Here is a 111,129-nt window from a genome sequence, read left to right on the forward strand (position 1 = left end):
TGAACTTCGGTATCGACGTGATCAACCAGATCAAAATCGAAAACCCACACCTGTGGGATGCCGAGATGAAAGAGGAAGCGACCCAGATGATCCTGCAAGGGACTCAGCTGGAGATCGAATACGCGCGCGATACCATGCCACGCGGTGTACTGGGCATGAACGCGGCGATGATGGAGGATTACCTCAAGTTCATCGCGAACCGTCGCTTGTCGCAGATCGGTCTTAAAGAAGAGTACCCAGGGACCACTAACCCGTTCCCATGGATGAGCGAGATCATGGACTTGAAGAAAGAGAAAAACTTCTTCGAAACCCGTGTGATCGAGTACCAGACGGGTGGCGCGTTGAGCTGGGATTGATGATAGCCAAGTGACATGATATAAAAGCTAACCTACATGGAAGTTGGGAAGCACTTAAAAAGCCCCGCACATGCGGGGCTTTTCTACTCAAGGAGCTGAAAATTGGCTAGAGCTAAAAAAACACCAAAACCTCAAACAAAAACCCTTACTTTTTACAATAACAAGGGCGGAGTTTCTAAAACCACTACACTTTTTAATGTTGGAGCCTATTTGGCTAAAACAGGTAAAAAAGTCTTATTTATCGATGCCGATTCACAGTGTAACCTCACAGAACTTTTTTTCGCTAACGATACCGAGTACTTCGACAACCCTTCCAAAAAGCTACCTGGCGACTCCATCCTTGATGTCTTTCGTCCACGTTTAGACGGTGCGGCGGCCAGAATAAATGTTGAAAACGTAAATCTTGCAGAATCCAACATATATCCAAAACTATTCTTAATAAGAGGCGATATTGAATTCAGTGCTCAGGCAGAGCCTTATTTTGGAACATCAATAAACCAAGCAATCACAACAAACATAAATGAAAAAAATACTTACATTAGTTTCAGGCGCCTTATAAAAGACCTTGGACAGCAACTCGGCCTCGATTACATCCTAATTGACTTAGGTCCAAGCACTGGTGCTATTACCCGGCTCGCATTTCTCGCTTCTGATAGATTTATTATTCCAGTCACACCAGACCGTTTTTGCTACTTAGGCATCAATACCCTGCCCAAGCTGATCGAAGACTGGATAAAGCATGACAACATTATACTAAGCACTCTCGAACCATACGGAATCGAGAATGACTACGGCTCACCCGAGTTCTGCGGACTAATAAACCAAAATTTCCAAGTTCACAAGTCACTAATCAAAGAATCATATCAGAAGTGGTCCAAAAAAATAAAAACCGAAATCAAGTCAAAGTTAATGGGATCAAACATAATTCGTATTAAACAAGACCTGGATGACCCAATAATATGCTCCATTGAAAACCTAGGGCAGCTAGTTCCGGTATCCCAAATGCTAGGGAAAGCCATTTTCGACTTAACACAAGCAGACTCAGCCTTAGCTTCGAAAAGCGGTATACAATTTTACGGAAGCGTATGGGAGCCTTGGGAAAAAAAGATCAAAGCCTACCATGCAGAAATTCAAAAAATCACAGAGGCTATTGAGTAATGGCCTACTCGTACTTCGCCTTCCTAGACGTAATGGGCTATAGATATTATTTAAAAAAAGACGAACGAGACGGAACGGAGATTTTCAAAGAAAAATTAATAACCTCATATAGAGCATTTGAACAAATAGATCTTGCAACACTTCATCATAAGAGCATATCTGACTCTATATTTATGAGCTCCGCAACGGATATTGTAGGTTTCCTAAAAGCCACAAAGGACGTTTATCTTAGATTTTTAGAAAACGGACTTTTAATTCGCGGAGGGATAGCTTACAACAAACATTTTCAAAATCAGCATATAACCTATAGCCACGCTCTAACAGACGCTTATAACCTTGAATCCTCGAAGTCAATATTTCCGAGAATATTGATTCATAAATCCGTACTAGAAAAACTAAAAAATGAAAGTCAGGGAGAAGCGCAAAGCCAGGAACTTTCCCAATTAATTCAACACAACCTGATAATACGATGTGGAGAGCATTATCAACTCCATATCGTAGATGATCTAAATTGGTCAACCGTTTATGAGCACGCAAAAACGGTATACAAATCTAACGAATCCGCAATAAATGAAGATCCAAAATTATTTGAGTATCACACATGGCTCCACAATTATATCTTTCATTTCAAACCTAAACGAAGCAAAAAACAGAAATATATAGAACACTTTGAATTTTTAAGCTGATCACCACTAAAGTGAAATTGCCTGCATTGACCATAGTGAGAGATATGCATATGCTGCACTCGGTGCCTAAGAAACACCTCACACAGCGGACTGACCGCACCCGACAGTAGCGGCTTTTTTGTGCCTACGGTTTTTTCGTGGGCATCGAAAATCTCTGTTATGCCGGGAGTGGGCTAATACAAGACCCGAAAGGGGAATATGTCCGGCCCTCTGTGTGGGGTTTCTTAACTCCCGGCACCCAGCCCTAAGAAAGCTGACATCACACAGAGGTAATGGAAATGCCTAGAATTTTCACCTTCCTCGCGAAGGCTATCTACTGCGTCAGAACCGCCCTTCAAGCACTTCCAATCTCGGAGGTGTGTCATGCATGATCCCCTCGCTCCCACTACCTTCACCCGTCAAAGCCTTCCTCTGCACGCCCTCCTTCTGGAAAACCAACCGTGGTTTTGCGCTCGCGATCTTGGGCGCTTGATGGGCTGGTATTTAGATGAACGAACAACTCGAAAGCTCGATGACGACCAGCGAAGAACGGTAACCCTGCTGTTTCACGGTCAACCGGAAGAACTGCTGATGATCAGCGAATCCGGCGCGTATGCGCTGCTGGTCTATCACTACACACCGGGGAACCGCCTGTTACGCAGCTGGCTCACTCACGAAGTGGTTCCAACACTGCGAGATGAGCGTCAGCCACGAACAGTAGAGAGACCATTGTTGAGCATGCTGGATTGGCCGGAGATGTCTTTGAACTTGCTGCATTGGCAGGATGAAGGCTGGATTAGGCTGCGAGACATGCCTTACCTGTTGGTTAACCGGACACATCGGTTACGGCTCTCAAAAAAGTCGTGGTGGCGCAAGTTCACGCAACCTTTCCGAATCAAGCAGCGAATTTGCTGACGAACACGACCGCCAACTCAGACCAATCCGTAGGAAATTTCGTAGACGCAATAATGGCTACTCAGTATCGTCCGAGGGTTTTCTACCCTCGGCGGCTGTATGGATATTACGAAAGACAAAACGGATTGGAGCGACTCGGAGCTGGCAGCGGCGGTCGAGGCTTACCTAAAGATGTCGGCCTTGGAAAAGAGCGGCCAACCTTTCAACAAAGCCCTCGAAAACCGCCTTCTACGCGAAGGCCCGGTGGCAGGCCGTGCAAAAGGCTCCATTGAATTCCGTATGCAAAATATCTCCACCGTGCTTGTGCGTATGGGCTGGGACCGCATCGAAGGCTATAAGCCCGCGAAGAACGTGGGCACCAGCGTAGAAGAACGCATCCGCCAAGCCCTCGCCGCTCAGGGTGTGTTTGAATCCGAGGACGCCGCCCAAACTGCAGATGAGCAAACGCTCATCCGCCGCGCCTCCAAACTCCAGCAGCAAGCCTTCCCAAAACTACCGGACGGCATTGCCCAACCGCAGAAAGTATCCACTCTCAGCACAGTGTTCGTCCGCGATCCAAAGGTACGCGCCTGGGTGTTGAAAGAAGCCAACGGCATCTGCGAAGGCTGTGGCTCAAACGCGCCGTTCGAGGTCAACGGTTTGCCATTTCTTGAAGTACATCACGTCAAGCACCTTGCCCAGAAGGGTTCGGATCGCATCACCAATGCTGTAGCCTTGTGCCCCAACTGCCATCAGCGTTGTCACCGGTCGAGTGATCGGGACGCTTTCACTGAAGCGCTTTACAGCAAAGTCGGAAGATTGGCACGGGAGTAAACTCCTGCTGTCACACCTGATGCACGCTAAAAAAATACTAGATAGGACCGAGGCCAACCCGTGAACCCAGACATGCTCGAAGCCGGCCCCGTTGATGCCAAAGTACTCTCCGTCTTTGACTTCGACGGCACCCTGACCCACCACGACAGTTTCGTGCCCTTCCTCAAGTTTGCCTTTGGTACCGGTGAGTTTTATGGCCGGATGGTCAAGCTGGCGGTGCCGGGGCTGCGCTTTTTGGTGCGGCAGATCAGCCGGGATGAGTTGAAGGCGCAGTTGATTCGCACCTTTATGACCGGGGTGGAGAAGACGTGGGTGCAACAGAAGGCCGAGGAGTATTGCCAGCGCAATTGGGCGCGGCTGATGCGCCCGGCAGGGGTGTTGTCGGTGGAGCACGAGTTGGGCTCGGGAGCGGAGGTCACGCTGTGTTCGGCGTCGCCGGCGTTGGTGTTGCAGCCGTTTGCGAATCGGCTGGGGATCAAGTTGATCGGGACTGAGCTTGAGGTGGTCGACGGGGTGTTGACCGGCAAACTCACCGGGAATAACTGCCGGTGTGAGAATAAGGTGCTGCGCCTTGAAGCGGTGTATGGAGACCTGGGGGAGTATCGGCTCCGGGCCTGGGGCGATACGCGTGGGGATCGGGAGTTGTTGGCGGCGGCGCAGGATGCGCATTTTCGGCATTTTCATTCGAAGAAGAAGCGCAAGCAGTTGCGGTGATCGCGCACTGGCATGAGATGCCAGGGGTTGAATGCCAGATTGGTGATGAAGCCCAACCTGAAAAGGTTGGGCTTTTTTGTGCCTGGTAGAAAACACTGCGCGTTAGATAGCACGTTGCCTAGGCGGAAAATGTATCGATACCAATAGCGAGTTCGGCAGGTGGACCGAGGTGATCCCTTCGCAGCCTCGCTGGGGCTCGACAGCTCCCACAGTTGGGCGTCGTGAGCTTGTTGAGCGGTGTTCGGCGGAGCTTATGTCGTGGCTTTGAGGTCCACGCCCAGCGCTGTAGCGAAGGCTTTTACCAGCGGGCTTCTTGGGGCGTTGTGGCGCAGGATCAGGTTGAAGGCGGTGCTCAGGTGAACATGCTCCGGGCACAGTGCGCGCAGGCGCCCTTCCCTTACCAGCGGTGCGGCGTAATGCTGTGGCAGGAAGCCGAGGAAGCGGCCGGTCAGGATGAGAATAGCGACGGCTTCCACTTGTGAGGCCGAGGCCGACTGGCTGTCGTAGTTGACGAAGTTGGCCTTGTCGCGGTGGATCGCGTACCGATGGTTGACCACTTCGTATTGGCGCAAGACTTCCGGCGTGATGTCGCTCGCAGTGAACAGCGGATGTCCTACGGCGCAGTAGGCGTGGGCCTTTTCTTCGTACAGCGGGAAGTAGTCGAATTCCTCACGGCGTTGGTACACAGGGACGATGCCGACGATCAGCCTTCCTTCCACCACACCGCGCTCAACTTCGTCCAATTGTGAGGCATGTAAGCGCAATCTAATCTTGGGCGACTCGCTGTGTAATTTTCCCAACGCGGTAATCAGCGGCGAATTAACGTCCGATACAGTGTTATCAATTACGCCGACACTAAGGTCACCAATAAGCTCGTTTTGCGCCGAACTAAGCTTGTCGCGAAAACTGTCCACCGAGGTAAATAACTCGATGGACGCCTGATACACCAACTTGCCTTCTTCGGTGAGGCCAAAGCCTTCCCTGCCGCGCGTACACAGGCGCATGCCGATGCGGATTTCAAGGTCGGAGATCTGTTTGCTGATGGCTGCCAGGCCCACATTCAGCTCGTTTTGCGCAGCGCTGAAGCCGCCGGCTTCGACAACCGCCATGAATACCCGGAGCAATTTGAAGTCCAGCCCGCTCAGTTGCAGGGGCGGTCTTGTGCCGGGTTTGGGCGGTATGTTTCCAGAAGTGGAAAGTGGGGTTTCCATAATACGCGTTGACCTCAAGTGCCATATTCAACAGGCTTTGACCCAGTCCTTGAACATAGCCAGGCGGCGATAATGAACATAAACATCCGCCCTTGGCAACCATGAATACGGCGCGTTAGACGCTGATTCAGTCTAGTTGAAACCTTATTTTTACTGCCTCCGACTCTTCTAAAAACAAGCGTGAGGAACATCCATGTCCCAGCCCACCGACCGCCTTTGGGGCGCTCGTTTCAAGACCGGTCCGTCTGCTGCATTGGCCGCGTTGTCGCGTTGCCCTGAGCGCTATTTCCGTCTGACGCTTTACGACCTGGCCGGCTCCCGTGCCCATGCACGTGAGTTGCAGCGCGCCGGTTTGCTGGATGAGTCGGAAACCCTGCGCACCCTCGAAGCGTTGGACAGTATTGGCATGGACTTCGCCGCCGGCACGCTGCATCCGACCCTGGATGACGAAGACGTGCACACCTTTATCGAACGCGTATTGACCGAGCGCCTGGGCGCCTTGGGTGGCAAATTGCGCGCCGGGCGTTCGCGCAATGACCAGACGGCCAATGACCTGCGTCTTTTCCTGCGCGACCACGCGCGCACCATCACCACTGAGGTGCTGGGTCTGCAGCAGGCGTTAGTGGACCAGGCTGAACAGCATATCGAGAGCGTCTGCCCCGGCTTTACCCATTTGCAGCAGGCACAACCGATTGTGTTTGCTCATCACTTGCTGGCCCACGCGCAATCGATGTTGCGGGATGTGCAGCGGTTGGTGGATTGGGATGCGCGAACGGCGTTGTCGCCCCTCGGTGCGGCGGCCATGGCCGGTTCGGCGATTGCGCGCCAGCCGGAGCATTCGGCCAAGGAAATGGGCTACACCGGGCCGTGTGAAAACTCGATCGACGCGGTCGCCAGCCGTGACCATGTGGCGGAGTTTCTGTTTGTGGCGGGCATGCTCGGGGTGAATATTTCGCGCCTGTCAGAGGAATTTTGCCTGTGGTCGTCGCGGCAGTTTCGCTGGGTGGTGCTGGACGATGCCTACGCCACCGGTAGCTCGATCATGCCGCAGAAGAAGAACCCGGACATTGCCGAATTGGCGCGGGGCAAGGCTGGGCGCTTGATTGGCAACCTGACCGGGTTGATGTCGACGCTCAAGTCGTTGCCGCTGTCGTACAACCGCGATTTAAGTGAAGACAAGCACAGCGTGTTGGACAGTGTGGATACCTTGCTGCTGGTGCTGCCGGCGATGGCCGGGATGGTCGCAACCATGAAGGTGCAGGTTGAAGAGCTGCGGCGCCAGGCGCCGATGGGCTTCACCTTGGCGACGGAGGTGGCGGATTGGTTGGCCACGCGCGGTGTGCCGTTCAAGGAGGCGCATGAGATTACCGGCGCACTGGTTCAGGCCTGTGAGAAGCATGAGATTGAATTGTGGGAAGCCTCGTCGGCGATGTTGGCGGAGGTGGACGCGCGGTTGCTGCCTGAAGTGCGGGACTGCTTGAGCCTGGAAGCGGCGATTGCGGCGCGCAGTGGGTGGGGTGGGACGGCGCCGGAGCGGGTTCGCGAGCAGATTGGGCGGTTGAAGATTGCATTGGCGGCTCAGCAGCAGTGGGCTGAGAGCTATCAGGGCTTTCGGATTTAAGCCTGTCAGAGGTGTGGTGCTGGGGCTGACGCTTTCGCGAGCAAGCCCGCTCCCACATTTGGACCGAGTACATCAGTAGTAGCGTCATCAGTTTTGGAGAAGCACCATGAACCAAACCCCGGCAGAGCGCTTGGAAGCCGAGCGCAAGTTGTCCGAGAACCAGTTCGATATCACGCAGTACGAGCACGTGCCGCGTCGCTACTACGGGCGGATGTTTTTTGCCACGTTGATCGTGATTGTGTTGGCCGCGCTGTTGCGTGCATTTGCCAATGGTCAGATCGAATGGTCCTACATCGGTCAGTTCCTCACGTCTGAAGCCATCCTCTGGGGCCTGGTGAACACCATCATCATGTCGGTGTTGGCCATGGCGCTGGGCGTGGTGATCGGCGTGATCACGGCGATCATGCGTATGTCGGCCAACCCGATCCTGCGGTATGTGGCCATCACCTACACCTGGCTGTTCCGGGGCACGCCGCTGATCCTGCAACTGCTGCTGTGGTTCAACCTGGCGCTGATCTTCCCGGTGATCGCGATTCCGGGCCTGTTCAGTATCGACACTGTCGATCTGATGACGCCCTTCGTGGCCGCCCTGCTCGGCCTGAGTATCAACCAGGGCGCCTACACCGCCGAAGTGGTGCGCGCCGGTTTGCTCTCGGTCGACACCGGCCAGTACGAAGCCGCCAAATCCATCGGCATGCCGAGCCTGCAAGCCCTACGTAGGGTAATTCTGCCCCAGGCGATGCGCGTGATCATTCCGCCTGTAGGCAATGAGTTCATCAGTATGGTGAAAATGACCAGCCTGGCCAGCGTGATCCAGTACTCGGAGCTGCTGCACAACGCGCAAAACATCTACTACGCCAACGCACGGGTCATGGAGCTGCTGATTGTGGCCGGCATCTGGTACCTGGCGGTGGTGACTGTTCTTTCATTTGGTCAAAGCCGCCTTGAGCGTCGTTTTGCCCGCGGCGCCGGCAAGCGTTCGTAAGTCTGGGTTGAGGAGATTTGCCCCATGAGAAGCATCGTCAAGGCCGTCAACCTGAACAAGTATTACGACCAGTATCACGCGCTGCGCGACATCAACATCGAGGTCGAGCAAGGCGAAGTGATGTGCATCATCGGCCCGTCGGGTTCCGGTAAAAGCACGCTGCTGCGTTGCGTCAACCAACTGGAAAAAATCGACAAGGGCGGCCTGTGGGTCGACGGCGAACTGGTGGGTTACCGGGTCGTCGGCAACAAGCTGCATGAGATGAATGAATCGCAGATTGCCCGCCAGCGCCTGGCCACCGGCATGGTGTTCCAACGCTTCAATTTGTTCCCTCATATGACCGTGTTGCAGAACATCATCGAAGGCCCGTGCCAGGTGCTCAAGCGCTCGCCCAAGGAGGCCATCGAAGATGCGCTGGAGTTGCTGGCCCGCGTCGGCCTGGCAGACAAGCGCAATGCCTACCCTGTGGAGTTATCCGGCGGCCAGCAACAGCGTGTGGCGATTGCCCGCGCATTGGCCATGCGCCCCAAGTTGATGTTGTTTGACGAACCCACGTCAGCCCTCGACCCGGAGCTGGTAGGAGAGGTGCTGTCGGTGATGCGCGATCTAGCCACCACCGGCATGACCATGATCGTGGTCACCCACGAGTTGGGCTTCGCCCGCGAAGTGTCCAACCGCATGGTGTTCATGGATGCCGGTCAGATTGTGGAAGCCGGCAGCCCCGAAGAAATTCTAATAAGCCCACAAAACCCGCGTACCCAAAGCTTTATTTCTGCCGTTCGCACTTAACTAAAAAACAAACGAGAACGCCCCCATGAAAAAATTATTTATCCCAACCTTGCTCGCAGGCTTGCTGGCCTCCTCCGCTGTTTTCGCGGCTTTGCCGGCGGCAATCAAGGACAAGGGTGAGATCAGCGCGGCCATCGTGCCGAACTATCCGCCGATGGATTTCAAGGACCCGGCCACCAACACACTCACCGGTTTTGACTTCGATCTGGGCAACGCCCTCGCCGAGCGCCTGGGCGTAAAGATCAAGTGGCAGGAAACCGGCTTCGAGCAAATGCTCAGCGGCCTGACCACCAAGCGCGTGGACATCGTGCTGTCGGGCATGACCGATACCGCCGAGCGGCAGAAATCCGTAACCTTTATCGACTACTTCAGCAGCGGCCCGCAGCTGTACACGATGGCCAAGCGTGAAGACCTCAAGGAATTGACTGACCTGTGCGGGAAAAAAGTCGGCACCAGCCGTCGCACCACTTGGCCGTCGGAAATTGCCGCGTGGAGCAAGGAAAACTGCGAAGCGGCGGGTAAGCCAGCGATCGTGGTAATCGGCACCGAAGGCTCGGCGGATGCGCGCGCGCAGTTGCAGCAGAACCGCTTGGATGCGGCGATGCAGGGCAGCGAGACGATTCCTTATTTGATGTCGCTGGACAAGGGCAAGTACAAGCCGGTGGGCTTGGCGATTTCCAAGCAGTTCACCGGGCTTGGGATCGAGAAGAGCAACACGCAATTGGTCACCGCGATCAGTGAAGCGTTGCAGGGCATGATCGATGACGGCACTTACGGCAAGATCCTGAAAAAGTGGGATCTGGAGCAGGGCGCGGTCGATAAGATCAGCATCAACGCCGGCCAATAACCCTCCTTCTGTAGGAGCGAGCACGCTCGTTCCTACAGAAAACCAAGCCACCCAGACAAGGACATGTGCCCCACCGTGGCCACCTACTCCCTGGTAATCCGCCGCCTGATGATTTGCTCGCTGACCATCGTCATCAGCCGGGCAATGACCAGTCCCTTGATGACTTTGTTGCTCAGCCGGCGCCTGGGCCTCAACCAGCAGGACATCGGCTTGCTGATGGGCATCGCGGTGTTTACCGCCACCCTGATGGGCCTGTACGGCGGCTACGTCATCGACCGCATGGAAAAGCGCAAGCTGCTGATCCTGGCGATGCTCTCCAGCTCCATCGGTTTTCTGTTGCTGACCTTTGCCACCAACCTTTACCTCACCACCTTGACACTCGTCATCACCGAGTCGGCATCGGCGCTGTTCCTGATCGGTTCCAAGGCGATCATCAGCGAGAACCTGCCGGTGGAGCAGCGCGCCAAGGTGTTTTCCCTGCGCTACACCCTGACCAATATCGGCTACGCCACAGGCCCCATGGTGGGCGTGGTCATTGCCGGGCAGATGCCCCTGCTGCCATTCATGCTGTCCAGCGCCATCGCGTTTATCAGCGTGTTCCTGATGATAGGCATCCCGCCAACCCAGCGTGAGGAAAGCAGCAAGCCCTTGAGTTTTCTCACCACGCTGAAAACCCTGCGCAACGATCGCAGCCTGGTGCTGTTCACCGGCGGCAGCCTGCTAAGCACCATCGTGCATGGCCGTTACACCTTGTACCTGTCGCAATTTCTGCTGGTGATTCACAACCCGGATGATGCACTGAAAATTCTTTCCGCCGTGCTGGCGTGCAACGCAATCACGGTGATGGTGCTGCAATACCAGATCGGCCGCTTCCTTAAGCGTGAGCAATTGCGTTACTGGATCCTGCTGGGCACTGCGCTGTTCATCGGCGGCCTGATCGGCTTCAGCCAGGCCGACAGCCTGCTGTCGTGGTGTGTGGCCATGTTCGTGTTCACGTTGGGCGAGATGATTATCTTCCCGTCCGAATTCCTGTTTATCGACACCCTTGCCCCCGAATCGCTGCGTGGCAGTTACTACGGCGCGCAGAACCTGGCGGCCTTTGGCGGGGCGCTGAGCCCGGTGATTTGTGGCTATCTGTTGATCAACTCACCGCCGACCACGATGTTTTATGCACTGGCCGGGTTGACGGCGGCGGGCGGTGCGCTGTGCTTCTTGAGCGGGCGGCGGGTTGCAGGTTCTTGCTGATATTTACGCAGGATCCCGCTATTAATAGCCAAACCTCTCACGGACCCGAGCCCCATGAAATTCGACACGGCCTACTGCCTGAGTCTCGATGACAAGCTGTCGATCTACGACGTACGAGACCTGAATTTCGACGAAACAACCGATTTCGACTCAGACAAGGACAGCTTTCTCTGCCCCAATGACGACTGTCGTACGGCGTTTGACCCCGGTAACGCGCTGAGCACCTTCAACGCCAAAAACGTCAATTACCTGCGCACGCCGCATTTCAAGAACAGGACCAGCACCCGGCATATCGACGGTTGTCGTTACGCCAGCACGCCCAAGACTGCGGTAGATGACAGTGACGACGAGCGTGAGGACCATTTCCCATCGGAGTTTGTACTCACCCGTCGTCAGTACGAACGCCAGACGCCGCTTGCGAGTACAGAGGGAAGCATCCCACACGATCCAGTGAAAGCGCCCTCAAACCGAAGCTCTGTATCCCACCGCGCCAATGACAGCACCCCAGACAAAACCAGCGTGTTCGCCCACCCGGTCGAATGTTTCGTGTCCAACATCGACGACAAGGACAAGCTCAAGTCCATGCCGTTGAAAATCGGTGACCACACCGCGACCTACTGGACGTTTTTCAAGAAAATCGAATACCTGCAAGACAACAAAGGCCTGATCTACTGGGGCAAGATCAGGGCGATCAAGGACTACACCAGCAGCTTTCGCATCGACTTCGAAAAGAAAGTGTGGCTCGACAAGAAGCCCTACTCGGTCAACGTCTACCTGAGTAAAAAACTCATTGAGAACTACCGCAAACGCAAGGTGTTCCTGGAGCAGATCAAGGCGGCCGTGGACAGTGAGCGCGCGTTGTACTGCTTCTTCTACGGGGTGACGCCGGAGCTGAAACAGGTGCCGAGCAAGAAGAATCCCGAGCAGACCTTCGGGGTATTCAGTGCCAATATCGAGAACCTGGACCATCTGATCATTCGGGAGGCGCCAGGGGTGGAATAGTGGGTCAGCAAAAATCCAGTTGATGAGCGGTCAAAACAACTGTACAAAAACACAGTATAGTTTGCCCTCCCCCGTCGAACCTGGAGAAACCCCATGTCCTCTCTGGCAATGAGCTCTTTCGTAGAACAGCAGATCGTCCTGCATCAATTCACCGCCAAACACAGTGTGCAAGCCCGCGCGATGCTGGGCTGGAGCCGGGAAGACCTGGCTCGCCAGGCCGGTGTGGCCGTTGAGGCGGTTCAACAGTTTGAAAGCCAGCATGACGTGGGGGATGAAACCCGCCTGGCCTTGGCGTTTCGGTTGGAAGCTGAAGGGCTGGTGTTTTTCCCGGGGTTTGCACCGGGGTGGGGGATGAGTGTGCGCCGGTTTGACTGTGCAGAACCAGAGCCTGTAGCGCAGGGCATCCTCTCCCGTTTGATAGGCACAACGTCGGCATCCCTTGAACCGAAAGGTGCGTAGAGTCATGCCTGCAGTTGTCGCGCCCAGCGCATCATGTGCGGCGGTTGGCCAAAGGCACGCAGGAATGCAAGGCGCATCCGTTCCGGGTCGCCGAAGCCGGTTTCGCGGGCGATGATGTCGATGAAGTGGTCGCCAAGATCGAGCAGCAGGCGCGCCCCCTCGATGCGCAACCGCTCGATTGCCTTTGCGGACGACACCTTGGGCAGGGACGCCTACGAAACAGCAAGGCTCCCTGGCACCCAACCTGTCGCATCGCTCCCCAGCGGCACGCTACGGCGTCAAAGTTGCGGCTTAACCGCTACCTGAGCTGCTTGCTCATACCCATGGGCCACTGCCAGCAAGGTGGGCTCGGCCCATTGGGTACCAAAAAAGTAGGCACTGGTGGGTAGACCATCCTCATCTACACCAGACGGTACGGCAATTCCCGGATAGCCGGCTGCCGCGACGCCGAAGTAACTGTTGGTGTCGAAATCCGACACCATCGCGTCCAGGTTTTCTGCCTTGATCGGGTCATCGATCGAGCTTCTGAAATCCTGGATGAGCGCATCCCACAGTGGCTTGCGTGCTGCTGGCGTCAGCGTTGAGGCGCTGATTTCCCTGAGCACCGGTTGATGATCCGTCTCACTGCCATCGCGTTCGTCGTTGAACCGGATCAGTTCGGTCAGCGACTTGACCGGCAATCCCGAGCGCTTGCCCAGGTAGGTATTCAGTGAGTCCTTCACATCCGAAAGCAATAGTTCGTCGTAGCGTGAGGCATCGGCCAGGCGCAGGTTGACCGGCACCAACACCGCGCCTTGCTCGCGAAGCACTTCCAATGTCCGATTGAATGACGTGCTGTTCTCCACTGGCAGGGTTTCACCCTCTTTGGAGAACGTGGCGGGATAGCCGATACGCTTGCCTTTCAACGCGCCTGGAACCAGTAACTGGGTGTAATCGATACCTTGGGGCGCTCCCACGCTTGCTGGATCCGCGGGATCACTGCCTGACATGGCATTGAGCATCAGTGCAGCATCAAACACTGAACGCGTCATCGGGCCCGGTGTGTCCTGGTACTGGCTCGCGGGAATAATTCCATTGCGGTCCAGCAGGCCGACAGTGGGCTTGAGCCCGACAATACCGTTACGCGCTGCCGGCACAATGATCGAACCGTTGGTTTCTGCCCCCACCGCCATGGGCGCCAACCCTGCTGCAACGGCGGCGGCAGAGCCGGAGCTGGACCCTCCAACGTCGGCGTCCCTTTGATGAGGGTTGCGGGTCTGCCCGCCCCGACTGCTCCAGCCATCGGGGCCCCCACGGAACCCAGCCATTTCAGTCATGTTGGTTTTGCCGAGGATCACCGCGCCCTGCTGGATCAGGTAGTCCACCAACGGGGCGTTCTTGCTGGCTGATGCACCGACCAGCCCAAACGCACCCGCACTGGTTTGCATGCCTTCGGTTTCGATCGTGTCCTTGAGCAAGATGGGAATGCCATGCAGCGGCCCGCGCACGTTGCCATTGGCCCGCTCACGGTCCAACTCACGTGCGGTTTCAAGCGCCTTGGGATTGAGTTCGATGATGGCGCTCAGTTGCGGATCCAGCCTGCGAATCCGCTCCTGCAGGTGAGTGACCAGATCGACCGAAGTGAGCCCGCCCGGCAGGGCCATTTGCCTGCTGAGCTCGTTGACACCGAGGTATTCAGTACCCGCGGGCACAGGTGTTGAAGCCGTGGGTGAGGCGTCTCCAGCGAACGACTCTACGACCTGCCAAACCATGGCGCCCATGCCATATGCGATTCCTAACATACGACCTCCTGAGAAGTAAGAAATGAAGAAGGACCAACGTTGATCCGTAGGCCAGTCTAAAAACTTCACCCCTCCTTGGCAGCGCGGCGAGGGTGATTCACCGTGTGGGATAGTTCAGCGCTGCGGGTGGCTCATCCTGCCGATCCATCAGACGGCACACGTTTTGATAGCCCTGTACCAGCGCCGGCAGCCAATCTTTCGCCCAACGTGCGCCGTAGAACCACAGCGTCGCGCCATCCTCGAGCGGCGCGCCAACCCCCGGGTAGCCACTCCAGCACGCGCTGTGGAAGGCGCTGCTACGGCTGTCGGATACCAGGGCAACCAGTCGGAGTGCACGCACCAGCTCATCGATTTCGTTGCGGGTGTGAAGGGTCTGATTGGCCCGGTGTGCAGGCACTGGTACCAGCTCGGTACCGGCCTGGCGCAGGATGCCCAAGGCTTTCAGGAAGGAGGGAGGGTGTTCGATCCGCCCCTCTTCGTGGTCATCCACAAACCGCTCGGCAAACCCCACGCGCCTGCCGCCCAGCGCGTGAGTAGCCGTGAAGGCCGTGTTGTTTTCCACCAAGGGGACTTCAACCATCACCGGCCCAGAGGGATCGACGCCACTTAAGGCAATCAACGACAGCGCCGGGTCGCGCAAGGGTTTCAGGGGAAGACTCGGAGCGTCATAACCTGGAATGGGGACGATTCGTCCAGGGTTGTCACGAGCCTGGGGCTCGACACCGAAAGCGATACTTCGCGGGTTCCCTTGCTCGTTGAGCGAAGTCGCCAGGCCAGACGCTTCAGTGAGCACAGAAGCTGGTTGACTCGGTGGGCACGGTATACCCGCCTGCCAATATTTCCGACACTTACTCTCCATAAATACCGTCCCCCGAGAATTGATTTTCCGGGGATCATCGCACCCTTGGCTGGCGTCTGTCGCAGCTCTGAAACAGCTTGAAAACTCCTTTTTCCGGCGGCTGTTCCGTCAGCCGGCTAGCTGTTCCTGCGCACCTTGGGCTTCAACCTCCAGCCACCACGCACACCCTCGCTCAGGCTGGTTCAAGCTGAACGCCTGCCCCATCTGCGGTGTGGTGATACACACGTTGCGCTCCCAGGCCAGGGCCATGATGCGGTCGAACGGTTCGTGCCAGGCATGGAACGCCAGGTCGAAGGTGCCGTTATGAATCGGCAGCAACCAGCGGCCTTTGAGATCGATATGCGCTTGCAGGGTTTGCTCAGGTTGCATGTGCACGTGGGGCCAATCGACGTTGTAAGCGCCTGTTTCCATCAGCGTCAGGTCAAACGGACCGTACTGTTCGCCGATGCGTTTAAAGCCGTCGAAGTAACCGGTATCGCCGCTGAAAAAAATCCGTCGCGCACCATCGATCATCACCCAGGAACACCACAAGGTCTGGTTGGCATCCAACAGGCCCCGCCCGGAAAAATGCTGCGCAGGCGTGGCAACAAACCGAATGCCCTCCACCTCAGTGCCCTGCCACCAATCCAGCTGGCGCACTTTGCTGGCGTCCACGCCCCATTTCACCAGAATGTCCCCGACGCCCAGCGGCGCGAGAAAATAGCGGGTCTTATCGGCCAATTGGACGACAGCCTTGCGGTCAAGATGGTCGTAGTGGTTGTGGGAAAGAATCACTGCCTCTAGCGGCGGCAGCTCCTCAAGACTGATGGGCGGTTGGTGGAAACGCTTGGGGCCGGCCCAACTGAACGGCGACGCACGCTCGGCGAACACCGGGTCGGTCACCCAGAATTTGCCGCGCATTTTCAGCAAGACCGTGGAATGCCCGAGACGGAACACGCTGTGATCCGGCGCCGCCAACAGCTGCTCGTGCGTCAGCGGCTGCACCGGGATCTGCCCCACCGGCCGCGTGCTGCGCGGCTTGTTGAACAACATATTCCAGAAAATACGCAGGGTTTTGCCGAAGCCCCCCTGCTGTACGGGCGCCTCGTTGCTGAAGTGCCCCTGGTCTTGCTTGGGCGCTGCCGGCGAAGAATCGACACGGGACGAAATCGTGGCCATTTACAGGTGACTCCTACAGACCGATCTTTAATTACACTGCACAGTGTAGTTTTAAGATTGCAACAAAATACACAGCAAGTAAACTACTGAGTGTAACTTTCCTTGACGAACCGAGCGCCCTCCATGACTGCCCCTCAACGCCTCACCGACCGTAAACGCGAAGCCATCGTGGCCGCGGCCATCGCTGAATTTCGCGAAAACGGTTTCGAGGTCACCAGCATGGACAAGATTGCCGCCACCGCCGGCGTTTCCAAACGCACGGTGTACAACCACTTCCCCAGCAAGGAGGAGTTGTTTGCCGAAATTCTCCATCAACTCTGGGCAAGCAGCGTTGCGCAGCTCGACGTCAGCTACGCCAGCGACCGCCCACTGCGCGAACAACTGCGCGGTTTGCTGGAAGCGAAGATGAAGATGATGGCGGACGCCAATTTCCTCGACCTTGCCAGGGTCGCCATCGCCGCCACCATCCATTCGCCGGAGCGTGCGCAGGACATGGTCACCCGTCTGAGCAAGCGCGAAGAGGGTTTTACCCAATGGGTCCGCGCCGCCCAGGAAGATGGCCGGCTCAATTGCAACGACCCGGCATTTGCCGCGCACCAAATTCAGAGCCTGCTCAAGGCGTTCGCCTTCTGGCCGCAAATTACGCTCGGCCAACCGGTTCTGGACGCCGCCACTCAGGCCAATGTTATCGAGTCCGCCATCGACCTGTTCCTGGCCGGCTACGAAGTCACCCCTTCCCGTCAGCCATAAAACCTGTGGTGTGAACGACATTCCTGATCTTTTTGGCATATTCACGCGCTGTCCTGAACAAATGGCTTGGAAGGACACTGATTATTCCCACGCGAATAACTGACAATATTCACAGCTATTATCCGATCAACGGTTCGACCCGCTGACGCGCCTTGCCGCACCTGCTAATAAAGAACAGCCCCAGGAATTTATGGAAAACAGACGAGGCAAAGGGCTTTCATTTGCCAGACGTATCTACAAGCCAAGGATTATCGGCTTGGGCATCGGCTGCATCAGTGTCACAGGCGCGCTTTATCCGCTCGCAATGCCGGGCTGGGTCTGGGCATTTCTGCTGTTCAACGGTTTCGCCTGGGCGCATGTGGCCTACCAACTCTCAGCGCGCTCGCAATTTCCCTACCAGGCCGAGCAACGCAACCTGTTGTACGACTCATTGTTCGGCGGGTTCTGGGCCGCGGCCACGCAATTCACACCACTGACAACCGTCACCATCCTTTCCATGATGACCATGAACAACGTGGCGGCGGGCGGCAAGCGGCTATTCCTGCGTGGGCTGCTGGCGCAAGTGGCCGGTATCGGGGTCGCAGGTGCGCTTTTCGGCATTAAATTCAACCCCAACGTCAGCCTCACCCAGGTCTACACCTGCCTGCCGATGCTAACGCTCTACCCCATGGCCATCGGCATGGTTTGCTATCAGTTGGCGATTAAGTTGTCGGAACACAAACGCGCGCTCAGTGCCCTAAGCCGTACCGACAGCCTCACCGGCCTGCTCAATCACGGCTCTTGGAAAGACCTGCTGCACCTCAAATTCCACAAATGTCAGCAACAGCAAAGCCACGCCACCATCGCCCTGATCGATATCGACCACTTCAAGCAGATCAATGACACCCACGGCCATATCGTCGGTGACGCGGTCCTGCGGCAACTGAGCCTGGAGCTGCGGCGCAACCTGAGGGAAAACGACCTTGCAGGGCGGTATGGCGGCGATGAATTCTGTGTGATTCTTCCGCAAATGCCCATGGAACAGGCCGCCCAGGTCATGGAGCGCATGCGCGAGACCTTCAGCAATTACCGCAACCCACAGATCCCTGAATTGCGCGTGAGCCTGAGCATCGGCCTGGCCGATTTCCAACCCGTCTTTACCGACGCCGCCATGTGGCTGAATGCGGCGGACCGAGCGCTGTATGCCGCAAAAGACACCGGGCGTAACCGGGTCAACATGAGCGACGAGAGGGTCGCTTAGTCGCCGGAACCGGTCCTACCACACCTCATCTGAGTTTCCTTCCTGCGCGCTGGATCAAAGCAAAAGGCCACCACTTGTCGGCTACCCAAAAAAGGTCCTGCCATTGCGGCGAACTTCTTGTCAGGCTGATCACTCTGAACCCGTTGTCCCACCCCTCTGTCGGCACAAGGAAGCCGACAATGAGCAAGTCAACCGTACGGCGCATGCCTTACGGGGGCAGGCGCACACCCATGGAAACTCCCAGCAGCCTGCTTGTCCGAGCACCCGAACATGCTATTCAACGCCCACAAGAAAACCATAGATTCCCTGCAACACACCCTTGCCCAACACGCCAGTCTGTTGGACGCCATCGAGCGCTCCATGGCGGTGATCGAATTCGACCTGCACGGCAACGTGCTGCGGGCCAATGCCAACTTCCTCCAGGCCATGGGTTACCGCGCCGAGCAGATCGAGGGCCAGTCCCATCGAATGTTCTGCACTCCCGCGTTCGCCCGCAGCGCCGAGTACAACCAGTTGTGGTCGAACCTGCGCAATGGCCAGTACCAGTCCGGCACCTTTGAACGGGTGGCCGGCGATGGCCAGTCGGTGTGGCTGGAAGCCAGCTACAACCCGGTGCGCGATGACGCGGGCCATGTCATCAAAGTGGTGAAGTACGCCATGGATGTCACCCCACGCCTGCAGGCAGAAAGTGAAGCCAATGCCAAACTGGCCGCCATCAGCCGGGCCATGGCGGTGATCGAGTTCAACCTCGACGGCACCATCATCACGGCCAATGCAAACTTCCTGCAGCGCATGGGTTACACCCTCGCGCAGGTCCAGGGCCAGCACCACCGCCTGTTCTGCACGAAAGCGTTGGCCAACAGCCCGGCCTACGAGGATTTCTGGCGACGCCTGAACCAGGGCGAAATGTTCAGCGGCCAGTTCGAACGGGTGGATAAGAACGGCCAGGCCGTGTGGCTCGAAGCCAACTACAACCCGGTGTACGACGCTGGCGGGCGCCTGTGCAAAGTGGTGAAGTTCGCCTCGGACGTGACCGCCATGGTGCAGCAACATACCGCCGACGCCGCCAGTGCCGCCCAGGCGTATCACATCTCCCTGAACACCCGGGACATCGCCGAAAAAGGTGCCGAAGTGATCCAGCAAACCGCCAGCGGCATGCGCGATATTGCAGCGGATATCGACGGTTCCTCACAACTGATCGCCAAGCTGGGCGAGCGCTCGCAGCAGATCACCGCCATCGTCAACACCATTCGCGGCATCGCTGACCAGACCAACCTGCTGGCCCTCAACGCCGCCATCGAGGCGGCGCGTGCAGGCGAGCAAGGTCGCGGGTTTGCGGTGGTGGCTGATGAAGTGCGGCAATTGGCTGCACGCACCAGCGGCTCCACGGCGGAAATCTCCAGCATGATCGCGATGATCCAGGACGAAACCCGCCAAGCCATCCACAGCATGGACGGCACCCGCGACCGCGCCGCGCAAGGGGTCGACCTGGCCAACCGCGCCGGCACGGTGATCCTGCAAATCCGCGAAGGCACCAGCGACGCGGTGCAGGCGGTGAGTGCATTCGCCAATGAGCGCGGTGGCAACTGAGCCGATCTTCATACGGGGGGGTGAGCGCTCGGTCTATAGTGCTTGCTTGTTTTCAAGCAAACGTCCGAGCCCGCCATGACCCCAGAAAAGACCGAAACCGCTTCCGTCGACCACCTGCGCTTCCACCGTCGCCACGCCCACTTGGCGCCGACCTTCGGCAATGACACTTTTGCCCTCAAGGCTGAAGCTTTCGCCCGGTTCTTCGGCACGCCTACCTTCCTCGGCGCACAAACCGCAATCGTGGTGGTGTGGGTGGTGCTGAACACGACCGGCATCACGCACTTCGATGTGTACCCGTTCATCCTGCTCAACCTGGCCTTCAGCCTGCAAGCGGCCTATGCCGCGCCGCTGATCCTGCTGGCCCAGACGCGCCAGGCCGCTCGCGACAAGGCGCAGTCAGAGGCCGACGCCCAACACCGCGAAGCCCTGGCCAGCGCTAACACTGAGCGCCAGGCCCAGGCGGCTCAGACCAGCAAACAGTTACTGGAGCTGCTGGAGCAAAATACTCGCCTCACGGAGATGACCAAGCAACTGACAGAACGAATCGAAAGCCTGACGAGCGAAATGCATGAGCACTTTGTGCGAAAAACCTAAGGCAACCGCACGTGTCGGCCCAACTCATCAAACAGCGTGACCACTGAGCGCAGCGCCCGACAATCGGGACGCGTGAGCAACCACAGCGCTGTGTCATGCCCCGCCAATGCAGGGCCCAACGGCTGCAGGCCTTCACCCATTAAAAAGTCGGGCAACGCCGCCACCCCCAAACCCGCACGCACCAACTCGGTGACCGATAACATGCTGTTGCAGCGATAGCTGGGGCGCACGCCAGGCAAGTGCTCGCGGCGCCAGACGACCGTGGGGTGGTCGGGCAGGAAGTCATCCGGGGCGATCCAAGGCAGGTCAGCCAATTCATGACCCATGTGCTGTTGGGCGAACTCCGGACGGGCACACACCTGATAAGCCACATTGCCCAGGCGCCGCCCCACCAGATGCTCCGGCGGCGTGCGGGTCAGGCGCAGGGCGATATCGGCGTCGCGGCGGCTGAGGTTGGCAAAATCATTCGACGTGCTCAACTCCAAGGTCAGCGCCGGGTACTCTGGCATGAACTGCGCCAGGGCCGGCAACAGCAAGCCTTGCAGCACCGAGTCGGTGCAGGTCAGGCGCACCGTGCCGCTGATCACCTCACCGCCTTGCTCCACACCGATGCGCGCGGCCTCCAGCGCTTGTTCGGCGCGTTCTGCCTGCTGCGCCAGGTTGCTCGCCAGACTGGTGGGCAGGTAGCCGGCGCGGCTTTTTTCAAACAACGTCTGGCCCAGCGCCGCCTCCAGGCGCCGCACCGCGCGGAACACCGTGGACACGTCCACGCGCAACAGCGCCGCCGCCCGTGCGAGCGTGCCGCCACGCACCAGGGCGAGGATCAACGATAAGTCTGGGTAGTCGATTGAATAGTGCGTCGCTGCATTGAGCATGTGTGGATACGCCAATATTGATTGCGTGAGCGCCAATCTATAGTGCGCCCCAGGACACCACAAGCCCTAGGACGAACACGATGAAAACCACGCCTTTGCACCTCGCCCTGATCGGCGACTACAACCCCGATGTCATCGCTCACCAAGCCATCCCCGTGGCGCTGCAACAGGCCGCCGAGACGCTGGGTCTGAGCATTCACGTACAGTGGCTCGACACCGATAACCTGCCCCCGTCACTGCACGGCTTCGACGGTTTCTGGTGCGTCCCCGCCAGCCCTTACCGTGACACCGAGGGCGCAATGCGCGCGATCCAGTTTGCCCGCGAGCAACGCCGACCGTTCCTGGGCACTTGCGGCGGTTTTCAACATGCGGTGCTTGAATACGCGCGCAACGTTCTGGGTTGGAAGGATGCCGAGCATGGCGAGCTCGCCCCGCAGTCCACGCGCGCTGTGATCGCGCCACTGAGCTGCGCGCTGGTGGAAGCCACCGACACCGTGCGCCTGGCGCCCTACACCCGGATCGCCGAGGCCTACGGCACCCTTGATGTGCAGGAAGGTTATCGCTGCCGTTATGGCGTGAACCCCGCGTTTCTCGATGCCTTGCTCAACGGCGACCTGATCCCCAGCGGCCATGACTCGGCGGGCGATCTACGGGCGGTGGAATTGCTCGACCACCCGTTCTTCGTCGCCACCCTGTTCCAGCCCGAGCGCGTCGCGCTGAAAGGTATCACCCCGCCCTTGGCGATTGCCCTGCTCAAGGCTTGCCAGGCGGAGTCCGCATGATCGCCCCCACACCCAACCCGCCCTACTACGCGGTGATATTCAGCTCACAGCGCACCGAAGGCGATCAAGGCTACGGCCAGGCGGCCAGCCGCATGCTGGAACTGGCACGCGAACAACCGGGGTTTCTCGGCGTGGAGTCCGCACGGGAGGACGCTCTGGGCATCACCGTGTCGTACTGGGAGAGTGAAGCGGCCATCCTGGCCTGGAAGCAGCAGGCCGAGCACCGGGCGGTGCGCGAACAAGGGCGCGCCGCCTGGTACTCAGCCTTCCAGACGCGGGTATGCAAAGTCGAACGGGACTACCGTTTCAAGGCGGGCTAGCTCACAAGACTGCGCAACGCACTGATCTGCGGAATCTCCACCCGACGCATATACACCCGCAACGGCTCGGTGATGTTGATGCGGTCATCGATGTTTTGGTCCAGCAGCAACTGGATACGTTCGCGGGACAGGGTCATGGTCTGCTCCGGGGCCGGCAGCCAGACGAATTCGGCGGTGGGAATGATGCCGTCATCGGCCACGTCCATGCCGAAGGCGTCTTCGCTGAATCGCACGATGTAATGGCCTGTCTTGCGGTTGAGGCCAACAAAACCGTGGAGTTGGTCGGCGGCCTGGCAGATAAGCTCGGAGGTGATGCGCATGGTAAACCTCACTGAAAAGTCCCACAGGAACTGGAAAGATGGTTTACACGCGTGGCGAAAAGCGCCGCCCTCTAACGGGGCAGCTTCGGCCAAGAATACGGCAATGCCCGAGAAAAAAACCGAGAAAATTGAGGGCTGCACACGTTAATGTCGGTTTGGTGATAGCGCCTTTCGCAATCAATTGTTAAAAAGGAGGCCTTCTCAAAGCTACCTCTACGAAAGGACTTCGCCTATGCCTGTCACGTCTACCAAGAGCGCCCTGCTGCTCGCCCTGATGCTCGGCCTTGGCCAGGCACATGCGCAAGCCCCTATCAGCCCGGCCGAATTGGCGACCAACGAAGGCATCCCCTACCCTGCCGTGATCGCCCACCGTGGCGCTTCCTTCGATGCACCGGAATCCACCGCTGCCGCCTACAAGATCGCCCGCGACCTGGGTGCCGACTACCTGGAAATGGACCTGCAGCGCAGCAAGGACGGCGTACTGTTCGCCCTGCACGACAATAATCTGCAGCGCACCACCGACGTGGCCACCAAGTTCCCTGATCGCAAGGACGCCCCGGCCAACGAGTTCACTTGGAAAGAACTGCAAACCCTCGACGCCGGCAGCTGGTTCAACGCCGCCTACCCGGACCGCGCGCGCCCAGGTTTCGTCGGCCTGAAAATCCAGAGCCTGGACGACATCATCAAGATCGCTGAAGGCAACCCTCAGCACAAACCCGGCCTGTACATCGAAACCAAAGAGCCCAAGCAATTCCCCGGCATCGAAGCCGACCTGAAGAACAAGCTGCTCGACAAAGGCTGGCTGAGCTCCGCCGGTTCCAAGCTGGGCAAGAGCAACGTTGGCGTCGGCCAGGGCAAGGGTCGCGTGGTGCTGCAAACCTTCGAAGTGGCCAGCCTGAAAGAGCTGCAGAAAGAAATGCCGAACACCCCGAAAATCCTGCTGCTGTGGGTGGGTGAAGGCAGTATCGAACCGAAGAACAAGCAGACGTTCGCTGAATCCGGCGAAACCACCAAGGCCGCCTATTACGCCAAGCAAGAGCCGAAAGACGCTGCCGAGTTCGAAAAGTGGGTCGACGAAGCCAAGAGCCTCGGCGCCATCGGCACCGGCCCATCGGCTGAGCTGACCAATCACGGCGACCAGAGCTATTCGGACCTGGTCAAACCGGAAATGAACAAGCTGACCCACGACAAAGGCCTGCTGGTACACGTCTACACCGTGGACGAGCCGGTGGACTTCGAAAAAGTGATGAAGGCTGGCGTCGATGGCATCTTCACCAACCGCGCCGCCGAACTGCTGAAGTTCTACAAGCGCTGGCCGTCGTCCAGCGTGCAGGATCTGCTGAACGACTATAAGTACTGAGTGAAGGCCGAATGGTCAGGCCGCCTGTGGTTGGGCCGTGACTACGGCCTGATCCGCGGCGAGCTGGGGCGCACCGCGCCCCATGCGCACTACGCCCACCAATTGATGTTCTCCACAGGCTCACCGATCACGGTCAGCCTCGACGGCCAGGTCACCACGGCCCACCGCCTGTTTATCCCATCGCGACAGACTCACGCCATTCTTGAGACTCAAGGTGAGGTCTCGGTGCTGTACGCCGAACCTGCCGTGTTTGATATTGCCCCTTTGCTGCACCAGGACCTCTCCCTGGAGGCAATGCGTCGACTGCCTCGGCGCAGCCTGGATGATCCACGTCTGGAGCGCGCCCTCGCCGCACTGGATCAACACCTCGCCGGCAAAGTCTCGGCCCAGGCCCTGGCCCAGGCCGCGCACCTGTCATTGAGTCAACTGGAACGACTGTTCGCCCACCAACTCGGTTTGCCTGTGCGTCGCCTGGTGCTGTGGCGACGATTGCGCATCGCCCTGCACCTGGCGCTTGCCGGTGGCACGCTGACCGAAGCGGCTCACGGTGCGGGGTTTGCCGACTCAGCGCATTTTTCGCGGACCATGAAGCAGTTGTTTGGCGTCACGGCGGCGGCGTCGTTGCGCCAGCTGAAGGTTGAGTTGTTAACCTAGACCATCCGGCAGTGACGGCTCTTTGCTCAAGCCAACCGTCTTGAAAGGATCACGCAACTGCGCCCCATAGCCCACCGGGAAATCCGGCCGACTGCCAATCCCAAGATCCCCGGGCCCGATGCGGTAGCCCGAGCGGTAATACGCCGTGCCCAACAGCCAATCCCACAGGTTGAAAAACAAGCCGAAATTCACATCCCCGGCACGGCCGTATTTCATGTGGTGAAACCGATGCACCGGCGCCCAGGCGAACACCCAGCGCAATGGCCCTAGGCGCATGTCCACATTGGAATGCTGCAACAGCAGTTGAAGAGCAATGGCCAGCGCCAGCAATTGCGCCACGTCCAGCGGGATACCTAACAGGATCAAGGGCAGCAAGCCTGCAGTGGCTTCGAGCATCTGGTGCAACGGGTGCTTCATCAAACCGTTGAAACCGTAGAGCCGCTGCACACTGTGATGCACCGCATGCAGGCGCCACAGCAGTGCGATGCGATGGCTGGCGTAATGCATCAACGTAATGCCGGCATCAGCCAGCACAATAGCCATCAGCAGCTGTTCCCACAGCGGCCAGCCACGCGGCCAAATGCCTTCAAACGCCAACAACGCCGTGAGCCCAGGCAGGATCAACAAGCCCACGGCATTCAGGCTTTCGTTGACCAAGGCGTGCACGGTGTCGCGCCGACGATCACCGAGACTGCGATTCCACTGTGGTTCATAGGGCAACCACTGCTCCGCCAGGAATGACACTGCAACCGCTGTCACGAACAGCAAAATCAGCGCGTGCGGTTGCCAGAGTCCGCAAGCGATAAAGCCAAACAGAAATGCAGGCGCGTAGATCCAACTCACTAACCGTTTCATGCAGAGTCTCCCTTCAAGTGAGCCTCCAGCATGAAATCCCCCGCGCCTGGCGGATTGAACAAACTGCGCAACTGTTTGAATTAATTAAGGGTGAGTTAAGTTGCGCTGGTTAACCTGATCCCACTTAAACAGCTCACTCGAAAAGGATACACACCATGAAAACCTTGACCGCCCTGTTCGCCGCTACCGCCCTGACCCTGACCGCTGGCCTGGCCCAGGCGGATGTTCGCCCAGACCAGATTGAAGGCCTGCTCAAGTCCGGCGCCGTAATGCCTTTCGACAAACTCAACGCTGCCGCCGTGGCCAAACACGCGGGTGCCACCATCACTGACACCGAGCTGGACCACAACAACAGCGGTGTACTGGTCTACGAAGTTGACCTGACCGACACCGCCGGCAAGCGCTTTGAAGTGAAGCTCGACGCCAAGACCGGCGCCGTGCTGGAAGACAAGATCGATAGCTGAGTGACCGCTTCACTGAAAACCGCGCGACCTTCGGGTCGCGCGGTTTTTTTATGTCCGTGCGTAGGAAAAAAGCTCAATTCACCGAATGAAATTCCACTTACGGCGCGCAAGGTCGCTTAATTACGTTCGTCGGCGCGGGCACTAAGATCCGCTTTACCAGGACCACCACTCCCAGCGTCCCTACCCATTTGAAAGCTACATTTCGGTGCCGGAGTTCCGCACCGGCGGCCAGTTCTCCGGCACGATCTGCGTCCTAGCCTGCCAACGGCCTGATCAAGCGCTCAACAGCGAAGTAATTCGCAAACCGTCACAAAACTGTCAAACCCCCTTGCAATGATTCGCGACGCGACCTGTGAAACGTCCTACAGGCCTTTTCTCTGCGAGTCCCCATGAACCACAGCATCGACCACAGCCATCAGGATTCCGACCTGTTTGGCTTGCTTTACGGTTTCCGTTTTCGCCCCGGTGAAAAGGGTGAGCAGATCGATTCGGCCACGGCGCTCCAGGCCCTGCGCCAACCGGGCGACCCGGAAGAATTCATGTGGCTGCACCTGAACCTCGCCCATGCGGCGTGCGAGCGCTGGATGCAGGCAAACCTGGACCTGCCGGAAGAATTCTTCGAAGCCCTGCATGAAGGCTCGCGTTCCACGCGCATCGAACACGTCGACTCGGCCTTGCTGGCGGTGGTCAACGACGTGGTGTTCAACTTCAGCAGCATGGTGTCGTCGGATATCTCCACGCTGTGGGTCTGCGCCCGCAGTCGCTTGCTGATCAGCGCGCGCCTGCAACCGCTGCACTCGGTGGACAAGCTGCGCTCGTCGGTTAAGGCTGGCGAAGGCTTTCGCTCACCGTTGGCCTTGCTGGTACACCTGTTGCGCGACCAGGGTGAAGTGCTGACCCAGATCGTGCGCAAGACCAGCATCAGCGTCGACCATATCGAAGACCAGTTACTGTCGTCACGTCTGTCCACCAACCGCGCCGAACTCGGTGCTGCACGCCGGGTGCTGGTGCGCCTGCAACGCCTGCTGGCGCTGGAACCGGGCTCGCTGTTGCGCCTGCTCAACCGCCCGCCGCAATGGCTGCAAAAGGAAGACGTGAAGGAATTGCGCAAGTCCACCGAGGAATTTGCGCTGATCATCAATGACCTGATGGCCCTGGGCGAACGCATCAAGTTGTTGCAGGAAGAAATCGCCGCCAACCTCAACGAACAAAGCAACCGCACACTGTTTACCCTCACCGTGGTGACGGTGCTGGCATTGCCGATCAATATCATCGCCGGTTTTTTTGGCATGAACGTGGGCGGTGTGCCGCTTTCCCAGGACCCGGAGGGGTTTTGGATATTGGTGGCACTGGTCGCGACCTTTACCCTGATCGCCGGGCGCTGGGCGTTCAGGAAGCGCAAGGATTACTGACCAGCGGCCAGCTCAATCACCCAAACACTGATGTATGGCAGCATCCCTGTAACATTTTGCAATGACTATGAACGACATCCTTCCCACACTGGATGCTCCGGCATGGCCACCCCTTCCCTGACTGCCTCCACCCACGCCTCACCTGCAGACCCTAAACCCAGGCTGGACAAGAAACCCGGCCTGGTGACGGTGATCGTGTTTTTCGCCGTGCTCGCCATGGGCCTGTTGTTCACCGCCTACAGCCTGATGCATGACATGCATGAAATGGGCGCGCAGCTCACGACGTGGACACCCTTTCTACTGCTGGGTGTGGCGCTGTTGATCGCCCTCGGGTTCGAGTTCGTCAACGGCTTCCACGACACTGCCAACGCCGTGGCGACGGTGATCTACACCAACTCGCTGCCGCCGCATTTTGCGGTGGTGTGGTCGGGCTTTTTCAACTTCCTCGGCGTACTGCTCTCCAGCGGTGCGGTGGCGTTCGGCATCATTGCGTTGCTGCCGGTGGAGTTGATTTTGCAGGTGGGTTCTTCGGCCGGTTTCGCGATGATCTTTGCCCTGTTGATCGCCGCGATCCTGTGGAATCTCGGCACCTGGTGGCTGGGTTTGCCGGCGTCGTCATCCCACACGCTGATCGGCTCGATCATCGGCGTCGGCGTGGCGAATGCCTTGATGCACGGGCGTGACGGCACCAGCGGCGTGGACTGGAGCCAGGCGATCAAGATCGGTTACGCCTTGCTGTTGTCGCCGCTGATCGGTTTCGCGTTTGCGGCGATGCTGTTGCTGGCCCTGCGCGCGTTCGTCAAGAACCGCGCGTTGTACAAGGCGCCCAAAGGCAACACGCCGCCGCCGTGGTGGATCCGAGGCATGCTGATCGCCACTTGCACCGGCGTGTCTTTTGCTCACGGCTCCAACGATGGGCAGAAAGGCATGGGCCTGATCATGCTGATCCTGGTCGGCACCCTGCCGATGGCCTACGCGCTGAACCGCACCATGCCGGCCGAGCAGTCGTTGCAGTTCGCGGCGGTGGCCGAAGTGACCCAAGTGGCGCTGCTGAAAAGCGCACCGCAAGCACTGACGGGCGATCCGCGCCCGATCCTCTCGACCTACATGCGCACCAAGGAAGCCACCCCGGAACTGATCCCGGCCCTCGCCGCCTTGGCCGGGCAGATCGGTGATGAAGTCAAAGGCTACGGTTCCCTGGCCAAAGTGCCTGCCGAGGCCGTCGGCAACGTGCGTAACGACATGTACCTGACCAGCGAAACCATTCGGTTGATGGACAAAGGCAAGGTCGGTAATTTCGACGCGGATACCCAGGGCAAGCTGCAACTGTTCAAGCAACAGATCGACAGTTCCACGCGCTTCATTCCGCTGTGGGTGAAGATCGCCGTGGCCATCGCCCTCGGCCTGGGCACCATGGTGGGTTGGAAGCGCATCGTGGTGACCGTCGGTGAGAAGATCGGTAAAACGCACCTGACTTATGCCCAAGGCGCCTCGGCCGAGATGGTGGCGATGCTGACCATCGGCGCGGCGGATATGTACGGTTTGCCTGTTTCGACCACGCATGTGTTGTCGTCCGGTGTCGCGGGGACCATGGTGGCGAATGGCGGTGGCTTGCAGATGCGGACTATCCGTAATTTGCTGATGGCTTGGGTGCTGACATTGCCGGCGGCAATTTTGCTGTCGGGCAGCCTCTACTGGCTGTTCACCCAACTCTTCTGACACAACTCAGGACAAAATGTGGGAGCGGGCTTGCTCGCGAATACGGTGGTTCAGTCAACATCTCCAGTGACTGAAACTCCGTATTCGCGAGCAAGCCCGCTCCCACATTTGGATTTTTATTTCTTCAGTTGTTGAAGAGTCCAGTCATCGCTTTGACGCGTTTCTTGTACACCCGACGCGCCTCCAATGCTTGCTCCAGCGTCACCGCCACAAACCCCGCCCGCTGGTTCGGCTGCATCTGCCCGATCAGGTCCAGGTCGGCGCTGATCACGGTGCCGATCATCGCGTAGCCACCGCCCGACACCGCGTCCCGGTGCAACACAATCGGCTCCAGCCCTGCCGGCACCTGGATCGAGCCAATCGGGTAGCAGCTGTCGACGATATTCGACGGATCAGAGCCCGCGCCGAAAGGTTGCTCCCGTGGCTGGAAGCTCAACGCACTGCCGCCCTTGAAGCGATAGCCGATACGGTCGGCTTCGGAACCCACGGTCCACGGCTCGGCAAAGAAGCTGCTTTTGGCCGCCTCCGTCAGGCGTTCGTAATAAAGCCCGGGCACCACGCGCAGCGTCACGTCACCGCCCACTGATCGGCGCAGCGCCATCGGCAGACTGTTGCCCGCCCGGCCCGTGCCGCTGGCTTCACCGATGGGCAATTCATCACCTTCCTGCAAGCGCCGTCCGTGAAACCCGCCGAGTGCGCCGAGGGCATAGGTCGAGCGGCTGCCGAGCACCACCGGCACATCAATGCCACCGGCCACCGCGAGATAGGTCCTCGCGCCCGCCTTGGGAAATTCAAAGCGCAACACCTGACCCGCACGCACCTGAAACGCGGTGTCCTGGTGCACCACTTCACCGTCCAGGCGCGGTGACATCAGGGCGCCGCTGAGTGCTACCAGCGCGTCTTGCTGAAATTCCAGTTCGGGGCCGATCAATGTGCACTCCAAGCCCGCAGCGCCGACCGGATTGCCCACCAGATGGTTGGCCGCACTCAACGCGTACTGATCCAAGGCACCCGACGGCGGAATGCCGAGGTGGTAGTAACCTTCGCGGCCAAGGTCCTGCACAGAGGTGGCGAGGCCGGGTTTGAGAACCTTGATCATGCCAGCGCCTCCTGCAGGGATTTTGGATAGCCAATGGGGTCGGCGAGAAAGGCATCGAGGGAAAATTCCACCGGGCGGATGCGCAGGTCGAAACGTCCTGCGTCCACGTCGGCAACGGCCAGGTCGTAGGCCGCACGGTCCATGGGTTTGAACTGCACGATATCGCCAGGACGGAAGAACACCATGTGTTCCTTGAGGTAGGCCAGTTGCTGCGCCGGATCGTAGATCGGCGCCGGGGTCACGCCGAACATCTGGTAACCACCGGCACCGCGCACCGAGTAAATGCAACCAAAACAGCCGCCATGGCCAAGGGTGAGTTTCGGCGTGTCGGTACGCGGGCGCAGGTACTTGGGCACCTGCAACTGCCGCTCTCGTTCGACCATCTGGAACATGAACGGCAAGCCCGCAACGAATCCGACCATCGACACAAACCACGGCGCGCCACTGTGGGCGGCGATAAACGCCTCCACATCGGCGAGCCCGTTGATGCGCGCAGCGTATTCCAAATCCGTACCGCTGGGGTCTTGATGGCGGTCGCGAAAACGCATCAGCGTTTCGTGGGTCCACGGGTCGTTGTAGAGCACCGGGATTTCAATGATGCGCGTGTGCAAGGTGCGCTCGGCCACGGCCTGGGCTTCGGCGGTCTGCACCGCATCAAGCAGCACATGGGGGGCGATGCGGTCGGGGTCGAAGCGGATCTGGAACGATGCATTGGCCAGGCATACATCCAGAACGCCTTCCAACGCCAGGCGCTCCACGGCACGGGTCACCGCCATGCCTGTGAAAAAAGCCTCCAGGGACATGCTGTCGCTGACCTCGGCAAACAGGTGTTCATCGCCACCGAAGCTGTAGCGGATGGGGGATGTTTCAGCCATGTCTGTTCCTCTTGGAATCATTGTAGAAAGGCAGGCGAAAAAATGGGGGATGGTTCTTATTGTGGTGTTTTGACGGTAATGCCCGCTTGGTCCAGGGCTTCGCGGGTGGCTTCCACCAACTCCAGCGCACCGGGGGTGTCGCTGTGCAGGCAGATGGAATCGAATTCGATGAGCAGGTCTTCGCCTTCTACAGTTCGCACACGCCCCGTCTGACAAGCCCGTAGGACACGCGCCGCCACCGTCGCAGGATCCAGTGCCCGCACGTTGCGGGTAAACACGATGGAGCCGGTCAGATCGTACTCACGGTCGGCGTAAAACTCCCGCACCACCGGCTGCCCCAGCTCCTTGGCCACGCGCCAGATCACCGAGTTGGGCATGCAGTACAACAGCAGGCTCGGCTCGATGATTTGCAGGTTCTGTACCAGCAACCGTGCGGCTTCTTCATCACGGGCCAGGTGCATGTAGAGCGCGCCATGGGGCTTGATGTGTTGCAGAGTCATACCTTGGGCCCGGGCGATTTCACGCAGGGCGCCGAGCTGGTAGAGCATGTCGTCCACCAGCTCCTGGGCTGGCGCGTTAATGTGGCGACGACCGAAGCCGACCAGGTCCCGAAAGCCCGGATGCGCCCCAATGGCCACGCCCAGTTGCTTGGCGCGCTCGACCGTGCGACGCATGGTGCCGGGGTCACCGGCGTGGAAGCCGGTGGCGATATTGGCCGAGCTGATATAAGCCATCAGCTCCGCGTCGACGCCGTCGCCGATGGTCCAGGGGCCGAAGCCCTCGCCCATGTCCGAGTTGAAATCCACTGCCTGCATCAGAGTCGCTCCGCCTAAGTGATGGAGGAAAAGTAGGCTGCCGCTTGACCCCTTGGGAAGATCTATTATCAGATGACCCATCTTCTGAAAAACAGATATCGCTATGTCCCTGACCTTGCGCCAAATTCGTTATTTCGTCGCCACCGCCGAAATCGGCCAGATTTCCCAGGCGGCCATTCACCTGAACATCTCGCAATCGGCGGTGACCACGGCGATCAAGGAACTGGAGGCCATGCTCGGCGTGCAACTGTTCGTGCGCTCGGCCCAGGGCATGAACCTGACCGACGCCGGCCGGCACTTTCTCAACCGTGCCTACGTGATCCTGCGCAGCGTTGATGACGCGCTGAACAGCCCGCTGCCCGATTACCGCGCCCGTGGCGTGCTGCGCCTGGCCGCCAGCTACACGGTCCTCGGTTACTTCTTGCCGCACCACCTGCAGCGCATGGAGCACTGGCATCCGGACGTGACCATCGAGGTGTTTGAACAGGAGCGGCAGGCCATCGAACAGGGTCTGCTCGACGGCCTGTTCGACATGGCCGTGGTACTCACCGCCAACCTGACCCACCCGGATATCGTTTCAGAAATTCTGTTCAACTCGGAGCGTCGCCTGTGGCTGCCCAGCCATCATCCTTTGTGCGAACGTGGCGCCGTGAGCCTGGCGGATGTGGCCCAGGAGCCCTACATCCTGCTCACCGTCGACGAGGCCGAACACAGCGCCATGCGGTATTGGGAGCACGCCGGGCAGACGCCCAAGGTGCGCCTGCGCACCAGCTCAGTGGAGGCGGTGCGCAGCATGGTCGCCAACGGCAGCGGCGTGGCAATCCTGTCGGACCTGGTGCATCGGCCTTGGTCCCTGGAAGGCAAGCGCATCGAAACGCTCACGGTCACTGATCCGGTCACGCCGATGAGCGTGGGCCTCGCCTGGCACCGCGAGCGCGCATTCACCCCGGCGATGCAGGCGGTGCGCGATTACTTCCACGACGCGTTCCTGGCGCCGCAACAGTTGTCGGCGCGGCGTTAAAGATGGGCTTGCAGGGTGGCGGCCAACCAGTCCATGAACACCCGCACCCGCAACGGCAAATGACGCTGGCCGGCGTACAGCAATGACACGTCCAACGGCGGCGCCGGGTAGTCCGGCAGCACCGACACCAGCTCTCCGCTGGCCAACAAGGCGCGTATCCCCAGCAGCGGCACTTGGGTAATGCCGAAGCCGCCCAGGCACGCCGCCTGATAAGCATCCGTGCTGTTGACGGTGACACGCCCCGCCATCGGCACGCGCTGCACTTTGCCGCCCGACTGATACTCGAAGCCGGATGAACGGGCGCCCAACGGCCGTACATAGTGCACCAATTGATGGTCCGCCAAGTCGGACAGGGTCTGGGGCACGCCATAACGTTGCAGGTAGGCCGGGCTCGCGCAGTTGACCATCGGCATACTGCACACCCGGCGCGCCACCACGGTTTGATCGGGCTGGGCGCCCACCCGCAAGACGCAGTCGAAACCTTCGGCGATCAGGTCCACCTGTCGGTCGGAGCTGCTGATTTCCATCTGGATCAGCGGATGGCGTTCCATGAACAGCGGCAGGTGCGGCAGGATCATGCCGCGCGCCATCACGTTAGGCATGTCCACGCGAATCCGTCCGGTCAATTGCGCCTCATCCTGACGAAACAACCCCTCCAGTTCCTCCATGTGCGACAGCAAGTCCTTGCTGCGCTCATACAACACACGGCCGTCCTGGGTAACCTGCACCTTGCGCGTGGTGCGCTGCAGCAAACGCGTGCCGAGCAATTGCTCCAGGGCCTGCACGTGTTCTGACACCGTAGAACGCGGCAGCCCCAGGCTCTCACCGGCCTGGGTAAAACTCGACAGTTCGGTGACGCGCACGAAGGTGCGCAGCAGCTCAAGCTTGTTCATGGGATTGTTCGCCTTATCCGGCCAGTGATTCCGGGATAACGCTGTTTATCACGTTATGGGCGAATAAATACACTCAGTGTCACTGATCACCTGAGAGGACTGCACCATGACTCGTAAAATCGCACTTATCACCGGCGCCAGCCGTGGCCTGGGCAAAAGCGCCGCGTTGCACCTGGCGGCACAAGGCGTCGATATCATCGGCACCTACCACAGCGCAGCGGCTGAGGCCCAGTCAGTCGTCGAGCAGGTCCAGGCCTTGGGTGGCCGCACCGCGATGCTGCAACTGGATGTGAGCCAGAGCGGCACCTTCGATGGTTTTGTCAGCGAAGTCGGCCGCTTGCTCAAGGATGTATTCGCACAAGAGCACTTCAACTTTCTGATCAACAACGCCGGCATCGGCGCCCACGCCAGCTTTGTCGAGACCACCGAAGCCCAGTTCGACCAATTGGTAGCGATCCACTTCAAGGCGCCGTTTTTCCTCACGCAAAAACTGCTGCCACTGATCAGCGATGGCGGGCGCATCATCAATATCTCCAGCGGACTGGCGCGATTCAGCCTACCGGGGTATGCGGCCTATGCATCGATGAAAGGTGCCGTGGAGGTGCTGTCCCGCTACCAGGCCAAAGAGCTGGGCCCACGTGGGATCACCGTCAACACCCTGGCCCCCGGCGCGATTGCCACCGATTTCGGCGGCGGCGCAGTACGCGACAACTCGGACTTGAACGCGATGGTGGCCAACAACACGGCCCTGGGGCGCGCCGGTTTGCCGGACGATATCGGCGGGGCGATTTCCACCTTGCTGGCCGACGGCAGCAACTGGATCACCGGCCAGCGCATCGAGGCCTCGGGCGGCATGTTTCTCTGATTTCACACATCACCTGCAGGAACAAGCTTGCTCGCGAAAAACCTGAGAGCACCACGCTTATCCAGGCAACCCGCATTATCGTTAACGCTCTTCGCGAGCAAGCTCGCTCCTACAGAGACTGGCGTTTCTGTTGATGACTTTTTCCCGAATCACGTCATACCCCCAGTGATACACATAGGTGTAAGGCAGGAAGAACAGCAGTACGCCGATGTCGAGCATAAACGCCTGCATCAGGCTGATGTTGAGCCACGCCGCGATCAAAGGTACCGCGACGATAATCAGTCCGCCTTCGAACATCAGCGCATGCAACACCCGCGTCCAACCGCCACCCGAGAGTTGCAGGCGCACCTTGAGGCGGTCGAACAGGCTGTTGAAAATGATGTTCCAGGTCAGCGCCAACAGGCTCAGGCCCAAGGTCACCGCCCCCATCTCCAAGGCCGGCCGCCCGGTGATCCAGACCAGCAGCGGTGTACAGATCAACAACGCCAGGCCTTCAAAACCCAGGGCTTGGCAAACACGTTCAGTAATCGACTTGGTGGGGTGCATGACCCTTCTCCGTGAGTAACGATGGTTGCCATCATTACCCTTTGAATCGATACTTCATAACTAGTAACCATCGATCAAGGCGATACTCATGGCCTCTCACGAAGTGCTGCAAGCATTTGTCCAAGCGGCCACCCAAGGTTCGTTTTCTGCCGCGGCGCGCAAGCTGGGCAAGAGTCAGTCCACCGTCAGTGCGGCGGTGGCGAGCCTGGAGATTGACCTGGATGTAGTGCTGTTCGACCGCAGCAGTCGCAAACCGACACTGACTCCGGCCGGGCATGTCCTGCTGCAACGCGCCGAGCAGGTGCTGGAGGCCAGCAGTCGCCTGGAGTTGGCGGCGAGCCAGTTGGCTCAAGGGCTGGAGCCGAAGGTGACGATCGCCATGTCAGACACTTATCAGTCAGAACGCTTCGAACTCGCCCTCAAGGCCTTCGAACAACGCTACCCGGACCTTGAACTGGAATGGTTGATCGCCGAGTGCGAAGACTTGATCGCCCTGGTGCAAAGCGGTCGCGCACAGATTGCCTTGATCGAAGCCCAGGAGGTTTACCCGCCCGACCTGACCCGCTCGCCCGTCGCCGAACGCACGGAAATCGCGCTGTTCGTCGCGCCTACCCACCCATTGACCCGCGTAGAAAACATCGACCCGCACGCCTTGCAGCAATACCGTGAACTGCGCCTGGCAAGCATCATCAGCCCCAACGAAACGCGCCCCTCCGGCCGTGTGTGGTCTGCGCCGAGTTTTCTGATGCTGATGGAGATGGCTCAACTCGGCTTCGGCTGGGCGGAATTACCGCGCTGGTTGGTGGAGCGTTTTGGCAATGCCGAGCTGGTTGAACTCAACGTCCGCGGTTGGCCACGCTCGGTGGCGGTGGATGCCCTGTGGTCACGGCAACACCCACCGGGGCCAGCCGGAAGCTGGATGCTGAGCCAGATGCTCGAATAACGCCTACAGCGTTATGCGGCCGACAATTGTGGCGGTCGGTTTGTCTGGAAATACTCGTGCAGCGCGCGTAACGCGGGCGACTCCAAGGCTTGCGCGGCGAAACACAATCCCACTCGGCGTGTAGGTGCGGGCAGGTGCCACTGCCGAATCGCCACGCCAGCCCGCTCAACCGCCAGCGACTGGGGCAACATCGCCACGCCCAGTTCGTCTTCCAACTGCTTGAGGGTCACCGACAAGGTCGGCTGGCTGATGAACAAACGCTGGTGTTGCGCTCTTCAAAAACCGCGAGAAATGCCCTGAGGTGACGAACATCCATAGCTTAATCCGATGACTGAGCAGCCGCAGCATGTGTGCATTCGTGAGATCGTGTTGGCCGCGACGCGTCAGCAGCCATAACCCAGACAGTGCAAACAACCCGGTTCACTGTGGGCGCTGGCAAGCCAGCGCCCATATTTGGATCGTCAGCGGAGGGGCGATTGCAGCTCGGCCAGGCGTTGTTCGAGGAAGCGTTTCTCCGGGGCTTGCTGGGTCAGTGACAGGGCTTTTTCGTAAGCTGCGCGCGCCTCTTCAACTCGCCCCAATTGCCGACAAAACTCTCCCCGCGCCGAATGCACCCAGTGGTAATCCAGCAACTCACCGCGCGCCAGAATCCCCTCCACTTGCTGCAACCCTGCCAACGGCCCATCCCGCATAGCCAGCGCCACGGCGCGGTTCAATTCGATCACCGGTGATGGCGCCGCCCTGAGCAATACATCGTAGAGCCCGACGATCTGCGGCCAGTCCGTCTCATCTGCACGCGACGCTTCGGCATGCACTGCCGCGATGGCCGCTTGCAGGCTATACGGGCCAAAGCGCCGAGTGCCCAGCGCCTGCTCTACCAACGTGCAACCTTCGGCAATCAGGGTCGCATCCCACAGCGAGCGGTCCTGTTCATCCAGCAGCACCAACTCCCCGTTGGCCGAGGTGCGCGCCGGGCGTCGGGACTCATGCAACAGCATCAGTGCGAGCAGCCCCATGACTTCGGGCTCGGGCAGCAATTCCAGCAACAAACGCCCCAGGCGAATGGCTTCGCGCGTCAACGCTTCACGGGTCAGGTCAGCGCCCATGGACGCCGAATACCCCTCGTTGAACACCAGGTAAATCACCCGCAATACACTGTCCAGCCGCTCGGGCAATTCGTCCAGGGATGGCACTTGGTAAGGGATCTTGGCCTCGCGGATCTTGCCCTTGGCCCGCACGATGCGCTGGGCGATGGTGGCGGGTGTGGCCAGGAACGCGCGGGCGATTTCTTCGGTGGTGAGGTCACAGATCTCACGTAAGGTCAGCGCGGCCTGGGCATCCGCCGCCAACGCCGGGTGGCAGCAGGTGAAGATCAACCGCAGGCGGTCGTCTTCCACGTCTTGGTCACTCCAGTCAGCCGCTTCCAACGCATCGGCCTGCTCCTGCAGCAACGGAGTGAAACGCGCCTCGCGGCGCAGCCGGTCGATGGCCTTGAAGCGACCAGTCGACACCAGCCAAGCCCGTGGATTGTCCGGCACACCGTCCAGCGGCCAGCGCTGCACCGCCACGAAAAACGCTTCGTGCAGGGCTTCCTCGGCCAGGTCGAAGTCACCCAGCAAGCGAATCAGCGTCGCGAGCACCCGGCGTGATTCGCTGCGGTAAATGGCCTCGACCGACAGGGTCAATCGGGCATGCCCTGGGTCACCAGGGTGACCAAACGATCCAGGCTCTGGCCCCAGCCGTCATGAAAGCCCATGGCTTCGTGGGCCTGCTTGTCTTCGGCACTCCAGTGCATGGCGCGAGCGGTGTAAAGCGTCTTGCCGTCGACCTCTTCGAAGGTGACTTCGGCGCTCATGAACGGCTTGCCCGAGGGGATCCAGCCGGGCATGAAGGCGTCAGTAAACACCAGTCGATTGGGCGCATCGATTTCCAGAAACACACCCTGCGTCGGGTACTCGGCACCGTCCGGCGCCCGCATCAAGGTGCGAAACAGGCCACCGACCCACAGGTTCATTTCGCACTCGGGGGTGGTCATGCCATGGGGGCCCCACCATTGCTGGAGCAAGGCAGGTTCGGTCCAGGCGCGGAACACCCGGCTGCGCGACGCATCGATCACGCGGCTGATGGACAATTCAAACTCGGCAGGTTGCGTAGACATGGGGTAAACCTCTTGAGTCTTATGGTTGTTCTGTTCAGAGATTCAATTCACGCACGGGGCGCACTTCCACACTGCCGACCCGGGCAGCCGGAATGCCGCCGGCCACCTGGATCGCTTCATTCAAGTCACGGGCCTCAATCAGGTAGAACCCGGCGAGTTGCTCCTTGGTCTCGGCAAACGGCCCGTCGGTGATCGATAACTTGCCATTGCGCATCCGCACGGTGGTGGCGGTGCTCACCGACTCCAGCGCTTGGGCAGCGAGCATGCGGCCACTGCCGTGAACGGCTTCGGCGTATGCGTGGCATTCCGGGTCCTTGGGACTGTCGGGCAGACTGTGCAGCAACGCTTCTTCGCTGTAGACCAGGCACAGGTATTTCATGGCGTTCTCCGTTTTCGGATTACTGACTATAGATCGCGACGGTCAAGGTTTCAGGTCGAACAGACCGGCGCCGGTTTCCATGTCGAACGGTGCGGACCAGTGCTCATGCACCACTTTCCATTGGCCGTCGATACGCTGGTAACCGGCGGTGACCCGCATCCAGCAGGTCTTGAGCACGCCATCCGGCCCAGTGCCACCGCAGTGGGCGAGCCAGTGGGCAAAGGCGCTGTCCTCGGCGGCGACGATATGCAGCTCATGAAAGTCAAACACGCCCGGGCCGGGGCAGAATTCCATGCAGGCCTGCCAGTGCGCCTGGTAAGCGGCCTTGCCTTTGAATTGCAGGGCGTTAACGGCGTCGAACGCGACGATATCGTCGGCGTAGAAGCTGACTATTTTCTCGACATCCTTGGCGCTGACGGCGCGTTTCCATTGTTCGATCAGGGTGTTGATGGCAGTGCTCATGGCGATACTCCTTGGGGGTGAAAATCACGAAAGACACCCTTAGTCGAATGGCCCTTCGGCAAATCGACACGCCGCTTAAAAATATTTTCGCCCCGGTAAACCCGCTAGAATCCAGGCCTCTTTGTAGCATTTCGGATACGCCCCCGATGGAAACCCGCCTCGCCCTTTATGAGACGTTGAGCCTTGTGCAGAAACAGCAACTCGACACCCTGCACGTGCATCCCGAGCAACTGGCGTATTCCGGTGATATCCACTGCGCACTGAACAGCCTGCTGGTCAATCCCAACCCTGGCACCATCAAAGGCTTCGCCCTGCTCGCCGACGACCTGCCCGTGGCCTTCCTCCTGCTCAAACGCCCACCCTGCCTGCCCCACTGGGCCGATGAACACAGCGCGACCTTGCATGCATTGCAAGTGGATCGGCATCAACAAGGGCGCGGATTCGGCAAGGCCTGTTTGCAAGCCCTTCCGGCGGCGGCACGGCAAGCGTGGCCGCAGATCAAGGGCCTGGAATTGTCGGTGGACGCGGACAATGTGGCGGCAATGGGGCTGTATCTGAAGGCTGGCTGGGTGGACAGTGGGGAGGCATATAAGGGACGGATTGGGTATGAGCGCAGGTTGAGGTGGGTCTTCGATCAGGCCGACTTCGACACGCTCAACATGTAGCGTATGCATAACTTGAACCCAAGGAGCAGGCCAATGAGTATTCCTTCCAGGCGTTCGGGCACGCACACCAAGACCGTAGGCGGCAAGGATCTGAGCCTCGGTAATCCCCCCCTCAAGAGGGCTTCGACGCCAGCGGCAATCCTGACTCGGGGGTCGGTAACAACGGCGAAGTGGTCCTGGCCCAGGGCAACGTTGCGTTTTATGCCATGGCCTGCGGCCCCCAAGGCACCCTTGGTGTCGTGGGGGCGTCTAGCGCTCGACACCGAGCTGACAGGGGCCCGACTACCAGCCCCTGTTCCGGTCAGACCTTCTGCCCCACCGGCAACCAGATCTCCACCGTCCCGGTGCCCTTGCGCGCATCAAAATCCGCGCTGTAGCGCTCAAAATCCGCGCCCATCACCTTGTAGCCCGAGTGCGGCAGCCATTCAAACATGATGCGCTCGTACGTCTGCTCAAGCGCCTGTACCGGCCCGTAGTGCGGGAACACGGCGTAGTTGAGCGGTGGGATTTCGATGAATTCGAAGTTGCTCGGCACATCGCCTTTGGTGGGGACTTCGACACCGGCCATGTAGTCGAATTCGCCCTGCCTGGGGTTATGGCAAACGCCATACGTCACGCCGCCCACACGCTGCTTGATGTCCTTGATACAGGTATCGAACAACTCCCACAATTTGGGGATATCCCCCACGGTGGCCTTCGAATAACGCCCTTGCACCCCGGCGATCACCAAGGCTTTACCGGCTTCCATGCGTGGCTCTAACGGTTGTTTTGTCTGCTGATCCATACGAACAGTCTCCTTCTTATGAGGGAACAAACCCGCATCGAGTATAGGGGCATATTCGCGCTGGACTCCATGCAGAAAATTTTCCTACGCATCTGGACAACTGGCCATCATCGACCGTATTGTCTGCCCCGCAGGCCACCGCAGTGGCCGACGTCGCTCGGACGGTTCCGGGCGCTTACGTACTTCGAGGCAACAATGGCAGACCAAGGTTCGCCGCGCCGCTTTGCGCGCATAGATCGACTCCCCCCTTACGTTTTCAACATTACGGCCGAACTGAAGATGGCTGCGCGTCGGCGCGGCGAAGACATCATCGACCTGAGCATGGGCAACCCTGACGGCCCCACGCCACCGCACATTGTCGAAAAACTCGTGCAAGTCGCCCAGCGTGAAGACACCCACGGTTACTCCACGTCCAAAGGCATTCCGCGTCTGCGCCGGGCGATTTCGCGTTGGTACAAAGACCGCTATGAAGTGGACATTGACCCCGAATCGGAAGCCATCGTCACCATCGGCTCCAAGGAAGGCCTGGCGCACTTGATGCTGGCCACACTGGACCAGGGCGACACCGTACTGGTGCCCAACCCGAGCTACCCGATCCACATCTACGGTGCGGTGATTGCCGGCGCCCAGGTGCGTTCGGTGCCGCTGGTGCCTGGCGTGGATTTCTTCGCGGAGCTGGAACGGGCCATTCGCGGCTCGATTCCCAAGCCGAAGATGATGATCCTGGGCTTTCCGTCCAACCCGACCGCGCAATGCGTGGAACTGGACTTCTTCGAACGTGTGATCGCCCTGGCCAAGCAATACGACGTGCTGGTGATCCACGACCTGGCCTACGCCGACATCGTCTACGACGGCTGGAAAGCCCCGTCGATCATGCAAGTGCCGGGTGCCAAGGACATTGCGGTGGAATTTTTCACCCTGTCCAAGAGCTACAACATGGCCGGCTGGCGCATTGGTTTCATGGTGGGTAACCCGGAATTGGTCAACGCCCTGGCGCGCATCAAGAGCTACCACGACTACGGCACCTTCACCCCGCTGCAAGTGGCGGCGATTGCCGCGCTGGAAGGCGACCAACAGTGCGTGAAAGACATCGCCGAGCAGTACCGCCAGCGCCGCAATGTTCTGGTCAAAGGCCTGCATGAGTTGGGCTGGATGGTGGAGAACCCGAAGGCGTCGATGTACGTCTGGGCGAAGATTCCAGAGCAATATGCCGCCCTGGGTTCGCTGGAGTTTGCCAAGAAGCTGCTGCTGGAAGCCAAGGTGTGTGTGTCGCCAGGCATCGGCTTTGGCGAGTATGGTGATGACCATGTGCGCTTTGCACTGATCGAAAACCAGGACCGGATTCGCCAGGCGGTACGCGGTATTCGCGGGATGTTCCGGGCAGATGGGCTGACCCCTAAAGCCTGACCCAATTTCCCCGAAGAAATGCGCTCAAACATGTGGGAAGGGGCTTGCCCCCGATGGCAGTGGTTCAGTCACCGGATGCAATGACTGACACTCTGCTATCGGGGGCAAGCCCCCTCCCACATTTGATTGGGTGACCCCATGGGATGCTGCGGTGTGGCTTACACCACCAACGACAGCAACATGATGAAGATCAACGCCACGACGGACAGAATGGTCTCCATCGCCGTCCAGGTCTTGAACGTCTCGGCCACGGTCATGTTGAAGTACTGCTTCACCAGCCAGAACCCCGCATCGTTGACGTGAGACAGGATCAACGAACCCGCCCCCGTCGCCAACACCAGCAGCTCACGGTTGACGCCCGGAATCATCCCTACTACTGGCACCACAATGCCCGCGCCGGTAATGGTCGCCACCGTGGCTGAACCGGTCGCCACACGAATCACTGCCGCCACCAGCCACGCCAGCAGGATCGGATTGATCTGCGCGTTCACCGCCATATGGCCGATCACGTCACCCACGCCGCTGGTCACCAGCATCTGCTTGAAGCCACCACCGGCGCCGATGATCAGGATGATCGCCGCGGTCGGCGCCAGGCTGGCGTCGAGTAGCTTGAGGATCTGCTTGGAGTGGATGCCCTGGCGATGGCCAAAGGTGTACAGCGACAGCAACAGGGCCAGCAGCAAGGCGGTGATCGGGTGACCGATCATGTCCATCCAGTTGCGTACCACGTTACCTTCGGCAAACGCGATGTCGGCGAAGGTCTTCAGCAGCATCAGGAACACCGGCAGCAGCACGGTGACCAGGGTGATGCCGAAGCTTGGCAGCGACTTGTTATCAGTCTCGCGGGCCAATTGATCGACCAGTTCCTGGGACGGGTTGCCCGGGATGTACTTGGCGATAAACGTACCGAAGATCGGACCGGCGATAATGGCGGTCGGCAAAGCGACGATCAGGCCGTACAGAATGGTCTTGCCGATATCCGCGCCAAACACGCCGATGGCCAGCAGCGGCCCCGGATGTGGTGGTACCAGGCCATGCACCGCCGACAGGCCGGCGAGCAGCGGGATGCCGATCTTGATCAGCGACACGCCGGTGCGGCGCGCGACGATAAACACCAGCGGGATCAGCAGCACAAAGCCGATCTCGAAGAACAGCGGGATGCCCACCAGGAACGCGGCGAACATCATGGCCCACTGGACCTTCTCTTTGCCGAAGGCGCGGATCAAGGTTTGGGCGATCTGATCGGCACCGCCGGATTCGGCCATCATCTTGCCGAGCATCGTGCCCAGCGCAAGGATGATGCCGACAAAGCCGAGCACCCCGCCGAAGCCGTCCTGGAACGCCTTGATGATCTTGTCCACGGGCATGCCCGAGGTCAGGCCGAGGAAGCCGGCCGCGATGATCAGCGCGATGAACGGGTGCACCTTGAACTTGGTGATCAGAACGATCAACCCGATGATGGTAACGACTGCATCTAGCAGTAGGTAGGACTCGTGGGACATGCCAAACATGGGGGGTCTCTCCTGTTTGTTGTTGTTATTAAAGCGGGTGTTGAATTTCCTGCCGGGGATAGCGCTATCTTTTCCGGCAAAAAATTAATGAGTAGGTTCAAAGCCGTGTTGCAGCCACCAGGCGTGTGTCTGCTCGGCCAATGCCTCGACGCTGTCTTCACTGGCGTTGAGGGCCAGGGTCAGCGGCTCGCCTTTAGGCGATTCAAGGGTGGCGAACTGGCTGTCGATCAGGCTGGCTGGCATGAAATGGCCGGGGCGATGAGACACACGGTCGGCGGCCACGGCGCGGGTCAGCTCCAGGAACACGAAACCCAGACCCGGCGCTGATTCGCGCAGGTGGTCGCGGTATTTCTTTTTGAGGGCGGAACAGGTGAGCACGGGGTGCTCGCCCGCTTTGAGCGAACGCCGCAGTTCATCGCAAAGGATGTCGAGCCAGCCGGCGCGGTCGTCGTCGTTGAGGGGGTGGCCGGCGCTCATCTTTTCGATATTGGCGGCAGGGTGAAAGCTGTCGCCTTCAATGGCAGTGGCACCGTTCAGGCGGCACAGGGCCTCGCTGACGCTGGACTTGCCACAGCCGGAAACACCCATGATGACCAGGGCGGTAACAGGTTGACTCATGAAACACCTCAGGACGCAGATAGCGCTACCTTTGCACGCTGTAAGGCTAGTGCAAAAACAGGCTTTTCCCGCGCCGTCTTGTCTTTTTTTATGGAGTGACGCGTGCATCCTCTCCAATCGTTTGAACCGGATCAGGCAACCCAGCGTTCAAGAATTTGCAGCCCTTTGGAGACAGCGCTACCTTAGTGCCTCGATTTTTGTTTGGCAAGCCGCCTGATGACCTCCAAGAACGATAAAAAATTACGCACCACGGGTCGCCCGACTCTTAACGAAGTCGCCCGCCTGGCCGGCGTCAGCCCGATTACCGCCTCACGCGCCCTGCGCGGCATCAGCACCGTGGCCACCGAACTGGTGGAAAAAGTGCAGCAGGCCGCCGCCGAACTCAAGTACGTGGTCAACCCTGCCGCCCGTGCACTGGCCTCGGCCCAGAGCCATTCGGTGGTGGTGTTGGTGCCGTCGCTGTCCAACCTGCTGTTTATCGAAACCCTTGAAGCCATCCACCAAGTGCTGCGTCCCAAGGGCTTTGAAGTGCTGATCGGCAACTCCCACTATTCCCGCGACGAAGAAGAAAACCTGCTGCGCAACTACATGGCCTACCAGCCACGGGGTTTGCTGCTGACCGGGTTTGATCGCACTGAAAGCGCCCGACGGATGGTCGAGGCCAGCAATGTGCCCTGCGTCTACATGATGGATCTGGACCCCAACGCCGGCGTGAACTGCGTAGGGTTCTCGCAACTCGCGGCGGGCGAGACGGCGGCGGCGCATTTGCTGTCCCGCGGGCGCAAGCGCCTGGCCTACATCGGTGCACAACTGGACCAGCGCACATTGCTGCGAGGCGAAGGTTTCCGCCGCGCACTGCAGCAGGCTGGACTGTACGACCCGGCGCTGGAATTGCTGACGCCGCGCCCTTCTTCCGTGGGACTGGGTGGCGAGTTGTTTTTACAGTTGCTGGCGGCTCATCCGGACGTAGACGCGATCTTCTTCGGCAACGACGACCTGGCCCAGGGCGCGCTGCTGGAAGCCCTGCGCCATGGCATCAAAGTACCGGAGCGTGTGGCAGTGCTGGGGTTCAACGACTTGCCGGCATCCTCGTTCATGGTGCCGCGCCTGAGCAGCATCAGTACTCCGCGTGAGGCGATCGGTCGGCGGGCGGCAGAACATTTGTTGACGATCATGGCAGGTAACAAGATCGCCAAGCCGGTGGTGGACATGGGGTTTGAGTTGCAGGTGCGCGAGAGTACGTAGGACGCCTGTAGGAAGCGCCTGACATTGCGGTAAGCGCCTTGCCCGGTTGCCTACGCTTACGTCAGAATCCGCCGGCTTGTGCGTCAGGGTGAGGGTCTCTAAGGTTGGCCGGTCGCTGAATGTCTCGGTGATCGGGTTTAGTAGCCCCGCTTCCTCACACAAGCTGCATGAACCTATCGATGCTTGATGGTGGCTGTGCGCAGGGCGCCTTCGGGTGCGCCGGGTTTGTGTGGGATACCGGTCTACTAACCTGCGTACAGCTGCCACCCTCGTTTAGTAGCGATCAGGTATCAGCCCAGATCAGGTACGTCAATAATGCACAGCATCCCCACGCATACGCTCTTCACCGTCATCCCTGATACCCCCACCGAAACCCTGCTGATCAACAGCTACGAAACCGTGTGCTCCGTCAGCACCTTGCTGCTCGACCTGTCCGATGACCTCACCGGCAAGCACCGCGATGTAGCCCTGGCTATCCACCAACTGAGCGAGCTAAGTGTATTGCTGGTAGGCAAGGCCATGGACCAGCACACACCATGCTGTTAAGGCCTTACTCGAAAAAATGTGGGAGGGGGCTTGCCCCCGATAGCGGTGGGTCAGTCAACTTACAGGTAGCTGACCCACTGCAATCGGGAGCAAGCCCCCTCCCACATTTTTTAACCATGCCCGCTTGCGCCCTGCTAGATTGGCTGCTCTCCACTGCCAGGGAAGCACCATGGGACACTCACTGAAAATCTTGGGCCGTACGTCCTCCATCAACGTGCGTAAAGTGCTCTGGACCTGCCAGGAACTCGGCATCGACTACCAGCGCGAAGACTGGGGCATCGGCTTCAAGCCCACCCAGTCCGCCGAGTTCCTGGCCCTAAACCCCAACGCCCAAGTGCCGGTGCTGATCGACGACCATGGCGTGCTATGGGAGTCCAACACCATTTGCCGGTACCTCGTCAGCCTTTACCAACGCCACGACCTGCTCCCCGCCGAACCCGCGCCACGGGCCCGGGTGGAGCAATGGATGGACTGGCAAGCTACCGAACTCAACCCGTCCTGGGGCTACGCGTTCCACGCGCTGGTGCGCCAGAACCCGGATTATCAGGACCCGCAGCGCATCCAGGCCGGCGTGCAAGCCTGGAACGACAAGATGGGCCTGCTGGAGCAACAGCTGAGCAAGACCGGCGCCTACGTAACCGGCGATGAGTTCACCCTGGCAGACATCCTCGTCGGCCTCTCCGTACACCGCTGGCGCAACGCCCCTCTGGCGCATCCGCCCTACCCCGCGGTGGAGGCGTATTACTTGCGCCTCAGCCAGCGCCCTGGCTTCAAGACCTTCGCGCTCGACGGCCATAACTAAAACAAGGATTACGCGTGAAAGGACTCAACATATTGCTCACCGGCGCCTGCGGCAGAATCGGCAAGACGTTTTTCGACGCCTCGAAAGACCGTTACCGCTTCACCCTCACCGACCGCATGGCGCCGGATTTTGACCTGGGCGAGCACCGCTTCGTACACGCCGACCTCAGCGATAAATCCAGCCTGGCGACCCTGCTCGAAGGCATCGACGTAATCGTGCACCTATCGGGCATCCCCCACGCCAGCGCCTCGTTCGAAGAACTGTTGCCCAATAACATCCTCGCCACCACTTACCTGTTCGAAGCCGCCGTGGCCGCCGGGGTCAAGCGCCTGGTGTTCGCCAGCAGCGCGCAAACCATCGAAGGCTACCCGGTGGACCGCCAGATCACGCCCGGCATGCCGGTGATGCCCGCCAACCTGTACGGCGTGAGCAAATGCTACGGCGAGGCACTCTGCGGTTACTACGCCGCCAAAACCCCGCTGTCGACCATTGCCCTGCGCATCGGTGCCTTTGAATTCCCCGAAACCCATGACCTGAACAACGCCCGTGACCTCAGCGCCTGGCTCAGCCCACGGGATGCGGTGCAGTTGCTGCAACGTGCGGTGGAAACCGAGGGGGTAAAACACCTGATCGCCCATGGGATTTCCAATAACCGTTTCAAGCGGCTGGATTTGAGCGAAACCACCCGAGTACTGGGCTATCAACCGGTAGACGATGCCTTTGCGACTTTCGAGATCCCCATCAGCTACTGAACCCGTCCGCCATAAAACCTTTGAAAAGAGAGTCTTTGCGCAATAATCCAGCGAATGAGCAACCAACCGGGCACAACTTCACACGCAGCGATTTCCGTTAGCCAGCTAAGATTCCAGGTCACTGCACCTGGAATCTCGCCCATGTCCACACTCACCTCCACCACCGACGGCATCGACCCCATCCGCGCCGCCCACATCAGCGCCCGCATCGACCGCCTCCCCGCCGTCGCCACGGTCTGGCGCTTGGTAGCGTTGCTGTCCATCGGCGGCTTTTTCGAGCTGTATGACCTGTTCCAGACCGCTTATATCAGCCCTGGCCTGATCAGCGACGGGATTTTTCATACCGGCAGCGAGGGCGTATTCGGCTTTTCGGACCAGGCCGCCTTTGCCTCGGCAACCTTCCTCGGCCTGTTCCTTGGCGCCAGCCTGCTCAGCCCCATCGCCGACCGTTACGGCCGGCGGGCGATCTTCACCTTTGCGCTGGTCTGGTACACCGTCGCCACGGTGTTGATGGGCATCCAGACGTCCGCCCTGGGCATCATCTGCATGCGCTTCCTGGTGGGCATTGGCCTGGGCATCGAGCTGGTGACCATCGATGCCTACCTCTCGGAACTGGTGCCCAAGCGCATGCGCAGCTCGGCGTTTGCCTTTGCGTTCTTCATCCAGTTCCTGTCGGTACCGGCGGTGGCGTTGATGTCATGGTGGCTGGTGCCGCAAGCACCGTTCGGCGTATCGGGCTGGCGTTGGGTGGTGTTGTCGAGCGCAGTGTTTGCACTGTTTATCTGGCAATTGCGCAAGCGCTTGCCGGAATCACCGCGTTGGCTTGCGCAAAAGGGGCGTTTCGAAGAGGCCGGTGTGATCATGGACAGCCTCGAAGCGCGCTGTCAGAAGGATCATGGCAAACCCTTGGATGAGCCCGAGCCAGAAACCGTCAGCGTGCAGGGCAGCGGCCGCTTTGCCGATATCTGGCAACCGCCGTACCGCCGCCGCGCGTTGATGCTGATCGTGTTCCATGTGTTCCAGGCCATCGGCTTCTTCGGCTTTGGCAATTGGTTGCCGGCGTTGCTGTCGGGCCAAGGCGTCAGCGTGACCCACAGTTTGCTCTACGCCTTCATCATCACCCTCGCCTACCCCCTGGGGCCGTTGCTGTTCGTGAAGGTGGCCAACCGTTTTGAAAACAAATGGCAGATCGTCGGCTCGGCCCTGGGCGCAGTGATCTTCGGCAGCCTGTTTGCCTTGCAAACCACGGCGGTGGGTTTGGTGATCTGTGGGGTGATGATCACCTTCTGCAACGCCTGGCTGAGCTTCAGTTATCACTCGTACCAGAGCGAACTGTTCCCCACCAACATCCGCGCACGGGCGGTGGGGTTCTGCTATTCGTTCAGCCGCTTATCCACCGTGTTCAGCAGCCTGTTGATCGGCTTTATCCTCGAACACCTGGGCACACCGGGGGTGCTGGCGTTTATCGCCAGCAGCATGTTGATCGTGATGATCACCATCAGTTGGTTCGGGCCGCGTACGCGTAACCTGGCGCTGGAAAACATCGCCCATTAACGGCAATGGCTGGCCGCCTGCGGGACATTGTTTGCCGCAACGGCCACGCTATCCCCAATAAAACCGGGCACCTGGCACCCGGCACGCTATTTGCTCCAGCTGTGGCACAGAACATTTCCACAGGTGACCGATCATGCTGGTTAACAACAACACCCAAGCCGTGTCGACCGTTCAACAGATCAAGCGGCCCGACATGGACCCCGCCAACGCCGCTGCCAGCGCGCTGTACAGCGGTGCCCTGCAAGCGGCGCAGCAAAGCGTGACCGTGCCGGCCGCACAGAAGGAATTGGACAAGGCGACCGACCGTATCGACGAAGCCTTTGCCAAGACCCGCGTGCAGTTGCAGACGAGCGCGTCGACCAGCGATGTACCGGCGACCAGCACCACCTCCGGTGCGCGCTCGGAATTCACCGACTACATGAGCAAATCCCCGGCCGAGCGCATCCGTGACCAACTGCTCAAGGAGCAGGGTTTGACCGAGGCAGACTTGCAGAACATGTCGAAGGAAAAACAGGATGCCTTTTCCAAGCAAGTGGCAGAGCGCTTGAAGCAGCAGCAAGAGCAGCAGGTCGCGGCAAAAACCGCTGACCCACAGGCCCAGACAGTGAAAGAAACCCTGGCTGCGATCTAACAAGCACCACGATCAACGGTAGGCGCCGGCTTGCCGGCGATGCAGGCGCCTCGGTGAATCAGAGAGACCGAGGTGATGCTATCGCCGGCAAGCCGGCGCCTGCAGGGATTGGGTTATTGCAGCTGCAACGTCGAATTGAACTGCCCGATCGCATCCACCACATGCCGTGACCCTTCCTGAATCTCCAGGATCACCTGACCTGCTTCATTCGCCAATTCCACCCCCACGCCTGTGCGACTCAAGCTCGATTGCATGCTCGACACTGCACTCAGCGACAGATCATGGTTCTTGCGCACCACATCGACGATTTCCACCGTCGCCTGGCTGGTCCGCGCCGCCAGGCTGCGCACTTCGTCTGCCACCACTGCAAAGCCACGCCCATGCTCACCGGCCCGTGCCGCTTCGATCGCGGCGTTGAGCGCCAGCATATTGGTCTGTTCGGCAATGCTGCGAATGGTCTGCACGATGGCACCGATGATGTCCGATTGCTTGCTCACGGCGTCGATACTCACCGCCGCTTGGTTCAGATCATGGGAAATTTCTTCGATGATCTGCACGGTTTGCTGCACCACCTCCGACCCCTTGCGTGCGCAGGCGTCGTTTTGCACCGAAGTGGCATGGGCCGAGTCGGCGGCGTTACGCAGGGTGGTGACCTGGTCGGTGATGTCGCTGGCGAACTTCACCACCTTGTACAGGCGCCCATTGGTGTCAAAGATCGGGTTGTAGGAGGCCTCCAGAAACAGGGTCTTGCCGTATTTGTTTTTACGCTCGAAGCGATGCGAGTGGTATTCGCCGCGGTTGAGCGACGCCCAGAACGCCTTGTAGGCCGGCGATTCCACTTCGTTGCGGTGGCAAAACATGCTGTGGTGCTGGCCGACGATTTCATCCAGGGAATACTGCACCGTCTTCAGGAAGTTTTCGTTGGCGTTAAGGATCTGGCCCTGCGGGGTGAACTCGATCACCGCCATGGAACGGCCGATGGCGTCGATCAAGCTCTGGTTTTCATGTTCGTGATGGACCCGCGCAGTGATATCCGACGCGACCTTGATCACGCTCTGCACCTGGTTGTCCTTGTCCAGCACCGGCATGTAGCTGGCTTCCAGCCACACTTCCTGGCCGTGCTTGTTCAGGCGCATGAAGGTGCCGCTAAGGGCCTCGCCCCGCGCCAGGTCGCGCCACAGCTTGGCGTAGGCGTCGGTGTGGGTGTAGGCCTCATCGCAAAAGAGGCGGTGATGTTTACCGCGGATCTCCTCGGCGCTGTAGCCCATGGTGTTGCAGAAGTTGTCGTTGGCGTCGAGGATCACACCACTGGCGTCGAACTCGATCATGGCCATGGAACGGCTGATGGCCGCCAGTTTGGCGTTGGATTCGGTAAGGGCGCAGGAGAAACGTTCGATTTGTTGCAGGTCGGATTTGTGATGGCGGTTGAACATGGTCAGATCACCCTGGGTTCCCGGCGCCTGGAGGCGCATTCCATTCATTTGTTAGACAGTGCTGGCACACCTTCATGGGGAAATAACCATCCGAATCGCTTTATATGCCAAGCGTCATCAACGGTTCTGGGTGAGCATAGACAGAGCTTGGCGCTATGCAAGGCCACTAATCAGCCACCATTGCTAACAACGCGCTGGCAGCGGCCGAAGGGGGACGGGTCGGCGAGCCGACCAAGGCAAACTCACGGTGCAGCGGCACCGTCAGTGGCATGACACGCAAGCCCTTGCGCTGGGCCGGCAGGGCCATTTCCGGCACCAGCGTCACGCCGACACCTTCGCGTACCAGGCTGAAGGCGCTGTTCCATTCGCGCACTTCCACGCGGATATCGCGCAGCGTCAATCCCGCTGCGGCACCCAGGCTGCGTGCATTCGCGGTACAGCCACCGGTGGCAAGTACGAACGGCTGCTCAAGTAATTCCTCAAGCGCCACAGTCGCATCGGCCGGGCGTTGCGCCAGCGCATGGTCTGTCGCAAGCACGGCCATCCAGAAGTCCCGGCCCAGCACCGTGGCATTGCGCTCGGGCTTGGGGTTAAGCACAACGCCCAGGTCGATCAGGTCCGCGTCGAGCAGGGTGAGCACTTCGTTGTCGGTGACGTCCAGAGTAGTGACCTCAATACCCGGATAGAGCTGAGCAAAACGCAACAACAGCGGCGTCAGAAACGTCGCCAGCACCATGGGGAAACTGGCGATGCGAATCGTCCCGCGCAGCATCGGGCGGGCTTCGTCCACGGTGCTGCGAATCGTCTGCAAGGCCGCGAGCATCACCCGCGCCTGCGCGATCACACTCAACCCCAAGGCGGTGGGCAAAGTCTTGCGCGGTTCACGGGTAAACAGCTGTGCGCCCAGCGTCGCCTCCATGCCGGCCATGGCCTGGCTGGCGGCGGATTGGGTCATGCCCACGCGCTCGGCGGCGGCGGTGATGCTGCCGTGATCGGCCACGGCTACCAGCAGGCGCCAGTGCATCAGGTTCATCATGGCAGTAGCTGTCCTTATGGCGGGGGTCTGAACGTTTAATTTTACGCACGGTGCCATGCCCGCGAGACTGGCGCAAATTCAACGGAGCTGCCCCAGATGAAACTGTATTTCTTCCCCCATGCCTGTTCCCTCGCCCCGCATATCGTGCTGCGCGAATTGGCGATTCCCTTCGACCTGGTGCTGGTGGATAACCAGGCCAAGACCACCGCCGAGGGCGAAGACTTCCTGCAGATCAACCCCAAAGGCTATGTTGCGGCGCTGAAACTGGACAACGGCCAAGTGCTGACTGAAGCGAGCGCGATCCTGCAGTACCTGGCCGACCTGAAACCCACAGCGAATCTCGCGCCGGCCAATGGCAGCTGGGAGCGCGTGCGTTTGCAGGAATGGCTGAATTTTATCGCCACCGAAGTGCACGGTGGGTTGGCAGTGTTCTTCAACGGCGTGATTCAGGGCGAGGTGCGGGCCATGTTCCAGGCCACGCTGTTCAAGCGATTTGCCGTGCTGGTGCAGACGCTGGAGCGCCAGGATTATTTGCTGGGGGCGCAGTACTCAGTGGCGGATGCGTACCTGTTCGTGGTGCTACGCTGGGCGGCCCTCCACGCGATTGATCTGCGCGAATGGCCGGCGCTGGCGGCGTTTGAGCAGCGGGTGGGTCAGCGACCAGCCGTGATTGCCGCGCTGGCCGCCGAATCCCCCAAAAGCTGAGTTCGTTCAAAAACGGGTCTCAGTGACCGAACAGACCTGTCTCGGTTTTCTTGGCTTTCTTGTCGGCGCGTTTTTCGTCGGCGGTCTTTGCCGGTTTCTTTTTCGCGGCTTTCTTTGAATCCATACCTTTGGCCATGATGCATGCTCCACTGAAAGGGGATGTAGCACTGGGTATACCACCTATTGCCCGGCAGAAGGCGCTTATAATCCTCGGCCCTTGATAACGCCGCCTGAACACCATGCCCAACTTGCACATCGAACCGCTGGCAGAGCCCCTGTGGCCGCTGCTGAACAAGTTTTACCGCAGCCACAATTCGTCGATGAAGGCGCTCAAGGGCGGGCGTCTATGGGTGGCGCGTGAAAGCGAGATTGTCGCCGGGCTGTGCCTGACGCCGGTGGTCGGTGGGCAGTGGTTGACCGGGGTGTTTGTCGACCCCGCGTATCGTGGCCAGGGCTTGGCGAAGCGTGTGATTGATGAAGCCGTGGCCGAGGTGGAAGGCACCGTGTGGTTGCTATGTCATCCGGACCTGGAAGGCTTGTACCAACGCATGGGTTTCACTCAGGACACTGTGCTCCCGCAATCCCTCAGCGAACGCTGGGTACGCTACAAGCGCAACAAGCCGATGATCGCGATGGGCTTGGATCGTTTGGTGAGGTCGACTGCAAATAACCTGGCTTGAAACGCATTCCAACCGTGGAAGCGGGCTTGCTCGCGAAATGTGCTGGGTGAGTCAACATTATCGGCGACTGACACCCCGCATTCGCGAGCAAGCCCGCCCCACAGTTCGGCCTCATTGGGCCTGAACGCTACTCGTCGGCGGTGGGGTCCATGTCCGGAAACATCACTTCGATAAAGCCGAACTTCGTGAAGTCGGTAATCCGCGACGGATACAACCGCCCGATCAGGTGATCGCACTCGTGCTGCACCACCCGCGCATGAAAACCCTCGGCGATGCGCACAATCGGCTCGCCCTTGGGATCGAACCCCTCATAGCGAATCTGCTGGTAACGATCCACCGCACCCCGCAAACCGGGCACAGACAGGCAACCTTCATACCCCTCTTCCAGCACTGGGCTCAGTGGCGTGATCAGCGGGTTGATCAGGATCGTCTGTGGCACCGGCGGTGCGTCCGGGTAGCGTTCGCTGGACTCGAAACCGAAGATCACCAATTGCAGGTCGACACCGATCTGCGGTGCGGCCAGGCCGACGCCCCCCACGTGCTCCATGGTCTGGAACATGTCATCGATCAATTGCCACAGCTCGGGGCTGTCGAACATTTCCGGCGGAACCGGGGGCGCGATACGCAGCAGGCGTTCGTCGCCCATTTTCAGGATTTCACGGATCATCGGTCAGACTTCATCGGCAGTGGGCTTGGAGTGGTCCCGGCCGAGGCCTGAGACGTGCTGTTTTTCACCGGTGTGGCCGGGCTCGTCAAACTCTTTTTCACCCGGATCCTTGCCTTCGGCGGACATGTGCTCGATCACCGCATTCATCTCCGCGCCCAGCAACAGCACGGCGGCGGAAATGTAGAAGTACAGGAGCAATACGATGATTGCGCCGATACTGCCATACATGGCGTTGTAGTCGGCAAAGGTTTTGACGTAGTAGCCAAACCCCAGTGACGCGACGATCCACACCACCACCGCCAGCACCGAGCCGGGCGTGATGAAGCGGAATTTCTGTTCGACGTCAGGCATCACGTAGTACATGAGGGCCACGGCGAACATCAGCAAAATAACGATCAACGGCCAGCGCAGGATGGTCCATAACGTGACCACGAACTCCTGCATGCCAATCTGTCCGGCCAGCCACTCCATCACCTGCGGGCCCAGCACCATCAACGCGGCGGCGGCCAACAGCATGCCGGCGATGCCGACGGTGTAGAAAATCGACAACGGGAAGCGCTTCCAGATCGGGCGGCCTTCAACCACGTCATAGGCGGCGTTCATCGCGCTCATCATCAGGCGCACGCCGGCCGAGGCCGTCCACAGTGCGATCACGATACCCACCGAGAGCAGGCCACCCTTGGATTGCTGCAACTGGTCGATCACCGGGTTGACCTGCTCCAGCGCCTGGGGCGGCAACACCAGTTCCGACTGCAGGCGCAGCCAGGTAAAGAAGTCCGGCAAATGCAGGAAACCGATCAGGGCAATCAGGAACAACAGGAAGGGAAACAGCGAGAACAGCATCTGGTAGGCCAGTGCCGAGGCGTAAGTGGGCATTTCGTCGTCGACGAATTCCTTGACGGTGCGCAACAGCACTTTGTGCAGCTTGAGACCATCGAGAACCGGGAAAATCATAGCGTCTCCTTTCGCCGCAAAAAAGTTGAGTTCGTGGGCGACTCAGGGGCCGTTTTCTACATCAAGGTAGACTATTTGGCGACCTTGAAACAATTTCGAAATCTTAACTGCATCAGGTGACACAAAAACGGCCATCCGTGGATGGCCGCGTGGCTGCGCATTCGCAGTCAGCCGGGTCAGGCTTTGTCGATGGTTTTCTTCACCGCATCTTTGGCCTTACCGACAGCTTGCTGAGCTTCGCCTTTCTTTTCCTGAACCTTGCCTTCGGTCTGCAGCTTGGTGTTATCCGTGGCTTTACCCACACCTTGCTTGATGTTGCCGACGGCTTCATTCGCCAAACCTTTTGCCTTATCCGCTGTGCTGCCCATGGTATTTCTCCTGAGAACAATCAAGGGTTTTGGTCATTACCTAAAGATTGACCCAAGGCCGTTTGGGAGAGTTTCAATTATTTTTGCCCACGCATTTCATCGCCGGCCGCAGGTTTGGCTTTATGTTTTGCCGCCAACCCATGAGAATGCCCGGCACATTCAGGCTGAAACGCTGAATAACAGATCCCGTAGGAAGGTTATGAAACTCAATAAAGCACAGGCCATCGCCCGCAGAAACACCGAATTGGGCGGTGCCGTACTCGGCGTCAACAACTGCCATTTCACCGACCTGGACCGCAAACGCAACATCTGGTGGTTTGACCTCCCGGTGGGCCGTATTGCCGTGGGCCAGTACGAGTGGATCCACCTGTTGATGCACAATGCCGAGACCGACCAGTTGCTGCACCTGAAGGTGCCGACGGCGTTTTTGCGTGAGCACATCGAAGGGTTGGTGGTGCGTAATGCGGGCAAGCGCAAGCCGGAGATCACCCTGGAGCTGAGCGCAGACAAGGATTCGTTCTTGAAAGATGTGCGCCCGGCTGGCGCTGGCGTGGGCTTCGCCCAGTTCGCCCTGTAGAAAACGTATAAAAATGTGGGAGGGGGCTTGCCCCCCGATGGCGGTGTGTCAGCTACAGATTGCTGACTGATAAACCGCTATCGGGGGCAAGCCCCCTCCCACATTGGTATAGCGTTACTTTTTAAGACCGAGCTTCTTCAACTCTTCGTCGCGCAACTCACGCCGCAGGATCTTGCCCACGTTGGTGGTCGGCAACGCATCGCGGAACTCCACGGCCTTGGGCACCTTGTAGGCGGTGACGTTGGCGCGCATGTGCTCCATCACCTGCTCTTTGGTCAGGGTTGCACCCGGCTTGACCACGATGAACAGCTTGATGTGCTCCCCGGACTTCTCGTCCGGCACACCGATAGCCGCGCACTGCAGCACACCCGGCAGGCCTGCCAGCACATCTTCCAACTCGTTGGGGTACACGTTGAAGCCCGAGACCAGGATCATGTCCTTCTTGCGGTCGACGATGCGCATGTAGCCGTCAGGCTGGATGATCGCGATGTCACCGGTCTTGAGCCAGCCTTCGCTGTCGAGCATCTCGTCGGTGGCGTCCTGGCGCTGCCAGTAGCCCTTCATCACTTGCGGGCCTTTGACGCACAGCTCGCCGGTTTCACCCAGGGCGAGTTCAGTACCGTCGTCGGCAATCACTTTGCACACAGTGGACGGCACCGGAATGCCGATGGTGCCGATCTGGATGTGCTGGATCGGGTTCACGGTGGCCACCGGGCTGGTTTCGGTCATGCCATAGCCTTCGCAGATGCCACACCCGGTCACGGCCTTCCAGCGCTCGGCCGCTGCCAGTTGCAGGGCCATGCCACCGGACAGGGTGACTTTCAGCGCGGAGAAGTCCAGCTTGCGGAACGCCTCGTTGTTGCACAGCGCCACGAACAGGGTGTTCAGGCCGACAAAGCCGCTGAACTTCCACTTCGACAGTTCCTTGACCATCGCCGGCAGGTCGCGCGGGTTGCTGATCAGGATGTTGTGGTTGCCGATCAGCATCATCGCCATGCAATGAAAGGTGAACGCATAGATGTGGTACAGCGGCAGCGGGGTGATCAGGATCTCGCAGCCTTCATTGAGGTTGGAACCCATCAGCGCCTTGCATTGCAGCATGTTGGCGACCAGGTTGCGGTGGGTGAGCATCGCACCCTTGGCCACGCCGGTGGTGCCGCCGGTGTATTGCAGCACGGCCACATCACTGCTGGTCGGGCTGGCGTCGCTGACCGGTTGGCCGTGCCCCTTGGCGAGCACGTCATTGAACTTGATCGCGTTGGGCAAGTGATAGGCCGGGACCATTTTCTTCACGTACTTGATGACGCTGTTGATCAGCAGACGCTTGAGCGGCGGCAACAGGTCGGCGACTTCGGTGACGATCACGTGCTTGACGGCGGTCTTGGGCACGACCTTTTCCGCCAGGTGCGCCATGTTGGCCAGGCATACCAGGGCCTTGGCGCCGGAGTCGTTGAATTGGTGCTCCATTTCCCGCGCGGTGTACAGCGGGTTGGTATTGACCACGATCAGGCCGGCGCGGATGGCGCCGAACACGGCGACCGGGTATTGGAGGACGTTGGGCAGTTGCACGGCGATTCGATCGCCGGGCTTCAAGTCGGTGTGCTGTTGCAGGTACGCGGCGAAGGCGCCGGACAATTCGTACAACTCACCGTAGGTGATTGTCTTGCCCAGGTTGCTGAAAGCCGGTTTGTTGGCGAAGCGCTGGCAGGACTGCTTCAGTACCGCCTGAATATTCGGATACTCGTCTGGATTGATTTCTGCAGCAATCCCGGCGGGGTACTTATCCTTCCAAAAGTCTTCGTTCATGGAAGCCCACTCCTCAGCGACGTCAGCGACGCGAATTCATCATCGCATTTGATGCGATTATTATTGGTGTATGTTTTTTGGTGAATCTGGCGCTTTCAAGCAGGCCGAGACGTCACAAAGCGCGCCGAGAGTAGCAGCTTTGCCTGGGGCCGCCTAGAGCCAAAAGGGAGCCCTACGGTCATAAACACGACTGTCCTACAATAATTGGTCACACTTTTAGCGAAGCTAAAATCTCCGAGTAAAAGGCTCTGGAATAGGGTTTTCAGCCCAATTAAAAACAAAGTGGGAGGGGGGTTGGCCCCGATGGCGGCATTTCAGTCACTGAATATATCGACTGATCTACCGCTATCGAGGGCAAGCCCCCTCCCACCGTTTGATTGCATTTCAATTCATGGTCAGGCGATGTCGCGCAGCTCCCTGCGCAAAATCTTGCCTACCGGTGTCATCGGCAACGAGTCACGCAACACAATATGCTTGGGCACCTTGTACCCCGTGAAGTTGGTCTTGCAGTAGGCCTTCAACTCCTCAAGGCTCACCCCCTCGGCACGCGCGACCACAAACAGCTTCACCGCCTCCCCCGTGCGCTCGTCCGGCACGCCGATCACCGCGCAGTTGGCCACGGCAGGATGCGCCATCACCACATCTTCGATCTCGTTGGGGTACACGTTGAAGCCCGACACGATGATCAGGTCTTTCTTGCGGTCAACGATGCTTACAAAACCCTCCTCATCGATGACGGCGATATCACCGGTCTTGAGCCAGCCTTCCGCGTCCAGCGCTTCGGCAGTGGCCTCGGGTTGCTGCCAGTAGCCTTTCATCACCTGCGGGCCCTTGATACACAACTCGCCGCGTTCGCCCAATGGCAACTCAACGCCATGATCATCGATCACCTTCATAGCCGTGGCCGGCACGGGGATGCCCACAGTGCCCAGGCGGGATTTGTTGCCGTAGGGGTTGGTGCTGGCCACCGGTGACGTTTCCGTCAGGCCATAACCCTCGCCGATGGCACAACCGGTGATCTGCTGCCAGCGCTCGGCGGTCGCCTTGATCAACGCGGTGCCGCCGGAGTTGGTGAGCTTGAGGTGGGAGAAATCCAGGGATTTGAAGTCCGGATGGTCCATCAACGCCACGAACAGCGTGTTAAGCCCCAGCAGCCCGGTGAAGCGCCACTTTTTCAGCTCCTTGATAAAGCCGCCGATGTCCCTCGGGTTGGTGATCAGCACGTTGTGGTTGCCCGAGACCATCATGCACATGCAATTCGCCGTGAAGGCATAGATATGGTACAGCGGCAGCGGCGCGATCATCACCTCCTGCCCTTCCTTGATCAGCGGGTGACCGTCATCTCCGGTCTGGGACATGCAGGCGCGCACCTGTTGCATGTTCGCCACCAGGTTGCCGTGGGTGAGCATCGCGCCCTTGGCCAGGCCGGTGGTGCCGCCGGTGTATTGCAGCACGGCGATATCGTCCAGGGTCACCGGATGGCGCGTCACGCCCTGGCCCGCGCCCATGTGCAGGGCGCGCTTGAACGCCACCGCACGCGGCAGGCTGTAGGCCGGAACCATCTTCTTGACCTTGTCGACCAGGGTGTTGACCAGCCAGCCCTTGGCGGTGGGCATGAAGTCGCCCATCCTGGCTTCGATCAAGTAGTCGATCTCGGTATCGCTGCACACCTCCTGCACGCGCGAGCCGAACAGGTTGAGGTAGACCAGCGCACGCACGCCGGCGTCCTTGAACTGGTGACGCATCTCGCGCGGGGTGTACAGCGGGTTGGTGTTGACCACAATCAGCCCGGCGCGCAAAGCGCCGAATACGGCAATCGGGTAATGCAGTACGTTGGGCATCTGCACCGCAATGCGATCGCCCGGCTTGAGGTCGGTGTGCTGCTGCAGGTAACCGGCGAACGCTGCACTCTGGCGCTCAAGCTCGGCGTAAGTCAGGGTGATGCCCATGTTGCTGAATGCCGGACGGTCGGCAAAAGCCTTGCAGGAACGCTCGAAGACCTCGATCACCGACTTGTAGGCCGACAGGTCGATGTCATTGGGAACGCCCGCTGCGCGTTTGTCATTCCAGAAATCAGGTTGCATTATTCTTGTCCTCTTACCTGAGTGTGTCCGGCCGCTTTCCTACAGCTATAAAAAGCGGAGCTTTGGGGACGTTAGCAGTTATGGCTAAACAGGCAAATACGCCAAACCGTGTCATTGATTGTATGAATCTTGCCTCTGATGTGCAGGCAGATACGCCGCCCGTCAATAGATGAGCTATACACTGCAACGACCCTGAGCAAAGGAAGCGCCATGAACCACAGCACCTTCTGGCTGACCGCGAATGACCGCAGCCGTCTGTACGTCAATCATTGGATGCCCGAGGGCCCAGCCAAGGCCGTGGTGATGCTGTCCCACGGCATGGCCGAACACAGTGGGCGCTACGCACGCCTGGCCGAGGCCCTGTGCGGTGCCGGCTACGGCCTATATGCGCTGGACCAGCGCGGCCATGGTCGTACCGCCGATGAAGGCACCTTGGGCCTGTACGCCGAGACGGACGGCTGGAACAAGGTGGTGGGCGACCTGGCCAGCCTCAACCAGCATATCGGCCAGCAACAGCCGGGGTTGCCGATCATTCTGCTGGGCCACAGCATGGGCAGCTATATCGCCCAGGCCTACCTGCTGCACCACAGCGCCAGTCTGAATGGGGCGATTCTCAGCGGTTCGAATTTCCAGCCGGTGGCGCTGTACCGCGCCGCTAGGGTAATTGCGCGGCTCGAGCGCTTGCGCCAGGGGCTGCGCGGGCGCAGTGCGCTGATCGAATTCCTGTCGTTTGGATCATTCAACAAAGCCTTCAAACCCAATCGCACCGCGTTCGACTGGCTCAGCCGTGATCCGAGTGAGGTGGACAAGTACATCAACGACCCACTGTGCGGGTTCCGCTGCACCAATCAACTATGGATCGACCTGCTCGGCGGCTTGCAGCAAATCAGCAAAGCGTCCAATCTCGCGCAGATCGATCCGGGCCTGCCGATCCTGGTGATGGGCGGCGAATGTGATCCGGTGAGTGAGGGTAAGCGTCTCAACAGTCTGGCCAACGCCTTGCGCGAAGCCGGTTGCCAGCACCTGCAACTGACTATCTACCCGCAAGCGCGTCATGAAGTGTTCAACGAAACCAATCGCGACACTGTCACGGCAGATGTACTGGCGTGGATCGACCAGGCGCTGACACTGCGCAGGCCGGCTCGCTGCGAATAATTTATCGTTTAGAATCAATATTTTAAATTACCGATTAGCCACAGGATGCACCTTTAGATGACCCAGGTAACCAACACCCCGTACGAAGCCCTCGAAGTCGGCCAGACCGCCAGCTACAGCAAATTGGTGGAAGAGCGCGATATCCAGCTGTTCGCCGCGATGTCCGGTGACCACAACCCGGTGCACCTGGATGCCGAGTACGCCAAGGCGACCATGTTCAAGGAGCGTATCGCCCATGGCATGTTCAGCGGCGCCCTGATCAGCGCGGCCGTTGCCTGCGAGTTGCCTGGACCGGGCACCATCTATATCGGCCAGCAGATGAGCTTCCAGAAGCCGGTGAAAATTGGCGACACCCTGACCGTGCGCCTGGAAATTCTCGAAAAGCTGCCGAAATTCCGTGTGCGTATCGCCACCCGCGTGTTCAACCAGCGTGATGAGTTGGTGGTGGACGGCGAGGCGGAGATCCTTGCACCGCGTAAGCAGCAGGTCGTGACCTTGACCGAGTTGCCACCGATCAGCATCGGCTGATCGTCGCGCATAAAAAAGCCCCGCACCTGCGGGGCTTTTTCTATTCAGCGACGCCTCAAGACTGAGCGCGAGCCTGGTTACGCAGGGCTTTCACCTGGTCGTGGTTGCGTTGTACGCCGTGGTACTGACGCTCAACCAGGTCACGAATGCCCAGCAGGTTGTGCTTGTTGATCTTCTCGATCGCTTCTTTGTAAGCCTTCAGGGCGTGATCTTCACCGCGCTCGGCTTCGTTCAGCACAGCCTCTTCATCCTTGCCGGTGAGCATCGACTTGACGTCGACCCAACCGCGGTGCAGTGCGCCGGCAACGCTGCCGGAATCTTCCGGATCGCCGCCCAGGGCACGTACGGCGGTTTTCAGTTCAGCGGCGGCAGTGGCGCAGTCGGCGGAACGCTTGGCAAACAAGGCTTTGAGTTCTGGGTGCTTGATGTCTTCAGCGCACTCCTTGAAACCCTTTTGGCCGTCGATGCTGGTCTCGATCAGGTCGTTCAGTACGGAGATCGATTCTTTATTGATGTCAGTCATTTTTCAATTCCTTGTACGGGTTAGAAGGTTGTCTTAATGGTTGCAGCGCCCGTGCCAGGTTTTCAAAAATATGATTATCCTTATATTTCAATTATTTACGATAAATTGAACCATCTGTATCTACGCTATTTGCATGATCTGTCATTTGGCCTTCATGCAGAATGCCTGTATTTTCCAAGGTCTCGATACACACACCTGAGCCTCCATGAATCCCGAAAAACTCGAACTGCTGATCACCCGCGAAATGCCCTTCGGCAAATACAAGGGGCGGATCATCGCCGACCTGCCTGGCCCCTACCTGAACTGGTTTGCCCGCGAAGGTTTCCCCCACGGCGAGCTGGGCGGGTTGCTGGCGTTGATGCAGGAAATCGACAGCAACGGGTTGTCTGAATTACTTGAACCGCTACGCGCCAAACACGGCAAACCCGCCCCTCGTCATTAAAGAGCCCAGCCTATGCCACGGAATGCAGACAACGAGCGTCACTGGCACACCATCGCCCAGCGCTATGCGCTGGAACCCGGCCCGATCAACCTGGAGAACGGTTACTTCGGCCGCATGAGCCAAGCGGTTCAGACGCAATACCTGGAACACGTTGCGTTTATCAACCGCAGCAACTCGCTGCATGTACGCCAGCAATTCGAGCGAGTCGAAAACGACGCGATCCGCCGCCAACTGGCCGGGCTGATCGACGCCGACCCGGCAGCGGTGGCCTTCACCCGCAACGCCACCGAAGCCCTGCAATCCCTGATCCGCAACTACAACCGCCTGCAACCGGGCGATCAGGTGCTGATCAGCGACCTGGAATACGACACGGTGAAAGGTGCCATGCGCTGGCTGGCGGGCTATCGCGGCGTGGAAGTCATCGAACTGTCCCACACCCACCCGGCGAGTTTCGACAGCCTGGTGCAGACGTATCGCGATGCGTTCATGCAGTACCCGCGCTTGAAGCTGATGGCGCTGACCCACGTGACCCACCGCACGGGCCTGATCATGCCCGTGGCAGCGATTGCCCAGGCTGCGCGCAAGCAGGGTATCGATGTAATCCTCGACGGCGCCCATGCCCTGGGCCAGATCGAATTCAACCTCGCCGAGTTGGGTATCCAGTTTGCTGGCTTCAACCTGCACAAGTGGATCGGCGCCCCACTGACCCTGGGCTTTTTGTACATCGCCCCGGAACGCCTGGCAGACATTGATCCGGACATGGGCGAATGTCACTACCCCGCCACCGACGTTCGCGCACGTACGCCCTACAGCACGCCGAACTTTCCGGCCCTGATGACCTTGCCGCTGGTACTGGAAGAACACCAGCAATTGGGTGGCGCGGCGGCCAAGGGCGCACGGGTGAACTACTTGCGAGACGTGTGGGTAAGCCAAGTGCGGAGATTGCCGGGGATCGAGGTGCTGACGCCAGATGACCCACGGCTGTATGGCGGGATTACAGCATTCAAGTTCATTGGCCGGGATCAGCAGGTGATGACGGATCGTTTGCTCAAGGACTACAACCTGTTCACCACCACCCGTGAGGGAGCGTCATTTGGCACCTGTATTCGGGTGACACCGGGGTTGGTGACTTCGGCAACCGAGATGGCCGTGCTGGTCAAAGCCATCACCGAATTGAGCGCCGCATAGGCACTTTTCTACAGGCAAAAAAAAGCGGTACACCGACCAAGTGCACCGCAAAAATGCCGTTAAGCACAGCAACAACGATTCAGTAAAAGCAGATCAATCCAGCAGCGCCAGCGCCTCGGCGGTGACTTCCTGGATGCGGGCCCAGTCGCCGTTCTTGACCCATTCAGGGTCCAGCATCCAGCTACCGCCCACGCACATCACGTTTTTCAACGCCATGTAGTGTTTGATGTTGGCCGGACCGACGCCGCCGGTCGGGCAGAATTTCACTTCGCCGAACGGGCCGCCCAGAGCCTTGATTGCAGCAACGCCGCCGCTGACTTCGGCCGGGAACAGTTTGAAGCGGCGATAGCCCAGGCCATAACCTTCCATGATGCCCGAGGCATTGCTGATGCCCGGCAGCAGGGGGATCGGGCTGTGTACCGAGGCTTCCAGCAGGTCACGGGTGATGCCTGGAGTGACGATGAATTGCGAACCCGCCACTTCGGCGGCTTCGAGCATGTGACGATCGAGCACGGTGCCAGCACCGGTGCACAGTTCAGGGCGTTGTTCACGCAGTACCTGAATGGCCTTGAGGCCGAACTCGGAACGCAGGGTCACTTCCAATGCGGTCAAACCACCGGCTGCCAGGGCATCGGCCAGCGGCAGGATGTCCTGCTCGCGGGCGATGGTGATCACCGGCAGGATCCGCGCCTTGGCGCAGAGGCTGTCGATCAGGGCAACTTTATCCGCCATGGACACGGTCGGTTGAGGGCTTTTCATAGCGGCTGATCCTTGGCTCATGGGCACCAGTAAATCTCTAATGTAGGTTGCAGAAACGCGCGAATCGGCATGGCAGAGACGTCGTCACTGGCCAGCGCGGCGCTCAAGGTGGTCAATTTCGAACTGCCGGAGATCGACAGCACGGTGTAATTAGCCGTCGCCAGCAACGCGCGACTCATGGTCAGGCGCTGATGCGGCACGGTCGGCGCCAGCATCGGCCAGCAACGGCGGGTACCGTCGGCCTTCAGCGCTTCGGCGAGGTTCGGGCTGTTTGGAAACAGCGACGCGGTGTGACCGTCGTCACCCATGCCCAGCACCAGCACATCGATGGCTGGCAACTCGCCCAGCAGGCGATCGGCCTGCTCGGCAGCTTCTTCAAGATTGGCCGCGGCGCTATAGAGGCTCAAGAACTTGGCCTTGGCCGCCGGGCCTTGCAGCAAATGCTGCTTGAGCAAGCCAGCATTGCTGTCGGCGTGCTCCACCGGCACCCAGCGTTCGTCGGCCAGGGTGATGGTGACCTTGGACCAGTCCAACCCCTGCTTGGCCAGATGCTGGAAGAACGCCACGGGGCTGCGGCCACCGGACACCACCAGGGTCGCCTCGCCGCGGGCACTGACGGCCGTGCGCAGTTGCTCGGCCACATCATTGGCCAAACCTTCCGCCAACAGTGCCGGTGTGCGGTACTCGTGGGGCGTTACGCCCTGCGGCAGTTTCAGTTCAGATATCGCCATACCAAGACCTCCCATCCCGCGTGATCAGTGCAATCGAGCTCATCGGCCCCCAGGACCCCGCCGCGTACGGCTTGGGCGCATCACCGGACTTCTTCCACCCGGCGATCAACTGGTCACACCACTTCCACGCGGCTTCGATTTCATCTTTGCGAACAAACAGGTTCTGATTGCCGCGCATCACTTCCAGCAACAACCGCTCGTAGGCATCCGGAATACGGGCGCTGCGGTAGGTGTCGGAAAAATTCAGTTGCAGCGGGCCGCTGCGCAGTTGCATGCCCTTGTCCAGGCCCTGCTCCTTGGTCATCACGCGCAAGGAAATACCTTCGTCCGGTTGCAGGCGGATGATCAGCTTGTTGCTGATCTGCAGGCGCTGCTCCGGGGCGAAGATGTAGTGGGACGGTTCCTTGAAGTGGATGACGATCTGCGACAGCTTTTGCGGCATGCGCTTGCCGGTACGCAGGTAAAACGGCACCCCGGCCCAACGCCAGTTGCGAATATCGGCACGCAGGGCGACGAACGTCTCGGTGTCGCTCTGGGTGTTGGAATTCTCTTCTTCCAGGTAACCCGGCACCGGCTTGCCGGCGCTGTAGCCAGCGATGTACTGGCCGCGGACGACTTGGGTGGTCAGGCCATCCGGGCTGATCGGCGCCAAGGCCTTGAGCACCTTGACCTTCTCGTCGCGGATGCTGTCGGCGGACAAGTCGGCCGGCGGGTCCATGGCAATCAGGCAAAGCAGCTGCAGCAGGTGGTTCTGGATCATGTCCCGCAGCTGGCCTGCCTTGTCGAAATAGCCCCAACGGCCTTCGATACCGACCTGCTCGGCCACGGTGATTTCCACGTGGGAGATGTAGTTCTGGTTCCACTGGGTTTCGAACAGGCTGTTGGCGAAACGCAGGGCGATCAGGTTTTGTACCGTCTCTTTGCCCAGGTAGTGGTCGATGCGGTAGGTGCGGTTTTCCGGGAAAAACTGCGCCACGGCGTCGTTGACCTTGCGCGAGGACTCCAGGTCCGAACCGATGGGCTTTTCCAGGACCACGCGGGTGTTTTCCGCCAGGCCGACCTTGGACAGGTTCTCGCAGATCGCGCCATACACCGCCGCCGGGGTGGCGAAGTAAGCGATCAAGCGTTGTTCGGTGCCAGCGATGTCCGCCAGGGCCACGTAGTCATCGGCTTTCATGAAGTCGACGTGAACATAGGTCAGGCGCGCCAGGAACCGCTGGGCGACGGTTTCATCCAGCTCCTTGCCGACGTATTTACGCAGTTCTTGTTCAATGTGCGCCAGGTGCTGTTGCTCGGAACCGGCTTCACGGGCCAAGGCCAGGATGCGCGTGTCGTCGTGCAGGAGCGTGGCGCCATCGAGTTGATAGAGGGCAGGAAATAACTTGCGCAGCGCCAGATCACCCAAGGCGCCAAACAGGGCAAAGGTGCAGGGTTCTACGGTTATCGAAGGCATGATGTTTGTTCTTTTATCAAGTTAAGCTACAAATACCTTTTTTCAAGGCATCACTCAAGGAAAAATGTAGTAATAACCACAACATTTTCCCGAAATACGCATTCCGAGTGGTGGTGTTCAGCTACCCTCAGTAGGATAGGCCACCGCAAAAGGCCACTCGTCGATTGGTTGCCACCCTTTATTTGCATCGTCGCCCGAAGGAAAGACTGAATGGACCGCGTGCGAAATCTTCTGGAACAGATCCGGAACCGCCTCGAAGAATTGAACAAGGCTGAGAAAAAAGTTGCCGAGGTCATCCTGCTCAACCCGCAGCAGGCGACCCGCTTCTCCATCGCAGCCCTCGCCCAAGCCGCTTCGGTCAGTGAACCGACGGTCAACCGTTTCTGCCGTTCGTTCGGCGTCAGCGGTTACCCTGAACTTAAATTGCAGTTGGCGCAAAGCCTGGCCAGTGGCGCCGCGTACGTCAGCCGCGCCGTGGAGGCAGATGATAACCCCGAGGCCTACACCCAGAAGATCTTTGGCAGCGCCATCGCCTCGCTGGACGCCGCCTGCCAGGCACTGGACCCTGCCCTGATCAGCAAGGCCGTGGATCTGTTGATCCAAGCGCGGCAGATCCACTTCTTCGGCCTGGGTGCTTCGGCACCGGTGGCCATGGATGCGCTGCACAAGTTTTTCCGCTTCAACCTGGCAGTGACCGCCCACGCCGACGTGCTGATGCAACGCATGATCGCCTCGGTGGCCCACACGGGCGAGCTTTTCGTGATTATTTCCTACACCGGGCGCACCCGCGAACTGGTGGAAGTGGCGCGTATCGCCCGGGAAAACGGTGCATCGGTGCTGGGCGTAACCGCCGAGAACTCGCCGCTGGCCAAGGCCAGTACCGTCAGCCTGAATATCCCGCTGCCCGAAGACACCGACATCTATATGCCGATGACCTCACGGATCATTCAGTTGACGGTGCTGGATGTGCTGGCGACTGGCATGACCTTGCGCCGTGGCGTGGATTTCCAGCCGCATCTGCGCAAGATCAAAGAGAGTTTGAATGACAGCCGGTATCCGGTGGGGGATGAGTTCAACTGAGTCAGCATTTATGTTGGCTTTATTGGCCTCATCGGGGGCAAGCCCCCTCCCACACTTGATCTTCAGTGCTAATAGCTTGTAGGCACCACACAGCACCCATGTGGGAGGGGGCTTGCCCTCGATGGGGCCATCAGCCGCACCGTTAAGCCCCCGCCCTGGCCTGCAAACTAAGGTGCGCCCTCTCCCCCGGCGCCAAGCTGGCCCCGGCCATCGCCGACTCTACGCACACAAATCCCGACGCCTCGTTAAAGCTCACCCCCAACAGCGGCCGGCTGCCGGGATGCCATACGACGGTGTCGGCGCTGTCGCCGGTGTCGATGCACAGTTCGCGCTGCCAAGCGTGGTCCTTGAGCTGCAATTCGCCCTCGTGCTGGAACACCCGCTGGCAGCCGCCCTCCACCCGCAGTTCGCCTTCCTGCTGGCAAACCTGGCGATTGAGCTGGTCGTAACCTTGCGCACCGTCGAGCCCAGACAGCGCTATCTCATCGACGTGACCAATACGCCAGTAAGCATGCAAAGCGTGGCTCAATTGGCACGGCAGCTCGTCTTGATGCTCGGTGCTCAGGCGCAGTTCCAGGGCTTCGCCCAAATGCGCGTGCAGGTCGACCTGCCAGTCGCAAAGCTGTAATTGCCAGTGCAGATGTACGCCATCGTCGTCGGTACTGCTGTCGAGCAGCTTCCAGTCGATCAGCCGCGCCCACCCATGGGAAGGCCAGGCATTTTCGCTCGGATGGCGGCCATACCATGGCCAGCACACCGGCACGCCACCTCGGATGGCGCCGACTTGCGGCCATTTGGCTGCGCACCACAGCCAGGGTTTCTGGCCACGGGGCTGGAAGTGCAACAGCTGCGCGCCCTGACGACTGAACACCGCCTGGCACAGCGGATGGTCGATCACCAACACATCACGCATCTGGAAGCGCTCCCAGGCGAACACCGGGCGCTCGCGCAGGGATTTGAAAAAGCGTTGCAGCGGTTGCTCGTGCATGTGCCACGGTCCTGAATATCATCACAATGCGCCCCAAAAAAAGCGGGTAGCCATGGCTACCCGCAAAATGCGCACAGAGAGAAGGAGCTTATCGCAACAGCGTTAGAACGTAGACTGAATTTTCAGGCCCGCCACCAACGCGTTGTCGACTTTATCCACGCCGCCAGGCTGGACGACGTATTGCAGGTTAGGACGCACGGTCAGCCAGTTGGTCACCTTGATGCCGTAGTTGAGTTCGACGTTGTACTCGGTCTCGCGAATCGGCGTGTACAGCGGGTTGTCGTAGTCGTTCACACCATTGGCGGCGTTGAGCAGCTCGGCGTTTTTCTTCACGTCATCATTCACGTGCAGACGAGCCACACCAATACCGATGTCGTCTTTTGGACGCGCGTCGAATGGGCCTTTGTACACCAGCATCAACGACTGGTAGTTGTCGACCAGGTTGGTTTCCTTGTCGTGGAAGGTGGCGTTGGCCGCGATGTTCAGGCCGCGCGAAGCATCGCCGTTATGCGTGGTGAGTTGCTGTTGGGCAACGAACCAGTAACCTTTCTTGCTGCTGCGGGTACGGAAGTCTGCACGGGTGATGACCGCATCGTTGCCGTTGACGTCTTCACGCACGTCCGGTGCATCGGCCGCGCTCTTGTAGTAACCCACACGGTACTCGCCCGGCAGGTTGTTGACCTTCGGCGACCAGACCAATTCCACCGGAATCACAGTGCCCTTGGTGCCGCTGCCGCTGAGTTTGAAGCCGTTACCGTGCTCCAGTTGCGAAGGGTTCTGGTTGTACGCACCAATTTGCGCATACAGCTCAGGCGTGATGTTGTACTTCACGCGGATCGCGGCCTGGCTGACGGGCCAGTTGTACCAGGTGTTGACGTAGTTACCCACTTGCGAGCCGCAGAACGACAGGTTCTGGAAGTCGCACGGGAAGGTGTTGAAGTCTTCGCCTTCACCGAAGTAACCGAGCTTCACGTCCAACTTGTTGTCGAACATCTGGTGCTGGATCCAGAACTGGGTCAAACGCACCATGTGGCCACGGCCGTACACTTCCATGGACGAACTCAGCGTGCCGGCACGCGGGTCGCCAATGCGGTCGTTGGAGATGTTCTGGCCATTACGGTTGGTCAACTGGATCTTGGCCTGGGTGTTATCCCAGCCCCACAGCTTTTGCAGGTCCAGTGCCACACCGAGACCGAACTGGTCAGAGTAGCGACCGGTCTTGTCGTCGTTGTAACCACCTTTGGCGTTGTAGCCCATCTCCCCAACGTAGTCGGCCTTGATGTCGATACCTTGCTCGATCAGCTTGGTACGCTCGCCACCCCAATCGCCCGTCATCCATTTGGAACTGGAGCTGAATGCATCGTCTGCCATCGCATTGGCGGACAATACCAGGGCTGCTGCAGCTGACAGTTGGCAGATCAGCCGAGTGTTGTTGTGTTGCTTTTTCATCCCTACATCCTCGTCTTTATTGTTATTAAACTGTTTTTATCTAACGTGGTTTACATTTTTTATCTAAAACAACAACTTATCTGCTTCAACGGCCTTTGAATTGGGCCACATTGTCGGCATGCCCCTGTGCGGGCAATGAAGAAGCAGTGCCCAACCGCTCGCCCGTGTTGGCGTCGAACAGCAGTACCTTGGAAGGATCGAATTGCAGGGTCAGGGTCTCGCCCACCTGCGGTGCCACGTCGGGTGCCAGGCGGCAGCAGACTTTGGTGTCATTGAGTTGCACGAACACCAGGGTGTCCGGACCGGTCGGCTCGGTGACCTGCACTTCGGCACGAATGCTCGACGCACTGTCGCCCTCGCCTGCCGCCAACATGATCTGCTCCGGGCGCAAGCCCAGGATCACGTCGCGGTCTTCCAGGCCGGCTTCCGTGGTGTTCAGCGCCAGTTCGCAACGGGCCTGGCCGCTGTCGAGCAGGGCCACCAGGCGACCGTCCTTGCGTTGCAGGCGCAGCGGCACGAAGTTCATTGGCGGCGAACCGATAAAGCTCGCCACGAACTGGTTGGCCGGGTTGTTGTAGATCTCTTTCGGCGTGCCGAACTGCTGGATGATGCCGTCCTTCATCACCGCGACCTTGTCGCCCAGAGTCATCGCTTCGATCTGGTCGTGGGTCACATAGACCGTGGTGGTCTTGAGACGCTGGTGCATCAGTTTCATTTCGGTACGCATCTCGACGCGCAGCTTGGCGTCGAGGTTCGACAGCGGTTCGTCGAACAGGTAGATCTTCGGCCGACGCGCCAAGGCACGGCCCATGGCTACGCGCTGTTGCTGGCCGCCGGACAGCTGGCCCGGCTTGCGGTTGAGCAGGTGTTCGATCTGCAGCAGCTTGGCCACGCGCGCCACTTCGGCGTCGATATCGGCCTGGGGCATCTTGCGGATCTTGAGGCCGAACTCGATGTTCTCGCGCACGCTCATGGTCGGGTACAGCGCGTAGGACTGGAACACCATGGCGATGTCGCGATCCTTGGGGCTCATGCCGCTCACGTCCTGGTCGCCGATCATGATCGCGCCGCCGGTGATGGTCTCAAGGCCGGCGATGCAGTTCATCAGCGTGGACTTGCCGCACCCCGAAGGGCCGACCAGGATCAGGAATTCGCCTTCCTTGATCGACAGTTCAATGTTCTTCAAGGTGTCGGGCAGGCCGGCGCCATAGGTCTTGTTTACATTGCGAAGTTCAAGCGTAGCCATGATTACCCCTTGACCGCGCCGGCTGTGAGGCCGCGCACGAAATACTTGCCTGCGATCACATAGACCAGCAGGGTCGGCAGCCCGGCGATCATCGCCGCCGCCATATCCACGTTATATTCCTTGGCCCCGGTGCTGGTGTTGACCAGGTTGTTCAGCGCCACGGTGATGGGCTGGGAGTCACCACTGGAGAACACCACGCCGAACAGGAAGTCGTTCCAGATCTGGGTGAACTGCCAGATCAGGCAGACCATGATGATCGGTGTCGACATCGGCAGAATGATCTGACGGAAGATGGTGAAGAAGCCCGCACCGTCCAGGCGCGCGGCCTTGATCAGTGCATCCGGAATGCTCACGTAGTAGTTACGGAAGAACAGCGTAGTGAACGCCAGGCCGTAGACCACGTGCACAAACACCAGGCCGGTGGTGGTGCTGGCCAGGCCCATCTTGCCCAGGGTGAACGAGGCCGGCAGCAGCACGGTCTGGAACGGCAGGAAGCAGCCGAACAACAGCAGGCCGAAGAACAGCTGCGAGCCTTTGAAGCGCCAGAACGACAGCACATACCCGTTCAACGCACCGATGGCGGTGGAGATCAGTACGGCCGGAACGGTGATTTTGATCGAGTTCCAGAAGTAGCCATCCACGGTAGCCCAGGCCTTGACCCAGCCAATACCGGTGACCACGGTCGGCCAGCTCAGCAGGTTGCCGCTGCTGATGTCTTCCGGGGTCTTGAAGCTGGTGAGCAGCATCACCACCAGCGGCACCAGGTACAGCAGCACGGCGAGGATCAGCACCGCGTAGATCGCGATGCGGCTCAGGCTGATAGCAGGTTTGGAAGCGAGACTAGTCATTTCGTTTGGTCCTCAGCTCGGAGTAGAGGTAAGGCACGATGATCGCGAGGATCGCACCGAGCATCAGGATTGCACTGGCCGAGCCCATGCCCATCTGGCCACGGCTGAAGGTGAACGAGTACATGAACATCGCTGGCAAGTCGGACGAGTAGCCCGGGCCGCCAGCGGTCATCGCCGCCACCAGGTCGAAGCTCTTGATCGCAATATGCGCCAGGATCATCACCGCACTGAAGAACACCGGGCGCAGGCTTGGCAGCACCACGCTCCAATAGATGCGCGGCATGCTCGCGCCGTCGATCTGCGCAGCGCGCACGATGGATTGGTCCACACCGCGAAGGCCGGCGAGGAACATCGCCATGATGAAACCCGAGGCTTGCCAGACGGCAGCGATCACCAGGCAATAGACCACGCGGTCCGGGTCGATCAGCCAGTCGAGACGGAAGCCTTCCCAGCCCCAGTCACGCAGGAGTTTGTCCAGGCCCATGCCTGGGTTGAGCAGCCATTTCCAGGCCGTACCCGTGACGATCATCGAGAGCGCCATCGGGTACAGGTAAATGGTGCGGATGAAGCCTTCCCGGCGGATCTTCTGGTCGAGGAAGATCGCCAGGGTCACGCCGATGACCAGGGTGATGCCGATAAACATCCCGCCAAAGACTGCCAGGTTCTTGCTCGCCACCCACCAGCGGTCGTTGTCGAACAAGCGCGCGTATTGCGCAAGCCCCGCCCATTTGTAGGTTGGCAGGAACGTGGAATTGGTGAACGACAGCACAAACGTCCACAGGATGTAGCCATAGAAGCCCACCAGCACGATGAACATGCTGGGCGCCAGCACCAGTTTGGGTAGCCAGCGCTGCAGTGCATCGAACGGCGAGGCTTTGCTGAACACAGCAACAGAACTCATGGGAAAATCCAATACAGGGAAAAAGGACCAGCCGATAAACCTTGTGACGCTGGCTTTATGTGGGAGCAGGCTTGCTCGCGAAGCAGGCGACGCGGTGTAGCTGTTACACCGCGGTGATGCCTTCGCGAGCAAGCCCGCTCCCACACACGCCCAGCACCTACAAAAAACCGCTACCAGGCCTTACTTGGCAGACTTGATCGCAGCGCCCAACTTCTTGGCGGTGTCGGCCGGGTCGGCTTTCGGGTCGTTGATGTAGTTGGTCACGACATCAAAGAACGCACCTTGCACCGCCAGGGTAGTGGCCATGTTGTGCGCCATGCTTGGCTGCAGGCCACCGGTCTTGGCGTCTGCCAGGAAGTCCTTGGCAGCGGTCTGGGCGCAGGAGTCGAAGCCGTAGGAATCCATTTTGTTCAGCATGTCGTTGCGAACAGGGATCGACCCCTTGTTGATGCTGAACACTTTCTGGAAGTTTTCACCCAGTACGACTTTGGCAATGTCCTGCTGGCCAGCAGCCGTGCCTTTGTCTTTCTGCTTGAACACCGCCAGGGAGTCGATGTTGTAGGTGAACGCTTTGTCGGTGCCCGGGAACGCTACGCACTCGTAGTCCTTGCCGGCGACTTTCTTGGCGGCGGTCCACTCGGACTTGGCCCAGTCACCCATGATCTGCATGCCGGCCTTGCCGTTGATGACTTTGCCCGCTTCGAGGTTCCAGTCCTGACCTTTACCGTCGACGTCCATATAGGTTGCGACTTTCTTCAGTTCGGTCAGCGCCTTGACCATTTCCGGACCGGTCAGCGCGCCGTTATCCAGGTCGACCAGAGCTTTCTTGTAGCCATCGGCCCCCATCACCGACAGAACGACCGCTTCGAATACGGTGCTGTCCTGCCAAGGCTGGCCACCGTGGGCGAGCGGAATGAAACCCGCGGCCTTGAGCTTGTCGCCGGCTGCGTAGAATTCTTGGAGGGTGGTCGGGTTTTTGGTGATACCGGCTTTCTTGAAGACTTCCGGGTTGATCCACAGCCAGTTCACGCGGTGGATGTTGACCGGCACAGCGACGTAGTCACCTTCGTACTTCACGGTATCGGAGACTTTCTTGTCGAGCAGAGAGTCCCACTTCTCTTCTTTGGCGACGTCTTTGAGCACGTCGGTGTCGAGCAGGCCGGTGGACGCCCATTCCTGGATGTCGGGGCCTTTGATCTGGGCAACACCTGGCGGGTTACCGGCGACCGCGCGGCTTTTCAGCACGGTCATGGCAGTAGCGCCACCGCCACCTGCGACGGCGCCGTCTTTCCAGACGAAACCATCTTTCTCGACTTGGGCCTTCAGGACATCCACGGCCGCCTTCTCACCGCCCGAGGTCCACCAATGCACAACTTCAACCGTCCCTTTGGAGTCGGCGGCAAATGCACTGAGGGGAAACAACGAGGCAATGGAAATAGCGACGGCGAGGCGATTAATCGCGTTCATCTGAGTACCTTTTCTTGTTGTTATGCATGCAAGTCTTAGGCTTGCGCTGCACGGAGTTTAAACAGGGTTTTTTAAGGCGCAGGTAACAAAGGGATGCACAAATGTCACCAGTTGGTGACATAGCGCCCCGCTCCGATGGCACTGGCCATGCTTGGCGCCAGCGGCAGCGCAGGCAGCAACACCGCTTGCCAGGCATGGTACAGGTCTGGCTTGCCACCCCAGATGTTGCTGCTGGGTTGGTTGTGCGGGCTGAGCTCGTGGTGCCAGCTGCCGTGGAGATGGTCGATAAAGTGGGTCTCGCAAAATTCCCAGAAACGCCGGTACCAGGTTTCGTAGTGCAACTCGCCCGTGCGCTTGAGCAAGGCCTGGGCCGCCGCGCTGGCCTCGGCATGGGTCCAGTGCAGGCGTTCGCGCACCACCGGGCGGTGGTTCCAGTCGAGGGTGTAAACAATGCCGGGGGCGCCATCCACGGACCAGGCGTATTCGCAGGCGCTGGCGAACAACCCCTTGGCGTCGGCCACCAGCCATTCGGGTGTGACGAGCCCGGCTTGCAGGCGCGCGGCTTCAAGGTGCAACACCAGCCGCGCCCACTCGAAACCGTGGCCGGGGGTAATGCCGTAGGGGCGGAAGCCGTCGGCGGGGTTGTCTTCGTTGTAGCCGAGCAAGGGGTGCCAGTGTGTGTCGAAATGTTCGATCACCATGAACTGGTTGCCGGCAGCGTGGGTATGAATCACACGCTCGACAATGCGCAACGCGCGGTCCAGCCAGCGCGTATCGCCCGTGACATCGGCCAGGGCGAGAAAGGCTTCGGTGGCGTGCATGTTGCTGTTGGCGCCGCGATAGGCTTCGACCCCGCTCCAGTCCTGGGCAAAGGATTCGAGCATCACGCCCTCCTCTTCGCTCCAGAAAAACTGGTCGATGATATGGATGGCGTCGTTCAACAGGGTGGGTGCACCGGGGGCGCCTGCTACTACCGCCGAGCTGGCGGCCAGGGCGACGAAGGCATGCAGATAGGCAGCCTTGCCATGGTTGCCATCGAGGGCGTGGGGCGCGGCGAACCAGCCACCGTGTTCACTGTCACGCAGCGCGCCGCTGAGGGCTGCAACACCGTGCGCCACCAACTCGGCATACCCTGGCAAACCCAAGGCGTGGGCCATGGCAAAGCTGTGGGTCATGCGGGCGGTGTTCATGGTTTCGGCGTGGGCATCGGCCGGCAATTGGCCTTTGTCGTCCAGGTTGCCAAAGCCATCGGGCAGTCGAGACGCTTTGGCGAACGCCAGCAGGCGCTGGCCCTCGGCTGCAAGCCAAACGTAATGGGCAGGCGCGTTCAGCCAACTGCTGGCAGGCAGTGGTTGCGTGATCATGGGTGGCCCTTATTGTTTTTTGTGGGATGACCGGAGTCTAAACAAGGGCGCGGCGGCGGCATGTAACGAAGGGGAAGGGAAATGTCACCAAGTGGTGACATTTCCGTCGACAGCCTTATTGCCCTAACGGGGTGACCTTCGCCGGCGCGTTGAGTTGCTGGTTCAGGTTCTGCACCTGGCTTTGCAGGGTGGTGATATTGCGCGTGGTCTGGATACGGAACACGTCGAACTCTTTATTGGTGGGCGCATCGCTGTTGGACGGCGGGTTGTCCTGGGCGCTCTTGAGGACCACAAGGTCCTGCTCGATGCGCGCGATAGCAGCGCTCGGGTTGCCCTGCTTTTTCAAAGCGGCCACGTCAGCAGTGAGTTCCTTGATTTCATTATCGCGCCTGGAAGCGTCACCTTGTGCCGCCTTGAGCGTCGCCACGGCGTCGGTCAAGGCCTGGACCTGGCCTTGCAGTTTGCTGTTGGCGTTGGACAGCTCAGTGGTGCTCGCCGTCATTTGCGCCAGGCGCTTATCCAGCTCGGTGGCTTGCCCGGCCACGCCGACCTGCTGCTTGCCCTGCTCCAGCAACTGGCTTTCCAACTGCTTGATCTGCAGTTTCAGCGCTTCGCTGCCATTGTTGACGCTCGCTTCACTGGCCACGACCTTGCCGGAAATATCCTGTAGGCGCCCCGCCGCTTCTTCGCTGATGCGCGCAAAGCTTTCCTGGGTGGCCACCAACTGCTGCCCCATTAAGGAGATCTGCTGGAAGCTCCACCAGGCCAGGCCCGCAAAGGCGATCAGCAGTGCGCCGATCAAGGCCCACAGTGGCCCGGTGCTGGCGCTCTTGACCTTGACGACCTTGGTGTTGCGCGACCGCACCGAGGTGGCCGGGGTCGGTTCGAAATCATCGTCATCCCCGAGATCGGCCCGCAGGCTGGGAACGTTGTCGAAGTCGTCTTTAGCATCGTTACGCATGTATCAACCCTGAATCGGTGAAGTGGCGAGCGACGGGAGTATAAACCGCGCTCCCGGCGCACTGATCGACCCGGAACGCCAGATTCGGTTCCCGAAGTGTTGCCGCTTGTGTGCTTACTTGAACCCCGGATCCTGGGCTTTCCACCAACTGCAGAACTCGTCGAGGGCGGTCCACAGGCTGACTTTGGGCTCGTAGTCCAGATAATGCCTGGCACGGCTGATATCGAGGGTGAAATCTTTGTTCATCACTTGCATACCCAGCCGCGACAGCGACGGTTCCGGACGCCCTGGCCACATCGCGCAAAACGCTTCGTTGAGCGCCGCCACGCTGTAGGACAAGCCATAGGACCGGTAACGCGTCACCTGAGGCAGTTCCATTTGACGCATCACATAGTTGACCACATCCCACACCGGTACCGGCGCACCGTTACTGATGTTGTAGGCCCTGCCCAATGCCGAGCCCGGCGCGAGCAAACTGCTGAGCAGCGCTTCGTTGAGGTTCTGCACGCTGGTGAAGTCCACCTTGTTCAGGCCGTCACCGACAATGGCCAGGCGGTTCTTGCGCTGCATTTTCAGCAGGCGCGGGAAGATGCTCATGTCACCCGCGCCCGTGACGAAGCGCGGGCGCAGTGCAATCACTTCGAGGCCGAACTCCTGGGCACCGAACACCTTCTGCTCGGCCAGGTACTTGGTGGCGGCATAGGGGTGCTTGAAGCGCTTGGGCACTTGTTCTTCGGTCAGGCCCAGATGATCGCGGCCGTCAAAGTAGATGGATGGCGATGACAGATGCACCAAACGCCCGACATGCTGTTTGAGACAGGCTTCGACGACGTTCTCGGTCACCAGCACGTTGCCTTGGTGAAAGTCCTGATACTTGCCCCACAAGCCCACGGCGCCGGCGCAATGCACCACGGCTTCGACGTCACGGCACAGGTCACGCACCAGGTCGGCGTCATTCAGATCACCCTGGATAAACTCGGCGCCGCGCCTGACCAAGTGCTCCACACCTTCGGCACGTCGCCCGTTGACCCGCACGTCCAGGCCCTGCTCCAGGGCGAAACGCGCAAAGCGCCCGCCAATGAAGCCGCTTGCGCCGGTGACCAGAATCTTCATGTATTACCCCATGTTCTTTCGTTTTTCATCGCTGTTGCCTTGACGCGCGCCATCACTCCAACGGCACCAACCATTGACCACATGCCTGGGCCAGATGATCGGTCAACAGACTCAACAGTTGCCCACCACTGCGCCAATGATGCCAGTACAACGGCACATCGATGGGCTTATCTGGCAACAATTCGACCAATATGCCCTTTTCCAGTTGGTCGCGAACCTGTAATTCCGGCACCAGCCCCCAGCCCAGGCCGGCTTCCGTCAGGCGGATAAAGCCTTCCGACGATGGGCATAAATGATGCTCGAAACCGCCGTCCACGCCGAGGGATGCCAGGTAGCGGTGCTGCAGAAAATCATCCGGCCCAAATACCAACGCAGGAGTGCGCGCCAGTTGGTCCGCGCGTACGCCCTGGGGAAAGTGCCGGGCGATAAAGGCCGGACTGGCCAGCGCGCGATAACGCATGGCGCCCAACAACAGGCTGCGCGCGCCCGCCACTGGCCGCTCGCTGGCACAGATACAGGCCGCCACCTCCCCGGCCCGCATGCGTTTGAGGCCAACGGTCTGGTCTTCCACCACCAGATCCAGCAGCAGATGATGTTCGGCGCAAAACCCACTGACGGCCTCGGCCCACCACGTGGCGAGGCTGTCAGCATTCAACGCGATGCGCAGCCTTTCGGGCATGCCTTCCTCGTCCAGTGCCGGCACCTGGCTTTGCAGGTCCCGCTCCAGCAGGCGCACCTGCTGCACATGGTTGAGCAGGCGACGGCCGATATCGGTGGGCGTCGGCGGTGTGGCTCGCACCAGTACCGGCTGGCCAACACGCGCCTCCAACAACTTGATGCGCTGTGAGATTGCCGATTGCGACAATCCCAGGACCTGGGCGGCGCGCTCGAAGCCCGCCTGCTCCACCACTGCCGCCAGGGCAGAGAGCAATTTATAGTCGAACATCAGTTTCTCTAATGAGCGATCAGCAATATTTGTTTTTCTTATACAGGCTGTGTCAGGAGAATAGCCAGCATCGCTTCTCTCTTTATAAGGAACCTCACATGGCTGGCGAAACCGCCCTGGCAACCCTGCTGCGCAGCATGAGCCCCCAGCTCAACGACGGCGACTATGTGTTCTGCAGCGTGCCTGACCACCGTATTCCTCCAGGGTGTGAGGTGATCGGCAGCTTTCGCGAGCAGGAAGGCCTGACCCTGATCCTCGAACGCCAGCAAGCGGAACAGGCCGGCCTGGCGTTTGACTACGTCGCCGCGTGGATCACCTTGAACGTGCATTCGGCCCTGGAAGCCGTGGGCCTCACCGCCGCCTTTGCCAGTGCGTTGGGCAAGGCCGGCATCAGTTGCAACGTGATTGCCGGCTATTACCACGACCATCTGTTCGTCGGGCGTGCCGACGCAGAACACGCCATGCAGGTATTGCGGCAACTGGCAGCAGACGCGGAGTAAATCCTATGTGGCAAAGTTATTTGAATGGTTTGCTGGTGGCGCTGGGCCTGATCATGGCCATCGGCACCCAGAATGCCTTTGTACTGGCGCAGAGCCTGCGCCGTGAACATCACTTGCCAGTGGCTGCGCTGTGCGTGGTGTGTGATGCCCTGCTGGTGGCCGCCGGGGTGTTCGGCCTGGCCACGGTGCTGGCGCAAAGCCCGGTACTGCTGGCGGTAGCACGCTGGGGCGGCGCAGCGTTTCTGATCTGGTACGGTGCCTGCGCGCTGCGTCGGGCGTGTTCGAAACAGAGCCTGGACCAGGGCGACGCGCTCAAGGTGCGCTCACTGCGCGCAGTGTTGCTGAGCGCGCTGGCCGTGACCTTGCTCAACCCCCACGTGTACCTGGACACCGTGCTGCTGATCGGCTCACTCGGTGCCCAACAGACCGAGCCCGGTGCCTACGTGGCCGGTGCCGCCAGCGCGTCATTCCTGTGGTTCACCACCCTGGCACTCGGGGCAGCATGGCTGGCACCCTGGCTCGCACGCCCCGCCACGTGGCGTCTGCTGGACCTGTTGGTGGCTGTGATGATGTTCAGCGTGGCCTATCAGTTGATCAGCGCCTGAGGAATATTCCAAAACGCTCTGGAACCTCTATCCCACACAGTTGTTGCGTGGTTTTGCCGCACCCCCGGTGCTATGATCCGGACCCTGCGCCGCAAAGAGTACAAACTCCCCGGCGCTTGTTTGGCCGCCCGTGATCGGCCTTGCGCTCACCGCAACTGACCTGATTAGGAGAATCATCATGGCTTTCGAATTGCCGCCGCTGCCCTACGCACACGATGCCCTGCAGCCGCACATCTCCAAGGAAACCTTGGAGTATCACCACGACAAGCACCACAACACCTACGTCGTGAACCTGAACAACCTGGTGCCAGGCACCGAGTTCGAAGGCAAGACCCTGGAAGAGATCGTCAAGTCCTCTTCGGGCGGCATCTTCAACAACGCCGCTCAGGTCTGGAACCACACCTTCTACTGGAACTGCCTGGCGCCAAACGCCGGTGGCCAACCGACCGGCGCGCTGGCTGAAGCCATCAACGCTGCGTTCGGTTCGTTCGACAAGTTCAAGGAAGAGTTCACCAAGACGTCCGTCGGCACCTTCGGTTCCGGTTGGGGCTGGCTGGTGAAAAAGGCTGACGGTTCCCTGGCCCTGGCCAGCACCATCGGCGCCGGCAACCCGCTGACCAACGGCGACACCCCGCTGCTGACCTGCGACGTCTGGGAACATGCCTACTACATCGACTACCGCAACGTGCGTCCAAAGTATGTGGAAGCGTTCTGGAACCTGGTCAACTGGAAGTTCGTGGCTGAGCAGTTCGAAGGCAAGACCTTCACTGCCTAAGCAACGCTTGCAGTAGAAAAAGCCCGGCATTGCCGGGCTTTTTCGTGGGCGTTCGGCACGGAATGGTGGAACCCGCAGAAGGGAATTTGCCACCCACTCGGTGAGAGGAATAACCCTTTCATACTCTGCTGGAGAATCAATGATGGAAGAAATCGGAAAAGCAGGCGGACAGATGGCGATGCAACTCATCAGCGGGCTGATGAAAGGCCTCGCCGGTGGCGCGGGTGGCGGTGGCGGTGGCGAAGGCGGCGGTGCCAGTGCGCCAAGCAAGCCAGGTGAAGACATGATGCCGTCGGCGCCGCCTAAGATCGAAATTTCCGACTATCAGTGACCCCGCTCACGACCTGGGAGGGCATTGGCCTGACCGCAGGTAAGTCGAGTCCCCGGACGGCGGAGCACATCCGCCGTTTATTCTGGTTTTTTCTGCGTATCCAGCATCAAGTCGTCTGCGGCCCCAATGTTCCTTTGACTGCCCTCACGGGATTGCCAATACTCATGGCATATTGAAGGCCACCCGCATGAGACAAGGAATGCCCCTTTGAAGCTGGAACTCAAGAACAGCTTGTCGGTGAAGTTGCTACGGGTTGTGCTGCTGTCAGCATTGATCGTGGGCGTCACACTGAGCGTGGCGCAGATCATTTTTGATGCCTACAAGACGCGCCAGGCCGTGGCCGGCGATGCCCAGCGCATCCTCGACATGTTCCGCGACCCCTCGACCCAGGCCGTCTACAGCCTGGACCGCGAGATGGGCATGCAAGTCATTGAAGGCCTGTTCCAGGATGACGCGGTGCGCATGGCGTCCATCGGCCACCCCAACGAAACCATGCTCGCTGAGAAAAGCCGCGCCTTGCAGCAATCGCCCAGCCGTTGGTTAACCGACCTGATTCTTGGCCAGGAACGCACCTTTACCACGCCCCTGGTCGGCAAAGGCCCCTACAGCGAGTATTACGGCGACCTGAGCATCACCCTCGACACCGGCACTTATGGTCAGGGTTTCATCGTCAATTCAGTGATCATCTTCATTGCCGGGGTGCTACGTGCCCTGGCCATGGGCCTGGTGCTGTACCTGGTCTATCACTGGCTGCTGACCAAACCGCTTTCGCGCATTATTGAGCACCTGACGTCGATCAACCCCGACCGGCCCAGCGAACACAAAATCCCGCAGCTCAAGGGCCATGAGCGCAACGAACTGGGGCTGTGGATCAATACCGCCAACCAGTTGCTCGAATCCATCGAGCGCAATACCCACCTGCGCCACGAGGCCGAAAGCAGCCTGCTGCGCATGGCCCAGTACGATTTCCTCACGGGCCTGCCGAACCGCCAGAAACTGCAGGAGCAACTGGACAAGATCCTCATCGACGCCGGCCGCCGCCAGCGCCGTGTGGCGGTGTTGTGTGTGGGCTTGGATGATTTCAAGAGCGTCAACGAGCAGTTCACTTATCAGGCCGGCGACAAATTGCTGCTGGCCTTGGCTGACCGTTTACGCGCCCACAGCGGCCGCCTCGGCGCCCTGGCCCGACTGGGCGGCGACCAGTTCGCCCTGGTGCAGGCCGATATCGATCAACCGTACGAAGCCGCCGAGCTGGCGCAAAGCATCCTGGATGACCTGGAAGCGGAATTTGCCCTCGACCATGAGGGCATCCGCCTGCGCGCAACCATCGGCATCACGCTGTTCCCGGAAGACGGCGACAGCACCGAAAAGCTGCTGCAGAAAGCCGAACAGACCATGACCCTGGCCAAGACCCGGTCGCGCAACCGCTATCAGTTCTATATCGCCAGCGTCGACAGCGAAATGCGCCGTCGCCGCGAGCTGGAAAAAGACCTGCGCGACGCCCTCAGCCGCGACCAGTTCCACCTGGTGTACCAGCCGCAGATCAGCTACCGCGACCACCATGTCGTGGGCGTCGAAGCACTGATCCGTTGGCAGCACCCGGAACATGGCCTGGTACCGCCGGACCTGTTTATTCCGCTGGCCGAACAGAATGGCACCATCATCCCAATTGGCGAGTGGGTACTGGACCAGGCCTGCCGGCAACTGCGCGAATGGCACGACATGGGTTTCTCCGAATTGCGCATGGCGGTCAACCTCTCCACCGTGCAGTTGCACCACACCGAGTTGCCGCGGGTGGTCAACAACCTGATGCAGATCTACCGCCTGCCGCCGCGCAGCCTGGAACTGGAAGTCACCGAGACCGGGCTGATGGAAGATATCAGCACCGCCGCCCAGCACCTGCTGAGCCTGCGCCGTTCCGGGGCATTGATTGCTATTGATGACTTCGGCACCGGCTACTCATCCCTCAGTTACCTGAAAAGCCTGCCGCTGGACAAGATCAAGATCGACAAGAGCTTCGTGCAGGACCTGCTGGACGATGACGACGACGCCACCATCGTGCGGGCGATCATTCAACTGGGTAAAAGCCTGGGCATGCAGGTGATCGCCGAAGGCGTGGAAACCGCTGAGCAGGAGGCCTACATCATCTCCGAGGGCTGCCATGAAGGTCAGGGTTATCACTACAGCAAACCCTTGCAGGCACGAGAGTTGGCGGCATTTTTGAAGCAGTCGGAGCGCAATAACGCAGCGATTCTTTGACACGGCAAAACGATACTGAATATTTCCCGCGTATAACCCTTTACACAAAATGCAAATCTTTCGCATTATGTCGCAGTTTTTGCGCGCCCGCGCGCACCCCATCAACAACCGAAGCAGGATGTTCGCCATGATTCGTATGCCCCTGGCCACCGCCAGTCTGCTGGCCATTGCCATTTCTCTCGCCGGTTGCGGCGAAGGTAAAGACAAGGCCGCAGCGCCCCAGGCGCCGACCCCGGCTGCCAGCACTACCGCTCCAGCGGCTGCCACCCCTGCCGGCCAGGTCGATGAAGCCGCTGCCAAGGCCGTGGTCGCGCATTACGCAGACATGGTGTTCGCGGTCTACAGCGATGCCGAGTCCACCGCGAAAACCCTGCAGACCGCGATCGACGCGTTCCTCGCCAAGCCGAACGACGAGACGCTGAAAGCCGCGCGCACGGCCTGGATCGCCGCCCGCGTTCCTTACCTGCAGAGCGAAGTGTTCCGCTTTGGCAACACCATCATCGACGACTGGGAAGGCCAGGTGAACGCATGGCCGCTGGACGAAGGCCTGATCGACTACGTCGACAAGTCCTACGAACACGCCCTGGGTAACCCAGGCGCCACCGCCAATATCATCGCCAACAACCAAATCCAGGTCGGCGAAGACAAGGTCGACGTGAAGGACATCACCCCGGAAAAACTCGCCAGCCTCAACGAGCTGGGCGGTTCCGAGGCCAACGTCGCCACCGGCTACCACGCCATCGAATTCCTGCTCTGGGGCCAGGACCTGAACGGCACCGGCCCAGGCGCCGGCAACCGTCCTGCTTCGGACTACCTGACCGGCGACGGCGCCACTGGCGGGCACAACGAGCGTCGCCGCACCTACCTGCGCGCGGTCACCCAACTGTTGGTCAGCGACCTCGAAGAAATGGTCGGCAACTGGAAACCCAACGTCGAAGACAACTACCGCGCCACCCTGGAGGCAGAACCTGCCACCGACGGCCTGCGCAAAATGCTGTTCGGCATGGGCAGCCTGTCCCTGGGCGAACTGGCGGGTGAGCGCATGAAGGTGTCCCTGGAAGCCAACTCGCCGGAAGACGAGCAGGACTGCTTCAGCGACAACACCCACAACTCGCACTTCTACGACGCCAAGGGCATCCGCAACGTCTACCTGGGCGAGTACACCCGCGTCGACGGCACCAAAATGACCGGTGCCAGCCTGTCGTCGCTGGTGGCCAAGGCCGATCCGGCTGCCGACTCCGCGCTCAAAGCGGACCTCGCCGCCACGGAAGCCAAGATCCAGGTCATGGTTGACCACGCCAACAAGGGTGAGCACTACGACCAACTGATCGCCGCAGGCAACGACGCGGGTAACCAGATCGTGCGTGACGCCATCGCCGCGCTGGTCAAGCAGACCGGCTCGATCGAAGCGGCGGCAGGCAAGCTGGGCATCAGCGACCTGAACCCGGACAGCGCTGATCACGAGTTCTGATCACCGCCGCGATCCTAAGCGTCACCCAGAATGCCCCGACCTGCTCGGGGCATTTTTTTTACATCGATAATCGGAGGCGTCACACCCGAATGATAAAAATCTGCGGCGACGCGGCGGGCGTCGTCAATTGAATACCGCCCATCAACGGCACCAGGTTATGACTGACCTCAGCCTGCGTGACCAGTCTGCGCGTCGGCTCATCCATCAAGCTTTTGTGGGGCCCAGCCTGGGCGTCTGCGGCGATTCGATCCCCTACCACACGGCGCAATCTCAGCCAGTACAGCCTGACATCGCCAGGGCGCCTGAACAGCAACTCTCCGGGAAAGTCATAACCGCTCAGGACGCCGTAGCGACAGCGGGTTACCACCTCACTCATCAAGGTTCTCAAGCGCCCGCCGGCACCAGGCGGGAGCGCATTGAACAGCGGCACCACGACGGGCTCCGGACGAAAGTCCAGACGGCGATAATGCCCCGGCGCATTCGGTAGCTGCCAACTGCCGTCGCTGAGTGCGCGGGTGGGTGGAAGTAACGAAAACGGATCGGCCAGTCCTGCGTATGTCATGGTCCGCCAAAACTGCCAGTCGCGCAGGGTGCGTATCAGCGAATGCTGGCCCTGTTGGGTCAGGCCTCTCGGGTTGGCCCGATTGAACAGGGCCTGGGCGAGCTCCACCTGACTGCGGGTGGTCAGCAGCGCGAAGGCCTCGCGCACATACATCGTGAGCGGTTTTTTCAAGGCAACGTCACTGGCAATCACCCACAGCCCGTCCCCGCTGGCGAACTTCGCCTGTCGGGGCTGATTGTAGATGCCCGAACGCAGCAGGTTTTCCAGGTCCGTGAAGTACGTGGCCGGTTGTGCAGGGTCGCGAATGAATACGTCATTGGGAGTCGCTGTATCCCGGGGCAAAATCACGAAATAGCGCCGGTCCATCTTGATGTACTCTTGCCCCAGCCACTGCGGATCGCCTGCAATCCGCCGATAGATGCCGCGTGTCGCATCCACCACCTCAAGCTCGGCCTCGTCGAGGATTCTGCCCCATTCAATGAATCGTTCGTTTGCAGGCCGCACGACGGGCGCCTCGGGGGCCGGGGTGCGGGGCGGCGTCAGTGGCGGTTCGACGGGCGCCGGCCGCTGGGTGATCACCGCGGGCACGTCCGGCAGATCGATGCCGTCCAGACGCCACTGGAACCGCAGGAGCGGCACGTTCAGATAGGGCTCAAAAGCCGCTGTGGAGAGCCTCAACCGCAGGTTTTCGACCAGCGCCAGCCGGTATTCGATTTCGCGCCCCGCCGGGAAATTGAACGCCTCAAACACCCGCCTGGCCTGCACGTCATCCAGGCGCGGGTAGAGGTCCCTGAGGGCGCGCTCGGGCGAGTTGCCTCCCTTGAGTCCCCCGACCGCATGAGCACCTATTTCCCACTGCCCCGCCGCACTTTGCCGGATCGGCGCGTAGTGGTACTGCGTCAGTTTGCGTGCGTCCCTGAGCCGCCAGACGGCTTTGTCACCGTCATCGAGGATCGAATACCAACGCCCGCCGTCATTGAGGAAGTAGTGCTCGGCGCCCGCCGCGTTCGAGGCCGAGTGATACACGCCCTTGCCTTCCCATCCGGCCAACGGCAGCACGCCGTCGGGCTTTTTCCACAGCGCCATCTCCGCCGGCAACGCCCTTGGCCTGGCACCCGCCACGGGCGCACCCGCCACGGGCGCACCGGCCCCGACCGCGCCGTCCACCAGCGCCCCGACCAACTCGCCCAGCGACCGCACGAAATACTGCGCAGCGCCGGCACGGTCGCCAAGGTCCAGCGCCTCGACAGCGTTGAACACCGAAAACAGGCTGCGCGCCAGGCCGATCGGCAACATGATCCTGACCGGCAGCACCATGGACAGGACGTCGAAGGCCAGAGTCGCCACGCTCAGGCCGGTTTCGACGTTGACGTGCTGGGTACTCCTCGATTGCGCGGCGGCGTCGTTGATCACGAAGTTCGCTTCAACCTCGTAGGCCTCCTCGAAAAGGTCGTCGGCAATCCGGCCCGTGCTCACCATCGACACGTCGCCGCGCCCCCTGAGCACGGCGCGGACCTGGGATTCGAAGGCCCGCTCCACGCGCCCCAGCAGGTAGGCGCGCCAACTGCTGTTCATGACGAAGTCGGTCATCAGGCGGTCTTTGGCGTACTCGTGGAACACGCGACCGTCGGGCGCCTGGGGGGTGTACACCACGATCGAGCCGACCCCGGCGGAGGCAGAGACGAACAGCAGTACCCCACGCACGCGCTGACCGCGCAGTTTCAAGTGCTGCACGAGAATCCGGTGGCCTTCGACACGCGTGCGCCGATCACTGTCGACCGGGGCGTCAAGCACCGCCTGCACCCAATTGAAGCCTCGGTTCAGACGGTCCGGGAGAAAGTCGCCGTTGATCTTGGCCTCGATGGCGTCGAGTCGCAGTTGCAGACGCATGACCTGAGCGTAGGTCTGCTTCAGTGCGAGCGCGCCGGGCGAGGTGATGAGGCGGTCTTTCAGAAAGGTGTCGTAGCCTTGTCCGACATTGACCGCGCGCACCAGGTCCTTGACCTGTTGCAGGGTCAGCCCGTCATAGGCCGGGGCCGGCGTCAGATCTTCCGGCAGCAAGGCTTCATCAGGCTGTTTGCGGGTGTTTTCACTCAGCCTGGAAAAGTGCGTGAAGTTAAAATCCAGCCCGCCGACATTCTCCAGCGCCAGTTCGCTCAGCGTGCGGCTTCGATGCCGGAACAACGGTGTGCCGGGCTCGCGCGGCGCCGGAGCAGGCGCGCCCGGAACCACGACAGTCGCAGGAACGAACGGCTCTTTGGTATGCACGCGGACCGTGTCGGGGTCGATGTCCAGTGCATAGTCAGCCTTGAGGCGGATGCGCAGCTGTTCGTTGGCGTATGCCAGCAGCGCCGGCTTATCGCTGAATTGCGCCAACGACGGCAACCCCTCGGCGTCCGGCAGGCTCGCCAGCAGGTCGCAGTAGTCCGTCATCGCGACCCGCCACGCGTCTTTATCGACAAGGGAGGCATCATGCAAAAAGGTCCTGATCTGCGCCTGCCCGCGCTTGATGTCACGCCCCCATAACACCCCGCCGGCACTGAAGAGCCGACCGGGGTCCGTCACCCGGTCCAGCACCTGCGGCAACTCGGCCATCTCGATGGGGCCGACCGGTGACGGGTAGTGGGAAAGGGTTGAGGTGAAGTTGTCGAGCATCAACCGACATTGCGCCTCGACGCTCGCCTCGAACGGCGAACCGAGCTGTTCATGATAGACCACCTGCCCCGTGGTCTTGAGCTGACGATGCAGGGCCAAGCCTTGCGCCTGGTCGGCCACGGCCAGGCCATCGAGCACCGCGGCGAATTCGACGGGGTGGTTCAAACGCCGGTGCAACTCCTGATCCAGGCTGGCCAGGGAGTCAAACGCTTCAAGGCCGGAGTCCGGCAGAAACAGCAATACCGTACCGACGTTCATGCTCGGGTCCACGGGCCGCACCCGGGCCGGCGTGACCTCCTCCTGTGGCCTCACCACGGCTTGCTCCGGGTCTCTGGCAGTCAGCACAAAGGCGCCGCGCAAGGTCAGATCCACCGCGCCGGTCGCGCCCTTGAGGGCTACCTCGTAGACACATGGCCGGTCGCCGCGCAAAGCTTGTCGTGCCTGGGCGTGCGGGTGACGCAGCACCAGGGCGAACAGGTCCTGGTCGGCGGGGCTGAGCAGGCGATCGGCAGCGAGTAGCGCCACTTCGGCTTTCAGCAGTTCGATACGGGTGTGCACCAACCATTGTTTCTGCGTGCGAGCATCCGTCAGGCTGCGCGCGCGCGTCCAGAAGGTTTTCACAAAAGCGCTGTAATAAGCGCCCAGCCCAGCGGCCAGGCGGTCGAGGAATTTATCCAGCCCGGCCGGGGTGATACCGCTCAAGGGCAGCAGCGCGTCGCCAGTCGCCGGCAGCCGATGCAGGGTCGCCATGCGCTGCGCATAACTCGCTGGCTGATCAGCGACGATACGTTGCACCACCGCCTCGAACAGCGAGGGCAGTAACTCGGTCTCGGTGGACGGTTGCGCTGCAGAGGTCGCCGGCGGGATGGTCGTCGCGGGCAGTCGGATGAAGGCGTGACGCACATCAAGGCTGGGCGTCAACGTCGGGAATGCTTGCTCGAACTCATGCTGCACAAATGAATGGAACGTCGGTGGCGACTGAAACTGCTCGGCGATCTGGCGATCAAGCGCCATTAACTGGTCGCGCAACGCGACCTGTTGCGGTGCGTCCTTGAAACTTGACGGTGCAGAAAACAATGAATCAGACGGCATGGTGGCCTCTCGAATAGGAAACATACCGGCCCATCGTGCCTAAGCGCCCCCTGAACCAGGCGCTACATAGCTAAGCGCCGCAGATCGGCGACCAAGGTTTACATGCCCTGCACCCCAGGTAGAATGGCGCCTCTGCCCTATTTCGAGCGAATTTCATGGCGTTGCCGACCCTGCGTATCATCGGTTTCATCATCGGCATCTTCCTGATCACCCTCGCGATCGCCATGGTCGTGCCCATGGCGACCCTTGTGATCTTCGAACGCACCAGCGACCTGCCCTCGTTTCTGTGGGCCAGCATGATCACCTTTATCGCCGGCCTGGCCCTGGTGATTCCGGGTCGTCCCGAGCATGTGCACCTGCGCCCGCGGGACATGTACCTGCTGACCGTCAGCAGTTGGGTGGTGGTGTGTATCTTTGCCGCGCTGCCATTTCTGCTGACCCAGCACATCAGCTACACCGACTCGTTTTTCGAAAGCATGTCCGGCATTACCGCCACCGGCTCTACGGTATTGAGCGGCCTGGATGCCATGTCGCCGGGCATCCTGATCTGGCGTTCACTGCTGCACTGGCTGGGTGGCATCGGCTTCATCGGGATGGCGGTAGCGATCCTGCCGCTGTTGCGCATTGGTGGCATGCGCCTGTTCCAGACCGAGTCTTCGGACCGCTCGGAAAAAGTCATGCCCCGTTCGCACATGGTGGCGCGGCTGATCGTGGCCGCGTATGTGGGCATCACCATCCTCGGCAGCCTGGCGTTCTGGTGGGCCGGCATGGGCGTGTTCGATGCGATCAATCATGCGATGTCGGCGATCTCCACCGGCGGTTTTTCCACCTCCGACGAATCCCTGGCGCACTGGAAACAACCCGCCGTGCACTGGGTAGCGGTGGTGGTGATGATCCTTGGCAGCCTGCCGTTCACCCTGTACGTGGCCACGCTGCGCGGCAACCGCCGGGCGCTGATCAAGGATCAGCAAGTGCAGGGCTTGCTCGGTTTGCTGGTGGTGACCTGGCTGGTGCTCGGCACGTGGTACTGGTGGACCACCAACCTGCATTGGCTGGATGCCTTGCGGCATGTGGCGTTGAACGTCACGTCGGTGGTGACCACCACCGGTTTCGCCCTGGGGGACTACAGCCTGTGGGGCAACTTCTCGCTGATGCTGTTCTTCTACCTGGGCTTTATCGGCGGCTGTTCCGGCTCGACCGCCGGCGGGATCAAGATTTTCCGTTTCCAGGTCGCCTATATCCTGCTCAAGGCCAACTTGAACCAGTTGATCCACCCTCGTGCGGTGATCAAGCAAAAGTACAACGGCCACCGCCTCGACGAAGAGATCGTGCGCTCGATCCTGACGTTTTCGTTTTTCTTCGCCATCACCATCTGCGCTATCGCCCTGGCCTTGTCGCTGCTTGGCCTGGACTGGATGACCGCCTTGACCGGCGCCGCGAGTACCGTTTCAGGCGTGGGCCCAGGCCTGGGCGAAACCATCGGCCCAGCGGGCAATTTCGCCAGCCTGCCGGATGCGGCCAAGTGGATCCTGTCGCTGGGCATGCTGCTCGGCCGGCTGGAGATTATTACGGTCTTTGTTCTGTGCATTCCGGCGTTTTGGCGCCACTGACACTCGACGCGTCCAGCAACCGCGCCCGGTATTCACCGGGCGTGGCATCAAACCAACGGCGAAACGCACGAAAGAAATTGCTCGGGTCGGCGAAACCCAGCAGGTAGGCGATTTCCAACAGGGTCATGCTGGGCTGTGCCAGGTATTGCTCGGCCAACTCGCGACGGGTGTCGTCGAGCAGCGTTTGAAAGCTGGTCCCCTCCTCCTGCAAGCGCCGCTGCAACGTACGCTGGGACAAGTGCAGCGCCTGGGCCACCACTTCACGCTTGGGCTCGCCCTGGGGCAGCAGGCGGCACAACACCTGCCGCGCCTTGTGCGTCACACGGCTTTCCGAGAAACGCGCCAGGTATTCACCGGCAAAACGGTCATGCAGCAGTGCCATGGCTTCGTTGGCCGTGGGCAGCGGCGCGTCCATGTCGGCCCGCTCAAAAATCAGCGCATCATAAGGCGCGTTGAACTCCAGCGGCGCATGGAAGGCTTGTTTATACGGGGCCAAGTCCGCCGGCTGCTCACCTTGCAGCACCACTTTGCGTGGCTGCAGCGTGCGGCCCGTCAACCAGCCGCACAGCGCCAAGGCGCTGGCCAGCGACGCTTCGGCACTTTGCCGGGTGGGCGGCAGATGATCACCGTGTACCGTCAGAATCAGCGCATAACCTTCGGGGACCAGTCGGAAACTCAGGTCGGCACTTTCGGCAATGATCCGCTGGTAACGCACCAGGCGCATGAAGCCTTCAGCCAGGGTGTTGCTGGACATCAGCGCGTACCCGGCCACATGAAACGATGCCGGACGCACCACTTTGCCCATGTTCAGGCCGATCGCCGGGTTGCCCGACAGCTCTACCGCCCGCTGCCACAGGCGGGTCATGGAATCCTGCGGGAACCGCGCATCGGGGTCGCTCAGGGCGGCGTAGTCGAGACCGAGTTGCTTGAACAAGGCACGGCAATCCAGGCCGTCCATTTCCAATGCCTTCACTATCCCCATCGCCCAGCTTGCAGAAGTTGTTCGTTCGCTCATGGCGTCGTCTTAATAAAGCAGGCTCAAACGGCAGCCAGGAAGCCAAGGATACTAAAGTGGCATCTATTGTCACTGGCTGTTACCACTGATCACTCTAGACTCAAATAAGCTCCCCGCCGAACATCTGTTGGGCGGCACAATAATCAAAGGGCCGGTCATCGTGGAAAACATCAAGCGATTCAACAGCTTCGCTGAGTTCTACCCCTACTACCTGAGTGAACATGCCAACAGCACCTGCCGGCGCCTGCACTTTATCGGCACCACGCTGGTGATCGGCATCCTGGCGTATGCCATCGGCAAAGGTTCGCTGGGCCTGCTGATTGCCTTGCCGATTGCCGGTTACAGCTTTGCCTGGATCGGCCACTTTTTCTTCGAAAAGAACCGCCCGGCGACTTTCCAGCACCCGTTCTACAGCCTGTTGGGGGATTTTGTGATGTACCGCGACATGATCCTGGGCAAGGTACCCTTCTGACCAAACGACCGTTTAAACGATGAAAGTTCATCCCTCCGAGGACATAAAAATCTTTTTGTCATTTGCAGTGCTGTATCCTGCCAAGGCTTTTTGAGAGCGCGGAATCACCTGCGATTGAAAAAACAGACCTTGCGAGGAGCGACGACGATGCACGAGATACCTAATCTCCCCTTCCCAAGCCTGCACCCTACAGAGCAGCCAACACCGCAGCAGGCCAGTGACAAACAGCCTGAGGCCAAAGAAGCAAAACCAGTCGACAGCAAAAGCCAGGACTGACGCCGTACCAGACCGTGTGGAAAGCGCAGCGTTTTGAGCGCTTTCCACACTGCCTGAATGAATCGAGACGCCCGCCATGACCGATACCCTTCCCGACACCCCGGATACCGCCGTACTCGACGCTGCCTTGCAGATGGTCGAAATCTGGAACCGCCTCAGCGCCGACAAACAAGCGCGTCTGCTCAAACGCTTCGGCACCCAGGAAAACGCCCTCGCTGCCCTGGTCACCACCCAGTTGCTCGCCTCGACCAAAGCCTGACGTCTTTCTGAGCGGAGGTTTTTGCGTTTTACCGCCCTGCGCGAGCCAAACCACCGGTATCATTAGCAGCCTATCTTTACCTGCCGCGACAGTGGACCTCTCCCCATGCCCGATACCCAGCGCCCCATGGCGGTCACGCTGCAAGTTGTTTCCATCGTATTGTTCACCTTCATTGGCTACCTGAACATCGGCATTCCCCTGGCCGTATTGCCAGGCTATGTCCACAGTGAACTGGGTTACGGCGCAGTGATCGCCGGCCTGGTGATCAGCGTGCAATACCTGGCCACCCTCCTGAGCCGCCCCTATGCGGGCAAGATCATCGATAACCTGGGCAGCAAGCGCGCTGTGCTGATCGGCCTGGCGGGCTGCGGACTGAGCGGTGTGTTCATGCTGCTCGCGGCGTGGTTCTCAAGCCTGCCGGCCTTGAGCCTGGGTAGCCTGTTGATCGGCCGCCTGGTCCTTGGCAGCGCGGAAAGCCTGGTGGGTTCGGGCTCCATCGGCTGGGGCATTGGCCGAGTCGGGGCGCAGAACACCGCCAAGGTGATTTCCTGGAACGGCATCGCCAGCTACGGCGCGCTGGCCGTCGGCGCGCCACTGGGCGTGGTGCTGGTCAGGTACTTCGGGCTGTGGAGCATGGGCGTCAGCATCATCCTGCTGGCAATCGTCGGCCTGCTGCTGGCCTGGAACAAGGTCGCCGCGCCGATTGTTGCCGGCGTGCGCCTGCCCTTCATGAATGTACTGGGCCGCGTATTGCCCCATGGCTGTGCATTGGCGCTGGGCTCCATCGGCTTCGGCACCATCGCGACCTTCATCACCTTGTATTACACCACCCAGCATTGGGATAACGCGGTGTGGGCCCTGAGCCTGTTCGGCGCCAGCTTTATCGGTGCGCGGTTGTTGTTCGGGAACCTGATCAACCGGATCGGCGGCTTTCGCGTGGCGATTGCCTGCCTGTCGGTGGAGATTCTTGGCTTGCTGCTGTTATGGCTGGCACCCGACGCCAACCTGGCCCTGGCCGGCGCAGCGTTGAGCGGCTTTGGCTTTTCCCTGGTGTTCCCGGCGCTGGGGGTGGAGGCTGTCAACCTGGTTCCGGCGTCCAGCCGCGGCTCGGCGGTGGGCGCCTACTCGCTGTTTATCGACCTGTCGCTGGGCATCACCGGCCCGCTCGCCGGAGCGGTGGCGGCAGGGTTCGGCTTTGCGTCGATCTTCCTGTTCGCCGCCCTGGCCGCCCTCGGTGGCTTGCTGCTGAGTGTGTACCTGTACCGCCAGGCGCCCAAGGCCCGCGAGGGGCGTGGCGACTAAAAGTCGACCTTGCCACGCCCAGCCTTGATGCTGCCACGCTTGGTCTTGGATTCGAGACGGCGCTTTTTCGAACCCAGGGTGGGTTTGGTCGGGCGGCGTTTCTTCTCCACCTTGGTGGCGCTGAGGATCAACTCCACCAGACGCGCCAACGCATCCGCGCGGTTCTGCTCCTGGGTCCGGTATTGCTGGGCCTTGATCACCAGCACACCTTCACTGGTGATCCGGCTGTCGCGTAGCGCCAGCAGCCGCTCCTTATAGAACGCCGGCAGCGACGATGCGGGGATGTCAAATCGCAGGTGCACCGCACTCGACACCTTGTTGACGTTCTGCCCACCGGCGCCCTGGGCGCGAATAGCAGTCAGCTCGATCTCGGCATCGGGCAAGTGGACGTTGTTGGAAATCACCAGCATAGGCGGCAGGATTCTCTGTGGGGGCAGCCAAGGATACGCGAATGCGCTCTCGCCTATTCCTGAAACAACAAACCCGGCGCATGGCCGGGTTTGGTTGATCTCACGCAGGCCTCACTTCACTGGTGAAGCAGCCGGCGCCAACGCTTGCTGCGCACTACGCTTGTTCTTGATCCCATAACACACCGCCATAAACACCACCCACACCGGAATCGCGAACACCGACACCTGGATGCCCGGAATCATGAGCATGATCACCAGGATAAACACCACGAACGCCAAGCACACATAGTTGCCGTACGGGTACCACAGCGCCTTGAACAACGGCACCTGGCCGGTGCGGTTCATGTGTTGGCGGAACTTGAAGTGGGAGAAGCTGATCATCGCCCAGTTGATTACCAGCGTCGCCACGACCAGCGACATCAGCAGTTCCAGCGCGTGTTGCGGGATCAGGTAGTTCATCAGCACCGCCACCAAGGTGATCGCCGCCGAAGCGAGGATGGAGCGCACCGGTACGCCGCGCTTGTCGATCTTCGCCAAGGCCTTGGGCGCATCGCCCTGCTCGGCCATACCCAACAGCATGCGGCTGTTGCAGTACGTCCCGCTGTTGTACACCGACAACGCGGCCGTCAGGACCACGAAGTTGAGGATGTGCGCGGCAGTGTCGCTGCCCAGCATCGAGAACACCTGCACGAACGGGCTGCCGCTGTAGGCATCGCCGGAGGCGTTGAGGGTCGCCAACAGGCTGTCCCACGGCGTCAGCGACAACAGCACCACCAAAGCGCCGATGTAGAAGATCAGGATGCGGTAGATCACCTGGTTGATCGCTTTCGGGATCACGGTGCGCGGTTTGTCCGCTTCAGCCGCGGTAAAGCCGAGCATTTCCAGGCCACCGAAAGAGAACATGATGATTGCCATGGCCATCACCAACCCGCCGACGCCATGGGGGAAGAATCCGCCGTGCTCCCACAGGTTGGTCACCGAGGCCTGTGGCCCACCGGTGCCGCTGACCAGCAGATAGCTGCCCAGGGCGATCATGCCGACGATGGCCACCACCTTGATGATGGCGAACCAGAACTCGGCTTCACCGAAGACTTTGACGTTGGCCAGGTTGATCAGGTTGATCAGCACAAAGAAGGCTGCGGCCGAGACCCAGGTCGGGATCTCCGGCCACCAGTAGTGCACGTATTTGCCGACGGCCGTCAGCTCCGACATGCCCACCAGGATGTACAGGATCCAGCAGTTCCAGCCCGACAGGAAGCCGGCGAAGCCGCCCCAGTACTTGTGGGCAAAGTGGCTGAAGGAACCGGCGACCGGCTCTTCGACGATCATTTCGCCGAGCTGGCGCATGATCATGAAGGCAATGAAGCCGCAGATGGCATAGCCCAGGATCATCGACGGGCCGGCGGATTTAAGCACCCCGGCCGAACCGAGGAACAGGCCGGTGCCGATGGCGCCACCCAGGGCGATCAACTGGATATGCCGGTTTTTCAGGCCGCGTTTCAGCTCGCCTGAAGAGGAAGGGGAAACACTCATGAAAAGGCTCTCACGCAAGGTTTGATGATGTTGAATGCAGGTTGCTGCCTTGAATTACCGACTCAAGCAGCGCCGCTCAAACCCCAGCGCAGGCACCAGGAGTACAGCGTCTTTCTAACGGTCATGCGTCACCTGTTTGTTTTTATCTGTGACGAAATCGAACCCGTCCGGCTCGTGGCCAGGCGGAGTGATCAGGGTGGGTAAACCCTGAGGTCTTGGCCTTTTGCGTGGTTACGCAAGGGGGGTCACAGTAAAACGCGGCGGATTGTACACCGCTCGACAGCTTGAGGGCGCCCTCGAAAGGCGAGTGCGACGATCTGTCAGGTAATCCTTACAGGGCAGGATCGGCCCAGAATGTCGCCATTTACACGTAAACTAATCGTTACAGCACGGAAAAATAACGTTACAGCCATGATTTGAAGAAAAATTGTCGCGCGCAAACTTCCCGCAATTTAGCCGCGACAGCTCACTGAATTTCCTAAAGAAAAAATCGGAACGAAAAAACAGAACAAAAAATCCAAATGAAACCGTGTCAATAAAAATTTTGCATTTTGAAACACTCTCTCCTAGGTTCTTTCCACTTGCCAGCGAAGCCCGTTGGCAAGCCGTCCTCAAACAACGTCCTCTAGGAGATACACCATGCAAGCACTGGAAAACGACCTGGAAACCGAACTACAACTCGACGATTGGTTTGAAGCGCCGACCCATGAGGCCGCCGTTGAAATGATGCAAGCCGACGCCGTTGTGCCGTTCGGCACCGCGATGTGGCCATTCTAAACACCGGCAGGCATCCGGCAGGTGCTGTGCACGGCACCTGCCCCCTTACCCAAGGCACAAAAGGAAGCACGTCATGGACAAGGCCCGCGCCGTCGAACACTTTCTCTACTACCTCGCGCATCACCCGGCCCTCAATGGCCTGAGCCGCCCCACCGTGTTGCTGGGCCATACCGAACGCTACGACGCCATCGCGCAGGCGATCACCCACAGCAGCGCCGCCCGTTTCAACTTCCAGGTGCAGCGTCTGGACCTGGCCGCCAGCGACACCCTGGCCGAGGCCATCGAAGCCTGCGACCTGTACTTGTTTCTTTACGACTCCTCTACCTTGCCCAACCCACGCGCCGAAGGCCCGGACTTTATCCGCGCCCTGCAAGGCGTGATGGCCGAGCACTGGAAAAAGTCCCTGCTGTTCAAGGATTACGGCGACTACTTCTACGACACCTTCAGCGTCGAGCCCCAGCGCATTGCCGACCTCAACGCCACGCTGATCCGGCGCATGTCCCAAGCCACGGTGCTGAGCTTTACCGACAAGCACGGCTCACGCCTGGAAGCGCCGATGAGCAGCATCAAGAAGTGGACGAATATCAACGGCGTCGGCAACCACGACCTGGCCCCCGGCGAGATCGCCACCCACAGCGAAGCCATCAACGGCCAAGTGCGGTTTGTCGGTACCTTTCTCAGCACCATCCCGTTCGCGCGTAAATATGGGGTGCTGGAGTCACCGCTGGAACTGTGGATCGAGAACTCGACCATTTGCAGCGTGGCCAGTGACGTGCCGGGGTTGGCGGATGATTTCAACAAGTACCTGAATGCCAACCCGTCCAACCGGCGTGTCGAGGAGTTGGGGATTGGCACCAACGAAGGGGTCAAGGACTTGTATGCGCGCAATGCCGGTTTTGAGGAGCGCCATTGCGGGTTGCACCTGGGCCTGGGTGGCGGGCAGAAAGGCAGCCATCACCTGGATTTGATCTTTTCCAGTGGGGTGTTGGCGCTGGATGACAAGCCGGTGTTTGATGGCAGGTTCGCGTTCTAAACACTGAGCTCATGAACGCTGAGGCTCCAAATGTGGCAGCTGGCTTGCCTGCGATGCAGGCACCTCGGTCTATCAGACAGACCGCAATGATGCGATCGCAGGCAAGCCAGCGCCCACATTTGATTGGGTTACCAAATGTCAGACCCCAAAAAAAAACGCCAACCCTAGGGTTGGCGTTTTTGTGCAGCGCTTACGGTATCACTGCGGCTTCTTGCGACCAAAACCAGGACGCTGACCCGAACCCGCCGGGGCGCCACGGCGCTTGCCCGACGGCTCATCCGCGACCAGTTTCGGGCCAGGGCGTTTGTTCGCCGCCGGCTTGGCTGGACGCTTGGTGCTGGCGTTGTCAGCCGGGCGATCGGCTTCACCGCGGTTGCTACGACCACCCGCCGGGGCAGGACGCGGCGCACGTGGCGCACGCTCGCCTTCCTGACGTGACGGCGCGGTTGGGCGACGCTCACCTTCGATCTGCGGCTCACGGGAGATACGACCACCGGTCGCCGGAGCATTCAGCGCCGGGCGCAGAGTGCGGGCAACACGCTCGGTGCGCGCCACAGGGCGCGACGATTTGCGCTGCATACGCTCAAGCTTGTCTTTGCTCTTGGCGTTCATCTGCGGCATCGCGACCGGCGTCAGGCCGACTTCGGCGCTGAGGATGTCGACTTCGTACTGGCTCATTTCGCGCCAGCGGCCCATCGGCAGGTCGGAGTTCAGGAACACCGGGCCGAAACGCACGCGCTTCAGGCGGCTGACCACCAGGCCCTGGGATTCCCACAGGCGACGAACCTCACGGTTACGACCTTCCATCACCACGCAGTGATACCAGTGGTTGAAACCCTCGCCGCCTGGTGCCTGCTTGATGTCGGTGAACTTGGCCGGGCCGTCTTCCAGCACCACGCCCGCCTTGAGGCGCTCGATCATCTCGTCATCGACTTCGCCACGCACACGCACGGCGTATTCGCGGTCCATTTCGTAGGACGGGTGCATCAGGCGGTTGGCCAGTTCACCGTCGGTGGTGAACATCAGCAAACCGGTGGTGTTGATGTCGAGTCGGCCGATGTTGATCCAACGGCCTTCTTTGGGCTTGGGCATCTTGTCGAACACGGTCGGACGGCCTTCCGGGTCGTCACGGGTGCAGATCTCGCCATCGGGCTTGTTGTACATGATCACGCGGCGCACCGATTCGGCAGCCTCTTCACGCTTGATGACCTTGCCATCAATGGTGATTGCATCGTGCAGGTCGACGCGCTGGCCGAGCGTGGCCTCGACGCCGTTGACCTTGATGCGCTTCTGGGTGATCCAGGCTTCGACGTCGCGGCGCGAGCCCACGCCGATACGCGCCAGCACCTTTTGCAGTTTTTCGCCTGCTGGGCCGATTTCCTGGCTGTCGTTCTGGTCTTTATCGTTCATCTTAAGCACCTCCCGGTGGGTCGATTCAGGCGTGGCCTGAAGAGTGTTGAAAGCGGGGCTTTGGCCGAATACATCGGCAAAGGGTCGCGAATCATACGCGCATGGCGCGCGTTGCGCATCAGAGAGTAGTCGATAAGACCCAAGTCATTTGCTTTTCCGCCGACCGGTGGCGCCCAGGGCCAGCAATCGCAGCTCGGCTTCGGCCAAGACGGTGCGCTTATCAACCTTGTCGAGTTTCTTCCAGGCACGGATTTCGCGCTTGCTGCGGCCACAGCCGAGGCAGATGTCGTCGCTGAATTTGCAGACGCTGATGCAAGGGTCTTTGGTTGAACTCATATGATTTCTCCCTGGCAACAATAATCAAATGTGGGAGCGGTGGCTGGTGGATCGCGTCAGTCTTCGAACTGGCGGCGCTCGGCCTCGATGGCTTCGGCCAGGGCCCGGGCTTCGTCTTCTTCGTCGCTCAGCGGCGGCTGTTCGAGGGCGGCGACGGCAGCCAGCAGTTTTTCCCGGGCTTCGGCCACGCCGAGGATGTCTTCCTCGGGCTCGGGCTCGGGTTCGACCTCGGGCTCTACGTCCACGTTCAATTGGGTTTCGGGCTCCGCCGCGCCATCACGCAACAAATCGTCGAAGTCGGTCTTGATGCCCTGTTCCATGTCGTCCAGTTCCAGCAACAGCGTATGGAAACTGGTCTCGTCCTTGGGTTCTTCCGGTTCGGCGGTGGCGTCGGCCATTTCCTGCAGGCTGGCCGGGACCGGGGCGTCGTCGAAGTCGAGCACCGGCTCGGCCTCCATTTCGCGCAGTTCGGCGAGCGGCGGCAGGTCGTCGAGGTTCTTCAGGTTGAAGTGGTCGAGGAACACCTTGGTGGTGGCGAACATTGCCGGTTTACCGGGCACGTCGCGGTAGCCGACGATACGGATCCACTCGCGCTCCAGCAGGGTCTTGACGATATGGCTGTTGACCGCCACGCCACGCACATCTTCGATCTCGCCCCGGGTGATCGGCTGGCGATAGGCGATCAGCGCCATGGTCTCCAGCATCGCCCGCGAATAACGCTGCGGGCGCTCTTCCCATAAGCGGCCGACCCACGGGGAAAACTTCTCACGGATCTGCAGGCGATAACCCGATGCCACTTCGCGCAACTCAAAGGCGCGACCGTCGCAGGATTTGCGCAGGATCTCCAGCGCCTTCTTGAATACCGGCGGCTCGGGGCGCTCGGCTTCTTCAAAGAGTTCGAACAGGCGCTCCAGGGATTGCGGTTTGCCCGAGGCCAGGAGAAACGCCTCCAGCAGCGGCGCCAGTTCGCGGGGTTCAGTCAGATTCATCGATTCAGCTCTTTATTCGGCTCGCGCCCGCACGTGGATAGCCGCAAAAGGCTCATTCTGGACCAGCTCGACCAAGGACTCCTTGACCAATTCGAGGATCGCCATAAAAGTCACCACCACCCCCAGACGCCCTTCTTCGGCGGTGAAGAGCTCGACGAACGGCACGAACCCGCCACCCTTGAGGCGCTCCAGCACGTCGCTCATGCGCTCGCGGGTGGACAGCGCCTCACGGCTGACCTGGTGGCTTTCAAACATATCGCCACGGCGCAGCACCTCGGCCATGGACATCAACAACTCTTCCAAGCTCACGTCGGGCAACAGTTTGCGCGCGCGGGCTTCGGGGGCGTCGAGCTTGGGCACTACCACGTCGCGACCCACGCGGCTCAGGCCATCAATACCTTCGGCAGCGGCCTTGAAACGCTCGTATTCCTGCAGGCGGCGGATCAGTTCGGCGCGCGGATCGTCTTCTTCGGCTTCCACCGTTTCCGAGCGCGGCAGCAACATGCGCGACTTGATCTCGGCGAGCATGGCGGCCATCACCAGGTACTCGGCGGCCAGTTCCAGGCGTACCGACTGCATCAGCTCGACATAGCCCATGTACTGCCGAGTGATTTCCGCCACCGGGATGTCGAGGATATTGATGTTCTGCTTGCGGATCAGGTACAGCAGCAAGTCCAGCGGGCCTTCGAAGGCTTCAAGGAAGACTTCCAGGGCGTCCGGCGGAATGTACAAGTCCAGCGGCATCTCCATGACCGCCTGGCCATACACCATGGCAAACGGCAGTTCCTGCTGGGCGCCCGCCTGGGGGTCAACGGTTTCCACGGCTGACATTCAGGCCTCGACCATGAACGGCGCCGGGTCGCCGCAACCCACGCGGATCACTTCGGGTTCGCCGTCGGCCAGGTTGATCACGGTGGAGGCCTTGTTGCCGCCGTAGCCGCCGTCGATGATCAGGTCGACCTGCTTTTCCAGCAATTGACGCATTTCGTATGGGTCGTACAGCGGCTCGGTTTCACCGGGCAGGATCAGCGACACGCTCATCAGCGGCTCGCCCAACTCGGCCAGCAGCGCCAGGGCGATAGGATGTTCCGGCACCCGCAGGCCGATGGTGCGCTTCTTTGGGTGCAGCAACAGGCGCGGCACTTCGCGGGTGGCATTGAGAATAAAGGTGTAGGGCCCTGGTGTGTGGGCCTTGAGCAGGCGGAAGGTGCCGGTGTCGACCTTGGCGAACAGCCCAAGCTGGGACAGGTCGCTGCAGATCAGCGCAAAGTTGTGCTTGTCGTCCAGCTGGCGCAGGCGCCGTACACGCTCGACCGCGCCCTTGTCGCCGATCTGGCAACCAATGGCGTAGGACGAGTCAGTCGGATAGATCACCACGCCGCCGGCACGAATGATCTCGACGGCCTGTTTGATCAGACGCGCCTGGGGGTTTTCCGGATGAATCTGGAAGAATTGACTCACGTGTTCTACCTGTTCAGACGGTGGCAATAATGGGGTCATGCTTGAATCGCCCCGACAAAAGCGGCAGGTCTTCAGGTACCTGGCGATACTCGCCGATTTCGGACCACCCACCTGGGCCATGAAAGTCACTGCCGGCGCTGACCAGCAGACCAAATTCGCGAGCAAGAATCGCCAGGCTGCCGACCTGCTCGGCAGGTTGATGCCCGTTGACCACTTCAATCGCGTGGCCGCCCGCTCCAATATAGTCGCTGATCAGCTTGCGGCGCTTGCTGCGCGTGAAATCGTAATGCCAGGGATGCGCCAGGCTGACCCAGGCGCCGGAGGCCCGCAAGGTCCCGACGGTGTCTTCCAGGGTCGGCCAGTGTTGCTTCACATCCCCCAACTTGCCCGCGCCCAGCCATTTACGGAAGGCTTCGGCGCGGTCTTTGACAAAACCTTCCCGCACCATCCAGTCAGCAAAGTGCGGCCGGGCCGGTGCATTACCACTGTCACCCAGGTCCTGCTGGATGGCGCGGGCACCTTCCAGGGCGCCGGGCATGCCTTTAAGGCTGAGCTTGCGGCTTATTTCTTCGGACCGCAGCCAGCGGCCATCGTGCAAATCGGCGATGGCCTGCACCAGCGGCGGGGCTTGCTGATCAAAACCATAGCCGAGCACATGAATGGTGGCGCCGCCCCAGGTGCAGGACAATTCCACGCCATTGACCAGTTGCATGCCCAATGAATGGGCGGCTTCGCGGGCTTCGTCGAGGCCTTCGAGGGTGTCGTGGTCGGTCAAGGACAGGACTCGCACGCCTTTTTCAAACGCACGCGCAACCAGTACCGCGGGCGCCAAGGCGCCGTCGGAGGCCGTGCTGTGGCAGTGCAAATCAACATTCACGGGGATGTGTAACCTCAAGTCAGCTGGCGCTTTCGCTACCAAGGATGTTTGTTATTATGCCGCCACATCCAGCTTCTGGCTCTTACTGTGAAACAATTCATCGACTTCATCCCGCTGTTGCTGTTTTTCATCGTTACCAAACTCGACCCCAGGGTCATCGAAATCGCCGGTCATGAGCTGTCGTTCGGGGGCATCTACAGCGCCACCGCCGTCCTGATCATCAGCTCCATCGTTGTCTACGGCGCCATCTTCATCTCCCAGCGCAAGCTGGAAAAAAGCCAATGGCTCACCCTGGTCGCGTGCCTGGTCTTCGGCGGCCTGACCCTGGCGTTTCACAGCGAAACCTTCCTCAAATGGAAAGCGCCGGTGGTGAACTGGCTGTTCGCGCTGGTGTTTATCGGCAGCCACTTTATCGGTGATCGCCTGCTGATCAAACGGATCATGGGCCATGCGCTGACCCTGCCGGACCCGGTGTGGACACGCTTGAACGTAGCCTGGATCGTGTTCTTCCTGTTCTGTGGCGCCGCCAACCTGTTCGTGGCCTTTACCTTCCAGGACTACTGGGTCGATTTCAAAGTGTTCGGCAGCCTGGCCATGACCGTGTTGTTCCTGGTGGGCCAGGGCATCTACCTGTCGCGCCACTTGCATGACGTCGCCCCTACCACGCCTAAAACCGAGGACTGACATGCTCTACGCCATCATTGCCACCGACGTGGCCAACTCGCTGGAAAAACGCCTGAGCGTACGCCCGGCCCATGTCGAGCGCCTCAAGCAGCTGCAGGCCGAAGGCCGAATCGTGCTGGCCGGCCCGCACCCTGCGGTAGACAGCAACGACCCAGGCGAGGCCGGTTTCACCGGAAGCCTGATCGTCGCCGAGTTCGCCTCCCTGGCCGATGCCCAGGCCTGGGCCAAGGCTGATCCTTATGTGGCAGCCGGGGTTTACGCTGACGTTGTGATCAAGCCATTCAAGCAAGTCCTGCCTTGATAACGGCCGCGCCGAGCCTAATCGGTTCGGCGTACTCCTAATTGCTCATTATTCTCGGTAACCTGCCGACAACATTCTGAATATTCGTGTGGAATCAGGAGTTCCGATGCGCTTACGTCAGTTGTGTCTGTTGGCAGTGGTAATGATCGGGGCTACGGCCCACGCTGAAGAAACCTCGAACACCGGCAGCTCCACGCCCCTGTCCTTGAGCGCCGGCGCCCAGATCACCGAGTTGCAGCAACGTTTGAAAGAAAGCGAACGCCAACGCGAAGAACTGAGCAAGCAGTTGCAAAGTGCCGACGCTAGCCGTGAAAGCACTCAATTGAGTCGCCTTCGCCAAGAGAACCAACGCCTGGCCCAGCAACTCAAAGAGACACAGGGCGGCGCCTTGACCCGCTGGCTGACTGAGCAGCAACAGTGGTTCGTCACCGGCGGGGCCGTCGCACTGATCGCCCTGCTGTGCGGGATCTTCGCCAGCGGTGGGCACCGTCGCCGTCGACAATGGCTAAATTGAGTGAGTCATGAGCGAGCTGTTACTGATAGATGATGACCAGGAGCTCTGTGAGCTGCTGACCAGTTGGTTGAGCCAGGAAGGCTTCCAGGTGCGCGCCTGCCATGATGGCTTGAGCGCCCGCAAAGCCTTGGCCGACAGCGCTCCGGCAGCGGTGGTGCTCGACGTGATGCTGCCTGACGGCAGCGGGCTTGAGCTGCTCAAGCAATTGCGCAACGACCACCCGGAGCTGCCGGTGCTGATGCTCTCGGCCCGAGGCGAACCGCTGGACCGCATCCTCGGCCTGGAACTGGGCGCGGATGATTACCTGGCCAAGCCCTGCGACCCGCGCGAGCTGACCGCCCGCCTGCGTGCCGTATTGCGCCGCAGCCATCCGGCCGCCGTGTCGACCCAGCTCGAATTGGGCGACCTGTGCTTCAGCCCGGTGCGCGGCGTGGTCAGCATCGACGAGCAGGAATTCGCCCTCACCGTCTCCGAAAGCCGCCTGCTGGAAGCCTTGCTGCGCCAGCCCGGCGAACCGCTGGACAAGCAGGAACTGGCGCAGATCGCCCTGGGCCGCAAGCTGACCCTGTACGATCGCAGCCTGGACATGCACGTCAGCAACCTGCGCAAAAAGATCGGCCCGCACCCGGATGGCCGGCCACGGATCGTGGCGTTGCGCAGCCGCGGCTACTACTACAGCCTCTAATCGCGACACCGATCCGAACCCTGTGGGAGCTGCCGAGCTTTAGCGAGGCAGCGACAGGATCGACTCGGTGTGCCTGTGGTACCGAGTCGTCTGCATCGCAGGCAACCCAGCTCCCACAGGGGATACGCTCGGCGCTGATAGTTTTGTCAGTTACCGACAAATCCCTCTTTACCGAAGCTTTACCCACACCTGACCGCCGCTGACCTTGATCTCCGTAATCTACTCACATCCGGACTCACCGGAATAGAGACAGGAGAATCACCATGCGCAAGACCCTTATCGCTTTGATGTTCGCCGCTGCCCTGCCCACCGCTGCCATGGCGGCAATGCCTGAAGGCCCAGGCCCGATGGGCGAACCTTCCGGCCACATGATGGGTGGCCCGGGCCACGGCGGTGAACACGGTCCGCGTGGCAAAGGCGGCCCGTTCAGCCAACTGGACCTGAGCAAGGAACAGCGCCAGCAGATCGGCAAGTTGATGGGTGACCAATGGCACGCCCGCAAAGACCTGACCAAGAAGTACCTGGACAAACTGCCAGCCGCTGACCAGAAAGCCATGCAGGACGAGATCGCCGCCGGCAAGCAGAAAACCCAGGCGGACATCCGTGCGGTCCTCAAGCCTGACCAGCAGAAGAAGTTCGACGAAATCGTCAAGCAGCAGGAACAGCGTCGCGCCGAATGGAAGGAATTCCAGGCCTGGAAAGCGCAACAGCCGCAAAAAGCGCAATAATGCTCCCGCGTTAACACTCCCAGCCCAGTGGCCCCCGCCGCTGGGCTTTTCCTGTTTGAGGGTTTCCTGTGCGTTCATTGTTCTGGCGCATCCTGGCCAGTTTCTGGCTGGCCATCGCCTTGGTTGCCGGGTTGTCGATCCTGCTTGGGCATATGCTCAATCAAGATGCCTGGATTCTCAGCCGTCACCCCGGCCTCAATAACCTGGCCGAAGAGTGGACCCAGCTCTACGAAGCCCAGGGCGAGGACGCGGCCCAGGACCTGCTGCAACAGCGCAAACGCCAGTATCACATCGACGTGCAAGTGCTGAATGAAAGCGGCGAGCCGGTGGTACGCGGCACCTTCCCGCGCCGCGCCGCTGCCTTCGAAGCGCGCCAGAATGACAGCCAGGACGGCCACCTGCCCTGGCGTCGCCTGACCGCCGAGTACACCAGCGAAAAGACCGGCGACACTTACTTGCTGATCTATCGCATCCCCCACCCGGAACTCGACGCCTGGCACCGCAGCAGCCTTTTGTGGCCGTTGAGCGCGCTGGCGATTGCCTTGGTGGTGCTGACCCTGTTCAGCCTGCTGGTGACACTGTCCATCACTCGCCCCCTCAGCCGTTTGCGCGGCGCGGTGCATGACCTCGGCCAGGCCACCTACCAGCAGAACAGCCTGGCGCGCCTGGCCAATCGCCGCGATGAATTCGGCGTGCTGGCCACCGACTTCAACCGCATGGGCGCCCGCCTGCAAAGCCTGATTGGCAGCCAGCGCCAATTGCTGCGTGATGTCTCCCACGAATTGCGCTCGCCCCTCGCGCGCCTGCGTATTGCCCTGGCGCTGGCCGAACGCGCCAGCCCCGAAGAGCGGGAAAGACTCTGGCCGCGCCTGACCCGCGAATGCGACCGGTTGGAAGCCTTGATCAGTGAAATCCTGGTACTGGCCCGTGTTGATGCCGATAACGCCAGCGCCGAAGAGGTCGACCTCACTGCCTTGCTCAAAACCTTGCAAAAGGACGCCCAACTCGGCGCACCGGACCAGGTAGTGCAACTGAACGCCGAAACCGACCTGCACCTGAAGGGCTGGCCGACCATGATCGAACGCGCGGTGGATAACCTGCTGCGCAATGCCCAGCGCTTCAATCCCCAGGGCCAGCCGATTGAACTGCAGGCGCAGCGTCAGGGTGATCGGATCCTGATCAGCGTACGCGACCACGGCCCCGGCGTTGAGGCCGAACACTTGAGCCAGCTGGGCGAGCCCTTCTATCGCGCCCCCGGCCAGACCTCACAAGGCCACGGCCTGGGCCTGGCGATTGCACGTCGCGCCGCCGAACGTCATGGCGGCAGCCTGATTCTTGCCAACCACCCAGGCGGCGGCTTTGTCGCCAGCATCGACCTGCCACTGGAACCCGGGGTTGTCACACCGGCCTGATCTTCTATAGTGGCCCTTCTCTTGAGGAGGGCCTTTGATGACTGACCTGCTGACTCCCATCCAAGCCGCACTTGATCTGCCACAAACGCCGCTGACCTTTACCGAAGCTGGCGCCCTGCCCTCGATCTTCGCCGTGACCGACCTGGCCAGCGCCAGCATCGGCGCCGCCGGCCAAGCCGTGGCCCAGTTGATCCAGCAACAGACCGGGCGCCTGCCCAGCGTCAGTGTGGACCGGCGCCTCGCGTCTTTCTGGTTCTCCTCCTCGATTCGCCCGACAGGTTGGGAGGTCCCACCGCTGTGGGACCCGGTGGCCGGCGACTACGCCAGCGCCGATGGCTGGATTCGCCTGCACACCAACGCCCCCCATCACCGCGCGGCCGCCGAGCGGGTACTGGGCAAAGCCGCCGACCGCATCGAGATGGCCGCCTATGTGGCCAAATGGAAAGCAGCTGAGCTGGAGCAGGCGATTGTCGACGAGGGTGGTTGCGCAGCGCAGATGCGTTCGTGGCAGGCCTGGCAGTCGCATCCCCAAGGGCTGGCAGTGAATGCCGAGGCGCTGGTGCAGCGCCAGACCGATGAAACCACCTGCGTTAAACCCTGGCTCGGCTCAGTGGCGCGGCCGCTGGCGGGCATCAAGGTACTGGACCTGACCCGCGTGCTGGCCGGCCCCGTGGCCAGTCGCTTTCTTGCGGGCCTGGGCGCGGACGTGCTGCGCATCGACTCGCCCACCTGGAACGAACCCGGCGTAGTGCCGGAAATGACCCTGGGCAAACGCTGCGCCCGCCTGGACTTGAAGAGCCCCGAAGGCCGGCAGGCGTTCGAAAACCTGCTCAAGGACGCCGACATCCTGTTCCACGGCTACCGCGCCGACGCCCTGGAGCAATTGGGCTACACCGCCAGCGCCCTGCCGACCCTCGCCCCCGGCCTGATCGACGTGAGCCTCAACGCCTACGGCTGGAGCGGCCCATGGCGTAATCGCCGGGGTTTCGACAGTTTGGTGCAGATGAGCAGCGGCATTGCCGACGCAGGCATGGCCTGGAAACAGGCGGACAAACCGGTGCCGTTGCCGTTGCAGGCCCTGGATCACGCCACCGGTTACTTGATGGCGGCCAGTGCGGTTCAAGCCTTGAGCGAACGCTTGAAGTCGGGGCGCGGCGGTTCGGCACGGTTGTCGCTGGCGCGCACGGCGAAGTTGTTGGTGGAGGCGGGACAGGTGCCGGAGCAGCCGGCGTTGCGTGCCGAGGAACTGAGCGATCAGGGTTTGGTGGTGGAGCAAACAGCCTGGGGCCAGGCGCACCGATTGCTTGCGCCAGTAACCATCAGCGGCACACCGTTGCAGTGGGATTTACCGGCTGGGGAATTGGGGTCGCACCGGGCACAGTGGTGAGCTGAAATCCGCTATCGCCGGCAAGCCAGCTCCCACATTCGACCGCATTCCAAAGGATGCACTCGGTCAAAATGTGGGAGCGGCTTGCTCGCGAAGAGGCCAGTACAGACACTATCAATCTGACCGTTGCAACGACGTCCACAAATGCTGCGCCGCATACGCCCTCAACGGTCGCCACGCCTCGGCCCGCATCAGCAACTGCCGCGCCGACACCGGCCCGCCCTCCAGCGCCGCCAGCGCATTGATCAACCCGATATCCCCCGACGCGAACGCATCCGCCTCGCGCATCTGGCGCATGGCGATGTACTGCGCGGTCCAGTCGCCAATCCCCGCCAACGCCACCAGCCTTGCGACGCCCTCCTTGAGACTGGCCTTGGGTTCGAACACCTCAGGATCATCCAGCAACGCCTGGGCCACGCCCGACAACGTACGCCCGCGCGCCTTGGGCATCCCCAGGGTGGCGAGGTCGGCCGCCGCCAAGACGTCCGGCGTGGGGAACACGTGGGTGATACCGGCATACGGCGTTGCCAGCGGCTGACCGTATTGCGCAACTAGTTTGCCTGCCAGACGAATCGCGGCCACCACGGTGATTTGCTGGCCCAGCACTGCTCGGATCGCCAGCTCCAAGCCATCCCAGGTGCCTGGTACGCGCAAGCCCGGCCGCGCCGCAACCAGTTGCGCCATCAACGGGTCAGTCGCCAGTTGCGGGTTGATCCGTTGCGGCTGGGCGTCCAGGTCAAACATCTTGCGCAAGCGCCGTTGGATCTCGGGCAAGGCCGCCTTGTCCGCAAAGCCCACCGCAACGTCCAGCCAATCACCCGCCCCCGGCGCAACGCTGATCCAGCCATGCTGCCCGCCGACGCTGATGCTGCGCCGATACACGCCAGCCTCCACGGTCTCCATCCCAGTGATCGCCCGCGCCGACAAAAAACCCAACATCGCTGCCCAGTCATACGGCGGCTGATACGCCAGTCTCACAACGACAACACTCCGCTATACAACCCATACGCCGCCAGCCCCGCGCCGGCGATCACGCAGCTGAAAATGCCTTTTTCCACGTGGGTAAACAGGGGCTGGTCCTGCTCACGCTTGGCCAGGGCAAACAGGATCACGCCAGGTGCATACAACAGCGCAGACAGCAGCAGGTACTTCAAGCCACCGGCGTAGAGCAGCCACACCGCGTAGCCGAGGGCAATCAGGCCCACCAGCAAGTCCTTGATGCGCTGGCCATGGGCACCCTGGTAGGTTTCGCCGCGCCCGCTCAACAGCACCGCATAGGCCGCCGACCACAGGTACGGGACCAGGATCATCGATGAGGCGAGGTAAATCAGGGTGGTGTAGGTGCTGTGGGAAAACAGGGTGATCACCAGGAAGACCTGGATCATGACATTGGTCAGCCATAACGCGTTGACCGGCACCTGGTTGGCGTTTTCCTTTTTCAAAAAGGCCGGCATGGTCTTGTCATGGGCCGTGGCGTAGAGGATTTCCGCGCACAGCAATGCCCAGGACAGCAAGGCGCCGAGCAGCGATACCGCCAGGCCGATGCTGATCGCCATCGCGCCCCAGGGGCCGACGATGTGTTCCAGCACACCTGCCAGCGACGGGTTCTGCAGTTGTGCGAGCTGCGGCTGGCTCATGATGCCCAGCGACAGCACATTCACCAGCACCAGCAACGCCAGCACGCCCAGAAAGCCGATCACCGTGGCGCGACCCACGTCCGAGCGCTTCTCGGCCCGCGCCGAATAGACACTGGCGCCCTCGATACCGATAAACACAAACACGGTGACCAGCATCATGTTGCGCACCTGGTCCACCACATTGCCCATATTCGGGTTGCCCACGCCCCAGATATCACGGGTGAAGATCTCGGCC

115 protein-coding genes and 2 pseudogenes (1 of these 117 only partly in view) are annotated in these 111,129 nt (G+C 60.2%); 62 read left to right on the forward strand and 55 right to left on the reverse strand.

Annotated features, from left to right (window positions below; translation table 11 throughout):
- From BMZ57_RS22050 to BMZ57_RS22075, 6 genes are all read left to right on the forward strand, one after another.
- A partial coding sequence (locus BMZ57_RS22050) for a ribonucleotide-diphosphate reductase subunit beta (RefSeq protein WP_074900529.1) occupies positions 1 to 356 on the forward strand: 356 nt, incomplete at its 5' end.
- 102 nt (positions 357 to 458) lie between these two features.
- Positions 459 to 1,514, forward strand: coding sequence for a ParA family protein (locus tag BMZ57_RS22055; RefSeq protein ID WP_069672731.1), 1,056 nt, complete (start codon positions 459 to 461; stop codon positions 1,512 to 1,514).
- On the forward strand, positions 1,514 to 2,200 hold the full coding sequence (locus tag BMZ57_RS22060; protein WP_069672732.1) for a hypothetical protein: 687 nt from the start codon (positions 1,514 to 1,516) through the stop codon (positions 2,198 to 2,200). The genes BMZ57_RS22055 and BMZ57_RS22060 overlap by 1 nt, the downstream gene beginning before the upstream one ends.
- 363 nt (positions 2,201 to 2,563) lie before the next feature.
- Positions 2,564 to 3,094, forward strand: coding sequence for a BRO-N domain-containing protein (locus tag BMZ57_RS22065; RefSeq protein ID WP_069672733.1), 531 nt, complete (start codon positions 2,564 to 2,566; stop codon positions 3,092 to 3,094).
- A gap of 99 nt (positions 3,095 to 3,193) precedes the next feature.
- Complete coding sequence (locus tag BMZ57_RS22070; RefSeq protein WP_069672734.1) at positions 3,194 to 3,907, forward strand: HNH endonuclease; 714 nt, start codon at positions 3,194 to 3,196, stop codon at positions 3,905 to 3,907.
- 72 nt (positions 3,908 to 3,979) lie between these two features.
- The gene (locus BMZ57_RS22075) at positions 3,980 to 4,621 is read left to right on the forward strand and encodes an HAD-IB family hydrolase (protein WP_021491294.1); all 642 of its coding nucleotides are present in this window, start codon (positions 3,980 to 3,982) and stop codon (positions 4,619 to 4,621) included.
- Positions 4,622 to 4,872: 251 nt separating this feature from the next.
- Here BMZ57_RS22075 and BMZ57_RS22080 read toward each other — a convergent pair whose 3' ends face one another.
- Positions 4,873 to 5,832, reverse strand: coding sequence for a LysR family transcriptional regulator (locus BMZ57_RS22080; RefSeq protein WP_021491293.1), 960 nt, complete (start codon positions 5,830 to 5,832; stop codon positions 4,873 to 4,875).
- A 193-nt stretch (positions 5,833 to 6,025) separates the two neighbouring features.
- Between BMZ57_RS22080 and argH the strand changes: the two genes are divergently transcribed.
- From argH to BMZ57_RS22115, 7 genes are all read left to right on the forward strand, one after another.
- The gene (gene argH / locus BMZ57_RS22085; RefSeq protein WP_069672735.1) at positions 6,026 to 7,453 is read left to right on the forward strand and encodes an argininosuccinate lyase; all 1,428 of its coding nucleotides are present in this window, start codon (positions 6,026 to 6,028) and stop codon (positions 7,451 to 7,453) included.
- Between the two features lie 106 nt (positions 7,454 to 7,559).
- Positions 7,560 to 8,438: an amino acid ABC transporter permease gene (locus BMZ57_RS22090; RefSeq protein ID WP_010208291.1), complete on the forward strand. Its 879-nt coding sequence runs from the start codon at positions 7,560 to 7,562 to the stop codon at positions 8,436 to 8,438.
- A 24-nt stretch (positions 8,439 to 8,462) separates the two neighbouring features.
- On the forward strand, positions 8,463 to 9,227 hold the full coding sequence (locus BMZ57_RS22095) for an amino acid ABC transporter ATP-binding protein (RefSeq protein WP_010208290.1): 765 nt from the start codon (positions 8,463 to 8,465) through the stop codon (positions 9,225 to 9,227).
- Between the two features lie 25 nt (positions 9,228 to 9,252).
- Entirely contained in the window at positions 9,253 to 10,074 is an 822-nt protein-coding gene (locus BMZ57_RS22100; RefSeq protein WP_010208288.1) for an ABC transporter substrate-binding protein, read from the forward strand.
- Between the two features lie 75 nt (positions 10,075 to 10,149).
- Positions 10,150 to 11,319 carry an MFS transporter gene (locus BMZ57_RS22105; protein WP_010208287.1) on the forward strand — a complete coding sequence of 390 codons (1,170 nt, stop codon included), beginning with the start codon at positions 10,150 to 10,152 and terminating at the stop codon, positions 11,317 to 11,319.
- A 54-nt stretch (positions 11,320 to 11,373) separates the two neighbouring features.
- Positions 11,374 to 12,321, forward strand: a complete 948-nt coding sequence (locus BMZ57_RS22110; RefSeq protein ID WP_010208286.1) for a hypothetical protein — start codon at positions 11,374 to 11,376, stop codon at positions 12,319 to 12,321.
- Between the two features lie 93 nt (positions 12,322 to 12,414).
- Positions 12,415 to 12,780 carry a helix-turn-helix domain-containing protein gene (locus BMZ57_RS22115; RefSeq protein WP_021491290.1) on the forward strand — a complete coding sequence of 122 codons (366 nt, stop codon included), beginning with the start codon at positions 12,415 to 12,417 and terminating at the stop codon, positions 12,778 to 12,780.
- 2 nt (positions 12,781 to 12,782) lie between these two features.
- On the opposite strand, the pseudogene BMZ57_RS22120 reads toward BMZ57_RS22115, so the two are convergent.
- From BMZ57_RS22120 to BMZ57_RS22135, 4 genes and pseudogenes are all read right to left on the reverse strand, one after another.
- Positions 12,783 to 12,974: pseudogene (locus tag BMZ57_RS22120) on the reverse strand (helix-turn-helix domain-containing protein); the annotation flags it as partial.
- An 84-nt stretch (positions 12,975 to 13,058) separates the two neighbouring features.
- Positions 13,059 to 14,561, reverse strand: coding sequence for an amidase family protein (locus tag BMZ57_RS22125; RefSeq protein WP_069672736.1), 1,503 nt, complete (start codon positions 14,559 to 14,561; stop codon positions 13,059 to 13,061).
- Positions 14,562 to 14,658: 97 nt separating this feature from the next.
- Positions 14,659 to 15,354, reverse strand: a complete 696-nt coding sequence (locus BMZ57_RS22130; protein WP_254668484.1) for a hypothetical protein — start codon at positions 15,352 to 15,354, stop codon at positions 14,659 to 14,661.
- Between the two features lie 174 nt (positions 15,355 to 15,528).
- The gene (locus BMZ57_RS22135; RefSeq protein ID WP_042571261.1) at positions 15,529 to 16,578 is read right to left on the reverse strand and encodes an MBL fold metallo-hydrolase; all 1,050 of its coding nucleotides are present in this window, start codon (positions 16,576 to 16,578) and stop codon (positions 15,529 to 15,531) included.
- A gap of 123 nt (positions 16,579 to 16,701) precedes the next feature.
- Between BMZ57_RS22135 and BMZ57_RS22140 the strand changes: the two genes are divergently transcribed.
- The 4 genes from BMZ57_RS22140 to BMZ57_RS22155 all read left to right on the forward strand — a co-directional run bounded on the left by BMZ57_RS22140 (position 16,702) and on the right by BMZ57_RS22155 (position 20,752).
- Positions 16,702 to 17,328, forward strand: a complete 627-nt coding sequence (locus BMZ57_RS22140; RefSeq protein WP_044287744.1) for a TetR/AcrR family transcriptional regulator — start codon at positions 16,702 to 16,704, stop codon at positions 17,326 to 17,328.
- 190 nt (positions 17,329 to 17,518) lie between these two features.
- Positions 17,519 to 18,568, forward strand: a complete 1,050-nt coding sequence (locus BMZ57_RS22145) for a diguanylate cyclase (protein WP_044287745.1) — start codon at positions 17,519 to 17,521, stop codon at positions 18,566 to 18,568.
- A gap of 270 nt (positions 18,569 to 18,838) precedes the next feature.
- The gene (locus BMZ57_RS22150; protein ID WP_010208276.1) at positions 18,839 to 20,158 is read left to right on the forward strand and encodes a methyl-accepting chemotaxis protein; all 1,320 of its coding nucleotides are present in this window, start codon (positions 18,839 to 18,841) and stop codon (positions 20,156 to 20,158) included.
- Positions 20,159 to 20,233: 75 nt separating this feature from the next.
- Positions 20,234 to 20,752, forward strand: coding sequence for a DUF1003 domain-containing protein (locus BMZ57_RS22155; protein WP_010208274.1), 519 nt, complete (start codon positions 20,234 to 20,236; stop codon positions 20,750 to 20,752).
- Here the strand turns inward: BMZ57_RS22155 and BMZ57_RS22160 are convergent.
- The gene (locus tag BMZ57_RS22160; RefSeq protein ID WP_010208272.1) at positions 20,749 to 21,627 is read right to left on the reverse strand and encodes a LysR family transcriptional regulator; all 879 of its coding nucleotides are present in this window, start codon (positions 21,625 to 21,627) and stop codon (positions 20,749 to 20,751) included. The two genes, BMZ57_RS22155 and BMZ57_RS22160, sit on opposite strands and share 4 nt — an antisense overlap.
- A gap of 80 nt (positions 21,628 to 21,707) precedes the next feature.
- Between BMZ57_RS22160 and BMZ57_RS22165 the strand changes: the two genes are divergently transcribed.
- Positions 21,708 to 22,409 (forward strand): CTP synthase C-terminal region-related (seleno)protein, encoded by a 702-nt coding sequence (locus tag BMZ57_RS22165; RefSeq protein ID WP_047543048.1) that lies wholly within the window; start codon positions 21,708 to 21,710, stop codon positions 22,407 to 22,409.
- Positions 22,406 to 22,729: an antibiotic biosynthesis monooxygenase family protein gene (locus BMZ57_RS22170; RefSeq protein ID WP_010208269.1), complete on the forward strand. Its 324-nt coding sequence runs from the start codon at positions 22,406 to 22,408 to the stop codon at positions 22,727 to 22,729. Before BMZ57_RS22165 ends, BMZ57_RS22170 begins: the two co-directional genes overlap by 4 nt.
- Here BMZ57_RS22170 and BMZ57_RS22175 read toward each other — a convergent pair.
- On the reverse strand, positions 22,726 to 23,049 hold the full coding sequence (locus BMZ57_RS22175) for a DUF2025 family protein (protein ID WP_010208268.1): 324 nt from the start codon (positions 23,047 to 23,049) through the stop codon (positions 22,726 to 22,728). The two genes, BMZ57_RS22170 and BMZ57_RS22175, sit on opposite strands and share 4 nt — an antisense overlap.
- Positions 23,050 to 23,281: 232 nt before the next feature.
- Here BMZ57_RS22175 and BMZ57_RS22180 point away from each other — a divergent pair, with 232 nt between their 5' ends.
- Together BMZ57_RS22180 and BMZ57_RS22185 are read left to right on the forward strand one after the other, a co-directional pair.
- Entirely contained in the window at positions 23,282 to 24,409 is a 1,128-nt protein-coding gene (locus BMZ57_RS22180; protein ID WP_010208267.1) for a glycerophosphodiester phosphodiesterase family protein, read from the forward strand.
- Entirely contained in the window at positions 24,410 to 25,063 is a 654-nt protein-coding gene (locus BMZ57_RS22185) for a helix-turn-helix domain-containing protein (RefSeq protein WP_010208266.1), read from the forward strand.
- Here the strand turns inward: BMZ57_RS22185 and BMZ57_RS22190 are convergent.
- Positions 25,055 to 25,918 carry a sterol desaturase family protein gene (locus tag BMZ57_RS22190; protein WP_010208264.1) on the reverse strand — a complete coding sequence of 288 codons (864 nt, stop codon included), beginning with the start codon at positions 25,916 to 25,918 and terminating at the stop codon, positions 25,055 to 25,057. The two genes, BMZ57_RS22185 and BMZ57_RS22190, sit on opposite strands and share 9 nt — an antisense overlap.
- Before the next feature lie 155 nt (positions 25,919 to 26,073).
- Here BMZ57_RS22190 and BMZ57_RS22195 point away from each other — a divergent pair, with 155 nt between their 5' ends.
- The 3 genes from BMZ57_RS22195 to BMZ57_RS22205 all read left to right on the forward strand — a co-directional run bounded on the left by BMZ57_RS22195 (position 26,074) and on the right by BMZ57_RS22205 (position 29,513).
- On the forward strand, positions 26,074 to 26,382 hold the full coding sequence (locus BMZ57_RS22195; RefSeq protein ID WP_010208262.1) for a PepSY domain-containing protein: 309 nt from the start codon (positions 26,074 to 26,076) through the stop codon (positions 26,380 to 26,382).
- Positions 26,383 to 26,771: 389 nt separating this feature from the next.
- The gene (locus BMZ57_RS22200; RefSeq protein ID WP_021491282.1) at positions 26,772 to 27,794 is read left to right on the forward strand and encodes a transporter; all 1,023 of its coding nucleotides are present in this window, start codon (positions 26,772 to 26,774) and stop codon (positions 27,792 to 27,794) included.
- 102 nt (positions 27,795 to 27,896) lie between these two features.
- Positions 27,897 to 29,513, forward strand: coding sequence for an inorganic phosphate transporter (locus BMZ57_RS22205; RefSeq protein ID WP_010208258.1), 1,617 nt, complete (start codon positions 27,897 to 27,899; stop codon positions 29,511 to 29,513).
- Positions 29,514 to 29,637: 124 nt separating this feature from the next.
- On the opposite strand, the gene BMZ57_RS22210 is transcribed toward BMZ57_RS22205, so the two are convergent.
- The 3 genes from BMZ57_RS22210 to BMZ57_RS22220 are packed head-to-tail and all read right to left on the reverse strand — an operon-like array spanning position 29,638 to position 32,302.
- A complete protein-coding gene (locus BMZ57_RS22210) occupies positions 29,638 to 30,612 on the reverse strand; it encodes a 5-oxoprolinase subunit C family protein (protein ID WP_021491280.1) in 975 nt (324 codons plus the stop codon).
- Positions 30,609 to 31,487, reverse strand: a complete 879-nt coding sequence (locus BMZ57_RS22215; RefSeq protein WP_010208253.1) for a 5-oxoprolinase subunit B family protein — start codon at positions 31,485 to 31,487, stop codon at positions 30,609 to 30,611. Before BMZ57_RS22215 ends, BMZ57_RS22210 begins: the two co-directional genes overlap by 4 nt.
- Positions 31,488 to 31,543: 56 nt before the next feature.
- Positions 31,544 to 32,302 (reverse strand): 5-oxoprolinase subunit PxpA, encoded by a 759-nt coding sequence (locus BMZ57_RS22220; RefSeq protein ID WP_069672737.1) that lies wholly within the window; start codon positions 32,300 to 32,302, stop codon positions 31,544 to 31,546.
- A 103-nt stretch (positions 32,303 to 32,405) separates the two neighbouring features.
- Here BMZ57_RS22220 and BMZ57_RS22225 point away from each other — a divergent pair, with 103 nt between their 5' ends.
- Complete coding sequence (locus BMZ57_RS22225; protein ID WP_010208250.1) at positions 32,406 to 33,323, forward strand: LysR family transcriptional regulator; 918 nt, start codon at positions 32,406 to 32,408, stop codon at positions 33,321 to 33,323.
- Here BMZ57_RS22225 and BMZ57_RS22230 read toward each other — a convergent pair.
- Positions 33,320 to 34,216: a LysR family transcriptional regulator gene (locus tag BMZ57_RS22230; RefSeq protein ID WP_010208249.1), complete on the reverse strand. Its 897-nt coding sequence runs from the start codon at positions 34,214 to 34,216 to the stop codon at positions 33,320 to 33,322. The two genes, BMZ57_RS22225 and BMZ57_RS22230, sit on opposite strands and share 4 nt — an antisense overlap.
- Positions 34,217 to 34,322: 106 nt before the next feature.
- Here BMZ57_RS22230 and BMZ57_RS22235 point away from each other — a divergent pair, with 106 nt between their 5' ends.
- Positions 34,323 to 35,081, forward strand: coding sequence for an SDR family NAD(P)-dependent oxidoreductase (locus BMZ57_RS22235; protein ID WP_069672738.1), 759 nt, complete (start codon positions 34,323 to 34,325; stop codon positions 35,079 to 35,081).
- Between the two features lie 81 nt (positions 35,082 to 35,162).
- Here BMZ57_RS22235 and BMZ57_RS22240 read toward each other — a convergent pair whose 3' ends face one another.
- Complete coding sequence (locus BMZ57_RS22240) at positions 35,163 to 35,627, reverse strand: multidrug/biocide efflux PACE transporter (RefSeq protein ID WP_010208247.1); 465 nt, start codon at positions 35,625 to 35,627, stop codon at positions 35,163 to 35,165.
- An 88-nt stretch (positions 35,628 to 35,715) separates the two neighbouring features.
- Here BMZ57_RS22240 and BMZ57_RS22245 point away from each other — a divergent pair, with 88 nt between their 5' ends.
- Positions 35,716 to 36,570: a LysR family transcriptional regulator gene (locus tag BMZ57_RS22245; RefSeq protein WP_010208246.1), complete on the forward strand. Its 855-nt coding sequence runs from the start codon at positions 35,716 to 35,718 to the stop codon at positions 36,568 to 36,570.
- Positions 36,571 to 36,581: 11 nt separating this feature from the next.
- On the opposite strand, the gene BMZ57_RS22250 is transcribed toward BMZ57_RS22245, so the two are convergent.
- The 5 genes from BMZ57_RS22250 to BMZ57_RS22270 all read right to left on the reverse strand — a co-directional run bounded on the left by BMZ57_RS22250 (position 36,582) and on the right by BMZ57_RS22270 (position 39,569).
- Positions 36,582 to 36,827 carry a type 2 periplasmic-binding domain-containing protein gene (locus tag BMZ57_RS22250; protein ID WP_069672739.1) on the reverse strand — a complete coding sequence of 82 codons (246 nt, stop codon included), beginning with the start codon at positions 36,825 to 36,827 and terminating at the stop codon, positions 36,582 to 36,584.
- A 204-nt stretch (positions 36,828 to 37,031) separates the two neighbouring features.
- Positions 37,032 to 38,255, reverse strand: a complete 1,224-nt coding sequence (locus BMZ57_RS22255; protein WP_069672740.1) for an RNA polymerase sigma factor — start codon at positions 38,253 to 38,255, stop codon at positions 37,032 to 37,034.
- A complete protein-coding gene (locus tag BMZ57_RS22260) occupies positions 38,252 to 38,728 on the reverse strand; it encodes an SRPBCC family protein (RefSeq protein WP_069672741.1) in 477 nt (158 codons plus the stop codon). Before BMZ57_RS22260 ends, BMZ57_RS22255 begins: the two co-directional genes overlap by 4 nt.
- Positions 38,729 to 38,762: 34 nt before the next feature.
- Positions 38,763 to 39,107: a YciI family protein gene (locus BMZ57_RS22265; RefSeq protein WP_010208240.1), complete on the reverse strand. Its 345-nt coding sequence runs from the start codon at positions 39,105 to 39,107 to the stop codon at positions 38,763 to 38,765.
- 42 nt (positions 39,108 to 39,149) lie between these two features.
- Complete coding sequence (locus BMZ57_RS22270; protein WP_021491273.1) at positions 39,150 to 39,569, reverse strand: YybH family protein; 420 nt, start codon at positions 39,567 to 39,569, stop codon at positions 39,150 to 39,152.
- Between the two features lie 146 nt (positions 39,570 to 39,715).
- Here BMZ57_RS22270 and BMZ57_RS22275 point away from each other — a divergent pair, with 146 nt between their 5' ends.
- Complete coding sequence (locus BMZ57_RS22275; RefSeq protein ID WP_069672742.1) at positions 39,716 to 40,234, forward strand: GNAT family N-acetyltransferase; 519 nt, start codon at positions 39,716 to 39,718, stop codon at positions 40,232 to 40,234.
- A 301-nt stretch (positions 40,235 to 40,535) separates the two neighbouring features.
- Here the strand turns inward: BMZ57_RS22275 and BMZ57_RS22280 are convergent, their stop codons facing one another.
- Positions 40,536 to 41,018: a GyrI-like domain-containing protein gene (locus BMZ57_RS22280; RefSeq protein ID WP_010208237.1), complete on the reverse strand. Its 483-nt coding sequence runs from the start codon at positions 41,016 to 41,018 to the stop codon at positions 40,536 to 40,538.
- 195 nt (positions 41,019 to 41,213) lie between these two features.
- Here BMZ57_RS22280 and alaC point away from each other — a divergent pair, with 195 nt between their 5' ends.
- The gene (alaC, locus tag BMZ57_RS22285) at positions 41,214 to 42,425 is read left to right on the forward strand and encodes an alanine transaminase (protein WP_010208236.1); all 1,212 of its coding nucleotides are present in this window, start codon (positions 41,214 to 41,216) and stop codon (positions 42,423 to 42,425) included.
- 158 nt (positions 42,426 to 42,583) lie between these two features.
- On the opposite strand, the gene BMZ57_RS22290 is transcribed toward alaC, so the two are convergent.
- Together BMZ57_RS22290 and BMZ57_RS22295 are read right to left on the reverse strand one after the other, a co-directional pair.
- Positions 42,584 to 43,936 carry a GntP family permease gene (locus tag BMZ57_RS22290; protein ID WP_010208235.1) on the reverse strand — a complete coding sequence of 451 codons (1,353 nt, stop codon included), beginning with the start codon at positions 43,934 to 43,936 and terminating at the stop codon, positions 42,584 to 42,586.
- A gap of 84 nt (positions 43,937 to 44,020) precedes the next feature.
- Positions 44,021 to 44,554: a gluconokinase gene (locus BMZ57_RS22295; protein WP_069672743.1), complete on the reverse strand. Its 534-nt coding sequence runs from the start codon at positions 44,552 to 44,554 to the stop codon at positions 44,021 to 44,023.
- 213 nt (positions 44,555 to 44,767) lie between these two features.
- On the opposite strand from BMZ57_RS22295, the gene gntR reads away from it, so the two are divergent.
- The 6 genes from gntR (at position 44,768) to BMZ57_RS22325 (ending at position 50,084) form a co-directional block, all read left to right on the forward strand.
- Positions 44,768 to 45,799: an HTH-type transcriptional regulator GntR gene (gene gntR, locus BMZ57_RS22300; protein ID WP_031290552.1), complete on the forward strand. Its 1,032-nt coding sequence runs from the start codon at positions 44,768 to 44,770 to the stop codon at positions 45,797 to 45,799.
- Between the two features lie 315 nt (positions 45,800 to 46,114).
- A complete protein-coding gene (locus tag BMZ57_RS22305; protein WP_044287756.1) occupies positions 46,115 to 46,345 on the forward strand; it encodes a DUF6124 family protein in 231 nt (76 codons plus the stop codon).
- Positions 46,346 to 46,514: 169 nt separating this feature from the next.
- A complete protein-coding gene (locus BMZ57_RS22310) occupies positions 46,515 to 47,147 on the forward strand; it encodes a glutathione S-transferase family protein (RefSeq protein ID WP_010208229.1) in 633 nt (210 codons plus the stop codon).
- A 14-nt stretch (positions 47,148 to 47,161) separates the two neighbouring features.
- Entirely contained in the window at positions 47,162 to 47,899 is a 738-nt protein-coding gene (locus tag BMZ57_RS22315) for an NAD-dependent epimerase/dehydratase family protein (protein ID WP_069672744.1), read from the forward strand.
- 141 nt (positions 47,900 to 48,040) lie between these two features.
- Entirely contained in the window at positions 48,041 to 49,453 is a 1,413-nt protein-coding gene (locus BMZ57_RS22320; RefSeq protein ID WP_010208226.1) for an MFS transporter, read from the forward strand.
- A 133-nt stretch (positions 49,454 to 49,586) separates the two neighbouring features.
- Positions 49,587 to 50,084: a hypothetical protein gene (locus BMZ57_RS22325; protein ID WP_044287759.1), complete on the forward strand. Its 498-nt coding sequence runs from the start codon at positions 49,587 to 49,589 to the stop codon at positions 50,082 to 50,084.
- 113 nt (positions 50,085 to 50,197) lie between these two features.
- Here the strand turns inward: BMZ57_RS22325 and BMZ57_RS30250 are convergent, their stop codons facing one another.
- The 3 genes and pseudogenes from BMZ57_RS30250 to BMZ57_RS22335 form a co-directional block, all read right to left on the reverse strand.
- A complete protein-coding gene (locus tag BMZ57_RS30250; protein WP_392397721.1) occupies positions 50,198 to 50,770 on the reverse strand; it encodes a methyl-accepting chemotaxis protein in 573 nt (190 codons plus the stop codon).
- An 18-nt stretch (positions 50,771 to 50,788) separates the two neighbouring features.
- Positions 50,789 to 51,565: pseudogene (locus BMZ57_RS30255) on the reverse strand (PAS domain-containing protein); the annotation flags it as partial.
- A gap of 118 nt (positions 51,566 to 51,683) precedes the next feature.
- Positions 51,684 to 52,553: a LysR family transcriptional regulator gene (locus BMZ57_RS22335; protein WP_010208222.1), complete on the reverse strand. Its 870-nt coding sequence runs from the start codon at positions 52,551 to 52,553 to the stop codon at positions 51,684 to 51,686.
- A 96-nt stretch (positions 52,554 to 52,649) separates the two neighbouring features.
- Here BMZ57_RS22335 and gstA point away from each other — a divergent pair, with 96 nt between their 5' ends.
- On the forward strand, positions 52,650 to 53,258 hold the full coding sequence (gene gstA, locus BMZ57_RS22340; RefSeq protein ID WP_021491267.1) for a glutathione transferase GstA: 609 nt from the start codon (positions 52,650 to 52,652) through the stop codon (positions 53,256 to 53,258).
- Positions 53,259 to 53,497: 239 nt separating this feature from the next.
- A complete protein-coding gene (locus BMZ57_RS22345) occupies positions 53,498 to 53,938 on the forward strand; it encodes a GNAT family N-acetyltransferase (RefSeq protein WP_044287760.1) in 441 nt (146 codons plus the stop codon).
- A gap of 127 nt (positions 53,939 to 54,065) precedes the next feature.
- On the opposite strand, the gene def is transcribed toward BMZ57_RS22345, so the two are convergent.
- From def to BMZ57_RS22360, 3 genes are all read right to left on the reverse strand, one after another.
- The gene (def, locus tag BMZ57_RS22350; protein WP_021491265.1) at positions 54,066 to 54,605 is read right to left on the reverse strand and encodes a peptide deformylase; all 540 of its coding nucleotides are present in this window, start codon (positions 54,603 to 54,605) and stop codon (positions 54,066 to 54,068) included.
- Between the two features lie 3 nt (positions 54,606 to 54,608).
- Entirely contained in the window at positions 54,609 to 55,559 is a 951-nt protein-coding gene (locus tag BMZ57_RS22355; RefSeq protein ID WP_010208216.1) for a YihY/virulence factor BrkB family protein, read from the reverse strand.
- 176 nt (positions 55,560 to 55,735) lie between these two features.
- Positions 55,736 to 55,927 carry a CsbD family protein gene (locus BMZ57_RS22360; RefSeq protein WP_010208215.1) on the reverse strand — a complete coding sequence of 64 codons (192 nt, stop codon included), beginning with the start codon at positions 55,925 to 55,927 and terminating at the stop codon, positions 55,736 to 55,738.
- A 199-nt stretch (positions 55,928 to 56,126) separates the two neighbouring features.
- On the opposite strand from BMZ57_RS22360, the gene BMZ57_RS22365 reads away from it, so the two are divergent.
- Positions 56,127 to 56,504, forward strand: coding sequence for a hypothetical protein (locus BMZ57_RS22365; protein WP_010208214.1), 378 nt, complete (start codon positions 56,127 to 56,129; stop codon positions 56,502 to 56,504).
- Between the two features lie 114 nt (positions 56,505 to 56,618).
- Here BMZ57_RS22365 and fadD1 read toward each other — a convergent pair whose 3' ends face one another.
- Both fadD1 and fadD2 read right to left on the reverse strand, forming a co-directional pair.
- Positions 56,619 to 58,310: a long-chain-fatty-acid--CoA ligase FadD1 gene (fadD1, locus tag BMZ57_RS22370; RefSeq protein WP_010208213.1), complete on the reverse strand. Its 1,692-nt coding sequence runs from the start codon at positions 58,308 to 58,310 to the stop codon at positions 56,619 to 56,621.
- A 395-nt stretch (positions 58,311 to 58,705) separates the two neighbouring features.
- A complete protein-coding gene (gene fadD2 / locus BMZ57_RS22375; protein ID WP_042571251.1) occupies positions 58,706 to 60,394 on the reverse strand; it encodes a long-chain-fatty-acid--CoA ligase FadD2 in 1,689 nt (562 codons plus the stop codon).
- Positions 60,395 to 60,604: 210 nt separating this feature from the next.
- On the opposite strand from fadD2, the gene BMZ57_RS22380 reads away from it, so the two are divergent.
- The gene (locus BMZ57_RS22380) at positions 60,605 to 61,549 is read left to right on the forward strand and encodes an alpha/beta hydrolase (RefSeq protein ID WP_044287762.1); all 945 of its coding nucleotides are present in this window, start codon (positions 60,605 to 60,607) and stop codon (positions 61,547 to 61,549) included.
- Between the two features lie 57 nt (positions 61,550 to 61,606).
- Positions 61,607 to 62,077 carry a MaoC family dehydratase gene (locus BMZ57_RS22385; RefSeq protein ID WP_010208208.1) on the forward strand — a complete coding sequence of 157 codons (471 nt, stop codon included), beginning with the start codon at positions 61,607 to 61,609 and terminating at the stop codon, positions 62,075 to 62,077.
- Positions 62,078 to 62,132: 55 nt separating this feature from the next.
- On the opposite strand, the gene BMZ57_RS22390 is transcribed toward BMZ57_RS22385, so the two are convergent.
- Positions 62,133 to 62,600 carry a ferritin-like domain-containing protein gene (locus BMZ57_RS22390; protein ID WP_010208206.1) on the reverse strand — a complete coding sequence of 156 codons (468 nt, stop codon included), beginning with the start codon at positions 62,598 to 62,600 and terminating at the stop codon, positions 62,133 to 62,135.
- Positions 62,601 to 62,805: 205 nt separating this feature from the next.
- Here BMZ57_RS22390 and BMZ57_RS22395 point away from each other — a divergent pair, with 205 nt between their 5' ends.
- Complete coding sequence (locus BMZ57_RS22395; protein ID WP_010208204.1) at positions 62,806 to 63,042, forward strand: DUF3820 family protein; 237 nt, start codon at positions 62,806 to 62,808, stop codon at positions 63,040 to 63,042.
- 12 nt (positions 63,043 to 63,054) lie between these two features.
- Positions 63,055 to 64,230 (forward strand): aminotransferase class V-fold PLP-dependent enzyme, encoded by a 1,176-nt coding sequence (locus tag BMZ57_RS22400; RefSeq protein WP_010208202.1) that lies wholly within the window; start codon positions 63,055 to 63,057, stop codon positions 64,228 to 64,230.
- 93 nt (positions 64,231 to 64,323) lie between these two features.
- On the opposite strand, the gene BMZ57_RS22405 is transcribed toward BMZ57_RS22400, so the two are convergent.
- Genes BMZ57_RS22405 through zwf form a run of 3 tightly spaced genes read right to left on the reverse strand, consistent with a single transcriptional unit; the run spans position 64,324 to position 67,173 of the window.
- On the reverse strand, positions 64,324 to 64,989 hold the full coding sequence (locus BMZ57_RS22405; protein ID WP_010208200.1) for a bifunctional 4-hydroxy-2-oxoglutarate aldolase/2-dehydro-3-deoxy-phosphogluconate aldolase: 666 nt from the start codon (positions 64,987 to 64,989) through the stop codon (positions 64,324 to 64,326).
- Positions 64,990 to 65,006: 17 nt separating this feature from the next.
- A complete protein-coding gene (pgl, locus tag BMZ57_RS22410; RefSeq protein WP_031290549.1) occupies positions 65,007 to 65,720 on the reverse strand; it encodes a 6-phosphogluconolactonase in 714 nt (237 codons plus the stop codon).
- Positions 65,707 to 67,173, reverse strand: a complete 1,467-nt coding sequence (zwf, locus tag BMZ57_RS22415; protein WP_010208198.1) for a glucose-6-phosphate dehydrogenase — start codon at positions 67,171 to 67,173, stop codon at positions 65,707 to 65,709. The genes pgl and zwf overlap by 14 nt, the downstream gene beginning before the upstream one ends.
- Before the next feature lie 219 nt (positions 67,174 to 67,392).
- Between zwf and BMZ57_RS22420 the strand changes: the two genes are divergently transcribed.
- Positions 67,393 to 68,253, forward strand: coding sequence for a MurR/RpiR family transcriptional regulator (locus BMZ57_RS22420; protein ID WP_169898656.1), 861 nt, complete (start codon positions 67,393 to 67,395; stop codon positions 68,251 to 68,253).
- A gap of 142 nt (positions 68,254 to 68,395) precedes the next feature.
- On the opposite strand, the gene BMZ57_RS22425 is transcribed toward BMZ57_RS22420, so the two are convergent.
- The 10 genes from BMZ57_RS22425 to BMZ57_RS22470 form a co-directional block, all read right to left on the reverse strand.
- Entirely contained in the window at positions 68,396 to 69,241 is an 846-nt protein-coding gene (locus BMZ57_RS22425; RefSeq protein ID WP_010208191.1) for a D-hexose-6-phosphate mutarotase, read from the reverse strand.
- A gap of 102 nt (positions 69,242 to 69,343) precedes the next feature.
- A complete protein-coding gene (locus BMZ57_RS22430) occupies positions 69,344 to 70,690 on the reverse strand; it encodes a carbohydrate porin (RefSeq protein ID WP_042571248.1) in 1,347 nt (448 codons plus the stop codon).
- An 85-nt stretch (positions 70,691 to 70,775) separates the two neighbouring features.
- Complete coding sequence (locus tag BMZ57_RS22435; RefSeq protein WP_010208189.1) at positions 70,776 to 71,936, reverse strand: ABC transporter ATP-binding protein; 1,161 nt, start codon at positions 71,934 to 71,936, stop codon at positions 70,776 to 70,778.
- A gap of 2 nt (positions 71,937 to 71,938) precedes the next feature.
- Entirely contained in the window at positions 71,939 to 72,784 is an 846-nt protein-coding gene (locus tag BMZ57_RS22440) for a carbohydrate ABC transporter permease (protein WP_010208187.1), read from the reverse strand.
- The gene (locus BMZ57_RS22445; RefSeq protein WP_010208185.1) at positions 72,777 to 73,685 is read right to left on the reverse strand and encodes a carbohydrate ABC transporter permease; all 909 of its coding nucleotides are present in this window, start codon (positions 73,683 to 73,685) and stop codon (positions 72,777 to 72,779) included. The genes BMZ57_RS22440 and BMZ57_RS22445 overlap by 8 nt, the downstream gene beginning before the upstream one ends.
- Positions 73,686 to 73,865: 180 nt before the next feature.
- On the reverse strand, positions 73,866 to 75,152 hold the full coding sequence (locus BMZ57_RS22450) for an ABC transporter substrate-binding protein (RefSeq protein WP_010208183.1): 1,287 nt from the start codon (positions 75,150 to 75,152) through the stop codon (positions 73,866 to 73,868).
- Between the two features lie 104 nt (positions 75,153 to 75,256).
- A complete protein-coding gene (locus tag BMZ57_RS22455; protein WP_069672745.1) occupies positions 75,257 to 76,516 on the reverse strand; it encodes a D-mannose isomerase in 1,260 nt (419 codons plus the stop codon).
- Between the two features lie 115 nt (positions 76,517 to 76,631).
- Positions 76,632 to 77,477: an ATPase gene (locus BMZ57_RS22460; protein ID WP_010208181.1), complete on the reverse strand. Its 846-nt coding sequence runs from the start codon at positions 77,475 to 77,477 to the stop codon at positions 76,632 to 76,634.
- A gap of 114 nt (positions 77,478 to 77,591) precedes the next feature.
- Entirely contained in the window at positions 77,592 to 78,590 is a 999-nt protein-coding gene (locus BMZ57_RS22465; RefSeq protein WP_069672746.1) for an NAD-dependent epimerase/dehydratase family protein, read from the reverse strand.
- A 52-nt stretch (positions 78,591 to 78,642) separates the two neighbouring features.
- Positions 78,643 to 79,536 (reverse strand): LysR family transcriptional regulator ArgP, encoded by an 894-nt coding sequence (locus tag BMZ57_RS22470; RefSeq protein ID WP_069672747.1) that lies wholly within the window; start codon positions 79,534 to 79,536, stop codon positions 78,643 to 78,645.
- 98 nt (positions 79,537 to 79,634) lie between these two features.
- On the opposite strand from BMZ57_RS22470, the gene BMZ57_RS22475 reads away from it, so the two are divergent.
- From BMZ57_RS22475 to BMZ57_RS22500, 6 genes are all read left to right on the forward strand, one after another.
- Complete coding sequence (locus tag BMZ57_RS22475) at positions 79,635 to 80,036, forward strand: ACT domain-containing protein (RefSeq protein ID WP_021491257.1); 402 nt, start codon at positions 79,635 to 79,637, stop codon at positions 80,034 to 80,036.
- A 5-nt stretch (positions 80,037 to 80,041) separates the two neighbouring features.
- Positions 80,042 to 80,641 (forward strand): LysE/ArgO family amino acid transporter, encoded by a 600-nt coding sequence (locus tag BMZ57_RS22480; protein ID WP_021491256.1) that lies wholly within the window; start codon positions 80,042 to 80,044, stop codon positions 80,639 to 80,641.
- A 178-nt stretch (positions 80,642 to 80,819) separates the two neighbouring features.
- Positions 80,820 to 81,416 carry a superoxide dismutase gene (locus tag BMZ57_RS22485; protein WP_003175739.1) on the forward strand — a complete coding sequence of 199 codons (597 nt, stop codon included), beginning with the start codon at positions 80,820 to 80,822 and terminating at the stop codon, positions 81,414 to 81,416.
- Positions 81,417 to 81,588: 172 nt separating this feature from the next.
- Positions 81,589 to 81,747 (forward strand): hypothetical protein, encoded by a 159-nt coding sequence (locus tag BMZ57_RS22490; protein WP_156149806.1) that lies wholly within the window; start codon positions 81,589 to 81,591, stop codon positions 81,745 to 81,747.
- Between the two features lie 207 nt (positions 81,748 to 81,954).
- The gene (locus BMZ57_RS22495; RefSeq protein ID WP_010208167.1) at positions 81,955 to 84,006 is read left to right on the forward strand and encodes a putative bifunctional diguanylate cyclase/phosphodiesterase; all 2,052 of its coding nucleotides are present in this window, start codon (positions 81,955 to 81,957) and stop codon (positions 84,004 to 84,006) included.
- Positions 84,007 to 84,133: 127 nt separating this feature from the next.
- Complete coding sequence (locus BMZ57_RS22500) at positions 84,134 to 85,477, forward strand: imelysin family protein (protein WP_010208165.1); 1,344 nt, start codon at positions 84,134 to 84,136, stop codon at positions 85,475 to 85,477.
- Between the two features lie 79 nt (positions 85,478 to 85,556).
- Here BMZ57_RS22500 and BMZ57_RS22505 read toward each other — a convergent pair whose 3' ends face one another.
- Positions 85,557 to 89,786, reverse strand: a complete 4,230-nt coding sequence (locus BMZ57_RS22505; protein ID WP_069672748.1) for a dermonecrotic toxin domain-containing protein — start codon at positions 89,784 to 89,786, stop codon at positions 85,557 to 85,559.
- A 155-nt stretch (positions 89,787 to 89,941) separates the two neighbouring features.
- Between BMZ57_RS22505 and BMZ57_RS22510 the strand changes: the two genes are divergently transcribed.
- The gene (locus BMZ57_RS22510; protein WP_010208163.1) at positions 89,942 to 91,396 is read left to right on the forward strand and encodes a TrkH family potassium uptake protein; all 1,455 of its coding nucleotides are present in this window, start codon (positions 89,942 to 89,944) and stop codon (positions 91,394 to 91,396) included.
- Here BMZ57_RS22510 and BMZ57_RS22515 read toward each other — a convergent pair.
- Complete coding sequence (locus BMZ57_RS22515; RefSeq protein ID WP_010208161.1) at positions 91,353 to 92,411, reverse strand: AraC family transcriptional regulator; 1,059 nt, start codon at positions 92,409 to 92,411, stop codon at positions 91,353 to 91,355. The two genes, BMZ57_RS22510 and BMZ57_RS22515, sit on opposite strands and share 44 nt — an antisense overlap.
- A 160-nt stretch (positions 92,412 to 92,571) precedes the next feature.
- Between BMZ57_RS22515 and BMZ57_RS22520 the strand changes: the two genes are divergently transcribed.
- The 3 genes from BMZ57_RS22520 to BMZ57_RS22530 all read left to right on the forward strand — a co-directional run bounded on the left by BMZ57_RS22520 (position 92,572) and on the right by BMZ57_RS22530 (position 94,720).
- The gene (locus BMZ57_RS22520; RefSeq protein WP_010208158.1) at positions 92,572 to 92,883 is read left to right on the forward strand and encodes an Mpo1-like protein; all 312 of its coding nucleotides are present in this window, start codon (positions 92,572 to 92,574) and stop codon (positions 92,881 to 92,883) included.
- Positions 92,884 to 93,235: 352 nt separating this feature from the next.
- Positions 93,236 to 93,418: a hypothetical protein gene (locus tag BMZ57_RS22525; protein ID WP_010208156.1), complete on the forward strand. Its 183-nt coding sequence runs from the start codon at positions 93,236 to 93,238 to the stop codon at positions 93,416 to 93,418.
- 105 nt (positions 93,419 to 93,523) lie between these two features.
- Complete coding sequence (locus BMZ57_RS22530; RefSeq protein WP_044287763.1) at positions 93,524 to 94,720, forward strand: MFS transporter; 1,197 nt, start codon at positions 93,524 to 93,526, stop codon at positions 94,718 to 94,720.
- Here BMZ57_RS22530 and arfB read toward each other — a convergent pair.
- Both arfB and BMZ57_RS22540 read right to left on the reverse strand, forming a co-directional pair.
- Positions 94,717 to 95,130, reverse strand: a complete 414-nt coding sequence (gene arfB, locus BMZ57_RS22535; protein WP_010208154.1) for an alternative ribosome rescue aminoacyl-tRNA hydrolase ArfB — start codon at positions 95,128 to 95,130, stop codon at positions 94,717 to 94,719. The two genes, BMZ57_RS22530 and arfB, sit on opposite strands and share 4 nt — an antisense overlap.
- Before the next feature lie 111 nt (positions 95,131 to 95,241).
- Positions 95,242 to 96,663, reverse strand: a complete 1,422-nt coding sequence (locus BMZ57_RS22540) for an amino acid permease (protein WP_021491252.1) — start codon at positions 96,661 to 96,663, stop codon at positions 95,242 to 95,244.
- Positions 96,664 to 97,302: 639 nt separating this feature from the next.
- Between BMZ57_RS22540 and BMZ57_RS29590 the strand changes: the two genes are divergently transcribed.
- Both BMZ57_RS29590 and BMZ57_RS22545 read left to right on the forward strand, forming a co-directional pair.
- Positions 97,303 to 97,440 (forward strand): hypothetical protein, encoded by a 138-nt coding sequence (locus BMZ57_RS29590; RefSeq protein ID WP_003175756.1) that lies wholly within the window; start codon positions 97,303 to 97,305, stop codon positions 97,438 to 97,440.
- Between the two features lie 73 nt (positions 97,441 to 97,513).
- A complete protein-coding gene (locus BMZ57_RS22545; protein ID WP_010208151.1) occupies positions 97,514 to 98,473 on the forward strand; it encodes a CgnE/CgnB domain-containing protein in 960 nt (319 codons plus the stop codon).
- Between the two features lie 198 nt (positions 98,474 to 98,671).
- Here the strand turns inward: BMZ57_RS22545 and rluB are convergent, their stop codons facing one another.
- From rluB to BMZ57_RS22575, 6 genes are all read right to left on the reverse strand, one after another.
- Entirely contained in the window at positions 98,672 to 99,883 is a 1,212-nt protein-coding gene (rluB, locus tag BMZ57_RS22550) for a 23S rRNA pseudouridine(2605) synthase RluB (protein WP_010208149.1), read from the reverse strand.
- 144 nt (positions 99,884 to 100,027) lie between these two features.
- The gene (locus BMZ57_RS22555; protein ID WP_042571244.1) at positions 100,028 to 100,219 is read right to left on the reverse strand and encodes a DUF1289 domain-containing protein; all 192 of its coding nucleotides are present in this window, start codon (positions 100,217 to 100,219) and stop codon (positions 100,028 to 100,030) included.
- A 56-nt stretch (positions 100,220 to 100,275) separates the two neighbouring features.
- Positions 100,276 to 101,208, reverse strand: coding sequence for an SMC-Scp complex subunit ScpB (scpB, locus tag BMZ57_RS22560; protein ID WP_069672749.1), 933 nt, complete (start codon positions 101,206 to 101,208; stop codon positions 100,276 to 100,278).
- Positions 101,209 to 101,220: 12 nt separating this feature from the next.
- Positions 101,221 to 102,039: a segregation and condensation protein A gene (locus tag BMZ57_RS22565; protein WP_010208145.1), complete on the reverse strand. Its 819-nt coding sequence runs from the start codon at positions 102,037 to 102,039 to the stop codon at positions 101,221 to 101,223.
- The gene (locus BMZ57_RS22570) at positions 102,040 to 102,669 is read right to left on the reverse strand and encodes an L-threonylcarbamoyladenylate synthase (RefSeq protein WP_010208143.1); all 630 of its coding nucleotides are present in this window, start codon (positions 102,667 to 102,669) and stop codon (positions 102,040 to 102,042) included. It lies immediately after the preceding gene.
- A gap of 13 nt (positions 102,670 to 102,682) precedes the next feature.
- Complete coding sequence (locus BMZ57_RS22575; protein WP_010208142.1) at positions 102,683 to 103,546, reverse strand: PHP domain-containing protein; 864 nt, start codon at positions 103,544 to 103,546, stop codon at positions 102,683 to 102,685.
- 87 nt (positions 103,547 to 103,633) lie between these two features.
- Here BMZ57_RS22575 and BMZ57_RS22580 point away from each other — a divergent pair, with 87 nt between their 5' ends.
- The 7 genes from BMZ57_RS22580 to BMZ57_RS22610 all read left to right on the forward strand — a co-directional run bounded on the left by BMZ57_RS22580 (position 103,634) and on the right by BMZ57_RS22610 (position 109,257).
- On the forward strand, positions 103,634 to 104,230 hold the full coding sequence (locus BMZ57_RS22580) for a septation protein A (RefSeq protein WP_010208141.1): 597 nt from the start codon (positions 103,634 to 103,636) through the stop codon (positions 104,228 to 104,230).
- 1 nt (position 104,231) lies between these two features.
- A complete protein-coding gene (locus BMZ57_RS22585; protein WP_010208140.1) occupies positions 104,232 to 104,531 on the forward strand; it encodes a YciI family protein in 300 nt (99 codons plus the stop codon).
- A gap of 106 nt (positions 104,532 to 104,637) precedes the next feature.
- Positions 104,638 to 105,045: an SH3 domain-containing protein gene (locus tag BMZ57_RS22590; RefSeq protein WP_010208139.1), complete on the forward strand. Its 408-nt coding sequence runs from the start codon at positions 104,638 to 104,640 to the stop codon at positions 105,043 to 105,045.
- A 7-nt stretch (positions 105,046 to 105,052) separates the two neighbouring features.
- On the forward strand, positions 105,053 to 105,730 hold the full coding sequence (locus BMZ57_RS22595) for a response regulator transcription factor (RefSeq protein ID WP_003193803.1): 678 nt from the start codon (positions 105,053 to 105,055) through the stop codon (positions 105,728 to 105,730).
- Positions 105,731 to 105,993: 263 nt separating this feature from the next.
- Positions 105,994 to 106,458 (forward strand): hypothetical protein, encoded by a 465-nt coding sequence (locus tag BMZ57_RS22600; protein ID WP_010208138.1) that lies wholly within the window; start codon positions 105,994 to 105,996, stop codon positions 106,456 to 106,458.
- 68 nt (positions 106,459 to 106,526) lie between these two features.
- The gene (locus tag BMZ57_RS22605) at positions 106,527 to 107,870 is read left to right on the forward strand and encodes a sensor histidine kinase (RefSeq protein ID WP_021491247.1); all 1,344 of its coding nucleotides are present in this window, start codon (positions 106,527 to 106,529) and stop codon (positions 107,868 to 107,870) included.
- A gap of 37 nt (positions 107,871 to 107,907) precedes the next feature.
- Entirely contained in the window at positions 107,908 to 109,257 is a 1,350-nt protein-coding gene (locus tag BMZ57_RS22610) for a CoA transferase (RefSeq protein ID WP_044287769.1), read from the forward strand.
- 114 nt (positions 109,258 to 109,371) lie between these two features.
- Here BMZ57_RS22610 and BMZ57_RS22615 read toward each other — a convergent pair whose 3' ends face one another.
- Entirely contained in the window at positions 109,372 to 110,235 is an 864-nt protein-coding gene (locus BMZ57_RS22615) for a DNA-3-methyladenine glycosylase family protein (RefSeq protein ID WP_010208135.1), read from the reverse strand.
- On the reverse strand, positions 110,232 to 111,129 hold the 3' portion of the coding sequence (gene arcD, locus BMZ57_RS22620; RefSeq protein WP_010208134.1) for an arginine-ornithine antiporter. Its footprint extends 530 nt past the window's final position; 898 of the gene's 1,428 nt are visible here — the last part of the coding sequence; its start codon lies off the right edge, out of view; its stop codon occupies positions 110,232 to 110,234. The genes BMZ57_RS22615 and arcD overlap by 4 nt, the downstream gene beginning before the upstream one ends.

This window comes from Pseudomonas simiae (assembly GCF_900111895.1).
Classification (GTDB): domain Bacteria; phylum Pseudomonadota; class Gammaproteobacteria; order Pseudomonadales; family Pseudomonadaceae; genus Aquipseudomonas; species Aquipseudomonas simiae.

Bases quoted from the DNA above. Each gene is read 5' to 3' on its own strand.
- BMZ57_RS22060 (WP_069672732.1), top strand. From the start codon at position 1,514: ATGGCCTACTCGTACTTCGCCTTCCTAGACGTAATGGGCTATAGATAT.
- BMZ57_RS22065 (WP_069672733.1), top strand. From the start codon at position 2,564: ATGCATGATCCCCTCGCTCCCACTACCTTCACCCGTCAAAGCCTTCCT.
- BMZ57_RS22070 (WP_069672734.1), top strand. From the start codon at position 3,194: ATGGATATTACGAAAGACAAAACGGATTGGAGCGACTCGGAGCTGGCA.
- BMZ57_RS22075 (WP_021491294.1), top strand. From the start codon at position 3,980: ATGCTCGAAGCCGGCCCCGTTGATGCCAAAGTACTCTCCGTCTTTGAC.
- BMZ57_RS22080 (WP_021491293.1), bottom strand. From the start codon at position 5,832: ATGGAAACCCCACTTTCCACTTCTGGAAACATACCGCCCAAACCCGGC.
- argH (WP_069672735.1), top strand. From the start codon at position 6,026: ATGTCCCAGCCCACCGACCGCCTTTGGGGCGCTCGTTTCAAGACCGGT.
- BMZ57_RS22090 (WP_010208291.1), top strand. From the start codon at position 7,560: ATGAACCAAACCCCGGCAGAGCGCTTGGAAGCCGAGCGCAAGTTGTCC.
- BMZ57_RS22095 (WP_010208290.1), top strand. From the start codon at position 8,463: ATGAGAAGCATCGTCAAGGCCGTCAACCTGAACAAGTATTACGACCAG.
- BMZ57_RS22100 (WP_010208288.1), top strand. From the start codon at position 9,253: ATGAAAAAATTATTTATCCCAACCTTGCTCGCAGGCTTGCTGGCCTCC.
- BMZ57_RS22110 (WP_010208286.1), top strand. From the start codon at position 11,374: ATGAAATTCGACACGGCCTACTGCCTGAGTCTCGATGACAAGCTGTCG.
- BMZ57_RS22115 (WP_021491290.1), top strand. From the start codon at position 12,415: ATGTCCTCTCTGGCAATGAGCTCTTTCGTAGAACAGCAGATCGTCCTG.
- BMZ57_RS22125 (WP_069672736.1), bottom strand. From the start codon at position 14,561: ATGTTAGGAATCGCATATGGCATGGGCGCCATGGTTTGGCAGGTCGTA.
- BMZ57_RS22135 (WP_042571261.1), bottom strand. From the start codon at position 16,578: ATGGCCACGATTTCGTCCCGTGTCGATTCTTCGCCGGCAGCGCCCAAG.
- BMZ57_RS22140 (WP_044287744.1), top strand. From the start codon at position 16,702: ATGACTGCCCCTCAACGCCTCACCGACCGTAAACGCGAAGCCATCGTG.
- BMZ57_RS22145 (WP_044287745.1), top strand. From the start codon at position 17,519: ATGGAAAACAGACGAGGCAAAGGGCTTTCATTTGCCAGACGTATCTAC.
- BMZ57_RS22150 (WP_010208276.1), top strand. From the start codon at position 18,839: ATGCTATTCAACGCCCACAAGAAAACCATAGATTCCCTGCAACACACC.
- BMZ57_RS22155 (WP_010208274.1), top strand. From the start codon at position 20,234: ATGACCCCAGAAAAGACCGAAACCGCTTCCGTCGACCACCTGCGCTTC.
- BMZ57_RS22160 (WP_010208272.1), bottom strand. From the start codon at position 21,627: ATGCTCAATGCAGCGACGCACTATTCAATCGACTACCCAGACTTATCG.
- BMZ57_RS22165 (WP_047543048.1), top strand. From the start codon at position 21,708: ATGAAAACCACGCCTTTGCACCTCGCCCTGATCGGCGACTACAACCCC.
- BMZ57_RS22170 (WP_010208269.1), top strand. From the start codon at position 22,406: ATGATCGCCCCCACACCCAACCCGCCCTACTACGCGGTGATATTCAGC.
- BMZ57_RS22175 (WP_010208268.1), bottom strand. From the start codon at position 23,049: ATGCGCATCACCTCCGAGCTTATCTGCCAGGCCGCCGACCAACTCCAC.
- BMZ57_RS22180 (WP_010208267.1), top strand. From the start codon at position 23,282: ATGCCTGTCACGTCTACCAAGAGCGCCCTGCTGCTCGCCCTGATGCTC.
- BMZ57_RS22190 (WP_010208264.1), bottom strand. From the start codon at position 25,918: ATGAAACGGTTAGTGAGTTGGATCTACGCGCCTGCATTTCTGTTTGGC.
- BMZ57_RS22195 (WP_010208262.1), top strand. From the start codon at position 26,074: ATGAAAACCTTGACCGCCCTGTTCGCCGCTACCGCCCTGACCCTGACC.
- BMZ57_RS22200 (WP_021491282.1), top strand. From the start codon at position 26,772: ATGAACCACAGCATCGACCACAGCCATCAGGATTCCGACCTGTTTGGC.
- BMZ57_RS22205 (WP_010208258.1), top strand. From the start codon at position 27,897: ATGGCCACCCCTTCCCTGACTGCCTCCACCCACGCCTCACCTGCAGAC.
- BMZ57_RS22210 (WP_021491280.1), bottom strand. From the start codon at position 30,612: ATGATCAAGGTTCTCAAACCCGGCCTCGCCACCTCTGTGCAGGACCTT.
- BMZ57_RS22215 (WP_010208253.1), bottom strand. From the start codon at position 31,487: ATGGCTGAAACATCCCCCATCCGCTACAGCTTCGGTGGCGATGAACAC.
- BMZ57_RS22220 (WP_069672737.1), bottom strand. From the start codon at position 32,302: ATGCAGGCAGTGGATTTCAACTCGGACATGGGCGAGGGCTTCGGCCCC.
- BMZ57_RS22225 (WP_010208250.1), top strand. From the start codon at position 32,406: ATGTCCCTGACCTTGCGCCAAATTCGTTATTTCGTCGCCACCGCCGAA.
- BMZ57_RS22230 (WP_010208249.1), bottom strand. From the start codon at position 34,216: ATGAACAAGCTTGAGCTGCTGCGCACCTTCGTGCGCGTCACCGAACTG.
- BMZ57_RS22235 (WP_069672738.1), top strand. From the start codon at position 34,323: ATGACTCGTAAAATCGCACTTATCACCGGCGCCAGCCGTGGCCTGGGC.
- BMZ57_RS22240 (WP_010208247.1), bottom strand. From the start codon at position 35,627: ATGCACCCCACCAAGTCGATTACTGAACGTGTTTGCCAAGCCCTGGGT.
- BMZ57_RS22245 (WP_010208246.1), top strand. From the start codon at position 35,716: ATGGCCTCTCACGAAGTGCTGCAAGCATTTGTCCAAGCGGCCACCCAA.
- BMZ57_RS22260 (WP_069672741.1), bottom strand. From the start codon at position 38,728: ATGTCTACGCAACCTGCCGAGTTTGAATTGTCCATCAGCCGCGTGATC.
- BMZ57_RS22265 (WP_010208240.1), bottom strand. From the start codon at position 39,107: ATGAAATACCTGTGCCTGGTCTACAGCGAAGAAGCGTTGCTGCACAGT.
- BMZ57_RS22270 (WP_021491273.1), bottom strand. From the start codon at position 39,569: ATGAGCACTGCCATCAACACCCTGATCGAACAATGGAAACGCGCCGTC.
- BMZ57_RS22275 (WP_069672742.1), top strand. From the start codon at position 39,716: ATGGAAACCCGCCTCGCCCTTTATGAGACGTTGAGCCTTGTGCAGAAA.
- BMZ57_RS22280 (WP_010208237.1), bottom strand. From the start codon at position 41,018: ATGGATCAGCAGACAAAACAACCGTTAGAGCCACGCATGGAAGCCGGT.
- alaC (WP_010208236.1), top strand. From the start codon at position 41,214: ATGGCAGACCAAGGTTCGCCGCGCCGCTTTGCGCGCATAGATCGACTC.
- BMZ57_RS22290 (WP_010208235.1), bottom strand. From the start codon at position 43,936: ATGTTTGGCATGTCCCACGAGTCCTACCTACTGCTAGATGCAGTCGTT.
- BMZ57_RS22295 (WP_069672743.1), bottom strand. From the start codon at position 44,554: ATGAGTCAACCTGTTACCGCCCTGGTCATCATGGGTGTTTCCGGCTGT.
- BMZ57_RS22305 (WP_044287756.1), top strand. From the start codon at position 46,115: ATGCACAGCATCCCCACGCATACGCTCTTCACCGTCATCCCTGATACC.
- BMZ57_RS22310 (WP_010208229.1), top strand. From the start codon at position 46,515: ATGGGACACTCACTGAAAATCTTGGGCCGTACGTCCTCCATCAACGTG.
- BMZ57_RS22320 (WP_010208226.1), top strand. From the start codon at position 48,041: ATGTCCACACTCACCTCCACCACCGACGGCATCGACCCCATCCGCGCC.
- BMZ57_RS22325 (WP_044287759.1), top strand. From the start codon at position 49,587: ATGCTGGTTAACAACAACACCCAAGCCGTGTCGACCGTTCAACAGATC.
- BMZ57_RS22335 (WP_010208222.1), bottom strand. From the start codon at position 52,553: ATGATGAACCTGATGCACTGGCGCCTGCTGGTAGCCGTGGCCGATCAC.
- gstA (WP_021491267.1), top strand. From the start codon at position 52,650: ATGAAACTGTATTTCTTCCCCCATGCCTGTTCCCTCGCCCCGCATATC.
- BMZ57_RS22345 (WP_044287760.1), top strand. From the start codon at position 53,498: ATGCCCAACTTGCACATCGAACCGCTGGCAGAGCCCCTGTGGCCGCTG.
- def (WP_021491265.1), bottom strand. From the start codon at position 54,605: ATGATCCGTGAAATCCTGAAAATGGGCGACGAACGCCTGCTGCGTATC.
- BMZ57_RS22355 (WP_010208216.1), bottom strand. From the start codon at position 55,559: ATGATTTTCCCGGTTCTCGATGGTCTCAAGCTGCACAAAGTGCTGTTG.
- BMZ57_RS22360 (WP_010208215.1), bottom strand. From the start codon at position 55,927: ATGGGCAGCACAGCGGATAAGGCAAAAGGTTTGGCGAATGAAGCCGTC.
- BMZ57_RS22365 (WP_010208214.1), top strand. From the start codon at position 56,127: ATGAAACTCAATAAAGCACAGGCCATCGCCCGCAGAAACACCGAATTG.
- fadD1 (WP_010208213.1), bottom strand. From the start codon at position 58,310: ATGAACGAAGACTTTTGGAAGGATAAGTACCCCGCCGGGATTGCTGCA.
- fadD2 (WP_042571251.1), bottom strand. From the start codon at position 60,394: ATGCAACCTGATTTCTGGAATGACAAACGCGCAGCGGGCGTTCCCAAT.
- BMZ57_RS22380 (WP_044287762.1), top strand. From the start codon at position 60,605: ATGAACCACAGCACCTTCTGGCTGACCGCGAATGACCGCAGCCGTCTG.
- BMZ57_RS22385 (WP_010208208.1), top strand. From the start codon at position 61,607: ATGACCCAGGTAACCAACACCCCGTACGAAGCCCTCGAAGTCGGCCAG.
- BMZ57_RS22390 (WP_010208206.1), bottom strand. From the start codon at position 62,600: ATGACTGACATCAATAAAGAATCGATCTCCGTACTGAACGACCTGATC.
- BMZ57_RS22395 (WP_010208204.1), top strand. From the start codon at position 62,806: ATGAATCCCGAAAAACTCGAACTGCTGATCACCCGCGAAATGCCCTTC.
- BMZ57_RS22400 (WP_010208202.1), top strand. From the start codon at position 63,055: ATGCCACGGAATGCAGACAACGAGCGTCACTGGCACACCATCGCCCAG.
- BMZ57_RS22405 (WP_010208200.1), bottom strand. From the start codon at position 64,989: ATGAAAAGCCCTCAACCGACCGTGTCCATGGCGGATAAAGTTGCCCTG.
- pgl (WP_031290549.1), bottom strand. From the start codon at position 65,720: ATGGCGATATCTGAACTGAAACTGCCGCAGGGCGTAACGCCCCACGAG.
- zwf (WP_010208198.1), bottom strand. From the start codon at position 67,173: ATGCCTTCGATAACCGTAGAACCCTGCACCTTTGCCCTGTTTGGCGCC.
- BMZ57_RS22425 (WP_010208191.1), bottom strand. From the start codon at position 69,241: ATGCACGAGCAACCGCTGCAACGCTTTTTCAAATCCCTGCGCGAGCGC.
- BMZ57_RS22430 (WP_042571248.1), bottom strand. From the start codon at position 70,690: ATGAAAAAGCAACACAACAACACTCGGCTGATCTGCCAACTGTCAGCT.
- BMZ57_RS22435 (WP_010208189.1), bottom strand. From the start codon at position 71,936: ATGGCTACGCTTGAACTTCGCAATGTAAACAAGACCTATGGCGCCGGC.
- BMZ57_RS22440 (WP_010208187.1), bottom strand. From the start codon at position 72,784: ATGACTAGTCTCGCTTCCAAACCTGCTATCAGCCTGAGCCGCATCGCG.
- BMZ57_RS22445 (WP_010208185.1), bottom strand. From the start codon at position 73,685: ATGAGTTCTGTTGCTGTGTTCAGCAAAGCCTCGCCGTTCGATGCACTG.
- BMZ57_RS22450 (WP_010208183.1), bottom strand. From the start codon at position 75,152: ATGAACGCGATTAATCGCCTCGCCGTCGCTATTTCCATTGCCTCGTTG.
- BMZ57_RS22455 (WP_069672745.1), bottom strand. From the start codon at position 76,516: ATGATCACGCAACCACTGCCTGCCAGCAGTTGGCTGAACGCGCCTGCC.
- BMZ57_RS22460 (WP_010208181.1), bottom strand. From the start codon at position 77,477: ATGCGTAACGATGCTAAAGACGACTTCGACAACGTTCCCAGCCTGCGG.
- BMZ57_RS22465 (WP_069672746.1), bottom strand. From the start codon at position 78,590: ATGAAGATTCTGGTCACCGGCGCAAGCGGCTTCATTGGCGGGCGCTTT.
- BMZ57_RS22470 (WP_069672747.1), bottom strand. From the start codon at position 79,536: ATGTTCGACTATAAATTGCTCTCTGCCCTGGCGGCAGTGGTGGAGCAG.
- BMZ57_RS22475 (WP_021491257.1), top strand. From the start codon at position 79,635: ATGGCTGGCGAAACCGCCCTGGCAACCCTGCTGCGCAGCATGAGCCCC.
- BMZ57_RS22480 (WP_021491256.1), top strand. From the start codon at position 80,042: ATGTGGCAAAGTTATTTGAATGGTTTGCTGGTGGCGCTGGGCCTGATC.
- BMZ57_RS22485 (WP_003175739.1), top strand. From the start codon at position 80,820: ATGGCTTTCGAATTGCCGCCGCTGCCCTACGCACACGATGCCCTGCAG.
- BMZ57_RS22490 (WP_156149806.1), top strand. From the start codon at position 81,589: ATGGCGATGCAACTCATCAGCGGGCTGATGAAAGGCCTCGCCGGTGGC.
- BMZ57_RS22500 (WP_010208165.1), top strand. From the start codon at position 84,134: ATGATTCGTATGCCCCTGGCCACCGCCAGTCTGCTGGCCATTGCCATT.
- BMZ57_RS22505 (WP_069672748.1), bottom strand. From the start codon at position 89,786: ATGCCGTCTGATTCATTGTTTTCTGCACCGTCAAGTTTCAAGGACGCA.
- BMZ57_RS22510 (WP_010208163.1), top strand. From the start codon at position 89,942: ATGGCGTTGCCGACCCTGCGTATCATCGGTTTCATCATCGGCATCTTC.
- BMZ57_RS22515 (WP_010208161.1), bottom strand. From the start codon at position 92,411: ATGAGCGAACGAACAACTTCTGCAAGCTGGGCGATGGGGATAGTGAAG.
- BMZ57_RS22525 (WP_010208156.1), top strand. From the start codon at position 93,236: ATGACCGATACCCTTCCCGACACCCCGGATACCGCCGTACTCGACGCT.
- BMZ57_RS22530 (WP_044287763.1), top strand. From the start codon at position 93,524: ATGCCCGATACCCAGCGCCCCATGGCGGTCACGCTGCAAGTTGTTTCC.
- arfB (WP_010208154.1), bottom strand. From the start codon at position 95,130: ATGCTGGTGATTTCCAACAACGTCCACTTGCCCGATGCCGAGATCGAG.
- BMZ57_RS22540 (WP_021491252.1), bottom strand. From the start codon at position 96,663: ATGAGTGTTTCCCCTTCCTCTTCAGGCGAGCTGAAACGCGGCCTGAAA.
- BMZ57_RS29590 (WP_003175756.1), top strand. From the start codon at position 97,303: ATGCAAGCACTGGAAAACGACCTGGAAACCGAACTACAACTCGACGAT.
- BMZ57_RS22545 (WP_010208151.1), top strand. From the start codon at position 97,514: ATGGACAAGGCCCGCGCCGTCGAACACTTTCTCTACTACCTCGCGCAT.
- rluB (WP_010208149.1), bottom strand. From the start codon at position 99,883: ATGAACGATAAAGACCAGAACGACAGCCAGGAAATCGGCCCAGCAGGC.
- BMZ57_RS22555 (WP_042571244.1), bottom strand. From the start codon at position 100,219: ATGAGTTCAACCAAAGACCCTTGCATCAGCGTCTGCAAATTCAGCGAC.
- scpB (WP_069672749.1), bottom strand. From the start codon at position 101,208: ATGAATCTGACTGAACCCCGCGAACTGGCGCCGCTGCTGGAGGCGTTT.
- BMZ57_RS22565 (WP_010208145.1), bottom strand. From the start codon at position 102,039: ATGTCAGCCGTGGAAACCGTTGACCCCCAGGCGGGCGCCCAGCAGGAA.
- BMZ57_RS22585 (WP_010208140.1), top strand. From the start codon at position 104,232: ATGCTCTACGCCATCATTGCCACCGACGTGGCCAACTCGCTGGAAAAA.
- BMZ57_RS22590 (WP_010208139.1), top strand. From the start codon at position 104,638: ATGCGCTTACGTCAGTTGTGTCTGTTGGCAGTGGTAATGATCGGGGCT.
- BMZ57_RS22595 (WP_003193803.1), top strand. From the start codon at position 105,053: ATGAGCGAGCTGTTACTGATAGATGATGACCAGGAGCTCTGTGAGCTG.
- BMZ57_RS22600 (WP_010208138.1), top strand. From the start codon at position 105,994: ATGCGCAAGACCCTTATCGCTTTGATGTTCGCCGCTGCCCTGCCCACC.
- BMZ57_RS22610 (WP_044287769.1), top strand. From the start codon at position 107,908: ATGACTGACCTGCTGACTCCCATCCAAGCCGCACTTGATCTGCCACAA.